Origin of the sequence: Pseudoduganella lutea, assembly GCF_004209755.1 — a bacterium.
Taxonomy (GTDB): Bacteria; Pseudomonadota; Gammaproteobacteria; order Burkholderiales; family Burkholderiaceae_D; genus Rugamonas; species Rugamonas lutea.
Window position 1 is genome coordinate 2696949 of record NZ_CP035913.1, and the last position, 114801, is coordinate 2811749.

Annotated in this window: 103 protein-coding genes, 5 tRNA genes and 1 riboswitch (2 of these 109 running past the window's edge); of the genes, 45 read left to right on the forward strand and 63 right to left on the reverse strand. The window is 64.3% G+C overall.

Annotation, left to right across the window (positions count from 1 at the left end):
- The 12 genes from rpoB to EWM63_RS11300 form a co-directional block, all read right to left on the reverse strand.
- Nucleotides 1-164: the 5' end (the start) of a DNA-directed RNA polymerase subunit beta gene (gene rpoB, locus EWM63_RS11245; RefSeq protein ID WP_130186595.1), read on the reverse strand. It extends 3946 nt beyond the left edge of the window; the window shows 164 of its 4110 coding nt (coding positions 1-164); its start codon is at nt 162-164; its stop codon lies off the left edge, out of view.
- A gap of 319 nt (nt 165-483) precedes the next feature.
- Nucleotides 484-858 (reverse strand): 50S ribosomal protein L7/L12, encoded by a 375-nt coding sequence (gene rplL, locus EWM63_RS11250; protein WP_130186596.1) that lies wholly within the window; start codon nt 856-858, stop codon nt 484-486.
- Nucleotides 859-918: 60 nt separating this feature from the next.
- A complete protein-coding gene (rplJ, locus tag EWM63_RS11255; RefSeq protein WP_130190326.1) occupies nt 919-1449 on the reverse strand; it encodes a 50S ribosomal protein L10 in 531 nt (176 codons plus the stop codon).
- A 270-nt stretch (nt 1450-1719) separates the two neighbouring features.
- The gene (gene rplA, locus EWM63_RS11260) at nt 1720-2415 is read right to left on the reverse strand and encodes a 50S ribosomal protein L1 (RefSeq protein WP_130186597.1); all 696 of its coding nucleotides are present in this window, start codon (nt 2413-2415) and stop codon (nt 1720-1722) included.
- A 2-nt stretch (nt 2416-2417) separates the two neighbouring features.
- On the reverse strand, nt 2418-2849 hold the full coding sequence (gene rplK, locus EWM63_RS11265; protein WP_130186598.1) for a 50S ribosomal protein L11: 432 nt from the start codon (nt 2847-2849) through the stop codon (nt 2418-2420).
- Nucleotides 2850-2949: 100 nt separating this feature from the next.
- Nucleotides 2950-3576 carry a transcription termination/antitermination protein NusG gene (gene nusG, locus EWM63_RS11270; RefSeq protein ID WP_130186599.1) on the reverse strand — a complete coding sequence of 209 codons (627 nt, stop codon included), beginning with the start codon at nt 3574-3576 and terminating at the stop codon, nt 2950-2952.
- On the reverse strand, nt 3577-3960 hold the full coding sequence (gene secE, locus EWM63_RS11275; protein ID WP_130186600.1) for a preprotein translocase subunit SecE: 384 nt from the start codon (nt 3958-3960) through the stop codon (nt 3577-3579).
- A 36-nt stretch (nt 3961-3996) separates the two neighbouring features.
- Nucleotides 3997-4072: transfer RNA gene (locus tag EWM63_RS11280), tRNA-Trp, on the reverse strand.
- Nucleotides 4073-4167: 95 nt separating this feature from the next.
- Entirely contained in the window at nt 4168-5358 is a 1191-nt protein-coding gene (tuf, locus tag EWM63_RS11285; protein WP_130186564.1) for an elongation factor Tu, read from the reverse strand.
- Nucleotides 5359-5482: 124 nt separating this feature from the next.
- A tRNA-Thr gene (locus EWM63_RS11290) sits at nt 5483-5557 on the reverse strand.
- 25 nt (nt 5558-5582) lie between these two features.
- Nucleotides 5583-5656: transfer RNA gene (locus EWM63_RS11295), tRNA-Gly, on the reverse strand.
- Nucleotides 5657-5702: 46 nt separating this feature from the next.
- Nucleotides 5703-5788, reverse strand: a tRNA-Tyr gene (locus EWM63_RS11300).
- 204 nt (nt 5789-5992) lie between these two features.
- Here EWM63_RS11300 and EWM63_RS11305 point away from each other — a divergent pair.
- On the forward strand, nt 5993-9223 hold the full coding sequence (locus EWM63_RS11305) for an EAL domain-containing protein (protein ID WP_229487855.1): 3231 nt from the start codon (nt 5993-5995) through the stop codon (nt 9221-9223).
- A gap of 10 nt (nt 9224-9233) precedes the next feature.
- Here EWM63_RS11305 and EWM63_RS11310 read toward each other — a convergent pair whose 3' ends face one another.
- The 3 genes from EWM63_RS11310 to EWM63_RS11320 all read right to left on the reverse strand — a co-directional run bounded on the left by EWM63_RS11310 (nt 9234) and on the right by EWM63_RS11320 (nt 13269).
- A complete protein-coding gene (locus EWM63_RS11310) occupies nt 9234-10883 on the reverse strand; it encodes a tetratricopeptide repeat-containing response regulator (protein ID WP_130186602.1) in 1650 nt (549 codons plus the stop codon).
- Between the two features lie 146 nt (nt 10884-11029).
- Nucleotides 11030-11980, reverse strand: a complete 951-nt coding sequence (locus EWM63_RS11315) for a J domain-containing protein (RefSeq protein WP_130186603.1) — start codon at nt 11978-11980, stop codon at nt 11030-11032.
- 140 nt (nt 11981-12120) lie between these two features.
- Nucleotides 12121-13269 (reverse strand): class I SAM-dependent methyltransferase, encoded by a 1149-nt coding sequence (locus EWM63_RS11320; RefSeq protein WP_130186604.1) that lies wholly within the window; start codon nt 13267-13269, stop codon nt 12121-12123.
- Nucleotides 13270-13305: 36 nt separating this feature from the next.
- Here EWM63_RS11320 and EWM63_RS11325 point away from each other — a divergent pair, with 36 nt between their 5' ends.
- The 3 genes from EWM63_RS11325 to ttcA are packed head-to-tail and all read left to right on the forward strand — an operon-like array spanning nt 13306 to nt 15444.
- Nucleotides 13306-14097, forward strand: coding sequence for an SDR family oxidoreductase (locus EWM63_RS11325; protein ID WP_130186605.1), 792 nt, complete (start codon nt 13306-13308; stop codon nt 14095-14097).
- Nucleotides 14098-14122: 25 nt separating this feature from the next.
- The gene (locus EWM63_RS11330; protein WP_130186606.1) at nt 14123-14521 is read left to right on the forward strand and encodes a dihydroneopterin aldolase; all 399 of its coding nucleotides are present in this window, start codon (nt 14123-14125) and stop codon (nt 14519-14521) included.
- Nucleotides 14518-15444, forward strand: a complete 927-nt coding sequence (gene ttcA / locus EWM63_RS11335) for a tRNA 2-thiocytidine(32) synthetase TtcA (RefSeq protein WP_130186607.1) — start codon at nt 14518-14520, stop codon at nt 15442-15444. Before EWM63_RS11330 ends, ttcA begins: the two co-directional genes overlap by 4 nt.
- A 102-nt stretch (nt 15445-15546) precedes the next feature.
- Here the strand turns inward: ttcA and EWM63_RS11340 are convergent, their stop codons facing one another.
- From EWM63_RS11340 to hppD, 4 genes are all read right to left on the reverse strand, one after another.
- Nucleotides 15547-17304, reverse strand: coding sequence for a M14 family metallopeptidase (locus EWM63_RS11340; protein WP_130186608.1), 1758 nt, complete (start codon nt 17302-17304; stop codon nt 15547-15549).
- Between the two features lie 136 nt (nt 17305-17440).
- On the reverse strand, nt 17441-20143 hold the full coding sequence (locus tag EWM63_RS11345; RefSeq protein WP_130186609.1) for a TonB-dependent receptor plug domain-containing protein: 2703 nt from the start codon (nt 20141-20143) through the stop codon (nt 17441-17443).
- Between the two features lie 197 nt (nt 20144-20340).
- Nucleotides 20341-23904, reverse strand: coding sequence for an indolepyruvate ferredoxin oxidoreductase family protein (locus EWM63_RS11350; protein WP_130186610.1), 3564 nt, complete (start codon nt 23902-23904; stop codon nt 20341-20343).
- A 212-nt stretch (nt 23905-24116) separates the two neighbouring features.
- Complete coding sequence (hppD, locus tag EWM63_RS11355) at nt 24117-25259, reverse strand: 4-hydroxyphenylpyruvate dioxygenase (RefSeq protein WP_130186611.1); 1143 nt, start codon at nt 25257-25259, stop codon at nt 24117-24119.
- Between the two features lie 126 nt (nt 25260-25385).
- Between hppD and EWM63_RS11360 the strand changes: the two genes are divergently transcribed.
- Nucleotides 25386-25913: an Lrp/AsnC family transcriptional regulator gene (locus tag EWM63_RS11360; protein ID WP_130186612.1), complete on the forward strand. Its 528-nt coding sequence runs from the start codon at nt 25386-25388 to the stop codon at nt 25911-25913.
- A 31-nt stretch (nt 25914-25944) separates the two neighbouring features.
- Here the strand turns inward: EWM63_RS11360 and EWM63_RS11365 are convergent, their stop codons facing one another.
- The 4 genes from EWM63_RS11365 to EWM63_RS11380 are packed head-to-tail and all read right to left on the reverse strand — an operon-like array spanning nt 25945 to nt 30615.
- Nucleotides 25945-26619 carry a GNAT family N-acetyltransferase gene (locus tag EWM63_RS11365; protein ID WP_130186613.1) on the reverse strand — a complete coding sequence of 225 codons (675 nt, stop codon included), beginning with the start codon at nt 26617-26619 and terminating at the stop codon, nt 25945-25947.
- Nucleotides 26619-27887 (reverse strand): multifunctional CCA addition/repair protein, encoded by a 1269-nt coding sequence (locus EWM63_RS11370; protein ID WP_130186614.1) that lies wholly within the window; start codon nt 27885-27887, stop codon nt 26619-26621. The genes EWM63_RS11365 and EWM63_RS11370 overlap by 1 nt, the downstream gene beginning before the upstream one ends.
- Entirely contained in the window at nt 27884-28585 is a 702-nt protein-coding gene (locus EWM63_RS11375; protein WP_130186615.1) for a glutathione S-transferase family protein, read from the reverse strand. Before EWM63_RS11375 ends, EWM63_RS11370 begins: the two co-directional genes overlap by 4 nt.
- A 29-nt stretch (nt 28586-28614) precedes the next feature.
- Nucleotides 28615-30615, reverse strand: a complete 2001-nt coding sequence (locus EWM63_RS11380) for a lytic transglycosylase domain-containing protein (RefSeq protein ID WP_130186616.1) — start codon at nt 30613-30615, stop codon at nt 28615-28617.
- A gap of 22 nt (nt 30616-30637) precedes the next feature.
- Between EWM63_RS11380 and EWM63_RS11385 the strand changes: the two genes are divergently transcribed.
- Nucleotides 30638-31276: a 5-formyltetrahydrofolate cyclo-ligase gene (locus tag EWM63_RS11385; RefSeq protein WP_130186617.1), complete on the forward strand. Its 639-nt coding sequence runs from the start codon at nt 30638-30640 to the stop codon at nt 31274-31276.
- A gap of 114 nt (nt 31277-31390) precedes the next feature.
- Here the strand turns inward: EWM63_RS11385 and metF are convergent, their stop codons facing one another.
- The 4 genes from metF to metK form a co-directional block, all read right to left on the reverse strand.
- A complete protein-coding gene (gene metF / locus EWM63_RS11390; protein WP_130186618.1) occupies nt 31391-32221 on the reverse strand; it encodes a methylenetetrahydrofolate reductase [NAD(P)H] in 831 nt (276 codons plus the stop codon).
- On the reverse strand, nt 32214-32564 hold the full coding sequence (locus EWM63_RS11395; protein WP_130186619.1) for a phage holin family protein: 351 nt from the start codon (nt 32562-32564) through the stop codon (nt 32214-32216). The genes metF and EWM63_RS11395 overlap by 8 nt, the downstream gene beginning before the upstream one ends.
- A gap of 81 nt (nt 32565-32645) precedes the next feature.
- Nucleotides 32646-34061, reverse strand: a complete 1416-nt coding sequence (ahcY, locus tag EWM63_RS11400; RefSeq protein ID WP_130186620.1) for an adenosylhomocysteinase — start codon at nt 34059-34061, stop codon at nt 32646-32648.
- Between the two features lie 27 nt (nt 34062-34088).
- A riboswitch (S-adenosyl-L-homocysteine riboswitch) is annotated at nt 34089-34162 on the reverse strand.
- A 130-nt stretch (nt 34163-34292) separates the two neighbouring features.
- On the reverse strand, nt 34293-35462 hold the full coding sequence (metK, locus tag EWM63_RS11405) for a methionine adenosyltransferase (RefSeq protein ID WP_130186621.1): 1170 nt from the start codon (nt 35460-35462) through the stop codon (nt 34293-34295).
- Nucleotides 35463-35651: 189 nt separating this feature from the next.
- Between metK and EWM63_RS11410 the strand changes: the two genes are divergently transcribed.
- Genes EWM63_RS11410 through dapF form a run of 3 tightly spaced genes read left to right on the forward strand, consistent with a single transcriptional unit; the run spans nt 35652 to nt 38259 of the window.
- Nucleotides 35652-36506, forward strand: a complete 855-nt coding sequence (locus EWM63_RS11410) for a lysophospholipid acyltransferase family protein (RefSeq protein WP_130186622.1) — start codon at nt 35652-35654, stop codon at nt 36504-36506.
- A complete protein-coding gene (locus EWM63_RS11415; protein ID WP_130186623.1) occupies nt 36503-37399 on the forward strand; it encodes an LpxL/LpxP family acyltransferase in 897 nt (298 codons plus the stop codon). Before EWM63_RS11410 ends, EWM63_RS11415 begins: the two co-directional genes overlap by 4 nt.
- On the forward strand, nt 37396-38259 hold the full coding sequence (gene dapF, locus EWM63_RS11420; protein ID WP_130186624.1) for a diaminopimelate epimerase: 864 nt from the start codon (nt 37396-37398) through the stop codon (nt 38257-38259). The genes EWM63_RS11415 and dapF overlap by 4 nt, the downstream gene beginning before the upstream one ends.
- Before the next feature lie 10 nt (nt 38260-38269).
- On the opposite strand, the gene EWM63_RS11425 is transcribed toward dapF, so the two are convergent.
- The gene (locus EWM63_RS11425; RefSeq protein ID WP_130186625.1) at nt 38270-39733 is read right to left on the reverse strand and encodes an SEL1-like repeat protein; all 1464 of its coding nucleotides are present in this window, start codon (nt 39731-39733) and stop codon (nt 38270-38272) included.
- Between the two features lie 430 nt (nt 39734-40163).
- Here EWM63_RS11425 and EWM63_RS11430 point away from each other — a divergent pair, with 430 nt between their 5' ends.
- From EWM63_RS11430 to EWM63_RS11470, 9 genes are all read left to right on the forward strand, one after another.
- Nucleotides 40164-41219, forward strand: a complete 1056-nt coding sequence (locus EWM63_RS11430; protein WP_130186626.1) for a porin — start codon at nt 40164-40166, stop codon at nt 41217-41219.
- 109 nt (nt 41220-41328) lie between these two features.
- A complete protein-coding gene (locus EWM63_RS11435) occupies nt 41329-42000 on the forward strand; it encodes a DUF484 family protein (protein ID WP_130186627.1) in 672 nt (223 codons plus the stop codon).
- Nucleotides 42001-42002: 2 nt separating this feature from the next.
- Nucleotides 42003-42962 (forward strand): tyrosine recombinase XerC, encoded by a 960-nt coding sequence (locus EWM63_RS11440; RefSeq protein WP_130186628.1) that lies wholly within the window; start codon nt 42003-42005, stop codon nt 42960-42962.
- A 174-nt stretch (nt 42963-43136) separates the two neighbouring features.
- Entirely contained in the window at nt 43137-44195 is a 1059-nt protein-coding gene (locus EWM63_RS11445) for a CobW family GTP-binding protein (protein ID WP_130186629.1), read from the forward strand.
- A gap of 158 nt (nt 44196-44353) precedes the next feature.
- Complete coding sequence (gene dksA, locus EWM63_RS11450; RefSeq protein ID WP_229487856.1) at nt 44354-44731, forward strand: RNA polymerase-binding protein DksA; 378 nt, start codon at nt 44354-44356, stop codon at nt 44729-44731.
- Nucleotides 44732-44871: 140 nt separating this feature from the next.
- Complete coding sequence (locus EWM63_RS11455) at nt 44872-46173, forward strand: STAS domain-containing protein (RefSeq protein ID WP_130186631.1); 1302 nt, start codon at nt 44872-44874, stop codon at nt 46171-46173.
- A 93-nt stretch (nt 46174-46266) separates the two neighbouring features.
- Complete coding sequence (hslV, locus tag EWM63_RS11460) at nt 46267-46803, forward strand: ATP-dependent protease subunit HslV (protein ID WP_130186632.1); 537 nt, start codon at nt 46267-46269, stop codon at nt 46801-46803.
- Nucleotides 46804-46812: 9 nt separating this feature from the next.
- A complete protein-coding gene (hslU, locus tag EWM63_RS11465; RefSeq protein WP_130186633.1) occupies nt 46813-48147 on the forward strand; it encodes an ATP-dependent protease ATPase subunit HslU in 1335 nt (444 codons plus the stop codon).
- A gap of 17 nt (nt 48148-48164) precedes the next feature.
- Nucleotides 48165-48368, forward strand: a complete 204-nt coding sequence (locus tag EWM63_RS11470) for a hypothetical protein (RefSeq protein ID WP_130186634.1) — start codon at nt 48165-48167, stop codon at nt 48366-48368.
- A gap of 94 nt (nt 48369-48462) precedes the next feature.
- On the opposite strand, the gene EWM63_RS11475 is transcribed toward EWM63_RS11470, so the two are convergent.
- The 16 genes from EWM63_RS11475 to gpmA all read right to left on the reverse strand — a co-directional run bounded on the left by EWM63_RS11475 (nt 48463) and on the right by gpmA (nt 64177).
- Nucleotides 48463-49050 carry a type II secretion system protein N gene (locus tag EWM63_RS11475; protein ID WP_130186635.1) on the reverse strand — a complete coding sequence of 196 codons (588 nt, stop codon included), beginning with the start codon at nt 49048-49050 and terminating at the stop codon, nt 48463-48465.
- Nucleotides 49051-49074: 24 nt separating this feature from the next.
- Nucleotides 49075-50295 (reverse strand): type II secretion system inner membrane protein GspF, encoded by a 1221-nt coding sequence (gspF, locus tag EWM63_RS11480; protein WP_130186636.1) that lies wholly within the window; start codon nt 50293-50295, stop codon nt 49075-49077.
- A gap of 37 nt (nt 50296-50332) precedes the next feature.
- Nucleotides 50333-51751, reverse strand: a complete 1419-nt coding sequence (gene gspE / locus EWM63_RS11485) for a type II secretion system ATPase GspE (protein WP_130186637.1) — start codon at nt 51749-51751, stop codon at nt 50333-50335.
- A gap of 27 nt (nt 51752-51778) precedes the next feature.
- A complete protein-coding gene (gspD, locus tag EWM63_RS11490) occupies nt 51779-53968 on the reverse strand; it encodes a type II secretion system secretin GspD (RefSeq protein ID WP_130186638.1) in 2190 nt (729 codons plus the stop codon).
- Complete coding sequence (gene gspN / locus EWM63_RS11495; RefSeq protein ID WP_130186639.1) at nt 53968-54741, reverse strand: type II secretion system protein N; 774 nt, start codon at nt 54739-54741, stop codon at nt 53968-53970. Before gspN ends, gspD begins: the two co-directional genes overlap by 1 nt.
- Entirely contained in the window at nt 54738-55268 is a 531-nt protein-coding gene (locus EWM63_RS11500; protein WP_229487858.1) for a type II secretion system protein M, read from the reverse strand. Before EWM63_RS11500 ends, gspN begins: the two co-directional genes overlap by 4 nt.
- On the reverse strand, nt 55265-56494 hold the full coding sequence (gspL, locus tag EWM63_RS11505) for a type II secretion system protein GspL (protein ID WP_130186641.1): 1230 nt from the start codon (nt 56492-56494) through the stop codon (nt 55265-55267). The genes EWM63_RS11500 and gspL overlap by 4 nt, the downstream gene beginning before the upstream one ends.
- Before the next feature lie 15 nt (nt 56495-56509).
- On the reverse strand, nt 56510-57436 hold the full coding sequence (gene gspK, locus EWM63_RS11510) for a type II secretion system minor pseudopilin GspK (RefSeq protein WP_307720851.1): 927 nt from the start codon (nt 57434-57436) through the stop codon (nt 56510-56512).
- Nucleotides 57433-58029 carry a prepilin-type N-terminal cleavage/methylation domain-containing protein gene (locus EWM63_RS11515; RefSeq protein WP_130186642.1) on the reverse strand — a complete coding sequence of 199 codons (597 nt, stop codon included), beginning with the start codon at nt 58027-58029 and terminating at the stop codon, nt 57433-57435. Before EWM63_RS11515 ends, gspK begins: the two co-directional genes overlap by 4 nt.
- Nucleotides 58026-58409 (reverse strand): type II secretion system minor pseudopilin GspI, encoded by a 384-nt coding sequence (gene gspI / locus EWM63_RS11520; RefSeq protein WP_130186643.1) that lies wholly within the window; start codon nt 58407-58409, stop codon nt 58026-58028. The genes EWM63_RS11515 and gspI overlap by 4 nt, the downstream gene beginning before the upstream one ends.
- A gap of 1 nt (nt 58410) precedes the next feature.
- Entirely contained in the window at nt 58411-58869 is a 459-nt protein-coding gene (gene gspH / locus EWM63_RS11525) for a type II secretion system minor pseudopilin GspH (RefSeq protein WP_130186644.1), read from the reverse strand.
- Between the two features lie 15 nt (nt 58870-58884).
- A complete protein-coding gene (gene gspG, locus EWM63_RS11530) occupies nt 58885-59328 on the reverse strand; it encodes a type II secretion system major pseudopilin GspG (protein WP_130186645.1) in 444 nt (147 codons plus the stop codon).
- 184 nt (nt 59329-59512) lie between these two features.
- A complete protein-coding gene (locus EWM63_RS11535) occupies nt 59513-60259 on the reverse strand; it encodes a HesA/MoeB/ThiF family protein (protein ID WP_130190328.1) in 747 nt (248 codons plus the stop codon).
- A 28-nt stretch (nt 60260-60287) separates the two neighbouring features.
- Nucleotides 60288-61775 carry a S41 family peptidase gene (locus tag EWM63_RS11540; protein WP_130186646.1) on the reverse strand — a complete coding sequence of 496 codons (1488 nt, stop codon included), beginning with the start codon at nt 61773-61775 and terminating at the stop codon, nt 60288-60290.
- A 161-nt stretch (nt 61776-61936) separates the two neighbouring features.
- A complete protein-coding gene (locus tag EWM63_RS11545; RefSeq protein ID WP_130186647.1) occupies nt 61937-63424 on the reverse strand; it encodes a murein hydrolase activator EnvC family protein in 1488 nt (495 codons plus the stop codon).
- A 6-nt stretch (nt 63425-63430) separates the two neighbouring features.
- Nucleotides 63431-64177 (reverse strand): 2,3-diphosphoglycerate-dependent phosphoglycerate mutase, encoded by a 747-nt coding sequence (gpmA, locus tag EWM63_RS11550; RefSeq protein WP_130186648.1) that lies wholly within the window; start codon nt 64175-64177, stop codon nt 63431-63433.
- Between the two features lie 101 nt (nt 64178-64278).
- Between gpmA and EWM63_RS11555 the strand changes: the two genes are divergently transcribed.
- From EWM63_RS11555 to EWM63_RS11590, 9 genes are all read left to right on the forward strand, one after another.
- Nucleotides 64279-64680, forward strand: a complete 402-nt coding sequence (locus EWM63_RS11555) for a rhodanese-like domain-containing protein (RefSeq protein ID WP_130186649.1) — start codon at nt 64279-64281, stop codon at nt 64678-64680.
- 15 nt (nt 64681-64695) lie between these two features.
- Complete coding sequence (gene grxC, locus EWM63_RS11560) at nt 64696-64956, forward strand: glutaredoxin 3 (RefSeq protein WP_130186650.1); 261 nt, start codon at nt 64696-64698, stop codon at nt 64954-64956.
- Between the two features lie 133 nt (nt 64957-65089).
- Nucleotides 65090-65566, forward strand: coding sequence for a protein-export chaperone SecB (gene secB, locus EWM63_RS11565; protein ID WP_130186651.1), 477 nt, complete (start codon nt 65090-65092; stop codon nt 65564-65566).
- Nucleotides 65567-65668: 102 nt separating this feature from the next.
- Nucleotides 65669-66112, forward strand: coding sequence for an SH3 domain-containing protein (locus EWM63_RS11570; RefSeq protein WP_130186652.1), 444 nt, complete (start codon nt 65669-65671; stop codon nt 66110-66112).
- Between the two features lies 1 nt (nt 66113).
- The gene (locus EWM63_RS11575; RefSeq protein WP_130186653.1) at nt 66114-67163 is read left to right on the forward strand and encodes an NAD(P)H-dependent glycerol-3-phosphate dehydrogenase; all 1050 of its coding nucleotides are present in this window, start codon (nt 66114-66116) and stop codon (nt 67161-67163) included.
- A gap of 74 nt (nt 67164-67237) precedes the next feature.
- Nucleotides 67238-67648 carry a GtrA family protein gene (locus EWM63_RS11580; RefSeq protein ID WP_130186654.1) on the forward strand — a complete coding sequence of 137 codons (411 nt, stop codon included), beginning with the start codon at nt 67238-67240 and terminating at the stop codon, nt 67646-67648.
- Nucleotides 67597-68631, forward strand: coding sequence for a glycosyltransferase family 2 protein (locus EWM63_RS11585; RefSeq protein WP_130186655.1), 1035 nt, complete (start codon nt 67597-67599; stop codon nt 68629-68631). The genes EWM63_RS11580 and EWM63_RS11585 overlap by 52 nt, the downstream gene beginning before the upstream one ends.
- Nucleotides 68628-68780 (forward strand): hypothetical protein, encoded by a 153-nt coding sequence (locus EWM63_RS31790; RefSeq protein WP_165390803.1) that lies wholly within the window; start codon nt 68628-68630, stop codon nt 68778-68780. Before EWM63_RS11585 ends, EWM63_RS31790 begins: the two co-directional genes overlap by 4 nt.
- 38 nt (nt 68781-68818) lie before the next feature.
- Nucleotides 68819-70642: a hypothetical protein gene (locus tag EWM63_RS11590; protein ID WP_130186656.1), complete on the forward strand. Its 1824-nt coding sequence runs from the start codon at nt 68819-68821 to the stop codon at nt 70640-70642.
- Between the two features lie 29 nt (nt 70643-70671).
- Here EWM63_RS11590 and EWM63_RS11595 read toward each other — a convergent pair whose 3' ends face one another.
- From EWM63_RS11595 to EWM63_RS11605, 3 genes are all read right to left on the reverse strand, one after another.
- On the reverse strand, nt 70672-71001 hold the full coding sequence (locus EWM63_RS11595) for a cupin domain-containing protein (protein ID WP_130186657.1): 330 nt from the start codon (nt 70999-71001) through the stop codon (nt 70672-70674).
- 74 nt (nt 71002-71075) lie between these two features.
- Entirely contained in the window at nt 71076-72425 is a 1350-nt protein-coding gene (locus EWM63_RS11600; protein WP_130186658.1) for a hypothetical protein, read from the reverse strand.
- 257 nt (nt 72426-72682) lie between these two features.
- The gene (locus tag EWM63_RS11605) at nt 72683-75169 is read right to left on the reverse strand and encodes a TonB-dependent receptor (protein WP_130186659.1); all 2487 of its coding nucleotides are present in this window, start codon (nt 75167-75169) and stop codon (nt 72683-72685) included.
- A 190-nt stretch (nt 75170-75359) separates the two neighbouring features.
- Between EWM63_RS11605 and EWM63_RS11610 the strand changes: the two genes are divergently transcribed.
- From EWM63_RS11610 to EWM63_RS11645, 8 genes are all read left to right on the forward strand, one after another.
- Nucleotides 75360-76352 (forward strand): LacI family DNA-binding transcriptional regulator, encoded by a 993-nt coding sequence (locus EWM63_RS11610; protein WP_130186660.1) that lies wholly within the window; start codon nt 75360-75362, stop codon nt 76350-76352.
- A gap of 65 nt (nt 76353-76417) precedes the next feature.
- Nucleotides 76418-78766, forward strand: coding sequence for a glycoside hydrolase family 65 protein (locus tag EWM63_RS11615; protein WP_130186661.1), 2349 nt, complete (start codon nt 76418-76420; stop codon nt 78764-78766).
- The gene (pgmB, locus tag EWM63_RS11620; RefSeq protein WP_229487859.1) at nt 78763-79422 is read left to right on the forward strand and encodes a beta-phosphoglucomutase; all 660 of its coding nucleotides are present in this window, start codon (nt 78763-78765) and stop codon (nt 79420-79422) included. The genes EWM63_RS11615 and pgmB overlap by 4 nt, the downstream gene beginning before the upstream one ends.
- 36 nt (nt 79423-79458) lie before the next feature.
- Entirely contained in the window at nt 79459-80736 is a 1278-nt protein-coding gene (locus EWM63_RS11625) for an MFS transporter (protein WP_130186662.1), read from the forward strand.
- 39 nt (nt 80737-80775) lie between these two features.
- Nucleotides 80776-81786: a substrate-binding domain-containing protein gene (locus EWM63_RS11630; RefSeq protein WP_130186663.1), complete on the forward strand. Its 1011-nt coding sequence runs from the start codon at nt 80776-80778 to the stop codon at nt 81784-81786.
- Nucleotides 81787-82284: 498 nt separating this feature from the next.
- The gene (locus tag EWM63_RS11635; RefSeq protein ID WP_130186664.1) at nt 82285-85188 is read left to right on the forward strand and encodes a polysaccharide lyase family 8 super-sandwich domain-containing protein; all 2904 of its coding nucleotides are present in this window, start codon (nt 82285-82287) and stop codon (nt 85186-85188) included.
- Nucleotides 85189-85403: 215 nt separating this feature from the next.
- The gene (locus EWM63_RS11640; RefSeq protein ID WP_130186665.1) at nt 85404-87227 is read left to right on the forward strand and encodes a hypothetical protein; all 1824 of its coding nucleotides are present in this window, start codon (nt 85404-85406) and stop codon (nt 87225-87227) included.
- A gap of 28 nt (nt 87228-87255) precedes the next feature.
- Nucleotides 87256-88419 (forward strand): glycoside hydrolase family 88/105 protein, encoded by a 1164-nt coding sequence (locus EWM63_RS11645; protein WP_130186666.1) that lies wholly within the window; start codon nt 87256-87258, stop codon nt 88417-88419.
- A gap of 10 nt (nt 88420-88429) precedes the next feature.
- Here the strand turns inward: EWM63_RS11645 and EWM63_RS11650 are convergent, their stop codons facing one another.
- Complete coding sequence (locus EWM63_RS11650; RefSeq protein WP_130186667.1) at nt 88430-89512, reverse strand: LacI family DNA-binding transcriptional regulator; 1083 nt, start codon at nt 89510-89512, stop codon at nt 88430-88432.
- Nucleotides 89513-89950: 438 nt separating this feature from the next.
- Between EWM63_RS11650 and EWM63_RS11655 the strand changes: the two genes are divergently transcribed.
- From EWM63_RS11655 to EWM63_RS11675, 5 genes are all read left to right on the forward strand, one after another.
- Nucleotides 89951-92383 carry a TonB-dependent receptor gene (locus EWM63_RS11655; protein ID WP_130186668.1) on the forward strand — a complete coding sequence of 811 codons (2433 nt, stop codon included), beginning with the start codon at nt 89951-89953 and terminating at the stop codon, nt 92381-92383.
- A gap of 58 nt (nt 92384-92441) precedes the next feature.
- Nucleotides 92442-93692: a DUF2264 domain-containing protein gene (locus tag EWM63_RS11660; RefSeq protein WP_130186669.1), complete on the forward strand. Its 1251-nt coding sequence runs from the start codon at nt 92442-92444 to the stop codon at nt 93690-93692.
- Nucleotides 93655-95550, forward strand: coding sequence for an MFS transporter (locus EWM63_RS11665; protein ID WP_130186670.1), 1896 nt, complete (start codon nt 93655-93657; stop codon nt 95548-95550). Before EWM63_RS11660 ends, EWM63_RS11665 begins: the two co-directional genes overlap by 38 nt.
- A gap of 80 nt (nt 95551-95630) precedes the next feature.
- Nucleotides 95631-96659, forward strand: coding sequence for a LacI family DNA-binding transcriptional regulator (locus tag EWM63_RS11670; RefSeq protein ID WP_165390804.1), 1029 nt, complete (start codon nt 95631-95633; stop codon nt 96657-96659).
- A gap of 123 nt (nt 96660-96782) precedes the next feature.
- On the forward strand, nt 96783-97175 hold the full coding sequence (locus EWM63_RS11675) for a hypothetical protein (RefSeq protein WP_130186672.1): 393 nt from the start codon (nt 96783-96785) through the stop codon (nt 97173-97175).
- A gap of 115 nt (nt 97176-97290) precedes the next feature.
- On the opposite strand, the gene EWM63_RS11680 is transcribed toward EWM63_RS11675, so the two are convergent.
- The 6 genes from EWM63_RS11680 to petA all read right to left on the reverse strand — a co-directional run bounded on the left by EWM63_RS11680 (nt 97291) and on the right by petA (nt 101533).
- Nucleotides 97291-97366: transfer RNA gene (locus tag EWM63_RS11680), tRNA-Thr, on the reverse strand.
- 28 nt (nt 97367-97394) lie between these two features.
- Nucleotides 97395-97904 (reverse strand): ClpXP protease specificity-enhancing factor, encoded by a 510-nt coding sequence (locus EWM63_RS11685; protein ID WP_130186673.1) that lies wholly within the window; start codon nt 97902-97904, stop codon nt 97395-97397.
- 76 nt (nt 97905-97980) lie between these two features.
- Complete coding sequence (locus EWM63_RS11690; RefSeq protein ID WP_090436157.1) at nt 97981-98592, reverse strand: glutathione S-transferase N-terminal domain-containing protein; 612 nt, start codon at nt 98590-98592, stop codon at nt 97981-97983.
- Between the two features lie 128 nt (nt 98593-98720).
- Nucleotides 98721-99485: a cytochrome c1 gene (locus tag EWM63_RS11695; RefSeq protein WP_130190330.1), complete on the reverse strand. Its 765-nt coding sequence runs from the start codon at nt 99483-99485 to the stop codon at nt 98721-98723.
- A 25-nt stretch (nt 99486-99510) separates the two neighbouring features.
- Entirely contained in the window at nt 99511-100923 is a 1413-nt protein-coding gene (locus EWM63_RS11700; protein WP_130186674.1) for a cytochrome b, read from the reverse strand.
- Between the two features lies 1 nt (nt 100924).
- Nucleotides 100925-101533: a ubiquinol-cytochrome c reductase iron-sulfur subunit gene (gene petA / locus EWM63_RS11705; RefSeq protein WP_130186675.1), complete on the reverse strand. Its 609-nt coding sequence runs from the start codon at nt 101531-101533 to the stop codon at nt 100925-100927.
- A 226-nt stretch (nt 101534-101759) separates the two neighbouring features.
- Between petA and mscL the strand changes: the two genes are divergently transcribed.
- The 3 genes from mscL to EWM63_RS11720 all read left to right on the forward strand — a co-directional run bounded on the left by mscL (nt 101760) and on the right by EWM63_RS11720 (nt 104147).
- Nucleotides 101760-102185: a large conductance mechanosensitive channel protein MscL gene (mscL, locus tag EWM63_RS11710; protein ID WP_130186676.1), complete on the forward strand. Its 426-nt coding sequence runs from the start codon at nt 101760-101762 to the stop codon at nt 102183-102185.
- Nucleotides 102186-102285: 100 nt separating this feature from the next.
- Nucleotides 102286-103443: a S1C family serine protease gene (locus EWM63_RS11715; RefSeq protein ID WP_130186677.1), complete on the forward strand. Its 1158-nt coding sequence runs from the start codon at nt 102286-102288 to the stop codon at nt 103441-103443.
- Between the two features lie 8 nt (nt 103444-103451).
- Nucleotides 103452-104147, forward strand: a complete 696-nt coding sequence (locus EWM63_RS11720; protein WP_130186678.1) for a DUF2461 domain-containing protein — start codon at nt 103452-103454, stop codon at nt 104145-104147.
- A 142-nt stretch (nt 104148-104289) separates the two neighbouring features.
- Here EWM63_RS11720 and EWM63_RS11725 read toward each other — a convergent pair whose 3' ends face one another.
- Nucleotides 104290-105186 carry a LysR family transcriptional regulator gene (locus tag EWM63_RS11725; RefSeq protein ID WP_130186679.1) on the reverse strand — a complete coding sequence of 299 codons (897 nt, stop codon included), beginning with the start codon at nt 105184-105186 and terminating at the stop codon, nt 104290-104292.
- Between the two features lie 87 nt (nt 105187-105273).
- Here EWM63_RS11725 and EWM63_RS11730 point away from each other — a divergent pair, with 87 nt between their 5' ends.
- Together EWM63_RS11730 and EWM63_RS11735 are read left to right on the forward strand one after the other, a co-directional pair.
- A complete protein-coding gene (locus EWM63_RS11730) occupies nt 105274-106350 on the forward strand; it encodes a tartrate dehydrogenase (protein WP_130186680.1) in 1077 nt (358 codons plus the stop codon).
- 169 nt (nt 106351-106519) lie between these two features.
- A complete protein-coding gene (locus EWM63_RS11735) occupies nt 106520-106729 on the forward strand; it encodes a hypothetical protein (protein WP_307720852.1) in 210 nt (69 codons plus the stop codon).
- A gap of 52 nt (nt 106730-106781) precedes the next feature.
- Here EWM63_RS11735 and EWM63_RS11740 read toward each other — a convergent pair whose 3' ends face one another.
- The 8 genes in view from EWM63_RS11740 to EWM63_RS11775 are tightly spaced (at most 11 nt apart) and all read right to left on the reverse strand, a layout consistent with a single transcriptional unit that may run on beyond the window.
- Nucleotides 106782-107906, reverse strand: a complete 1125-nt coding sequence (locus EWM63_RS11740; RefSeq protein WP_165390805.1) for a LytR C-terminal domain-containing protein — start codon at nt 107904-107906, stop codon at nt 106782-106784.
- 11 nt (nt 107907-107917) lie between these two features.
- Nucleotides 107918-108862, reverse strand: coding sequence for a type II secretion system F family protein (locus tag EWM63_RS11745; RefSeq protein WP_130186682.1), 945 nt, complete (start codon nt 108860-108862; stop codon nt 107918-107920).
- Entirely contained in the window at nt 108859-109833 is a 975-nt protein-coding gene (locus tag EWM63_RS11750; RefSeq protein WP_130186683.1) for a type II secretion system F family protein, read from the reverse strand. The genes EWM63_RS11745 and EWM63_RS11750 overlap by 4 nt, the downstream gene beginning before the upstream one ends.
- 9 nt (nt 109834-109842) lie before the next feature.
- Entirely contained in the window at nt 109843-111189 is a 1347-nt protein-coding gene (locus EWM63_RS11755) for a TadA family conjugal transfer-associated ATPase (RefSeq protein ID WP_130186684.1), read from the reverse strand.
- Between the two features lie 11 nt (nt 111190-111200).
- Nucleotides 111201-112382: a CpaE/TadZ family protein gene (locus tag EWM63_RS11760; protein WP_130186685.1), complete on the reverse strand. Its 1182-nt coding sequence runs from the start codon at nt 112380-112382 to the stop codon at nt 111201-111203.
- A 4-nt stretch (nt 112383-112386) separates the two neighbouring features.
- Nucleotides 112387-112977 carry a TadE family protein gene (locus EWM63_RS11765; RefSeq protein ID WP_130186686.1) on the reverse strand — a complete coding sequence of 197 codons (591 nt, stop codon included), beginning with the start codon at nt 112975-112977 and terminating at the stop codon, nt 112387-112389.
- Nucleotides 112946-113428 carry a TadE/TadG family type IV pilus assembly protein gene (locus EWM63_RS11770; RefSeq protein WP_130186687.1) on the reverse strand — a complete coding sequence of 161 codons (483 nt, stop codon included), beginning with the start codon at nt 113426-113428 and terminating at the stop codon, nt 112946-112948. Before EWM63_RS11770 ends, EWM63_RS11765 begins: the two co-directional genes overlap by 32 nt.
- A protein-coding gene (locus EWM63_RS11775; protein ID WP_130186688.1) for a pilus assembly protein TadG-related protein crosses the window boundary here: on the reverse strand, nt 113425-114801 show its 3' portion. 90 nt of this gene lie beyond the right edge of the window; the window shows 1377 of its 1467 coding nt (coding positions 91-1467); the start codon falls outside the window, past its right edge; it ends in the stop codon at nt 113425-113427. The genes EWM63_RS11770 and EWM63_RS11775 overlap by 4 nt, the downstream gene beginning before the upstream one ends.

Below are 114801 nucleotides of genomic sequence, written 5' to 3' on the forward strand. Positions count from 1 at the left end.
GACTGCAGGCCTTCGTTCTTGCGTTGGGCAACGGGAGTATGCTCTTGCAAGAAGTTTTCGTACGACTCGAGCTGGGTCGCCAGCAGGAACGGAACGTTGTGGACGTTGGCGCGCTTCGCGAATGATTTGCGGATGCGCTTCTTCTCAGTAAATGAGTAGTGCATGGACACTCCGTGAGTGACAGGAAAGGGTAGAAAATTCAGGTTTCGGCTTGTATGCTTGCAAACTACGGAGCATTCAGGCGAAACCTCAAGGCACTACCATCTCGCGTCGGGACTTAGATACCGGGATGGGGATACTGCTTCAAAACTTGTTGCTAAACTGGTGTTGCCAGCTGGTGTTGCCAAACAGGGTACAGCTAAACGGGGTACAGCTAAATACAGCAGGGACGACAAAGGAGCCAAAGCCGGCCCTCCCCCTTCAAGAGGGAGGGCCTGGGCTTTGGCTCGGGCGCTAAATGGAACCGGCGCCTATGATACTAGATTACTTCAGGTCGGCCTTGGCGCCTGCATCTTCCAGCTTCTTCTTGCCGGCTTCAGCGTCAGCTTTCGACAGGGCTTCTTTCACGGTCTTCGGTGCGCCGTCAACCACGTCCTTGGCTTCTTTCAGGCCCAGACCGGTGATTTCACGAACTGCCTTGATGACGCCGACTTTGTTCGCGCCGACTTCGGTCAGCACCAGGTTGAACTCGGTCTGCTCTTCAACAGCAGCAGCAGCAGCGCCGCCGCCAGCTGCCGGTGCTGCCATTGCAGCTGCCGACACGCCGAACTTCTCTTCGAATGCCTTGACCAGGTCGTTCAGGTCCATCACGGACATTTCGGACACTGCGTTCAGGATATCGTCTTTGCTAATTGCCATTTGAAACTCCTAATTGATTTGTATGCTACAGATTGATTACTTGACGAGAACGTGCGGCAATTAAGCTGCAGCGGTTTCTTCAGCGGCCGGAGCAGCTTCGGAACCTTCGCTCTTCTTGGCTGCCAGTGCAGCCAGACCACGTGCAAAGCCGGAAACCGGTGCCAGCATGACGCCCAACAGCTGCGAGATGAGGACTTCACGGCTCGGGATGCTCGCCAGTGCAGTCACGCCAGCTACGTCGAGCTGCTTGCCTGCAAAGTTACCTGCCTTGACGACCAGTTTGTCGTTGGTTTTGGCGAAGTCGTTGATGACTTTCGCTGCTGCCACGGCGTCATCCGAGATCGAGTAGATCAGCGGACCGGTCATTGCATCGGCCAGGTTGGCGAACTGCGTGCCTTCGACAGAGCGACGAGCCAGCGTGTTCTTCAGAACACGCAGGTACACGCCCTGGGCACGCGCGGTTGCACGGAGTTTCGTCAAGTGAGCAACCTGGATGCCACGGTACTCAGCCACGACGATCGTTTGCGCAGATGCTACTTTTGCGGAAACTTCGGCGACAACGGCCTTTTTGTCATTCAGATTGAGACCCACGGTCAATCTCCTTGTGAGATGCAGAAAAATTTCCGCATCGGTTTCGAACAACGGCGTCCGAGGTTAGGAGTCCAATGGACTGCAAAACTTGTTCGGGTACACCATCTGCGTTGGGAACGGGTGTTACCCCGACTATTAACCCGGTGCCTGCCTGCTGCACTGAGCCCAACGGTCTTTGATTGCCTGGCGAACCCTTGCGGATCCGCCAGCCCAAAGATCTGCCTCACGCCTGCTCAGTTACCTGGCAGGCACGAGGACTTAATTCTTGACTTAAGCAGCCAGCGTGCCGTGATCAACACGGACGCCTGCGCCCATCGTCGACGACAGCGAGACCTTGCGCAGGTACACGCCTTTCGACGAGGCCGGCTTGGCCTTGTTCAGGGCTTCGATCAGAGCGACCAGGTTGGTCTTCAGATCGGCGTCGCTGAACGACTTGCGGCCGATGGTCGCGTGGATGATACCGGCCTTGTCGGTACGGTATTGCACTTGACCAGCTTTGGCATTCTTGACGGCGGTAGCGACGTCAGGCGTCACGGTGCCGACTTTCGGGTTCGGCATCAGGCCGCGTGGGCCCAGGATCTGACCCAGGGTACCGACGATACGCATGGTGTCCGGCGAAGCGATCACGATATCGAACGGCATGTCGCCGGCCTTCACGCGTTCTGCCAGGTCTTCCATGCCGACCACGTCTGCACCAGCTGCCTTGGCAGCTTCAGCCTTGTCGCCGGAAGCGAACACGGCCACGCGAACGGTCTTGCCGGTGCCTGCTGGCAGCACGACGGAGCCGCGAACGACCTGGTCCGACTTCTTCGGATCCACGCCCAGCTGGACCGACACGTCGATCGATTCATTGAACTTGGCCGTTGCCAGTTCCTTGATCAGCGATACGGCGTTGTCGAACGGGTACACTTTGGTGCGGTCTACTTTAGCCTTGATGGCTTGTGCGCGCTTGGACAGTTTTGCCATGATTAGAAGCCCTCAACGGTGATGCCCATCGAACGTGCCGAGCCAGCGATGGTGCGCACAGCGGCTTCCATGTCGGCGGCGGTCAGGTCCGGGGTCTTCAGTTTTGCAATTTCTTCCGCTTGAGCGCGGGTCAGCGTGCCGACCTTGTCGGTGTGCGGCTTCGGAGAGCCTTTTTGCACGCCCGAGTGCTTCTTGATCAGGAAGGTTGCCGGCGGGGTCTTCATCACGAAGGTGAAGGACTTGTCCGCGAAGGCGGTGATCACCACCGGAATCGGCATGCCTGGCTCGAGGCCTTGGGTCTGGGCGTTGAACGCCTTGCAGAATTCCATGATGTTCAGGCCGCGCTGACCCAGTGCCGGGCCGATTGGAGGAGACGGGTTTGCCTTACCAGCTGGTACTTGCAGCTTGATAAAGCCAATGATTTTCTTTGCCATGATGGCTATCCTATCGTTGGATTTGAGTGGTAGCGCCCCGCCGATACTGACTGGCAGGGCTCCTCGTACGGATTGAACGCTCCGTTAGGCGGGAGGCAGATCAGACCTTCTCGACCTGCCCGAATTCGAGTTCGACGGGAGTGGCTCGGCCGAAGATGGTGACCGAGACGCGCACTTTGGACTTCTCGTAGTTGACTTCCTCGACGTTGCCGTTGAAGTCGGTGAACGGGCCATCCTTGATGCGGACTTGCTCGCCCACTTCGTACAGCACTTTCGGCCGAGGCTTCTCAACGCCTTCCTGCATCTGCGTCATGATCTTTTCGATCTCGCGGGCAGGAATCGGCGTCGGCTTGTTCGACTTGCCGCCGATGAAACCGGTGACCTTGGCGGTGTTCTTCACCAGGTGCCACGTTTCATCCGTCATTTCCATTTCCACCAGCACGTAGCCCGGGAAGAAACGGCGTTCGGTCACGGATTTCTGACCATTTTTTACTTCGACAACTTCTTCGGTCGGCACCAGGATCTGGCCGAACTGGTCTTGCATGCCGGCGCGTTCGACGCGCTCGGTCAGTGCACGCTGCACGCTTTTTTCCATGCCGGAGTAAGCATGCACAACATACCAGCGCTTATTGCTGACTGGCACGCTGACAGGAGCGACCGCTTCCTGCGCCGGCGTGTCGCCTGGCACAGGAGTATCGGTTGCGTCGTCTTGCACGTTATCGCTCATTTAGTTTTTCCAGCCCAGAATCAAGTCGTACAACACGAGTTCAAGCAGTTTATCCGTTCCCCAAAGGAACATCGCCATCACCACCACGAAAGCAAACACGATCAGGGTGATCTGCGTTGCCTCTTTGCGCGTAGGCCAGACGACTTTCTTGGTTTCGCGAACAGCTTCTTTCGAGAAATTGATGAAGTCACGACCAGAAGTGGAGGTGTAGGCAATGCCGACGGAAATAAGCAAACCAACCACAAGCGCGGCTGCCCGCACCAGGGTTGGTTGACCTGCCAGGTAGAAGAACCCGACTACGCCTGCAATCGCTGCAACCACCGCGAGCACGACTTTCAGCTTGTCGCCGCTCGTGCCAACGGTTTGCACGGATTGATTAGACATTCGTTTTTACTTTCGGTGCCCTGCACCAGAATTCGGTGGCAGGGGCGGAGGGCATCGAACCCCCAACCTTCGGTTTTGGAGACCGACGCTCTGCCAATTGAGCTACGCCCCTACGTAAAACTTACAATGGAATCCGTAATTCTAGCACCCAACTTTGTTGGGTGCCAGCATTACTTGGCGGACTCTTTACTGCTAACTTCTAAGCGATCAGCCCAGGATCTTGGCTACAACACCCGCGCCGACGGTACGGCCGCCTTCACGGATTGCAAAGCGCAGGCCTTCTTCCATGGCGATCGGGGAGATCAGCTTGACGGTGATCGACACGTTGTCGCCCGGCATGACCATCTCTTTGTCCGCTGGCAGCTCGATCGAGCCGGTCACGTCCGTCGTACGGAAGTAGAACTGAGGGCGGTAGTTGTTGAAGAACGGGGTGTGACGACCGCCTTCATCCTTCGACAGCACGTAGATCTCGCCGGTGAAGTGGTTGTGCGGCTTGATCGAGCCCGGCTTGGCCAGAACCTGGCCACGCTGCACGTCTTCACGCTTGGTGCCGCGCAGCAGCAGGCCGACGTTGTCGCCAGCTTGACCCTGGTCCAGCAGCTTGCGGAACATTTCCACGCCGGTGCAGGTCGTCTTCACGGTGTCGATGATGCCGACGATTTCGATTTCTTCGCCAACCTTGATCACGCCACGCTCGACACGACCGGTCACCACGGTACCGCGGCCGGAGATCGAGAACACGTCTTCCACAGGCATCAGGAAGGCGCCGTCCACAGCGCGCTCAGGCGTCGGGATATAGGTGTCCAGTGCGTCCGCCAGGCGGATGATGCACTCTTCGCCCATTTCGCCCGGCTGGCCTTCCAGGGCCATACGTGCCGAACCTTTGATGATCGGCAGGTCGTCGCCAGGGAACTCGTACTTCGAAAGCAGCTCGCGCACTTCCATTTCGACCAGTTCCAGCAGTTCTGCGTCGTCGACCAGGTCGCACTTGTTCAGGAACACGATGATGTAAGGCACGCCAACCTGACGGGCCAGCAGGATGTGTTCGCGGGTCTGCGGCATCGGGCCGTCAGCTGCGGAGCACACCAGGATCGCGCCGTCCATCTGGGCAGCACCGGTGATCATGTTCTTGATGTAGTCGGCGTGGCCTGGGCAGTCAACGTGCGCGTAGTGACGGGCAGCGGTTTCGTACTCGACGTGCGCGGTGTTGATCGTGATGCCGCGTGCTTTTTCTTCCGGAGCAGCGTCGATCTGGTCGTAGGCTTTGGCTTCGCCGCCGAATTTCTTCGACAGTACGGTTGCGATTGCAGCGGTCAGGGTGGTCTTGCCATGGTCGACGTGACCGATGGTGCCAACGTTCACGTGCGGTTTAGTCCGCTCAAACTTACCTTTTGCCATTTTAGACTCCTAACAATTTTTAAGATATTGCTGGGCACGCGCCCGACTGTCAGATTGGGTACTGATACTGCTGTCTGATACTACCGCGCAGCCGCATGGTGACCATCGGCTGCACGGCGAATTCTGGTGCCCTTTACGTGGATTGAACACGTGGCCTCTCCCTTACCAAGGGAGTGCTCTACCACTGAGCTAAAAGGGCTTGTTTACTACATTGCAACGAAGACTGGAGCGGGTGAAGGGAATCGAACCCTCGTCTTAAGCTTGGAAGGCTTCAGCTCTACCATTGAGCTACACCCGCGAGGTTCCGTTTCACTACATTGTCACTCAGCTTCCTTGCGAAAACTTGGTGGAGGGGACTGGATTCGAACCAGTGTACTCATAAGAGGGCAGATTTACAGTCTGCTGCCTTTAACCACTCGGCCACCCCTCCGCGAGGAACCGCAGAGTATGAAGCATAAAATCAAAACTGTCAACGCCTCGACACAAACATTTCGTATCGAGCAGCTAACTGCCTGCTTCGGGGCGAGATTGTAGCGGGTACCCCGCAGGAAATGCAAGTGTTGTTTTTACGTTGAATGATTTCCTATAGAATCTGCAAGTCAGCCGCATGCCGGCACACCGTGGAGCACCCGATTTGACTGCCCTTCAGCACTGCCTGCCGGCCAACCTGCTGCTGGCGGCTGCCTATGCCGCCATCGGCGTCATAGGCCTGGAGCTGGCACCCATGCCGGGCTTCTCGACGCCGCTGTTTCTTCCCGCCGGCCTGGCGCTGGCCGCACTCGTCAGTCGCGGCTCGCGCATGCTGCCCGGCATCGCGCTGGGCGTATTGCTGCTCAACCTGTATTCGTTGCCACAGGCGTCCGCCCTGCCCTCCGGCACGCTGGTGGCCGCCGCCCTGGCCACCACCGCCGCTGCCACGCTGCAGGCCTATGCCGGCATGCATGCCTTTGCCCGCTGGGTCAGCCCCGCCATTGGTGCGGGCCGCGACGTGCTGCGATTCCTGGCGCTGCCGCCGGCACTGGCGCTGATCAGCAGCACTCTGTCGCTGTGCGCGCTTGCCTTGCTGGGCGTCGTCGCGGGCGATGACCTGCCCGCCACCTGGCTCACCTGGTGGCTGGGCGACGCCCTCGGGATGCTGCTCGGCGCCCCGCTGGCATGGACCGTGTTCGGCCAGCCCCGCTCGCTGTGGGTGCAGCGCCGCTGGACATTCGGCGGGCCGGTCCTCGTGCTCGTGGCGCTGTTCCTCGTGATCTTCCTGCAAGTGCGCCGCTGGGAATCGCACCAGCAGATGCAGCAGGTGCAGTTGAAGGCCCAGCAGGCATCGGACCTGCTGCAGGCAAAGTTCTCCGAGCATGAGCGCTATGTATTCGCGATCGTCGGCGGCATGACGGGCTACAGCAGCCGTATCCGCCCCGACATCTTTCGCAACATTGCGCACGGCTACCAGTCGCGCCATCCGGAAATCCTGACGATGAGCTGGCTGAAACCGCTGGCCGACGGCGATCGCGCCGCCTTCGAGGCCTGGGGGAGGGAGAATGTCGATCCGATGTTCGCGGTCCGCGCACCGGATGCCGACGGCGTACCGCAGCCGTCCCCGGCCAAGGAACGCTATGTTGTGGCGAGCTACGTCGAACCGCGCGGCAACCGCCGCAACCTGGGGCTTGACATGCTGTCCGACCCCAGGCGGGCCGCCGCTGTCGAACGGGCGCTGGCATCGGGCGAACCGACGGCGAGTGCACCGTTGACGCTGTTGCAGGCCGCGCCACAGCGCATCGTCACCTTGCTGCAGGCGGTCCCGTCGGGAAGCGCGGCACCGCCCGATGCGCTGCTGCAGGTGACGCTCGATCCCGGCACGTATCTCGACAGCGTGATGCGCCAAGTGGGTTTCCCCCAGTTGCTGGCCAGCCTGCGCGACGCGGCAACGGGCGAAGCGCTGTCGCCGGCCCCGGCAGGTGCCGCCGACGCGCCCGCTTCCGAACGCACCTTGCGTTTCGGCGGTCGCCAATATCGCCTGACCCTGACGCCGACGGCCGAATACATGGCCAGCCAGCGCAACTGGCAGAGCCTGGCCGTGCTGGCTGCCGGCCTGGTGCTGGCAAGCCTGCTGGGCGGCCTGCTGCTGCAGACGAGCGGCGAACAGGCCTCCGTGCGCGGCCAGGTCGAGGCCAGTACCGCCCGCCTGCAGGAACGCGAAGCGCGGCTGAAGGCGATCCTGGAAAAGGCGGCGGATGCGATCCTGACGATTTCCACCGATGGCGTGCTGACCGGTGCCAACGCGGCCGCCGGGCGCCTGTTCGGTTACGCGCCCGACCTGATGGCCGGGCTGCCGCTGGCCAGCCTGCTGCCGGTGGGTGTCGGCGACACCCCAGCCTCCCTGCTGCGGCGCATCGCCGGCGGCAACAAGCGCGAGCACGAGGCCACGGGCTGGCGCAGCGACGGCACCGCTTTTCCGCTGGCCGTGTCGGTCAGCGAAGTGGAGCTCCCCGGCGAGCATCTGTTCGTGGCGATCCTGCATGACCTGACGGAACAGCGCCGCGCCCAGGAACGCATCCACCGCCTGGCCCACCACGATCCGCTGACGGGCCTGGATAACCGGCTGTCGCTGAACCTGCGGCTGGAACAGGCACTGGCGCGGGCGCGGCGGCTTCGGCAGACGGTGGCCGTGATGTTCCTCGACCTGGACCATTTCAAGAAGATCAACGATACACACGGCCACCAGACCGGCGACCAGTTGCTGCTGGCAGTGGCCGGTCGCTTGCGCGAACTGCTGGGCGACGTGGACACGATCGCCCGGCTGGGCGGCGACGAATTCATCGTGGTCACCGGCCACGTGACGCCGGACGACGCCAGCCACATGGCGGCCGGCATCGTCGACGTCCTGGCGCGACCCTATCCCTTGCAGGAGCAGGCCGTGCACAGCGGCACCAGTGTCGGCATCGCGATGTACCCGGCCGATGGCGAGGACGCCGGCACGCTGCTGCGCCATGCCGACACGGCGATGTATGCGGCGAAAAGCGAAGGCCGCGGCAACTTCCAGTTCTTTTCGCATGCCATGAATGCCGCCACGCACGAGCGCCTGCTGCTGGAAAGCCGCCTGTGGCAGGCACTGGAACAGGGCGAATTCGACCTGTACCTGCAGCCACAGGTCGACCTGCCGAGCGGCACCCTGGTCGGTGCCGAGGCGCTGCTGCGCTGGCGCCATCCGGAATTGGGCATGGTGGGGCCGGACCGCTTCGTCCCGATCGCCGAGGAATCCGGACTGATCCTGCCGCTGGGCGAATGGGTGCTGCAGCATGCGATCGGGCTGCTCGGCCGCTGGCAAACGCTCGGGCTGGGCCACTTGCGCCTGGCCGTCAACCTGTCCGCCCGGCAGTGCCAGGGCAAGGCCCTGCTGGCCCAGCTCGACGTGCTGCTGGCGGCGGCCGGCGTCGATCCCGCGCTGCTCGAGCTGGAAATCACTGAGTCGGCGGCAATGCAGGATCCGGAGCGCAGCCGCGCCCTGTTGCAAGGCTTGCGGGCACGCGGCATCCGCGTGGCGATCGACGATTTCGGCACCGGCTATTCGTCGCTGTCCTACCTGAAGCTGTTTGAACTGGACCGTATCAAGATCGACCGCGGCTTCGTCAAGGATATCGAGACCGATCCGAACGATGCGGCAATCGTCAGCGCCACGATCGGCCTGGCCCATGCGCTGGGGCTGGACGTGATCGCCGAAGGCGTGGAGACGGTGGCGCAGGCCGATTTCCTCAAGGCCCACGGTTGCGATGAAGCACAGGGCTACCTGTTTGCGCCGCCGATGCCCGCGGCCGACTTCGAGCGCGCCGCCAGCGCAGCCCTGGATGGGCCCGTGCAGGCGGTGGCCTAGTGAGGCACGCCTAGGCCTGCTGCCGCACGGTCACGGTGCGGCGCCCCGGGCGCACGTTGTAACGCTTCAGCAGCTCTTCCTGCAAGCCGCCCAGCGCGGCCAGCCGGGCGTTGGCCGGATCGACCCGGCGCAGGTGCGCCACCAGCTCGATGCCGCGGGTGCCCAGCTTCTCGTCCCAGCCGGTGCGTTCCAGGTATTTCAGCACGGCCACGGCCGCATTGAAGACCACCTGCGGGTTGTCCGGCAGCTTCTGCACCGCGTCGAGCATGGTGTCGACGGCGCCGCGCAGGTCGCCCGCCTTGGCCTGTGCCGCACCCTGCGCCACCATTTCCGCCACGGCGTGGCGGCTTTCCCGGGCCAGCCGGTTGGCCAGGTCGCCCTTGCCCGACTGTTCCAGCAGGCGCATCGCCTTGGCCATTGGCGTGCCGCCCCCGCCGCTGGCCATGACGTTGCGCATCACTTCGGCGGCCTGCTGCTCACGCCCGGCGGCAAGGCAGGTGCGCGCCAGTTCCAGCTTCATGCCGGCCGACAGGTGGGGCGCCTGCCGCGCACCGGCCAGCGCGCTGTCGAGCGCCGCGCCGAGGCGTGTCGTGTCGCCGGTGGCTTCGCACAGCATGGCCGTCGCGATCGCCGCGCAGACCGGCGTGTTCTCGCGATGGGCCAGCGTGCGCTCCATGTCGCGGATCACCAGTTCGGCCTGCGCCGCATCGCCCTTCTTCAGCAGCGACTGCGCCAGCCGGGCATGGTCTTCGGGATCGCGGAATTCGGAAAACCGGGCACGCTGCAGCACCTGCTTCAACGCCCTCTCGGCCGAATCGGCGTCGCCCGCTTCCAGCGCCACCTCGCCAAGGCGACGCAGGCGCCCTACCGCGTGCGGCGACAGCGTGGCCGCATCGGCCAGCACGGCCTGCGCCTCGGCCAGCTGGCCAGCCTCCTCGTGCACGCGGGCCAGCCAGTCGTAAGCGGCGAGATAGCGCTCGTTATGGCCGAGCAGTTCTGCAAGCACGTCGCGCGCCTCGTCCATACGGCCACGCAGCGCCAGCGTCTTGGCCTGCCCCAGCCGCGCCCAGGGCGCGTTGCGCTCCTGCCAGACGGCCGCGTACACATGTTCGGCCTGCTCCGGCTCGCCCAGCAGCAGGTGGGTTTCCGCGCGCAGCCGCATGAAGTCGGTCTTGTAGCGCGGCTGCGCTGTTTCCTGTTCGGCGCAGGCGACGATCGCCGCACGGTGTTCGCCCTCGTCCAGCAGGCGCTGGGCGGGCAGCAGCGCGGCGCGCCGGTCCAGCGCGCGCTCGATGCGGGCCAGCAGCGTATCGGCCTTGAACGGTTTCAGGATGTAATCGTCGGGCATCAACTCGGCCACGCTGGTGACCTTGCTGCTTTGCCCCTCGGCCGTGACCATGAAGAACAGCGTGGTGGGGGAGATCAGTTCCTGCTGGCGCAGGTCTTCCAGCAGCTGCTGGCCATCCTGGCCGCCTTCGAGGTCGTATTCGCACAGGATCAGGTCGAACTGCCGCGCCGCCAGAACGCGCAGGGCGCCCTGCGCATTGGTGGCCACGTCCACGCGGGCCAGCCCGAGCGTGGTCAGCATGTTCTGCAGGTTCGCCCGCATGCCGGAATGCGGCTCGACAAGCAGTGCGGCAAGGCCGTTCAGTGGCGCCATGATGTGGTGGATGCTCCGGTGATCAAACGATGCTGGCCAGGGATGGGGCAAGTGCACGGATGCCCGAACAGCCATTCTCCCAGTTTCCATGGTAAGCGTCACCGCCGCGGCGCGTCGCGCGCGACGGTACCGGGGCGGAGCGGAGGCTAGCCGCGCTGCCGCCGCGTGCAGCTGTTCTTGCCGGCCAGGTCGATGTTCTGGTAACGGATCTCGTACCTGCCGCTGGCCAGCCCGTCGACGACGAATTTATCCTGCGACTGGACGAAGACATAGCGCACGTTCGAGCGACGCTCCAGGTCATAGACCTTGATGAAGACGGGGAAGGCATTGTCGCCGTTATCCAACGTCAGCTGCATGTCCTGGCCCCTGTTCATCAGGGGAAAACCCTCCACGTAACCCGACTGCGTGGGCCATGGCTCGCCATTCGGTGCCGCCAGCGCCGGCGTTTCGTTCTCGCACTCGCCCGAATAGCCGGGCAGGATCACCTGCGACACGGCCACCACCTTGATCGGCGGCGGCTGCGCATCGCTGTCCGGCGAATACGGCCGTGGCGTGCTTTCCCAGCCATCGTTCGCGGCCGCACCGGGCACGGTGCGCGGATAGGCATTGGCGGTGGCGGTCACCTCGCCTGCCGGCTTGCCACCCCAGGCCGTGGCCAGCACGGTCGATACCTGGCGAGGTTCGGTCACGGTGAACACGCCGCCGATCCAGCCGGCCCCCAGGCACGTCACGGCCGTGATCCACAAGCGCAAGGCGGCCGTCCGCGGCCGCCGGCGCACCGGCAGCGCCCCGTCGGACCAGCCCCCCACCGGCACCTCGACCGTGCGATGCGGATCGTCCTGGCGGGTGCTGTCCACCAGTTCGATTTCGTATTCCTCCTGGGCGATCCAGTCGTCGTGTTCCTTGCGCCGCTGCGGGTCGGACAAGGTGCCATAGGCCGTGTTCACGATGGCCATGATGCGGGCCGCGCGATCGTCGCCAGGATTCTTGTCGGGATGGTATTTCTGGCTCAGCGCCTTGTAGGCGGCGCGTACGACTTCCTGCGGCGCGCCGCGGGCCACTTTCAGGTTGTCATAGTGAGTATGTATCTTGCCCATCGTTTCAGTATTGTCAGCCGCGCGTCACGACGGGTTTCGCGCCAGGTCAACCATAATAGCCGAACTTATAACAATTTTTACACAGAAACAGGGGGTTGACGGCAGCGCCACGCGGTTACCAGGGTATGCCATCAGGTACGCTACAGGCGATAGGCGCGGTCGCTGGCCATCAGCGCCGGCGCCAGCTCGACCCCCTTGCCAACCACCAGGACCTTGAACAGCTCGCCCATCTCGGCCGGCGAGAGCAGCTTGTGCACGGCGTTCGACTGCGGCAGGTAGGCCTTTGTATCGGCCGGATCGGTGCGCAGCAGCAGGTCGCCGATGCCGGCACCGAGCAGGAACGACGCCTGGCTCATGTAGGCCAGAACGTCGCTCCCCGCGTCCTGCGCCGCCAGCGCCATCGCGGTGAAGTCCACGTGCGCGGTGATGTCCTGCAGGCCGGGCAGGAAGAATGGATCCGGGTGGGCGTGATGGCGGTAATGGCACATCAGTGTGCCCGCGGACCGGTCGGGGTGGTAGAACTCGTGCGCGGGAAAGCCGTAATCGAGCAGGATCGCGGCGCCCCGCCCCTTGCCCAGCAACGCGCCCAGCGACCCCATGAAACCGCAGGCCGTGCCGTGCAGTTCCGTCAGGTACCCCTCCGGCAAGCTGTCGTGTTCCGGTATCTGGCGAGCGACCTGCTCGAGGAGCGCCGGCGTCAGGTCGGCGGCGACATAATCGAAGCGCCCCTCGGCCACCGTCACGCACTGCTCGCGCCAGCCATCGGCCGTTTTCACGACCAGGTGCACCGGCATCGCATCGAGCACCTCGTTGCCGAGCACCACGCCGTCGAACGACTCGGGGAACCCGTCCAGCCAGACGACCTGGGGGAAATCGCGCAACGCCTCCTGCTGCCGCGCGCGCAGCTCGCCGGACAGTTCGACGATCGCATAGCGCTCCACTGTCACGCCCATGGCGGCCAGTTCGGTCAGCACATCGCGCGCCAGCTTCCCGGTACCGGCGCCGAATTCGAGGAGGTTGGGTGCGCTTTGGGCGATAATGTCGGCTGCGACGCGCGCCAGCGCGGCGCCGAACAGCGGCGACATCTCCGGTGCGGTTGTAAAATCGCCATCCTTGCCCAGCTTGGCGGCGCCACCGGTGTAATAGCCGAGGCGGGGCGCATACAGCGCCGTTTCCATGAAGCGGGCAAACGACAGCTCGCCATCGTGCCGCGCCACGTCGGCGGCGATCTGCTGCTGCAGGGCTTGTGACGCGGCCAGCGCGTCCGGAGAAGGTGCGGGAAGGGACATCCCCGCATTGTAGCGAATCGGGCAACCAACGACGACATGACGACGACAGACCAATCGATAACCGACCGCCAAGGCACCCCCGTGGCACTCGTGACGGGCGCCGGCCGCCGGATCGGCCGCGCCATTGCGCTGGCGCTGGCACGCGCCGGCTGGAACGTGGCCCTGCATTACCGCGCTTCGCGCGCCGAAGCGGAGCAGGTGGCGCAAGACATTGCCGCGCTGGGCCGCCGCGCGGTGCTGGTGCATGGCGACCTTGCCGACGAAGCGGCCGTGCAAAGGCTGCTGCCCGCCGCGATCGACGCGCTGGGCCCTGTCACCTGCGTGGTCAACAATGCCTCGCTGTTCGATTACGACAGCGCGGCCGATTTCACCAGCGCGAAACTGGATGCCCACATGCGCGCCAACGTGGCCGCGCCGGTGCTGCTGGCGCAGGCGCTGCATGCCCAGGTGCCCGAGGGCGGCCAGGGCGTGGTCGTCAACCTGCTGGACCAGAAGCTGTACAATCTCAACCCCGATTACCTGTCATACACGCTGTCGAAAGCGGCGCTGCACACGGCAACCACGGTACTGGCCCAGGCGCTGGCACCGAAAGTGCGCGTGGTCGGCGTTGCGCCGGGCATCACGATGGTGTCCGGCGACCAGACCGAGGAAGGCTTTGCCAAAGCCCATGCGCAAACGCCGCTGGGCCGTTCCAGCACGCCCGACGACATCGCCGCGGCCGTGCTGTATGCGGCGACCGCACGCGCCGTGACGGGCACCACGCTGCTGGTCGACGGCGGCCAGCACTTGCTGCCGCTGCCGCGCGACGTGATGTTCCTCGCCAAATAGAAACCCTTTAACTTCACATTCCATCATGCTGTCCGCCCTCACCCATCCCCGCCTCCAGGACTGCCGCCGGCTGTTCCTGCGCAACTACGAAGTGCTGATCAACATCGGCGTGCACGAATTCGAGAAGAAGGGCGAACAGCGCGTCCTGTTCAACGTCGACCTGTATATCCCGCTGGCCGTATCCACGCCGACGGCGGACGAGCTGCACGAAGTGGTCGACTACGACTTCATGCGCGACACGATCGCGGCGCGCATGGCCGAGGGCCACGTGCACCTGCAGGAAACGCTGTGCGACGACCTGGTGAAGGCGCTGCTGGCCCACCCGCGCGTGCGCGCCGTGCGCCTGTCGACGATGAAGCCGGATGTGTATCCGGACTGCGAAGGCGTCGGTGTCGAAGTCTTCCGCATCAAGGAGGAAGCATGAACGCCGTGATCGACAATACTGCGGATAAACCCGTGGAAAAATCGGCCGAGAAGGTCGCCTACGAGAACAACAAATTGCACAAGCGCCTGTGCCGCCTCGTGGGCCAGGCCATCGGCGACTTCAACATGATCGAGGACGGCGACAAGGTGATGGTGTGCTTGTCCGGCGGCAAGGACAGCTACGCCCTGCTCGATATCCTGCTGACCTTGCGCGAGCGCGCGCCGATCCACTTCGACATCGTGGCCGTCAACCTCGACCAGAAGCAGCCGAACTTCCCGGCCGACGTGCTGCCGCGCTACCTGACGGCGCTCGGCGTGCCGTTCCACATCGAGAACCAGGACACCTACTCGATCGTCACGCGCCTGATCCCGGAAGGCAAGACCACCTGCTCGCTGTGCTCGCGCCTGCGCCGCGGCATCCTGTACCGCGTGGCCGACGAGCTGGGCTGCAACAAGATCGCGCTGGGCCACCACCGCGACGATATCCTCGAGACCTTCTTCCTCAACATGTTCTTTGGCGGGAAGCTCAAGGGCATGCCGGCCAAGCTGGTGTCCGACGACGGCAAGCACATGGTGATCCGCCCGCTGGCCTACGTGAAGGAAGAGGACACGGAGCGCTATGCCGAGGTGAAAGGCTTCCCGATCATCCCGTGCGACCTGTGCGGCTCGCAGGAAAACCTGCAGCGCAAGCAGATCAAGGCCATGCTGCGCGACTGGGAAAAGAAAACCCCGGGCCGGGTGGAAAGCGTGTTCTCGGCGCTGTCCACCGTGGTGCCGTCGCACCTGATGGACCGCAACCTGTTCGGCTTCACCGACCTGAAGACGGATGGCGTGGCCAACCCGCTCGGCGACATCGCATTCGACGAGGAACCGTGTTCGACGCCGGCCACGGTGCCGGGGATCATTCCGCTGCAGCCGAAATAGTTGCTGGATCGCAGCAGCCGTCAACACTGACGGCCCAAAAGAACCGGTGTTCGGCTGCCAGTTGCCGTACCCTGAAGCAGTCGGTACGCGAGCCGGCTGATCCTAGAACTTCCGGTCGGTGCGATATACGGGATACAGGTTGAACCGCTCGTCCCACGAAGCATGCCGCTTTGCGAAGAATTCCAGCCGTGCGCGGGAGCTCTTCGCGAAGGCGGGATCGTTGTCCAGCCTTTCCTTGAACGCGGCCGCGACGGCCGGGTCCTTCAGCTGTTCGCGCGCCACTTCCTCGGCCACGTACTCTTCCATGTATTCCTTGCGCTCGAACGCGGTGTTGAACATGCCCCAGGCAAGCAGCGAGTCGGCACCCTGCGGTTCCAGCATCGTCATTACCAGCCGCGCCTTCGGCTGTGCGATCGGCACGAACAGCGCGCCGGCGCCCACATCGCGCGCCTCGGCCTCCCACGCGCCTTCCACCGCCAGCATCTGGTGGCCTTCGAACGATTGCGGTGTCAATTTCGTCTTCGTGGCGCGGAACGCTTCGACCTCCACCTTGCCCGGCGCCGTGGCCAGCACCTTGAACGCCACGCCGTGCTGCTTCAGCTTGGCGCCCACGGCGGTGGCCTGCGCGGCCGGCACGAGGTAGCCACCGGTCGGCGCCTTGATCATGAAGTCCGGCACGATCTCGTCGCGCAGCGGCACCTTCCACAGTTGCGGCTTCGTCTCGTCATACTGCGTCCAGGTGGCGCCGGAAACGTCGGACGGCACGCGCTTGTACTCGTAGCCGCGGAAGTCGATCGTCTGCACCTTGTCGGTAGTCTTGTAGCTGAGCGGGAAGTCCGCGCCGCCCAGCGCGGCCGCGCGCGCATCGGCGGCCAGCGCCGCCTTGCGCCACTCGGTACCATTCCTTGCCACCTGGTCCATCAGCGACACGATCGTGTTGTAGGTGATCTTCACGCGCGTCGGATAGTCCTTCCACGAGTGCGTCTCCACCAGCATGCCGAAGCGGTTGCGCAGGTAAAAGTAGCCCGTCGAAAACCGCGCGCCGGACATCTCGTCGACGAAGCCCGACTGCGGCTCATCCGTCTTGGCAAACGAGATATAGAAATGCTTCGGGTCGGAACCCTGCCGGCGCAGGTCGGCGATCACGTTGTCGCGCAGCGCCGTGCCGGCTTCGCGCAATGCCGCGTCGCCGCCATGCACGGGTTCCACCTGGATCGACACGTCCGGTTCGAATTTCGCGCCATCGGTCACGTGCAGGTCGATGTAGGCCAGGGGGTCCCACTGGTTCACCAGCGCCAGCATGGCCTGCATCTCCGGCGCGTCGGCCTTCAGGTAATCGCGGTTCAGGTTGTAGTTCTGCGCGGTGGTACGCCAGCCCATCTCCACGGGGCCACGCTGGTTCGGGCGGTTGTTCGGGCCGAAGCGTTCATGGCCGTCCACGTTGAACACGGGCACGAACAGCAGCACCTGGCGGTCCAGCGCGCCGCCCGCCGTCTTGCCATCGAGCGCGTGGCGCAGTGCGAGGAAACCCGCATCCTTGCCATCGATCTCGCCGGCATGGATGCCGCCCTGCACCAGCAGCACGGGAATGTTTTTCTTCTTCGCCGCTTCGGCCGTCAGCGCCCCCGTCTTCGACACGGCCAGCGCCAGCATCGGCCGCCCTTCCGGCGTGCGGCCGAATTCAAGGCAGCGCACCGCCTTCGGATAAGCCTTCTGGAAGTCCCCGCACAGCCGGATCACCTCATCGTAGCGCCCGGTGGCCTGGAAGCCGGAGCGCTCCGAGACGGTGGTGAGATCGGGGGCGGCATGGGCCAGCGGAACGGCGGCGAGCAAGGCAAGCGACAGTGCGGTACGGATCATCTACAAAGGCTCCGGTAAGGGTCGGGTCGACCGATAAAAAAAGGCGGAACGCGGCATGGATCGCATGCCGGTTCCGCCACGGCCGAAACATTATAGACTTACAACATGCCTGTCATGCCGGCCAGCCCAAAGCACATCAGGAACCGAAGTGATAGTTCAGCTCGACCCAGCCGGCGCGGCCCGCCGGGCTGTAGCTGCCGACCGGGTAGTTCGGCCAGCCACCGGTGGTATCGTGCTTGATCTTGTTGGCCACGTTGTTGACGATCAGCGACACGGTGAGGCGATCCGTGACCTGGTACACGGCGCTGGCGTTGACGAGCGTGGTCGGCGTCAGGTAACCGGTCCACGCGGCGTTCGGGATCTTGCCGTAGCGGGTCGCGAACACCGTGCTCGACCAGCGGCCCACGTTCCAGTTCACGCTGGCCGTCAGCTTGTCCGGCCAGTCCGAGCTTTCGTACGAGTGCAGGTCGTCGGAGACCTCGTCGCCCGCGAACTGTTTCGAGCGGCGCGTGACCGTCTTCGAGTAATTGCCGCGCACCGTGAACACGCCGTAGTCCGACGTGCGCAAGGCGTATTTCGCACTCACGTCGAAGCCGCTGCTGCCCTGCTGCGCCGCGTTGATCGGGTTGACGCGGATCTCGCGGATCTCACCGGGCCGCACGAGCGAATCGGCCGCATAGCGGGTAATGCGGGCCAGCGCGTCGACGCAGGTGGGCGAACCGATGTCCTGCGCGCCCAGCCGGCATGCGGCTTCGTCGCGCAGCAGCTGGTCGGCGGAAAGGTTCGTCACAAGGTCATCGATGCGGATGTTCCAGTAATCGACGGAGGCATCGAACGCACTGCTCGGTGACCAGACGATACCGGCGCCATACGAACGGCCCCGCTCCGGCTTCAGGTCGCGGCTGCCGTTCTGCACGTAGTCCGCTCCCGGTGACACGTTGGCGTAATCGCAGCTGTCGAGCGGCTGGCCCGCCAGGCCGCAGCGGTAGTAATCGGTGGTGGACGAGTAATAGCCGGTGCCGCGCGCCTTGTAGATGTAGTTCATGTCCGGTGCGCGGAAGCTGGTGGCGCGGTTGGCGCGCAGCAGCAGTTCCTTCGCGGGTCGCCATTCGAGCCCGCCCGCATACGTGAACTTGCCGCTGGTGCGCTCGGCGAACTTGTAGCGGTCGTAGCGCCCCGCCAGCGTGGCGTTGACCGTCTTCAGCACGGGGATATTCACTTCGGCGCCGGCCGCGTAGCGCGTGCGCGTGCCGGACGTGACGTCGCTGCGCGTGGCCACGTTGAAGTAGCCTGCGTTGATGCGCGGATCCGGCACGTTGGAAAACCCCTGGCGCCCCGCCTCGAGCACAGCGGCCAGTTGCAGCGGGCCGGCCGGCAATTCGAGCAGCGTGCCGTTCACGGAGGCCGACAGCGTGTTGGTCCATGACTCGTCCTCGCTGTGCGACAGGCCCTTGATGACGCCGAATTCGGCCGGCGTCAGCGGCGTGGTCAGGCGGTTGGGATCGGGCGCATAGATGCCCACGCCATCCTCGTCGGTACCCAGGCGCGGGCCGAGGAAGAAGCTGTCGATGCCCGCCAGCGCGCGTGGCACGTGGTTCTCGCTCTTGTACCATGAGGCGCTGTAGCCCGCTTCATACTTCCAGCCTGTACCCGGAATGCGGCCGCGCGCGCCCAGCGACGCGGCCAGCGCGCGGTCGGTCCAGGCGCGGTTGAACTGCTCCACGCCACCCATTTCCTCGGGTGCGAAGTAACGCGTCCACGCCTCGTAGTTGCCGGTGTTCCGGTTCAGGAAATAGCTGCTGGACGTCGACTGCGACGTCCACGACAGGCCGCGCGTGTTGTTCTGCGTGCCGTTATGGCCGGCCAGCACGTCGGCGAAGAACTCGGTGTCCTCGTCCAGGTCATACGTGGCGCTGGCATAGGCGTTCTTGCTCAGGTTCTTCGTCTGCACCGTCCAGTAGGTGGGACCCACCTTGGGGCTGGCGCAGTAGGTGCCGGTGCGCGAGGTGTAGCTGGCGACACTGCCGCCGAACAGGCCGCCGATCGCCCCGCACGTGCCGCCCAGGTCCATGTAGCGCCCCGCGGTGACATTGCGCCGCGACAGCACATTGGTCGGCGTGCCGTCCCGCGTGTCCATGAAGTCGCGCTGGTATGCCGCCAAGGGTTGGCGCTCGCTCACTTCCAGCGCGAACACGGTATCGAGCTTGCCGAACTGCTGCCCGCCGGTGAATTGCACGCGCCGGTCCGCGCCGCCACCGCGCGTGGTACCGCCGGCCTTGACGTTGACGTCGAAGCCGCTGTGCTGTTTCTTCAGGATGATGTTGACGACGCCGGCGATCGCATCGGACCCATAGATCGCGGAAGCGCCGCCGGACAGGATTTCGATCCGCTCGACGACGGTCGAGGGAATGTTGGCCAGGTTGGTGAAGTTGACGGTGCCTTCGTACGCGATCGGAAAATCGGCGAGGCGCCGGCCGTTCAGCAGCACCAGCGTGTGGTTCGGTCCCAACCCGCGCAGGCTGTTCGTGTTGGCCGACGGCGTGAAGGTATTGCCGAAGTCGGCGCCCTGCACGAAGCCGCTGTTCTGCACCTGGTTGTTGAGGGCATCGAACACGTTCTTGTAACCCTGGCGGGAGATGTCCTCGGCCGTGATCACGGTGACGGCCGACGGGCCTTCGAGGGTGGCGCGCGGAATGCGCGAGCCCGTGACGACGACGGTGGGCGCCGCCCCTTCGGGCGGCGGTTCAGCCTGCGCCTGCGCCAGCAGGGGCATGCCGCAGAACGGAACGCAGAATATGGTCCTGACTGCTGCGGCGAGAATCGGATTTTTGGTCTTCATTGTCGGCATGATTGGTCCTTGTGGGAACCGAATCATACGAACAGGATTGTCTTTTTTGAACGAAGCCTTTCGTGATTGCTTATGCGTTGCTCAACGGTTGCACGCCGCTGGCAAATGCCCCTGGCATAGGGATAGCGAAACGCGCGCAATGCCCCGCGAGAATGCCGTGGCATCCCCGCGGGGCATTGCGTCAAGCCTCAGGCCGCGTGTGGCGCGACCGCCGGCGCGGAAGGCGCAACGAGAGGCGCGGCATGATACGTCGCCAGCAACGAAGCCTCTTTCTGCTTTGCCGCCTTCAGGTGCCGCTCCTTCACATGGCCGTAACCACGGATCTCTTCCGGGATACGGGCGATCGCCACGGCCGTGGCGAGATTCTCCTGCGTCAGCTTGGGCAGCAGCGCCGCCACGGTGTCGCGGTAGGTGCCGATCAGCGCACGTTCCATCTTCCGCTCCGCCGTGTAGCCGAACACGTCGAGCGGGGTGCCACGCAAGCCCTTCAGCTTCGCCAGCACGCCGAACGCCTGCCGCATCCACGGGCCGAACTGCTGCTTCACGAGGTGGCCATCCTTGTCCTTTTTCGCCAGCAGCGGCGGCGCCAGGTGGAACTTCACCGTGAAGTCGCCTTCGAACATGCCTTCGATCTTCTGGCGGAACGCCGGGTCGGCATGCAGCCGGGCGACCTCGTACTCGTCCTTGTAGGCCATCAGCTTGTACAGGTAGCGGGCAACGGCTTCGGTCAGCTTCTTCGAGCCCAGCCTGTCTTCCGCCGCGCGCACCTGGTCCACGAAGTCGCGGTACTGGCCGGCATACGCGGCGTTCTGGTAAGCCGTCAGCAATTCCACGCGGCGGGCGATCAACTCGTCGAGCGTCTGCGTGCGCTTGAATTCGATGACCTGCGCCGGTGCCGCCATCTTCGTCACGGCGGCGAGATCGTGCGCCGCATACCGGCCCCAGTTGAACGCGGCCTTGTTGAACGCCACCGACACGCCATTGAGTTCGACCGCCTTCAGCAGCGACGCTTCCGACAATGGCACGTGGCCCTTCTGGAAGCAGTAGCCCAGCATGAACATGTTCGTGGCGATCGCATCCCCCATCAGCGCGGTGGCGATGCGGCCCGCATCGAGGAAGTCCACGCGGTCTTCGCCGCAGGCGCGCAGGATTTCCGCCTGCGAGCTGGCGCCTGGGAATTGCCAGTCCGGATTTTTCACGAACGCGGCAGTCGTGGCGCCGGTGGAATTGATCGCGGCCCACGTGCGGCCCTCGCCCATCCGGCTCAGGGCGTCGCGGCTGGCGGTGACGATCTGGTCGCAGCCGATCACGAGATCCGCGCTGCCGGTACCCACGCGCGTGGAGTGCAGGTCCGCCTGGCGGTCGGCGAGCCGCACGTGCGACATCACCGGCCCGCCCTTCTGCGCCAGGCCGCTCATGTCCAGCACCACGGCGCCCTTGTTCTCGACGTGCGCCGCGACGGCCAGGATCTGGCCGACGGTGACGACACCGGTGCCGCCGATGCCCGTGACGAGGATGCCGTATGGCTGAGCGGTGGACGGCAGCACCGGTTCTGGCAATGCGGGGACTTCGCCGCCGGCGGCCGCCTTCTTCGGCTTCTTCAGCTGGCCGCCCTCGACCGTCACGAACGACGGGCAGAAGCCGGACACGCACGAGTAATCCTTGTTGCAGCTGGACTGGTTGATCTGGCGCTTGCGCCCCAGCTCCGTTTCCAGCGGTTCCACGGACAGGCAGTTCGACTGCACCGAGCAGTCGCCGCAGCCTTCGCACACGGCCTCGTTGATGACCACGCGCTTGGCGGGATCGGGGTATTCGTTGCGCTTCCGGCGGCGCCGTTTTTCGGACGCGCAGGTCTGGTCGTAGATCATCGCCGACACGCCGGGCTTGTTGCGCAACTCCTTCTGCACGTCCATCAGTTCGGAACGGTGGCGCACGGTGACGCCGGGTGCCCATGCGTAATCGTCCGGGTATTTGTCCGGGTCGTCGGTGACGACGATGATCGGCGTGACGCCTTCGGCGGCGATCTGCCGCGAGATCATGCCCGGATCGAGCGGGCCGTCGAAGGCCTGCCCGCCCGTCATGGCCACTGCGTCGTTGAACAGGATCTTGTAGGTGATGTTGACCTTTGCCGCCACTGCCGCGCGGATCGCCAGGATGCCGGAGTGGAAATAGGTGCCGTCGCCGAGATTGGTGAACACGTGCTGCTCGTTCGTGAACGGCGCCTGGCCCACCCACGTGACGCCTTCCGCGCCCATGTGCGTGAACGTGGACGTTTCGCGGTCCATCCACAGCACCATGTAGTGGCAGCCGATGCCGGCCAGGGCGCGCGAACCTTCGGGCACCTTGGTCGACGTGTTGTGCGGGCAGCCGGAGCAGAAGTACGGCGTGCGGTCCGTTTCCGGATTGGCCTTGGCGGGCACGTTCTTCAGCACCAGTTCCTTCGCTTCCAGGAAGGCGATGCGTTCCTGCACGCGCCTGGCGACCGGATGGCCCGCGCAGTAGTGCGAAATGCGGCTGGCGATGGCGCGGGCGATCTGCGCCGGGTTCAGTTCATACGTGGCGGGCAGCAGCCAGTCGCCGTGGCCGCTGCGGTGCTGGTTCGACCATTCGCCCGTGTCGTCGAACTTGCCGACCACGCGGGGGCGCTGGCCGTCGGGCAGGTTGTACAGCTCTTCCTTCAATGCGTACTCGAGGATCTGGCGTTTTTCCTCCACCACCAGGATCTCGTCGAGTCCGCGCGCGAACTCATGCACGCCATCGGCTTCCAGCGGCCACGTCATGCCCACCTTGTACAGGCGGATGCCGATGTCGGCGGCGGCCTGCTCGTCGATGCCGAGGTCGGCCAGCGCCTGGCGCGTGTCGAGATACGACTTGCCGGCGGTGATGATGCCGATCTTCGGCCGCGGGCTGTCCCAGATGATCTTGTTGAGCTTGTTGGCGCGGCAGTACGCGAGCGCCGCGTACCACTTGTAGCTGTTCATTCGCACTTCCTGGTCCAGCACCGCGTCCGGCCAGCGGATGTTCAGGCCGCCCGGCGGCAGTTCGAAATCGTCCGGCATGGCGATCTGCACGCGGTCCGGGTCGAAATCGATGACGGCGCCCGATTCGATGATGTCGGTCACGCATTTCATGGCCACCCACAGCCCCGTATAGCGGCTCATCGCCCAGCCGTGCAGGCCGTAGTCGAGGTATTCCTGCACGGATGACGGGTACAGCACGGGGATGCCGCATGCGGCCAGGATGTGATCCGACTGGTGCGCCGTGGACGAGGACTTGGCCGCATGGTCGTCGCCGGCCAGCACCAGCACGCCGCCGTGCTTCGAGCTGCCGGCGTTGTTGGCATGCTTGAACACGTCGCCGCAGCGGTCCACGCCGGGGCCCTTGCCGTACCACAGGGAAAACACGCCGTCGTATTTCGCGTCGGCAAACAGGTTGGTTTGCTGGGTGCCCCATACCGCCGTGGCGGCCAGGTCTTCGTTCATGCCCGGGTGGAACTTGACGTGGTGCGCGTCCAGGTATTTTTTCGCCTTGACGGCGGTCTGGTCGATCGACGTGACAGGCGAGCCGCGGTAGCCGGTGATGTAGCCGGCCGTGTTCAGGCCGGCCTTCAGGTCGCGCTCGCGCTGCAGCATCGGCAGGCGGATCAGCGCCTGGGTACCGGTCAGGAACGCGCTGCCGCGCTCCAGCGTCCATTTGTCTTCGAGGGTGATGTCCTCTTTGCCTAGCTCCGTACCCTTGTGAGGTGCGTTCATGGGTTGTCTCCAATATCTTTTGTAAAGCCCAACGCCGGCGCCCTATCTTGTGCAGAGCTGCCGGCTTGCTTTTCACCCCAAGGCAAAACCTGGGTCAGGGAGGAGTGCTGGCCTGCATGCCAGCACCGTTCCGCAGGCGCGAAGCATGCTTCGCGAAATTCCTGCTCCACCCCGCCGGGTCTGACCCCGGCTTCTGCCTGTGGTTATGTTTTTCAAGCGGGCGTCTTCGCAGTATCCTCCAGCACGCCGCGGCGAATCTGGTCGAGCTCGATCGACTCGAACAGCGCGCGGAAGTTTCCTTCGCCAAAGCCCTGGTCACCCTTGCGCTGGATGATCTCGAAGAAGATCGGGCCGATCACGTTTTGCGTGAAGATCTGCAGCAGCAGTTCGCGCTGCGGATTGCCCTGCTCATCGCTGTTGGCCTGCCCGTCGATCAGGATGCGCAGGCGGCGCAGCTCATCCAGGTTTTCGCCATGGTTCGGCAGGCGCCGGTTGACCAGTTCGTAATACGTTTCGATCGTATCCTGGAAAGCGATTCCGTTGTCGCGCATTCCCTGGATGGAGTTGTAGATGTCATCGGTGCCCAGCGCGATATGCTGGATGCCTTCGCCGTGGTATTCGTTCAGGTACTCGGCGATCTGCGACTTGTCGTCCGACGATTCGTTGATCGGGATGCGGATCTTGCCGCACGGCGAAGTCATCGCCTTCGACTTCAGGCCCGTGTGCTTGCCGGCGATGTCAAAGTAGCGGATCTCGCGGAAATTGAACAGGCGCTCATAGAAGCCGGCCCACTCGGCCATACGGCCACGGTAGACGTTGTGCGTGAGGTGGTCGATATAGGTAAGGCCCTTGCCGACGGGGTGCGGATCGACACCGGGAATGGCCACGAAGTCGGCGTCGTAGATGCTGATGTCGCCGATGCTGCCGGGTGCCTGGCCCTTGGCGGCGTTCTTGCCGCGCCAGCGGTCGACGAGGTACAGCAGCGAATCGCCCACGCCCTTGATCGCCGGGATGTTCAGTTCCATCGGGCCGGTCTTGTTGTCGAAGCCCCACGCCCCCATTTCCAGTGCCTTGTTGTAGACATGGGCTGCATCGTCGACACGGATCGCGATCGCGCACACCGAAGGGCCATGCTGGCGCGCGAAGCGCTGCGCGAACGAATGTTCCTCGGCGTTGATGATGAAGTTGATCTCGCCCTGGCGGTACAGCGTGACATCCTTGGTGCGGTGGCGCGCGATGGCGGTAAAGCCCATGTTCTCGAACAGCTGCCCGAGCGCTTTCGGATCGGGTGCGGCGAACTCGACGAATTCGAATCCGTCGGTTCCCATCGGGTTTTCCCAGGGCGTGAATTGCATGTGCGTCTCCTTTATCGAATAGCGAAAAGTATAGGCTTCGAGAGGGAGAATTAAATTGCAAAGATTTCCCTTGGCAAGTGGTTTTGAGCAATAATATTGCGTTATCAGGGACACCAAGAGAAGATTATGACCAAGATCACGCTGGACAAGACAGACCGTAAAATCCTTTCGATCCTGCAGGAGGATGGCCGCCTGTCCAACCAGGACGTGGCCGAGCAAGTCAGCCTGTCGCCATCTCCCTGCCTGCGCCGCATCAAGCGGCTCGAAGAGGAAGGCGTGATCCGCCAGTACGTGGCGCTGCTCGACCCGGACAAGATCGGCCTGGGCCTGCTGGCCTACGTGAACGTGCGGCTGGAGAAGCACAGCGATGCCGCGGCCGTGGCGCACAGCACTGCCCGGGCGCTGGGTGCGCTGCCGGGCACCGTGTCGCCGCGCGAGGATTTCGCCGTGGCCGTCGAGGGGTGGCCGGAGGTGGTGGCCTGCTATGCGATGACGGGGGAGATGGATTACCTGCTGCGCGTGCACGTGGAAGACATGGATCACTTCTCACGCTTCATGATGGCCACGCTGTTGCGGCACCCGGCGGTGCTGGATGTGAAGTCGAGCTTTGCGCTGCAGCGCATCAAGGATACGACGGCGCTGCCGCTGGTATGAGGCTTACTGTATGAGGCTTACTGTATGAGGCTTACTTCTTCCGCCCTGGCAGCATGTCCCACAGCTTGGTAGCGCGCCGCACATTGGCTTTCAGCGCATAGTCGATCGTGGCCAGCTGTTCCTGCATGGCTTCCTGCAGCACGCTGGCCGGGTCCGCGGGGCCCAGTTTGAGGTAGGCATCCGCTTCGCCATACTCGCGGTGGATTTCCATGCCGGCCTTCTTTGCGATGTGGATCATGACCTGGTTCGACGACAGACAGTGCATGTACAAGGTGTCGACATCATGGTTGCGGCAGACGATGGCGGCGCGCTCGAACAGCTTCGAGCCGATACCGAGGCCGCGCGCCGTTTTCAGCACCGAGACGCCGAATTCGGCCACGCGGTCCTTTTCGGTGGCGCTGTCCTTGTCCGGCTGCTTTTCCGCGAACCCAAGGTGCCCGACCGCGACGAGGCGAAACACCTGGTTGTAGACGCCGAACACGATGTCGCGCTCGAAGTCGAGGCTGTCGACATACTTCGTCACCTGCTCGTCCGTGATGGGCGAACCGAAGCGCAGCAGCCGGTCGCGTCCTTCGATCTGCAGGAAGTGGCGCAGGATGCGGCGGCGGTCCCGCTCGCGCAATTCCTTGACGGGAATCGTGGGCCGCGGCTCGGGGCGGCCCAGCCATTTGTTCAGCGGGTTGCGGAACAGGTTCAGGCGGGCCATCAGCCTGCTCCGTCGCCGCTCTGTTCGTCCGCCTCGTCGGGCAGCGCCAGCGCCTCGCTCACCGCGCGCACGCGGGCTGCGCGCACCATGTCGGGAATACGGTCGGGCCGCTCGGTGCAGGCCAGGGCGATTTCGCCGGCGTTGACGCCACGGGCGGCGGCCAGTGCCCGCTCCAGGTAGTCGCGCTGCGGAAACGGCGCGTCGCGGAACGAGGCTGTGGGGCCTTCGCGGCCACGCGCGTCGCATTCGGATACCTGCAACAGCTGGAGGAACCGGGCCGGCTTGCGGAACGCATCGCTGCGTTCGAACAGCTTGACGATGGTGTTGCAGCGCAGTTCAAGCGCCCGGCTCACGTTGCCGTGTTCGCGCGCCGCCAGCACGGCCAGGTCGCGACACTCGGTGGGCACCTTCAGCCGCGCGCAGACATCCTTCACGAGCGCGACGCCGATGCCTTCATGACCGTGATGGGCCGGCCATTTTTCCGGCGGCGTGGCGCCCTTGCCCAGGTCGTGCAGCAGCGCCGCGAAACGCACCGGCAGGTCACAGCCCTGCCCCGCCGCGTAATCGATGACCTGTTCCATGTGGAGGCCCGTATCGACTTCCGGATGCCACCGTTCCGGCTGGGGCACGCCCCACAGGCGGTCCAGTTCCGGAACGATGCGCGCCAGCGCGCCGCAGCCGCGCAATACCTGCAGCATCCGCGAAGGGCGCTGCTCCATCAAGCCGCGCGACAGTTCCTGCCAGACGCGCTCGGGCACCAGCGCGTCGACTTCGCCATCGTCGACCATGCGGCGCATGAGGGCATTGGTTTCGGGCGCCACGGTGAAACCGTCGTAGCGGGCGGCAAAGCGGGCCACGCGCAGGATGCGCACTGGATCTTCGGCAAACGCGGCGGACACGTGGCGGAACACGCGGCGGGCGATGTCGCCCCGGCCGTCGAACGGGTCGGTCAGCGTGCCGTCTTCGGCGCGTGCGATGGCGTTGATCGTCAGGTCCCGGCGCACCAGGTCCTGCTCCAGCGTCACGTCCGGCGCCGTGTGGAACACGAACCCCTTGTAGCCGGGAGCGGTCTTGCGTTCGGTGCGGGCCAGCGCGTATTCCTCGTGCGTGTCCGGGTGCAGGAATACGGGGAAATCCTTGCCGACGGCCCGGAAGCCCCGTTGCACCATCTGTTCGGGCGTGGCGCCGACCACCACATGGTCGTGGTCCTTGACGGGCAGTCCCAGCAGCTCATCGCGGACGGCACCGCCAACGACATAGGTCTTCATTCGCCTTGCGCGCCCGGGTCTGTTTCGGCGTGCGCCAGTTCGATCCAGCGCGCCACGGCCGGGTGCCGCGTGACCCGTTCGCAGTAGGCCGACAGTGCCGGTGGCAGTGCCACGCCATAGGTATTGAAGCGGGTGACCACCGGGGCGAAGAACGCGTCGGCCAGCGAGAAGGCGCCGAACAGGAACTCGTTGTGGCCGAAACGGCACAGGCATTCTTCCCAGATCTCGCTGACGCGGCCGATGTCGGCCTGCGTTTCCGGCGTGCGCCCCTGGCCGCGCAGGCTGGCGCTGATATTCATCGGCATCGAGCCGCGCAGGCCCGCAAAGCTCGAGTGCATCTCGGCGCAGACCGAACGCGCCATCGCACGGGCCGCCACGTCCTGCGGCCACAGGTGCTTGTCGGGAAACTGCTCGGCCAGGTATTCGCAGATCGCCAGGCTGTCCCAGATCGTGATGTCGCCGGCCAGCAGCACCGGCACGCGGCCGCTGTGCGTATAGCGGGCGATGTTGCCGGAAGTGTCCGGCCGGTCCAGCTGCACGCGCACTTCGGTGAAAGGAATGCCGAAGGCGGTCATCGCCACCCATGGCCGCATCGACCAAGAAGACAGGTTCTTGTTGCCGATGACGAGCGTGAGGCCGGGCTGGCGCGCGGCGGCCAGGGTCTGGTTCAGGGTGGGGTCGAGTTCGATCGTTTGCATGGGGAAGGTTGGTATACGAGCACGCCGGATCAGCGGCTCGAGAGAGTGGTCTGCTGCTCCTGGCCGCGCGGCTCCTGCTCGGGCAAGTCTTTTTCGCTGTAACCTTTCGGCGTGACGACGCCCAGCCTGGCCTTGATCGATTGCGGCCGCCCTTCGAACAGGGCCGCGTAATAGGTGGCGTTGGTCATCACGTTCTTCACGTAGCCGCGCGTTTCCGAATACGGGATCGATTCGATGAACACCGTGGCATCCATCGGTTTCGTCAGCGCCGAGCGCCACGAGCGCAGCCGGCCAGGCCCCGCATTGTAGGCGGCGGTGGCCAGCACCTGTGAGCCATCCATGCTGCCCAGCACCATGTTCATGTAGGTGGTGCCCAGCAGTATGTTGGTGCGCACGTCGTTCAGCATGTCCTGCACGAAGTCTGTCAGCCCGATCTTGTTGGCGACCCAGCGGCCGGTGGATGGCATCACCTGCATCAGGCCGGACGCTCCCGCGCTCGACTTGGCGTTCATGACGAAACGCGATTCCTGGCGGATCAGGCCATACACCCACGCGCGGTCGAGGCCAAGGGTGCTCGTGGCGGGCCGCATGATGTCATCGTGCGGCGCCGGGTAGCGGTGGGTGTAGTCGGCCAGCGCGCGGGTGCGCTCGGACGTGTACACCATGCGGTCCAGGATGTGGTGCTGGCGCGCATACTCGGCGGCGGCGATCAGTTCACGGTCGGACAGGCGCCGCACTTGCCAGTTCCACTCCCGCAAGCCTTCGAAGCGCAGCCGCAGGTCGAAGAATTTCAGGGCCCGCTGTATGCCGGGATTGGCGGCGATCGCGGCGATTTCGGCCGGCGTAACCGGGGCGCCGGGGGCGGGAATGCTGACGGTGCGGCCCAGCTCCTCCGCGGCCAGCAAGCCATAATAATCCTCGCGGTCGGCAATGCTCTGGTACAGGAATTGCGCCTCGGGCGTCAGCTTGCCGCCCGCCAGCGCTACGGACGTGCGGGCCTGCCAGTACACCCAGGTAGGATCCTGGCGCAATTGCGGCGGCATGGCGGCGATATGGTCGTGCACCGCTTGCCAGTTGCCGTCGCGCAGTGCGTAGCGGGTGCGCCATTGGTGCTGGTCGATCGACAGCGGGGCACCATTGGCCCGGCGCCAGTAATCGGACGTTTCCGGATCGACGACGAACGACGCCGGCAGCGCGATATTGGCCCAGCCGATCGCCTGCTCCTGGGGCGTCAACCTGGGCAGTGCCTTGCGCAACGCCAGCACGGACAGTTTCACACTCGTGCGCGCGGCCCGGCCCAGTGCGACGAGGAACACTTCGCGGTCGACCTTGGAATCGCCGACACCTTTCGCCAGCACCACGGCGGGCACGTCGATGGCCTGCGCGATCTTCTTGTCCGAGCCATTGAGCAGCATGATCGCGCGGCGCGCCGGGCCCGAGGCATTCGTTTCGCCGGCCAGGCGCACCTGCGCCCACAGGTCGTCCTGCGTGAACTGGCCGGTCTGCGCCAGCGACGCGATCAGCGCGCTGCACCCATCGCCGTAATAAGGCGGATAGATCAGCAATGCGCGGGCCTCGGCGGCCACGTTCTCGCCTTTCGACAGGCGCGACAGCAGGCCATAGCACTTGACCTGGGTATCGTCCTTCAGCACGAACAGGGGGAACTGCTGGTCGAACATGGCCCACTCGCGCTTGCGGCCCAGTTCCAGCAGCCAGTCGTTGCGCATGCGGTCGGCGATCGCGGTGCCTTCATGACGCTGCAGGAAGGCCAGGATCTCGGCCGACGTGGCGTCACGGAAATGCGATTTGAGCCGATAATAGTCGACGTAGGAAGGAATGGCGTAGTCGGCCAGCCGCGCGGCATAGAACTCGGCCTTCGGCGCATCGTTGCGGCGCACGGAATCACGCAGCAGCAGGAACGCGTCATCATCCTTGCGGCTCTCGCCGAGATCCTGCGGGATCGCCAGCGGCGACATGGCGCAGGAAATTGCAATCAGCGCGCCGGCTATCCATTTCGACGGGGAAATCAAGATACGACTCTCAAGTAGTGACATGACCAGCGACCAGAGAATAACACGCCTGACTCAAGGGCCACCACCCGCAAGCGAACAGACAAGCCCGGCTGTAAAAGCAGGCACGGCCGGGCCTGTTGCGGCCGACAAGGCGGCATTACGCAAGCAGTTGCTGGCTGTGCGGCGCAACCTGCCGGCGGACACCCGCGCGCAATGGGATGCCGACATCTGCCGGCACATCGTCGCGTGGTGGCACGAAACACAGCTCGATGCGCTGGGCGTGTACTGGCCGCTGCGCGACGAGCCCGACCTGCACCCGGCCTACGCCGAACTGGCGCGGTTGGGCGTGCGGCTGTCGTTGCCCGTGGTGCTCCAGCGCGACGCACCGCTTGATTTTGCTGCGTGGCAGATCGGCGAGCCGCTGGTGAAGGATGCCATGGGCATCGCGGTACCGGCCGAGCTGCGCATCGGGCCATACCCGCCTGCCCTGCTGGTGCCCTGCCTTGGTTTCAATGCGGCAGGCTACCGGCTGGGATACGGCGGCGGCTTCTACGACCGCACGCTGGAGAAGGAGCCGCGGCCGGCAACGGTCGGCATCGCCTACTCGTGTCTCGCCGCCGAATTCGGCAGCGACGGGCATGACATCGCGCTGGACCGCATCATCACCGAGGCCGGATGATTTGCTGCTTCAAAAATGGCGGTCCGCCGAAGCGGGACGTACCGCGTCGACGGACCGCCCATTTTTCGAGAAACATTTCTTGGAAAATGGGGTACGTCCCCATTTTCCAGGCAATTATTTCACCAGGCGCTGCCACAGGGCCGTCGTCGGGGCGACCTGGTTCATGCTGTAGAAGTGCAGGCCCGGGGCACCGCCGGCCAGCAACCGTTCGCACAGCGCCGTCACCACGTCGAGGCCGAAGGCCTTGATGGAGGCGGTGTCGTCGCCGAAGCTGGCCAGCTTGAGCCGCACCCAGCGGGGGATCTCGGCGCCGCACATGTCGGAAAAGCGCATCAGCTGGGTGTAGTTCGTGATCGGCATGATGCCGGCCACGATGGGCACGTTCACGCCCGCTTTCTGTGCCGCGTCGACGAACTGGAAGTACGCGTCGGCATTGTAGAAATATTGCGTGATCGCCGCGTCGGCGCCGGCATTCACCTTGCGCACGAACGCGTCCATATCGGATTGCGGCGATTTTGCCTGCGGGTGCACTTCGGGGTAAGCGGCCACTTCGATGTGGAACCAGTCGCCCGTTTCGGCGCGGATGAACTCCACCAGCTCGTTGGCGTAGCGGAATTCACCGGCCGCGCCGTAGCCGCTGGGCAGGTCGCCGCGCAGTGCGACGACGCGCTTGATGCCGTGCGACTTGTATTCGTCCAGGATCGCGCGGATCGATTCGCGCGTGCCGCCCACGCAGGACAGGTGGGGCGCGGCTTCCTCGCCGGCGCCCATGATGTCGAGCACGGTTTCCAGCGTGCCCCGCTGGGTGGTGCCGCCGGCACCGAACGTGACGGAAAAATACTTGGGATGCAGCTCGGCCAGCTTGGCGCGCGTGGCGCGCAGCTTTTCCGTGCCTTCCGCCGTCTTGGGCGGGAAGAATTCAATACTGAAATTATGGTCAGCCATCGGCGTCTTTCAACAACAGGGAGGAGAGGGCCCAGGAGATCACGCTGTACAGCAGTGCGCCACCGACCGCCGCCCAGAAGCTCGTCACGTTGAAGCCGTCCACGAATTGCGCCACCAGCCAGAACGTGAAACCGTTGACGATGAAGATGAACAGGCCCAGCGACAGCACGGTCACGGGTAGGGTCAGGAGCAGCAGCAGTGGACGGATCAGCGTGTTCACCAGCCCGAGGATGAGCGCCGCGATCAGGGCTGCGCCGACGCTCGTGACGTCGACGGAATGCATCAGGTAGGGCACTGCGAACAGTGCCAGGGCATTGATGAACCAGGTCAGGACCAGACGCATGTAGCAAGCCTTTGTTGAAGCTTTTCTATAAACAGGACGCGTGCCAAAAAAAGGCCGGCTTCGCGCCGGCCTTCGCACTGATTAGTAGCGGTAGTGTTCCGGCTTGTACGGGCCTTCGACCTTCACATTGATGTAGGCGGCCTGTTCCGGCGTCAGCTCGCTCAGCTGCGCATTCAGCTTCTTCAGTTGCAGGCGGGCGACCTTCTCATCCAGGTGCTTCGGCAGCGTGTAGACGCCGACCGGGTACTTGTCCTTGTGCTGGAACAGTTCGATCTGGGCGATCGTCTGGTTCGCGAACGACGAGCTCATCACGTACGACGGGTGGCCCGTGCCGCAACCCAGGTTCACCAGGCGGCCTTCGGCCAGCAGGATGATGCGTTTGCCGTCCGGGAAGATCACGTGATCGACTTGCGGCTTGATGTTTTCCCACTGGTATTTCTTCAGCGCGGCGACATCGATCTCGTTGTCGAAGTGGCCGATATTGCAGACGATGGCCTGGTCCTTCATCTTGAGCATGTGCTGTTCGGTGAGGATGTGGTAGTTGCCGGTGCAGGTGACGAAGATGTCGCCGTGTTCGGCGGCGTAATCCATCGTCACGACGCGGTAGCCTTCCATGGCGGCCTGCAGTGCGCAGATCGGGTCGATCTCGGTGACCCACACCTGGGCCGACAGCGCGCGCATGGCTTGCGCCGAGCCCTTGCCCACGTCGCCATAGCCGGCGATGACGGCGATCTTGCCGGCGATCATCACGTCGGTCGCCCGCTTGATGCCGTCGACCAGCGATTCACGGCAGCCATACAGGTTGTCGAACTTCGACTTGGTGACGGAATCGTTGACGTTGATTGCCGGGAAGGCCAGCTTGCCGTCCTTGTGCATCTGGTACAGGCGGTGCACGCCGGTCGTGGTTTCCTCGGTCACGCCCAGGATGTGCGGCAGGCGCTTCGAGTACCACGTGGCATCCTTTGCCAGGCGGGCCTTGATCGCGTTGAACAGGCAGATTTCCTCTTCCGAACCCGGGTTGTCCAGCACCGATGCATCCTTCTCGGCGCGTGCGCCCAGGTGCAGCAGCAGCGTGGCGTCGCCACCATCGTCCAGGATCATGTTCGAATACACGCCTTCGCCCGGCCACTCGAAGATGCGGTGGGTGTAGTCCCAGTATTCATCCAGCGTTTCGCCCTTGATGGCGAACACCGGCGTGCCGGCGGCGGCGATCGCGGCGGCGGCGTGGTCTTGCGTCGAGTAGATGTTGCACGATGCCCAGCGCACCTGCGCGCCCAGCGCTTCGAGCGTGCGGATCAGCACGGCGGTCTGGATCGTCATGTGCAGCGAACCGGTGATGCGGGCGCCCTTCAGGGGCTGTGCGGCGGCGAATTCTTCCTGGATCGCCATCAGGCCAGGCATTTCCGTTTCAGCGATCTTGATTTCTTTTTCGCCCCATGCGGCCAGGCCGATGTCGGCAATGATGTAATCCTGAGAATCTTTGAGTACGGCGTTCATCACGCCTCCTTTCAATGTTGAAAAAAGTTGACGTGAGCGCGGTTGCAGAAGTGTCCGAGCCTGGCGGATTCGATTGATCCGTCGCAACGCTCCTCGGAGAACAGGCATTCTATAACAAAAAACCGGATACACGATCCGGTTTTGTTGCTCTAAAAATGGGGACGTACTCCATTTTTCAGGAAACATTGCTCAGAAAATAGGGTAAGTAGCCATTTTCCTCGCAACTTTTCCTTACGACAAGCCGGCGGCGGCGCGCAGGATGGCGGCCTTGTCGGTGCGCTCCCACGTGAATTCCGGCTCTTCGCGGCCGAAGTGGCCGTAGGCGGCCGTCTTGCGGTAGATCGGGCGCAGCAGGTCCAGCATCAGCACGATGCCTTTCGGACGCAGGTCGAAATGTTCCTGCACCAGTTCGGCGATCTTCTCGTCCGGGATCACGCCGGTGCCTTCGGTGTACACGGTGATGTTGATCGGGCGGGCCACGCCGATCGCATACGACACCTGCACCTGGCACTGGCGCGCCAGGCCGGCGGCCACCACGTTCTTGGCCACGTAGCGGGCAGCGTAGGCGGCCGAGCGGTCGACTTTCGACGGATCCTTGCCGGAGAACGCGCCGCCGCCGTGCGGGGCGGCGCCGCCGTACGTGTCGACGATGATCTTGCGGCCGGTCAGGCCGCAGTCGCCCTGCGGGCCGCCGATGACGAAGCGGCCGGTCGGGTTGACCAGGTATTTCGTGTTCTGCAGCCATTCCTTCGGCAGCACCGGGCGGATGATCTCTTCGATCACGGCTTCCTCGATCTGGCTGTGGCTGATTTCCGGCGCGTGCTGGGTGGACAGCACGACGGTGTCGACAGCCACCGGGCGGCCATTCACGTAGCGCAGCGTGACTTGCGACTTCGCATCCGGGCGCAGCCACGGCAGGCGGCCATCCTTGCGCAGCTGCGACTGGCGCTCGACGAGGCGGTGCGAATAGTAGATGGCGGCAGGCATCAGTTCCGGCGTTTCATCGCAGGCATAGCCGAACATCAGGCCCTGGTCGCCGGCGCCCTGGTCCAGGTCGATGCCGGCGCCTTCGTCCACGCCCTGGGCGATGTCCGGCGACTGCTTGTCGTAGGCCACCAGCACGGCGCAACCGCGGTAATCGATGCCGTAGTCGGTGTTGTCGTAGCCGATGCGCTTGATGGTCTCGCGGGCGACCTGAATATAATCCACGTTGGCGTGGGTGGTGATTTCACCGGCCAGCACAACGAGGCCGGTGTTGCACAGCGTTTCGGCGGCCACGCGCGCTTTCGGGTCCTGTTCCAGGATCGCGTCGAGGATGGCGTCGGAAATCTGGTCGGCAACCTTGTCGGGATGGCCTTCGGAAACGGACTCGGAAGTGAAGAGGTAATCGATGGAAGACATCGCAAGCTCCTGTAAATTGTTGAGACGATGGTAATGAGACTGTCGCAACAACCCATACGGCTTGCGACGCTTTAGCGATATTTGTATCCCGCCTCGCAAGTTGTCTGTTAACTCGGCGGTTACTGCTGACGTGGTATTTTACGCTTCTTCAAAAATTTTTGCGCAGGCACACTTCTTTTTTTCGAGTTCATGCTGTTACGAATTTTCCGTTTCTTTTCAATATTCTCCTTGCCCGCCCTGCATGCGCTGGGCAGCGTACTGGGCTGGCTGGTCTACCTGTTGACGCCGTCCTATCGCCGCCGCATGCGCGACAACATGGCCCGCGCCGGCTATGCGGGACACCTGCGCCAGGCCATTGCGGAAGCTGGCAAGGCGGTGGCCGAGCTGCCCTTCGTGTGGCTGGCTTCCGAGGAACGCATCGCCCGCCGCGTGTTCCTGAAGAACTACGAACTGGTCGAGGAACACCTGCGCGCCGGGCGGGGCATCGTGTTTCTCACGCCACACCTGGGCTGCTTTGAAATCACGGCGCAGCGCGTCTCGCACGATACCGAGCTGATGGTCATGTACCGGCCGCCGAAGCAGGCGGCCATGAAGCCGCTGGTGGAAGTGGCGCGGGCGCGCGGCCAGATGGTGCTGGCGCCGGCCAACCTGTCCGGCGTGCGGATGCTGGCCAAGTTCCTGAAGTCCGGCAAGCCGATCGGCATCCTGCCGGACCAGGTGCCACAGGAAGGCGAAGGCGTGTGGGCCGATTTCTTCGGCCGGCCCGCCTACACGATGACCTTGCCGGCCAAGATGGCGAAACTGGGCGGCGATGCGCCGGTGCTGCTGACGTATGCCGAACGCCTGCCGCGCGGGCGGGGCTTCCTGATCCACTTCGTGCCGTTCCCCGGCTCGCTGGAAGGCGACAATGCGCAGCAGGCACGCGCCATCAATGCGGCGATGGAACAGTTGATCGCCGGCTGCCCGTCCCAGTATTACTGGAGCTACAACCGCTACAAGGTACCGCCCGGCACCGTGGCCCCCACCGTGGTGGAGGCGGCATGAAGCTGCTGCTTGGTTTCATGTGGCTGCTGCACTGGCTGCCACTGCCGGTGCTGGGCCGTTTCGGCACGGCGGTGGGCAGCCTGCTGTTCGTGATCATGGGCCCGCGCCGCGAAATCGCACTGGTCAACCTGCGCCTGGCGATGCCGGAATTGACGGAAGACCAGCGCCGCGACCTGGCGCGCCGGCACTTCCAGGCCTATTCGCGCAGCGTGTTCGAACGGGCCATCCTGTGGTGGGCATCGGAAGCGCGCCTGAAACGGCTGATCCGGATCGAGACGAGCGCGGGCATGCCACCCGGCCAGATCCCGGTGGCCGCGATGACGGAAAAACCGACAATCCTGCTGTGCCCGCACTTCGTGTGCCTGGACGTCGGCGGCGCCGCGATCGCGATGGAAGCCTCCGCCTCGTCGATGTACGTCACGCAGAAGAACGCCACGTTCGATGCGGTGCTGCGCGCCGGGCGAGCAAGGTTCAAGCCCGTCAAGCTGTTCACGCGGCAAGACGGGATCAAGCCGATCCTGCGCGCACTGCGCGACCGCCTGCCCTACTTCATGCTGCCGGACATGGATTTCGGCGAGAAGGATGCGGAGTTCGTGCCCTTCTTCGGCGTGCCGGCCGCCACGCTGACGGCCACGGCGCGCATCGCCGCCACCACGGGCGCGCAGGTCATGCCGGTGATTGCGACTTTTTTGCCAAATTATCAAGGTTGGCGCGTCAAGTTCTACCCGGTGTGGGACAATTATCCTGGTACCGACATGGTTGCCGCCACGCGCCGCATGAACGAGTTCATCGAGGAACGCGTGCGCGAGGCGCCAGCGGAATATTTCTGGACCCACAAGCGCTATAAAACCCGCCCCAACGGCGAACCGTCCTTCTATTCAAACAAGCGATGAAACTCAAATTCACCAAGATGCATGGCGCCGGCAACGACTTCGTCGTGATCGATGCCATCAACCAGCAGATCGACTTCACTCCCGCGCAGTGGAAGGCGCTGGCAGACCGCCGCTTCGGCGTTGGCGCGGACCAGTTGCTGGTGGTCGAGAAATCGACCAACCCCAGCTGCGACTTCCGCTACCGCATCTTCAACAACGACGGTGGCGAAGTGGAACAGTGCGGCAATGGCGCACGTGCCTTCGCGAAATTCGTGGCCGAAAAAGGCTTGACCGAGCGCCGCAGCATCGCCGTGGAAACGATGTCCGGCATTATCGCGCCGCGCCTGGAAGAGGATGGCAGCGTGACGGTGGACATGGGTGCCCCCGTGTTCGATCCAGCCCTCGTGCCATTCGACACGGAAGGTTTGCAGGGCCAGCCGGAAGGCAGCGACACGCTGTGGCCGCTGGTGCTGGAACTGGCGGGTGAAAAGGAAACCGTGCCCGTCTCCGTGCTGTCGATGGGCAACCCGCATGCGGTGCAGGTCGTGCCGGACGTGGACACGGCGCCCGTTGAACTGACCGGCCCGCTGATCGAGCATCATGCCCACTTCCCCAACCGCGTCAACGCCGGCTTCATGCAGCCCGTGAGCCGCAACCATATCCGCTTGCGCGTGTTCGAACGGGGCGCCGGTGAAACGCTGGCCTGCGGTACCGGTGCCTGCGCGGCCGTCGTGGCCGGCATCCGCCGCGGCTTGCTCGACTCGCCCGTGCGCGTGGATGCGCGGGGCGGCGAACTGTCGATTGCCTGGGCTGGCGAAGGCGAACCCGTTTACCTGACCGGCCCCGCCGTGACCGTGTTCGAAGGCGAAATCACGGTCTGAACACACCAGGTCAGGCGGCCAGCCGTGCGCGGCCGCCCGCGACACCAGCCTCGACCGACTGCAACCACGTCTTGAAGCGGTACAGCCGCTGCCGGTAATTGCCTTCCAGGTGACCGTCGACGTGCTCGAATTGCCGCGCGATACGGTCCAGCGCCTGGCGCTGACGGGCATTTTCCACCAGCACCAGCCGGCGCCGGCCGCGGCCATAACTGGCACGGATGTCCACGACGAGGCAATGCCCCTCATCGGCCGCCTTCACGTCCAGCAACAGCGCCTCCGCGCGCGTCAGCCCGAACAGCGCGGCCAGTTCGATCCGGGCCGCCAGCAATGGCTGGTTGCTCGCCAGTTCCCGGGTCAGCAATGGCAACAGCGACACTGCCCAGCCGGTGCCATCCGGTGCCGGCGCAATGCGCGCCAGCACCTCGGCAGCCTGGTCGCAGTGCTGCGCCGCCGCTTTCTGCAGCCAGTAAGCGGCCTTGACATCATTGCTGTCGCAGCTGCGGCGCATGCGCCATGCCTGCAAGCCGCATTCGAGTTGCGCGCCGCCATGGCCCAGCGCCGCCGCCCGCTCCAGGCAGGCTTGCGCCTCGCCCACGCAGCGTTGCGAGAATTCCGGTTTCACATAGATGCGCGACAGCGCGAACCAGGCATCGGCCAGGCCCTGTTCGCCCGCCAGCGTGAGCCAGCGCACGGCCCGCTTGAAGCTGGCCGGACAGCCGTGCGGCAGCCGCACCCCTTCCGCATCGATACGCGCCAGAGACAGGCCCAGCGCCAGTTGTGCACGGCGGTCGCCCGCCGTGGCGGCCAGTTCGCGCATCCGCTGTACTTCGTCGCCATCGGCGCCGGGCGTGCCGGCCAGCGCCTCGGCGCAGCGTGCCAGCAGGGCTGCGTCCGCGGCAGAGCCCGCCCATGCGGCGCAATCGGCCGGTGCCCGTGCAAGCAGCGCGCGCGCCAGGGGCAGTGCTTCGGCAAGGGGGACGGCTGCCTCGTGCAGCGTGGGTTCGACACTGCCGCGCCCTGGCTGCGCGACGGCTGCTTGCGCCGGCTCCGGCGCGGCAAGGCGCAGGCGAGCCAGCAGCACGCCTGCCTCGCCGGAACCGGCCCGTGCCGCCGCCTCGAGCGCACGCCGGGCGCGCTGGCACAAGCCCGGCTGGGTAATAACCGGTTCCTGCAGCAACAGCTGGGCAAGCGTGAGCGTGGCCTGCACGATGCCCGCATCGCTGGCGCGCGCATACCAGTCCAGTAATGAGGCCCGATGGTGGCTTGCATATTGCCATGCGATGTGGCGGCCGATCAGCAACCAAGCCTCGTCGATGCCGGCCGCGGCGGCCCGCGCCAGCCAGTGCAGTGCGGTCGGCGGGCTGCATGGCAGGCCGGCGCCGCCGGCGAGATACAGTTTGCCCAGTTTCAGCTGGCAAGCGGCGTCACCCGCTCGCGCACCCCTGATCACTGCCAGCTCTTCACGATTGGCCATGCGGTCTCCAGAAAGCTGCGCTATCCGCGAAAACAGGCCAGGCCGGTTTTCGTCTTCGTGCGCATTTTTTCGTTATGAAGTAACGGCGCAACTGAACAGTTTAGACACTGGACTGTTGCGCTTGCCCGACAAGGATGACTCCGCTTGATCTTGCGCAAACGTGGTCAACCAGCGCTGCGGCTACGCTAATGTGGATACCTTACCAATGAAAGGATTCCATGACGTGGATAAACAAATGGCACCGTAAAACTACCGTTTTATAAATACAACAAGAATCCCGTGTTTTTCCGCTTTCAACCAAGTCTCGTGCCGCCAATCGACCAATCTGGCGATCTCGACGGCAACACGATCTAAGGTGCACCTGTCCAGTTTCACAAGCATTCACCGCTGGCTTCTTGAACCCATCAATTCAGAACAGAGGGAACGACAAATGAAGAAACCCTTGGTTGCCCTGGCCCTGACCGCCGCTTTCGGCAGCGCGGCCGCCCAGTCTTCCGTGACCATCTACGGCACCATCGACGCAGGCATTCAGCGCACCACCCACGCGCCCAACGATGCAACGCAGGTGACCCGGCGCGATAACAACAAGCTGGGCTTTCGTGGTGTCGAAGATCTCGGCAATGGCCTGAAAGCGCTGTTTCAGCTGGAAATTCGCTACGACCCCGATACCGGCGCCCTTGAAAACAATGTGCGCCCCCTGTTCCAGGGCCAGAGCCGCGTCGGCCTGCAGGGCGCGTTCGGTACCGTCCGCATCGGTCGCGGGCTGACCGCCTACCAGGAATCCTCGGTCGCGTTCGAACCGTGGTCCGGCTTGCCCAACGTGGCCGGCTACCAGACCGACCTGCACGTGGCCGGCTACACGAGCGATCCGCTGAGCGTGGCCGGCAATTCGGCGAACCGCTTCTCGAACGCCGTGTTCTACAACACCCCGGTCATGAACGGCTTCCAGGTCAACGTGTCGGTGGCCACCAAGGAAGGCAACAATAGTCCGGCCGTCATCGGCAAGGGTACCGCCGCCGCGCCGCAATATGCCGCCAATGCCCAGGCATCGGCCAACCCCTATTCCGTCAGCGCCACGTACACCAACGGCCCGTTTGCCGCGATGCTGGGCGCCGAGCGCAACGCCATCGAAACGAAGATGTGGTCGGTCGCGGCGTCGTACAAGCCGGTACCCGACCTGAAACTGATGGCCTCCTACCAGCGCCAGGACCAGGGTCACACGCAGTGGATCAACGAGAATATCCGCGCCTGGGTACTGGGCGCCAATTACACGGTCGGCCCGAACAAGTTCATTGCCGGCTATGGCCAGAAAGACCCGGATGGCGTGATCAAGACCAAGCAGGCTTCCGTCGGCTATGAGTACAGCCTGTCGCCACGGACTTACCTGTATGTCGACCTGTCCGTCAAGAAGACGCCGTTCGTCGTGACCGCCACCAACGATGTCACGCGCAAGCATTACGCGCTGGGCGTGCACCACAATTTCTAAGTTCGTCAGCAGAGTGCGAGGGAGAAGCGCTCCGGGGCAGTTTTCCGGAGCGCTCTTTTTTACTGGCCCGTCGGGTAGAATGTTGCTTGCTTTTTTTAAAGTGACAACAATGACCGCTATCCTGGATTCCTCGGCTGTCGCGCAATACCTGACAGACCATCCCCATTTCTTTGAAGAACATGCAGGCCTGCTGGGCGACGTCCGGTTGTCCAGCCCGCTGACCGGCCGCGCCGTGTCGCTGCAGGAACGCCAGATGGAAGTCATGCGCGAGCGATACAAGGCGCTGGAATTGCGCCTGGCCGAACTGAACCGGCATGCGCAGGAAAACCAGGCCATCGCCAACCGCTTCCATGGCTGGAACCAGGCGCTGCTGCGCGAGCGGGACGTGGCGGCCTTGCCGCGGGCCGTGACCGAAGGGCTGAAGAAGGAATTCAACGTACCGGCGGCCACGCTGCGCCTGTTCGGCGTGGCGCCGGCCCATGCCGACGAATGGTTTGCCGCTGGGGTATCGGACGATGCGCGCCTGTTCGCCAACGGCCTGCTCACGCCCTACTGCGGCAGCAACAACGATTTCGAAGCCGTGCGCTGGCTCGACGATGCGGGCTCGATCAAGTCCGCCGTCATCGTGGCACTGCGCCAGCCGGGCTCCAAGGGGCCGGCATTCGGCCTGCTGATCATGGGTTCGCCCGACGCGGAACGCTTCACGTCGCTGATGGCCACCGATTTCCTGGTGCACATCGGTGAAACCGCCAGCGTGGCGCTGGCACCGCTGCTGGCCTGACCATGACAGCCCCGGGCGGCAAGGCTGGCTGGCCTGCTTCCTGGCTGCGGCACCTGGCCACGCAGCGCAAGCTGTCGGCACGCACGGTCGATGCTTATGGCCGCGACGTGGCCGAGCTGGCCGCACTCTCCGGCGACCAGGAATGGACCGCCATTTCGCATGCGGACATCCGCCGCTTCACGGCCAGGCTGCATGCCGGCGGCCAGGAACCGCGATCGATCGCCCGCAAGCTCTCCGCCTGGCGTGGCTTTTTCGACTGGCTGGCCGAACAGACCGCACTGGCCGCCAATCCCGTCGAGGGCGTGCGCGCACCGAAACGCGCCAAACTGCTGCCGAAAGCCCTGTCGGTCGACGATGCGGTACAACTGGTGTCCACCCCTGCGCGTCCCGCATCGGCACCTGTTCCCGCTGAACTGTGCAACAGCGCCATGTTCGAACTGCTGTATTCCAGCGGCTTGCGGGTCTCGGAATTATGCGGGCTCGACCTGCAGTTCAGGAAAGCGGAAGGCCACGCCGCCGCTTCGGCAGGATGGCTCGAGCGCGACAATGCCGAAGTCGTCGTGACCGGCAAGGGCAACAAGATGCGCCGCGTGCCGGTCGGCAAGGCCGCGCTGGCGGCGATCGATGCCTGGCTGCACGTGCGCCCGGTGCCGGCCGACGGCAGTGCCGCGCTGTTCGTGAGCGAGCGCGGCAGCAGAATGTCGCCACGCGTGGTGCAAATGCGCCTGAAGCGGCATGCGCTTGCCACCGGCGCACCGATGCATGTGCACCCGCACATGCTGCGCCATTCGTTTGCCTCGCACGTGCTGCAATCGTCCGGCGACCTGCGCGCCGTGCAGGAAATGCTGGGACACGCCAGCATTACATCCACCCAGGTCTATACCGCGCTGGATTTCCAGCACCTGGCCGAGGTGTACGACAAGACCCATCCCCGTGCAAAAACCGACAAGGGAACAAGCTGATACACATCAATTGTGCGATTGGACAGGGCAATTGGAATTCCGGCATAATCGATCGATTCTCATTTTGGCAACCCGTTTTATCAACGGCCGCTGCACCGATTCGGCAAAGAATCAGTAAGACTCAGTAAGATCCCGCAAGATTCCGCAAGACTCCGCAACGATTTGGCAACTGACATGGCAATGATTCCGACTACCATCCTGACCGGCTTCCTTGGCGCCGGCAAAACCACGCTGTTGAACCGCATCCTGCGCGAACAGCACGGCATGCGCATCGCCGTGATCGAGAACGAATTTGGCCAGGAAAACATCGACAACGAAATCCTCGTGCAGGAAAGCCGCGAGCAGATCGTCGAAATGAACAACGGCTGCATCTGCTGTACCGTGCGTGGCGACCTGATCATCGGCCTGTCGGACCTGGCGAAGAAGCGCGCCGCCGGCGAGATCGCGTTCGACCGCGTCGTCATCGAAACGACCGGCCTGGCCAATCCCGGCCCTGTCGCGCAAACGTTCTTCATCGACGAGGAAGTGGGCAGCCATTACATGCTCGATGCGATCGTGACCGTGGTCGATGCCCGCCATGCGATGCAACAGCTCGATGCCAATGAGGAAGCGCAGCGCCAGGTGGGCTTCGCGGACAAGATCCTGCTGTCGAAAACCGACCTGGTCGATGCCGCCGCGATCGGGGAACTGACGGCGCGCCTGAAGCGGATCAACCCGCGCGCGCCGATCGGCCGCTCGGATTTCGGCAACGCGCCGATTACCGAGGTGCTGGACCTGAAAGGTTTCAACCTGAACGAGAAACTGGAGATCGATCCGGATTTCCTGGCTGCCGAAGAGCACGATCATGATCATGACCACCATGATCACGACCACGAGCATGGCGAGCACTGCGACCACCCGAGCCATGCGCATGGCCACGGACACGGGCATCATACGGACGAGATTTCCGCCTTTGCCTTCAAGAGCGAGCGCCCGTTCGATTCGGCGAAGCTCGACGAATTCCTGGGTGGGCTCGTGAATGTGTATGGTCCTCGCATGTTGCGCTACAAAGGCGTATTGTGGATGCAGGGTGCCGAGCGCAAGGTTGTTTTCCAGGGCGTGCACCAGTTGATGGGCAGCGATCTGGGCGCCAAGTGGGGCGAAAATGATGTGCGCGGCAGCAAGATGGTGTTTATCGGCAAAAATCTACCGAAAGACATCTTTATTCGCGGTTTGGAACAATGTCTGGTATAAACTAACCCGGTTTTTGTGGGGCCGCGTCCGGTCCAGGCCAAGCGGCCACCCGGCTGGAATTTGAAAAACTCTGTCGTATCGAAGGTAAGCGAAGTCATGACCAAAACAAATAAGACCCCGCGGAAGCGCCTATCCTCACCGATGAAGAAATCCTCGCGATGAGCGACAAGGACTACATGAATCCGGCGCAGCAGGCGTTCTTCAAGGCCAAGTTGCAGGCCCTTGAAAAGGAATTGCTGAAAAATGCCGGCGAAACCACGGAACACCTGCGTGAAACCGTGCTGGTGCCCGATCCGGCGGACCGCGCCACGATCGAAGAAGAGCATGCACTGGAACTGCGCACCCGCGATCGCGAACGCAAGCTGCTGAAGAAAGTACAGCAATCGATCGTTGCGATCGACAGTGGCGAATATGGCTGGTGCGAAGAAACCGGCGAGCCGATCGGCATTCCCCGCCTGATCGCCCGCCCGACGGCCACGCTGTCGCTGGAAGCGCAGCAGCGGCGCGAGCTGAAACAGAAACTGTACGGCGACTGACCCGCCCTCTTCCCATAAAAAAGCATGCCGTGGCATGCTTTTTTGTTGCCTGTCTTATTTGCTGTCTTATTCTCTGCGTGATTTCCAGCCCTGCTTCTGCCGTATTGGGCTCGTGCTTACCGCTCGGCTACACTAGCAAGATGGGACTCTTTTCCCTCTTCCGTAAAGATAAACCGATCGTCGACGATGACGAGGTCTATGCCCGCCTGGCCGCCGACAGCGCACTACAGCGCCAGGACGCCGCATCGACGCCGCCCGTCGACCTGGACCTGCAGCGCGATATTGCCCGCGCCACCATCCTGAAGATCGATGCGATCGAGGCCGCCATGGCGGCCGACATGTTCGACGAACCGGCATTTCGCCGCCCGCCGCGCCGCGCTGCCGCGCCGGCCGCCACGGATGTGTCCAATGGCCCCGTGACCGAGCTGCTGGACGACGACGAACTCCCGGCCGAAGCGGCCGCCGCTGAACGCGCGCCGGTGGTCGAGGAAGCGGCAATCCTGTATGCCAATGGCCAGCCGGACGAAGCCTGCCAACTGCTGGCCGGCGCCGTGGGCGCGCGCCCTGCAACCGACCGCACCGCCTGGTGGATGCTGTTCGACCTGTATGGCGCGTTGCACCGCCAGGAGGCGTTCGACAGCCTGTCGATCGACTACGCCAGCACGTTTGAAACGTCGCCGCCGCCGTGGAACCCGGTGTTGCCGGACACCATCCATTCCTACAGCGGCTTCGCGCCAACCGTGGCACTCGCCGGCGTGCTGGACGAAAACGCTGCCGCGCAGATCGACCGGATTCGGGTTGCCGCCGACGGCGCCGCCGTGCTGCGGCTGGATTTTTCCCGGGTGACCAGTGTCGAACCCGGTGGCTGCGCGCTGCTGCACGACGCCCTGCGCACGGTGCGGCAACGCGAACTCATGCTGGCAGGCGCGGAAGAGTTGCTGGCGCAAGTGCGTTCCATCATCGACGTGGGCCGGCGCGACGAAGGCGAAGCGCCATGGCTGCTGATGCTGGAACTGCTGCGCCTGCTGAACCGTGAAAAGGCGTTCGAAGAAGCCAGCATGGATTACTGCGTGACGTTCGAGGTATCGCCGCCGTCCTTCACGCCGCCCGGCAAGGTCGCCAGCACGCCGCGGCAAGTGGCGGGCCCGGCAACGGACCGCTACCTGCTGCCCCATGTAATCGAGGGCGATGCCGGCGAAGTGTGGTCCAGCATCCGTGCCCATGCCGAACATGCGTTCGCGCAAGGCACCTCGCTCGTGTTCGACTGCTCGCGACTGGTACGGATCGACTACGCGGCGGCCGGGCACCTGTTCGCGCTGCTCCAGCAGTTGGCCGGCCCCGGCAACCGGATCGATTTCCGCGAGCTGAACCATTTGGTCGCGGCATTGTTCCGGCTGCTGGGTTATGCCGACGTGGCGCGGTTGTTCCCGCACCGTTACTGAATATCCTGCCACAGCACCGCCGAGAATTTATCCTACTTGCAATTTTCTGGTGGAGTCCCCATTTTTGCGGCTGGCGTATTATTTGAGGCAATTATGGAACAATTTCACGGCACTACCATCCTCTCCGTCCGGCGCGGCAACCAGGTTGCCCTGGGTGGCGACGGTCAGGTAACGCTGGGCAATATCGTCATGAAGGGCTCGGCCCGCAAGGTGCGCAAACTGTACCAGGGCAAGGTCCTGTGCGGCTTTGCCGGCGGTACCGCCGATGCCTTCACGCTGCTGGACCGCTTCGAAGCCAAGCTGGAGAAACACCAGGGCAACCTGCTGCGCGCCTCGGTCGAGATGGCCAAGGATTGGCGCACCGACCGCGTGCTGCGCCGGCTCGAAGCGATGCTGCTCGTGGCCGATGCGCAATCCACGCTGATCATCACCGGCAATGGCGACGTGCTGGAGCCGGAAGACGGCATCGGCGCGATCGGTTCCGGCGGCGTCTATGCGCAGTCAGCCGCCAAGGCACTGTTCGAGAATACCGAAATGGCGCCCGCCGAGATCGTGAAAAAATCGCTGACGATCGCGGGCGAACTGTGTATTTACACGAACCTGTCGCACATCATCGAAACGCTGGATTAAGGCAAAAACATGAATATGACCCCGCAGGAAATCGTCGGCGAACTGGACAAGCACGTCGTTGGCCAGGGCAAGGCCAAGAAAGCCGTGGCGATCGCGCTGCGCAACCGCTGGCGCCGGCAGCAGGTCGAGGAACCTCTGCGCCATGAAATCACGCCAAAGAACATCCTGATGATCGGCCCGACCGGTGTCGGCAAGACCGAGATCGCGCGCCGGCTGGCCAAGCTGGCCGATGCCCCGTTCATCAAGGTGGAAGCCACCAAGTTCACGGAGGTGGGTTACGTGGGCCGCGACGTGGACACGATCATCCGCGACCTGATCGACATCGGCATCAAGCAGACGCGCCAGGCCGAGATGATCAAGGTACGCGCCCGTGCCGAGGATGCGGCGGAAGACCGCGTGCTCGACATCCTGCTGCCGCCGCCGCGCGACTTCGGGTTCTCGGCGAGCAACGACGCGCCGGCCGAGAAGGACACCACGCGTCAGACGTTCCGCAAGCGCCTGCGCCAGGGCGAACTCGACGACAAGGAAATCGAGATCGAACTGGCCGAGCAGGGGCCGCAGATGGAAATCATGGCGCCGCCCGGCATGGAAGAGATGACGGAGCAGATCAAGTCGATGTTTGCCGGCGTGGGCGGTAATCGCAAGAAAGCCCGCAAGATCAAGATCCGCGAAGCGATGAAGCTGCTGCTCGATGAGGAAGCCGCCAAGCTCGTCAACGAGGACGAGATGAAGCAGAAGGCAATCCAGAACGTGGAGCAGAACGGCATCGTGTTCCTGGACGAGATCGACAAGATCGCGTCGCGCTCCGAATCGGGTAGTGCCGACGTGTCGCGCGCCGGCGTGCAGCGCGACCTGCTGCCGCTCGTCGAAGGCACCACGGTGAACACGAAGTACGGCATGATCAAGACGGACCACATCCTGTTCATCGCATCGGGCGCCTTCCACCTGGCCAAGCCATCGGACCTGATCCCGGAACTGCAGGGCCGCTTCCCGATCCGCGTGGAACTGGAATCGCTGTCGATCGCCGATTTCGAGCGTATTCTCACCAGTACCGACGCTTGCCTGACACTGCAGTATGCGGCGCTGCTGGCCACGGAAGGCGTGACACTGGAGTTCGCGCCGGACGGCATCACGCGGCTGGCCGAGATTGCGTTCCAGGTCAACGAGCGCACCGAGAACATCGGTGCCCGCCGCCTGTACACGGTGATGGAAAAGCTGCTGGAAGAGATCTCGTTCTCGGCCTCCGATGCGGGCGACAAGCACATTGTCATCGATGCAGACTACGTGAACCAGCGGCTGGAAGCGCTGTCCGTCAACGAAGACCTGTCGCGCTACGTACTGTAACGAGCGTCAATCGAGCAATGGCAAACAAGGCACTGGCAACCCGGCAAAAGATGCGGCTCCGCGTGGAGCCGTCACAGGCTTACACGAAGCCCCGCAACCCGTTCGCCGCGCTGGCAAAGGCGCGCGCGGCGGGACCGCACGAGCGTAGCAAGTCCGCCGAACGCCAGGCCGCCAAGGTGGCCATTGCCAAGGCAAAGCTGAAGCCTGACCCGGACGAATAGCACCGGTACATGAAGCAAAAACTGGGGACGTACCGGATCGCCGGACCGCCCGGTTTCCAGGAAATTTCTTGGAAACCAGGGTACGTCCCCAGTTTTATTGGGAGGTAACGGGTCGCTGCACAGGGCCCGTCTGCACTGGCGCGGGTTGGCCGGGTTGGCCGACGGGCGTACCGGCTGGTGGCGTCACCAGTGGCGTCGGGGATGGCGTGGGTGGCGGCGGCGCGGCGCGGTTCACGGGGGGCAGCGGTGCGGCGGTGGTGGACGACATGCCGCTGTCCGGCAGCAGGTCGAGCCGCTTCTGCACGCCGCCGTCCAGCAGTGTCACGTGGCGCGGCTGCACGTCCTGCACGGTGACGCCGGGCTCCACTTCCTTGCCGACCGGGTAGGCTTTCGGCGTATCGCCGCTCGTGGCGATGATCGCCACGCTGCCCCGGCCGTCGCGGGAGGCCACCACGCCGCGCAATTCATAGGTGCTGGCAGTGGGGGCGGCAGTGGCCTGGCCACCGAACAGCCCCAGTGCAGCGTCGACCGGTGGCGGCGGTGTTTCCTGCACCGGTACCACGGCGATCGGCCGCTGCTGCGGCTTGAACAATTGCAGCCCCCAGTAGGCGGTGGACGCGGTCAGCGCCACCACGGCGGCCAGGGTGGCAAGGGTTGGAAGGTGATGCGGCAAACGGTTCATTGAAACTCCGGATAATTCAGTCGATCAGCGCACCAGCTGGTTGATCTCGATGATTGGCATCAGCACGGCCAGCACGATCAGCAGCACGACCACACCCATGGCCAGGATCAGTGCCGGCTCCAGCAGCCCGGCGATCGTCAGCGTGCGGCGCTCCAGGTCCGCTTCCTGCGCCGCGGCGGCACGCTCCAGCATCGCCGGCAGCTCGCCGGTGATTTCGCCGGCGCGGATCATGTGGATCAGCATCGGCGGAAAGTGCTTTTGCGCCGACAGTGCGCGTGCCAGGCTCACGCCTTCGCGCACCGCGTCGCTGGCCTCTTCCACCAGTTGGCGCATGGCCACGTTCGACAGCGTATCGCGGCTCGTTTCCAGCGCGCGCAGGATCGGCACGCCGGAGCCGGTGGTGATCGCCAGCGTGCTGGCAAAGCGCGACGTGTTCAGGCTGCGCTCGAACTTGCCGTACAGCGGCGCGGTCAGCAGCCATGTGTGCCAGCGCGTCTTCAGCGCGATGTTCTGCAGCGCGCGGCGCCACGCGAACCAGCCGCCGATCAGCAATACCAGCACGACCAGCCCGTAGTTGCGCACGAAGTCCGACACGGCCAGCATGATCACCGTGAGCAGCGGCAGCTTCTGCTTGGTATTGGAGAAGACCGACACGATCTGCGGCACCACGTAGGTGAGCAGGAAGATCACGATCGCGAACGCCACCACCGTGACGATCGCCGGATAGGTGAACGCCAGCCGCACCTTCTGCACGAGCGCGTTGCGGCGCTCGATGTAGTCGGCCAGCCGCGACAGCACCCGCGAGAGCTGGCCGATCTGCTCGCCGGAGGCCACGAGCGCGCGGTAGATTTCGGCGAAGTCGCGCGGATGGCGCTTGAGCACGTCGGACAGTGCGGCGCCGCCGATCACTTCGGAACGGATCGATGCGATCAGGTCGCGCACATACGGGCGCTCGGCCTGTTCCAGCAGCGCGGTGAACGCCTGTTCCAGCGGCAGGCCGGCTTCCAGCAGGCTGGCCATCTGGCGCGTGAACAGCGCCAGCTCCGTCGTCGACAGCTTTTCGCCCAGCCCGCGGCGCGTCGACGCGCCGCTGGCATCGACCTGCGCCACGATGGTATCGACCTTGATCGGTACGAGTCCCTTGGCGCGCAGGTCGGCGCGCGCGGCGCGCGGGCTGTCCGCGTTGACGACGCCTTTCTTCGTGGCGCCGCCCGCGTCGACGGCTTCATAACGGAATGCCGGCATTCAGTTCATCCTCAAGGTGTTCAGCCTGTTCAACCTGTTAATCCTTGGCGACGCGCAGCAGCTCGGCCAGCGTCGTGGTGCCGTTCGCGAGCCAGCGCTCGCCATCGTCGCGCATCGTCGTCATGCCGTCCGCCAGCGCCGTGTCCTTGATCACCGCCTCGGAAGAGCGATCGTGGATCTGCGCGCGGATCCGGTCCGTCGTCTGCAGCAGTTCATAGATGCCCACGCGGCCCTGGTAGCCCGTCTGGCCGCAGGCGTCGCAGCCGACCGCATGCCATTGCTGCCCGTCGAACGATTTGCATTCGCCGCACAGCTTGCGCACGAGCCGCTGCGCCAGCACGCCCAGCAGCGACGACGACAGCAGGAAGGGTTCGATCCCCATGTCCAGCAGGCGCGTGACGGCGGACGCCGAATCGTTGGTGTGCAGGGTTGCCAGTACCAGGTGACCCGTCAGCGATGCCTGCACGGCGATCTGCGCCGTTTCCAGGTCGCGGATCTCGCCGATCATGATCACGTCCGGGTCCTGCCGCAGGATTGCCCGCAGCGCCTTGGCGAACGTCATGTCGATGCGCGCGTTCACCTGCGTCTGTCCCACGCCGGCCAGGTCGTATTCGATCGGGTCTTCAACGGTGAGAATGTTCGTGGTGGTCGAGTTCAACAACGACAGCGCCGCATACAGCGTCGTCGTCTTGCCGGAACCGGTCGGGCCCGTGACCAGCACGATGCCGTGCGGCTGCGCCAGCAAGCCGTTGAACCGGGCCAGCATCGGCTCGCTCATCCCCAAGTGCTGCAAGTCCAGGCGCCCCGCTTCCTTGTCCAGCAGGCGCAGCACGGCGCGTTCGCCGTGACCGGTCGGCAGCGTGGACACGCGCACGTCCACCGGCTTGCCGCCCACGCGCAGGGTGATGCGGCCATCCTGCGGCAGGCGCTTCTCGGCGATGTCCAGCTGCGCCATGATCTTGATCCGCGAGATCAGCGAGCCGTGGATCGCCTTGCGCGGCTTGACGATGTCGCGCAACGCGCCGTCGACACGGAAGCGCACCACGGAAATCTGCTCGAACGGTTCCACGTGGATGTCCGACGCGCCATCGCGCAGCGCCTGCGTCAGCAGCGCGTTGATCATGCGGATCACGGGCGCATCGTCGGAGGATTCCAGCAGGTCTTCGATGGCCGGCACGTCCTGCAGCAGCCGGGTCAGGTCGAGGTCGGCGTCGAATTCGTCCGCCACCTGCGACACGTCGCCGCCGCCGCCCGCGTAAGCCGCGGCGATCGCTTCCTCGAGCTGGGCGCGCGGCACGGGTTTCAGCTGGATGCGGCCGAAGCGGCGCGACACCTCGGCGATCGCGGAAGGCGCGGTGGCGTTCGAGACCAGCACCTCGACCGTGCCATCGCGCTCGCCGCCTTTCGCCAGCACGAGGAAGTCGCGGGCGAAGGCGTAGGGAAGAAGATTATCCATGATGCTGCCTGTTCAGATGGGTGAGCATCACTGCTGCGGCGTTGTTTGCTGCGGCGTTGGCGGCACCGGCTGGGCCGCTCCCGGCGCCCCCGCCGGCACGGGCGCGGCCGGTACGGGTGCCGCCACTGTCGGCGAGCCGACCGGCACGCCATTGTTCAGTACCGGCAGTTGCGGCCCGCCCAGCTGGCGCATCAGGATCGTGTCGCTCGGCTTGAACTCGGCGCCGGACGCGCGCATGTAGTCGTAGCGGTCCGCGGCCAGGCTCATGCTCTGCTCCTTGTTGCGGATGACGACCGGGCGCAGGAATACCATCAGGTTGGTTTTCTTGCGCGCCCGCGTGTTGTACTTGAACAGGTTCCCCAGCACCGGGATATCGCCCAGGCCGCGAATTTTCTCCACGCCGTCGGATGCCGTGTCCTCGATCAGGCCACCGAGCACGATGATCTGGCCATCGTCGGCGATCACGTTGTTCTCGATGACGCGCGTATTGAGCGTGATGCCGGCCGTGGCGGACAGCGACGACTGGTCCACCGACGACGATTCGTTGTAGATCGCCAGCTTGATCGTGCCGCCCTCGGAAATCTGCGGCTTCACCTTCAGCGTCAGGCCCACGTCCTTGCGGTCGATGGTCTGGAACGGGTTGGTATTGGTGCCGGAAGTCGTGGTGAACTGGCCGGTCAGGATCGGCACGTTCTGCCCCACGCGGATGGTGGCCACTTCATTGTCCAGCGTGATCATGTTCGGCGTCGACAGGATGTTGCCGTTGCCGGTCGTTTCCAGCGTGTGCGCCACGGCGCCCAGGCCGAACTTGCCGTCCGCCAGCTGCTTGAAGATGCCGATCGTCAGGCCGTTGCTGGGGGCACTGGCGCCGTTGTACACGTTGACCAGGTTGTTGCCGCCGCTGGAGAACGACTGCAGGCCGCCGATCCGGTAGGTACTGTCGCTGTTGCCGGAAGCGCCCACCCACTGCACGCCGAACTCGGACGCCTTGTCGAGCGACACCTCGACGATCAGCGCCTCGATGTACACCTGGGCGCGGCGCACGTCGAGCTGGTCGATCACGGCGCGCAGGTTGCGGTAGATCGCTTCGGGCGCGGTGATGATCAGCGTGTTGGTCGACGCGTCGGCCTGGATGAAGCCAGCCGAGCCGCCCGCGGTGCCTTGTTGCGTGCCGCTGCGGTTCGATGACAGCAGCGGATTCGTCGGCCCGGCATTCGTCGTCGACGTGCCGGTCTGGCCGATCGTGTTGTTGGCCCCGGTCTGCATCGTGGCCTGGTTGTTCAGCGCATTCCCGGACGTGCCGCCGGTGGCCGGCGCTTCGCCCGACATCACGGCGCGCAGCGTTTCGGCCAGCTGCGTGGCATCGGCGTTCTTCAGGTACACCACGTGCACGTTGCCCGACTGCGAGGTCGGCATGTCCAGCTTGGCGATCAGGGAACGGGCCAGGTTGGCGCGCGCCACCGATGGCGCGCGCAGCACCAGCGAATTGGTGCGCGGATCGGCCAGCACGGACATCTGCCCGCCGCCATCGCCGCCCTTGCCCGGTTCCATCAGCTTGTTGATCATCGAGGCGATGTCGCTGGCGATCGCGTTGCGCACGGGGATCACGTCCATGTCCGCCGAAGCCGGTGTATCCATCGCCGCGATGATCTTCGACAGCCGCTTCAGGTTGTCCGCATAGTCGGTGATCACCAGCGTGTTGTTGCCAGGGTTCGCGTTGATCGTGTTGTTCGTGGAAATCAGCGGTCGCAGCACGCCGACGAGGTTCGCCGCCGATTCATGATTGAGCTGGAAGACCTGGGTGGCTACCTGGTCGCCCTTCGGTGCGACCTGTCCTTTCACGATCGTGGGCGTGGCCTGCAGCTTTGCTTCCGCTTCGGGCACCACCTTCGCAAAGCCGTCGCCACTGACGATCGCGTAGCCCTGCAGACGCAGTGCGGACGTCAGCAGTGCAAAGGCCTGGGACTTGCTGATCGATTTCTCCGATACGAGCGTGATCGTGCCTTTTACGCGAGGATCGATCAGGAACGTGATATTGGTGTAATGCCCTACCGCCTTGATGACGGATTCGATATCGGCACCGACGAAGTTCAGCGCGGCTTCATCCTGCGGCGCCGCCCAGGCCGGCCCCATGGAAGAGGACAGCACGCAGCACAGCAGCGCGCCGGCGGACAGGCGCCGCAGCGCGGGAAGTTGGTATTTGCTTGCAGTTTTCATTATCTGAACTCGAGTGCGATGATGTTTTTGCCGCCGATATTGCGGCGCTGGCCCAGCAGGTTGAGCAGGTTGCCCAGGGTGTCTTCATAGCCGGCGGCCGCTTCGGCCTGGCCGGAAAATTGCAACCGGCCGTTGCGCAGCTGGCCGCTGCCGGTCAGCAGCAGCGGCCCTTTCACGGATGTCAGCGCGACGGCGGCCTGCTGGCCCTTCCAGTCCAGCGCCAGCTGGTAGCTGCCCAATGGCCGGATCGGCGCCAGGCGCGACGACATGTCGCCCATCTGCAGCGTGGTGACGCCGTTGACCAGGAAGGCCTTGTTTTCCAGCGCGAGCGCCAGCGACGTCCACGCCAGTTGCAGCCGGCCGGACAGCGCGAGCGTGTTCAGCGGCGCCCCCAGGCCGGCCAAGCCATCGGCCGGCAACTTCAGCGCGGCAGGGCTCAGTTGCCAGGCGCGCCAGCTGCCCGTGAAGTTGACGGGTTGCGTCAGCGCTTCCGGATTGTCCAGTTCCATGCGCACGCTGCCCAGCAGCGACAGCGGCGACAGCTTCCAGGCGAAGCGCCCCGGCAGCAGCGGCGTCACGGCGCTGTTGCCGCTGGCGGCACCGCCGACGAAGGCCGAGCCGCGCCACAGCGTGCCTTGCGCATCGCCCAGCGTGAGCCGCCCGCCGGTCTGCTTTTCCACCAGCGCGGCCACCCAGCTCGCCGGGAAGAAGACGAGCAGCGTGAAGACCGCGGTGATGGCGATCGCCAGCAGCCACAGGAAGGTGCGCTTCATCGGCTGCCCGCTTCCTGGCGCAGCGTCAGCGTGGCGTCGACGAGGCCCGCGCTGTCTTCCTTGCCGCCCGGCGTGCCGATCTTAGCTTCCTGCACCGCCAGCCGTTCTTCGCGCCGCGCGGCATCGAGCCACGTGACGAGGCCGGCGAACTGCACGCCCTTGAAGTCCACTTTCACGTAGTCGCCGGTCACGGCAAGGTTTTGCGGATCCAGGCCGCGCGCCGCCAGCGTCGCGTTCAGCCGGTCGCGCGACAGCGGCTGCACCTGTGCCGGCGCCTGCGCCCCCAACTGCGCTGCCTGCGCGGCCAGTGCCTGCATCTCCGCCGTTTGCTGGCGCAGTGCCGGCAGTTCCTTGCGCAGCCGTTCACGGCCCGTCAGCGCCGGGTCGACCAGGATCGCATACACCAGCGCCAGGCCGACGACGATGCTGCCGGCCGTGAGAAAGCGGCGTTCCTGTTCCGTGCGTGCGCTCCAGAATCCCGCGGCCGATGCGCGAAGGCCGGCAAGTCCATTTCTTACATCGCTCACGATTTGCCTCCCGCACGCAGTTCCCATGTTCCCGCGCCCGTTTCCGTCAACGTCAATCCCCGTGGCGCCAGTTGCGCCTGCACCTGCACCAGGGCGCCCCCATCCACGCTGCCCGGCTTCAACCGCACGATGAGGGCGCGTTCGCGGTACTCGAGGCCGGCCACGACATCGCGCCGTGGCAGCCCTCCGAGCGCCTCGCCGAATGCGGCGGCAAGCGCCGTGAAGTCATCGCTGCCCATTTCGCCGCTGCCCGCCTTGGCGCGGGCGAGATTCCCGCGCAGCTGCGCGGCCGGATCGAGCACCACCTTTTCATTCGGGTAGGCGGCGCGGAAGATCTGCACCATCGACTGGCGCAATCCTTCGGCCTCGCGTTTCATGCGCAGCCATTCCACGTTCAGCGCCACGATATTGACCAGCACCGCCACCAGCGCCAGCCGCAGCGGCCAGCGCCACTGCTTCCAGGCCTGCGCCCGGGCGCCGCTCGCCGCGCCAAGGCCAGCGGCCAGGTCGAGCTGCACGGCCTTGCTGGCCGCGATGCGGTGCGCCCAGTGATCCTCTTCCAGCGTGATACCCGTGACAGTGGGCAGCAGCGATTCATAGTGCGCGCGCTGGGCAGCCGGCACGTACAGCGTGACGGGTGCCTCGCCGGCCAGGGCGCGCAGCACCTCCAGCGCCGCATCGGGCTGCGCCGGCAAAGCCAGGCCAATCCCTTCGTAAGGGCCGGTACGCAATGTCAGCTCCATGCCGCCTTCGTCGTTGGCGAGCAATGCGGACACGCCGCCGGCTGCCAGCGGCAGGCACAGTTGGGCCGGCAGCGCGGACACGGTGCGAGCGCCCTGCTGCACGAGCGCCTTGACCAGCACATCCAGCCAGGCGCGCTGCACCACCGCCACCGTGCGTTCGCTGCCGCCGGGCTGCGCCGGGCCGAGCGCGAACACGCAGTCGGCCGGATCGCCCAGCAATTGTTCCTCGACGAGGTTGGGGATCGCCGCCTTCAGGCGGCTGCCGGTCAACGGCGGCACGGCAGCGCGCAGCAGCGTCACGTCGGCCGCCGCCAACAGCAGCACCACCTTGCGGCTTGCCGCCACCAGGTCGCCCAGCTTGCCCAGCGCGCCGGCGCCCTGCTGCAGCACGTTGCCGCCGTCGCCCACCTGCGCATAGGCGCAGGCGGCGCCGATGTCGGCCGCGGCGGCGCGGGCCGGGTAGTTTATGTAGAGAGTCGTCAAAACGGTTTGCTTTCCTTAGATTTCCCGGATCCACTTCACAGTGGTCCGCGCTCCCTGGGCCGGCGGCAGCCGATAAATCAGTGCCCACGATTCCATGGCGGCCCGGTCCAGCCTTACTTGGCTCAGCACGAGGAAATAGTTGCTGTGCACGCTGACAATCCCCGGCGGTACCGGGTTCTGCAACATGCCGGTAAATTCACTGATGTCATTGAACGGCTTGCGCTTGCGCGATGCGACCACCGACTGGGCCTGGGACAGCGACATGCCTTCGTCGATGGCGGCAAGCACTTCGGCGGGTGCCGTGTTCACGTTGATCCCGGTCGCTTCAGGCAGCACGACCACGAAGTCACGCAGCCGCTCGACGGCCGCTTGCGGAAAGCCCACGGCGAGCAAATCCTCCACGCGCTGGAATGCCAGCGGTGCATTGCCGTTTCCGGCTTGCCCCGCCACCTTGGACCTCATCGCATACTCTGCCGCGGCCCGCGCGAGGCCGGCATCGAGCTGCAGCACAGTCAGCAGCTGCGCAAAGACCTTCACTTCAGGGTCTATGACCGCCTTGACGCCAGCCAGGTTGGTCAGATTGTAACGCGACTGCGCATCGTAGATCTGCCCCTGCAAGGTGGCATCGTAATCCTCGCCCTCGACCCGCTCGCGCTCCACGTACTGGTCCAGCCGCGTTTCCGCCAGCGGTGTGGCCCACACGCCGTCGGCCCGGGTGAAGTTCGGGTAATCCAGGCCGTCCTGCCGCAGGATCAGCCGCGCCCAGTCGAGCGCGCCACGCAGGATCCAGCGTGTCTGCAGGTGCAGCCGCTGGTTTTCCACGGAACGCACCTGCACCTGCTGCTGCCAGAACAGGCTGGCCACGATCGTGACCGCCAGCGTCGTCAACAGCAGTGCGGTGACGACGGCGACGCCGCGCTGGCGCTGCAGGCCGCGCATCATGTATCCCCCAGCAGCAGCACCTTCACCATCGGATTCGGCTCGCGCATCAATTGCAGCGACATTTCCAGGCCATCCGGCTCGTTCACGGCGCCGCCGGTACTGTTCTGCGGCGCGGTCCAGGCACCGTTCACCCATAGGCGCACGCCCATGCCGGACACGCCGGCATGCAGGGCCACGCCCTGCACCGGGTCGGCGTCGGAGACCGCGGCCTGCCACAGCGCATCAAGCTGCACGAGATCGCGCGTGGCGGCCGATTCGCGCCGTGCCAGCACGCCGTCGCGCAGGCGATAGCTGACCACCACCAGTTGCGTGGGGCCCTGGTCGGGTGCATGGGTGCGCACGAAGATCAGCCGCAGGTTGTCGGCCACCAGGTTTTGCCGCTGCCCGATCACGTCCTTGCGGGCCAGCTGTTCCAGGTCGTTCTGCAATTGCGCGAAGGCGAGCTGGACGCCGCGCGTGTGTTCCATCTGCTGCGTCAGCGAGACGCGCGAACGCAGGATGCTGTCCAGCCCTCGCCAGCCCAGCACGGCCACAATGGCCAGGATGGTGATCGCCACCAGCAGTTCGATGAGAGTGAAACCGCGCTGTTTCATCGTTCCTTCAGCACCAGTTGTACCAGCTTGATGATGCGGCGCTGCGGCCTGGCCGCGTCGTACACGGACACTTCCACGCGCCGCAGCAGCGGGTTCGGCGAGATGATCACTTCTTCCTCGCACTGCAGTTGCAGGTCGCCCTGCGGACACGCGAACGATGTCTTGCCGACCGATGGGAACACCTTGCCCAGGCGGATCTGCACCAGGCGGTTCTCGGCCGACCAGGTGGCCATCATCGTCGTGCGCAGGCCTTCGCTGTTGCGGGTCAGGCTGCCGATCGCCTGCAATGCGGCGACCAGCGCGGTGCCGACGATGAACAGGGCCACGAGCACTTCCAGCAGCGTGAAACCCGCCTGCTTCCCGTTTGCGGAACGCTTCATGTCACTCAACCGTGAAATGGCCGATGCCATCGGCCCGCACCGCGGTGCGCACATCGCCATGGGCCAGCGTGAGCACGAACGGCTTGTCGACCGGCTCGCGGCCGAACACGATGCGCATTGGCGCACCGGGAAGATTGGTGGAGGGATCGAGCAGCAGGGTCATCGGGGTACGCTTGAATTCGCGTTCGCGCAGCATGTCGTCTTGCGGCAGCGTCTTCCATTCGCGCCCTTCGCGCACCAGAAAGCGGTAGCCCTGCGCGCCCGCTTCGAATGCGATCGGCCGGTTGCGCACGATCGCCTCGTCGCGCGCCAGTTGCAGCAGTAAGGCCACGCGCTGTGCCTCCTGTTGCATTGCCTGGCGCCCGCTCGGTGCCACGTTCATCGTGACCAGGCCCAGCGTGAGGCCAATGATGACCAGCACCACCAGCAGCTCGATCAGGGTAAAGCCGCGCTGGCGCATCCTGCGGCCCGGGACTTAGTTTTCCCAGGAGCCGATGTCGGCATCCTCGCCGGTACCGCCCGGCTGGCCGTCGGCGCCGGTCGAGAACACGTCCACCTCGCCCTTGATGCCGGGCGACAGGTACTGGTACTGGAAGCCCCATGGATCCTTCGGCATCTTTTCCAGGTAGCCGCCTTCCTTCCAGCCGTTGGCGGCCGGACCGGACGTGGGCTTCACCAGCAGCGCCTGCAGGCCCTGCTCGGTGGTCGGGTACCGGGTGTTATCAAGTTTATACAGTTTCAACGATTGCATGATCGTGGCGATGTCGACCTTCGCCGCGGCGACCTTCGATTCGCCGGTGCGCGACAGCAGCTTCGGCACCACGAGCGCGGCCAGCACGCCCATGATGACGACGACCACCATGATTTCGATGAGGGTGAAACCACGCGCGCGGCGCGTGAGATGGAGACCTTTTTTCATGAAGCTTCAGGGTGACGATGAAAATGCAGAGTGCGGAAGTATAAGCCTGAATTGCTACACGACGGTGAAAAAGGACGTAAAGAGAAGTTACTGGAGAACCGGTGACAGGCACCATTTTCCAGGAAATGTTCCAGGAAAACCGGTGTCTGTCACCGGTTTTGTCAGCGGTTCCGGCTTTACCGGCTTATTGGCCGCAGACCGGGCAGCCGCCGGCGCGGCCCACGCCGATGCTGCTCCACTCCATGCGCAGGCCGTCGAGCAGCAGCAGCCGGCCGGCCAGCGAGGTGCCGATGCCCATCACGATCTTCAATGCCTCGGCCGCCTGCATCGCACCGACGACACCCACCAGCGGCGCGAACACGCCCATCGTCGAACACGCCACGTCCTCGAAGGCCTGGTCCTGCGGGAACAGGCACGAGTAGCATGGCGCACCGTCGTGGCGCGGATCGAAGACGCTGACCTGGCCGTCGAAGCGGATCACGGCGCCGGAAACGAGCGGCACGCGCGCTGCCACGCAGGCGCGGTTGACCGCGTGGCGGGTCGCGAAGTTGTCGGTGCAGTCGAGGACCACGTCGCTTGCCGCCGCCAGTTCGGCAAGGCGGGCATCGTCGACGCGTTCGACCAGCGCGGTCACCTGCACGTCCGGGTTGATCGCGGCAACCGACTCCCGCGCCGACAGCGCCTTGGGTTGGCCGACGCGGGCTGTGGTATGGGCGATCTGGCGCTGCAGGTTCGTGAGATCGACATCGTCGTCGTCGACGATGGTCAGGTGGCCGACACCGGCCGAGGCAAGATACAGCACCGCCGGCGAACCGAGGCCGCCGGCACCGATGACGAGCACGCGTGCGGACAAAAGTTTCTGCTGCCCCTCGATGCCGATCTCGTCGAGGAGGATATGCCGCGAATAGCGCAGCAGCTGCTGGTCGTTCATGCCTTCGCTCATGTGCTCGTTCATGTGCTTACTTCACCTGCGAGGGCGGCGCCTTTTTATCTTCCGGCTTGACCACGTCCGTCTTCGTCTCCGGCTTGACGAGGATTTCCCCGGCGCGTTTTTCCGCCGGCGTATCGGCCTTGGCCAGCTTTACCGGCAAGCCCTTGAAGTGGTTCAGCGCCTGGGCCAGCTGGAAATCGTCCTTGCTGCCGAATTCGACGGGCTTCTGGCTTTTCGCCAGTGCCAGGATGCGCTGCTCTTCTTCCAGCTCGTCATGGCGCACCGGGCGGCTTTCCTTGTCGTCGCCGGACAGGTGTTTTTCCAGGTCGGCTTCGCGCAGGCGCAGGCTGTTCAAGCCGTCGCCTTCGGGTGTTTCATCCACGTGCACGTCCGGTTCGATGCCCTTGGCCTGGATCGCCCGGCCTTTCGGCGTGTAGTAGCGCGCGGTCGTCAGCTTGACGGCCGTATCGGCGGTCAACTGGCGCAGGGTCTGCACCGAGCCCTTGCCGAACGTGGTGCTGCCCATCACGATGGCGCGCTTGTAATCCTGCAGCGCACCGGCCACGATCTCGGAAGCGGAAGCCGAGCCGGCATTGACGAGCACCACCAGCGGCACCGTCTTCACGGCCGCGGGCAGCTTCGCCAGCGGATCGCCCGGGTGGCGACCGGCATAGTATTCCGGCCGCGCGTAGAACGTCTGCTTGGAATCGGCCAGCTGGCCATTGGTGGAAACGACCACGGAATCCTTCGGCAGGAACGCGGCCGATACGCCGATCGCGCCCGGCACCACGCCGCCCGGGTCGTTGCGCAGGTCGAGCACGATGCCCTTGATGTCCGGGTTTTTCTCGTACAGGCTTGACAGCTTCTTGACCATCTCGTCAAGCGTGGGTTCCTGGAACTGCGAGATGCGCAGCCACACGTAGCCCGGTTCCACCACCTTCGCCTTCACGCTCTGCACGCGGATCTCCTCGCGCACGATCGGCACGATGAGCGGCTTGTCGTCGCCCTTGCGCGAAATCGTCAGCACGACCTTGGTGCGCGGCTCGCCGCGCATCTTCTTGATCGACTCATCCAGCGACAGGCCTTTCAATGGCACGTTGTCGATGCGGGTGATCAGGTCGCCGGAGCGGATACCGGCCTTGAACGCGGGCGTATCCTCGATCGGCGATACCACCTTCACGTAGCCATCCTCGGTGGAGACTTCGATGCCGATGCCGACGAACTTGCCCTGCACCGACTCGCGCATTTCGCGGAATGCCTTTTCATCCAGGTACACCGAGTGCGGATCGAGCGACGACACCATGCCGGCGATCGCTTCCTGCAACAGCTTCTTGTCGTCGACGTTTTCCACGTAATCGGTCTTGATCAGGCCGAACACGTCCGACAACTGGCGCAGCTCTTCCAGCGGCAACGGGGCGTCGATCCGCTGGGCGAGCGCGGAAAAGTTCATGGAGGCGGCAACGCCGGCCACCATGCCCAGGCCGATCAGGCCAATACTCTTGAGTTTCTTACCCATTGATTTCCACTGAGGATGTTCCACTGAGGTGCGACGGCGAGGCGGCGGTATCAGGTGCCAGGTGCCAGGTGCCAGGGGCGCTTCCCTGGCACCCCGCCCGGAAAGGGCGCCTGTCACCGGGTTTGTCCGAAGTTTTGTCAGAACTTTTGCCAGAACCTTGGTTAAAACTTCACCCACCCGGCAGGGTCGAACGCCCGGCCCTGGTGGCGCAGCTCGAAGTATAAACCCGATTCCTCGTTGCCACCGCTGTTGCCGGCGGCGGCGATGACGTCGCCGCCCTTGACCACGTCGCCCACACGCTTGAGCAGCGACTGGTTATTGCCGTAGATGCTCATGTACTGGCCGCCATGGTCGACGATGATCAGGTTGCCGAAACCGCGCAACCAATCGGCAAACACGACGCGGCCCTGGGCGACGCTGCGGATTTCCGCGCCTTCGCCGGCCAGGATGAAGACCCCCTTCCAGCTCGGACCGTCGCCCCGCTTGCTGCCGAAGCGCGCGGCCACGCGGCCCCCTACCGGGGCGCGCATCTGCCCTTTCAGGCTGGCGAACGCCCCCGCCGGTGCCGCTGGCGCCAGTGCGACCTCGGACGGTCGTGCGGCGGCTTCCTCGCGCGGTTCCGGCTTCACGGGCTCGCGCTGCGCGATCTTCGGTTCCGGTTTCGGTTCGGGCTTTTGCACGACCTTCGGTTCCCTGTCCTGTGCGTCCTTTTGCGCCTGGCGCTGTTCCCGGCTTTCCCGCGCCAGCCGCTCGCGCTCGGCCTTGGCCTTTGCCGCGGCGAGCGCCCGTGCTTCCGCTTCGGCCTTGGCTTTCGCCGCACGCTGCGCCGCCAGCCGTTCCTGGCGGGCCTTTTCGGCCGCGGCAGCGCGCGCCTGTTCCTCGATCAGCTTGTTCAGCCGGGTCACCAGTGCGCCCATGCGCTGTTCGTCGCGCTCGATGCGGCCCACTTCCTTGCGCTGCGTATCGAGTTTCTGCGACAGGCTGGCCACCAGCGCGGCGTGCTTCGTCTTCTGTTGTTCCAGCAGCGCTTTCTGCTGGCGTTCCTCGTCGGCGATCTCCACCAGCTCGTCGCGGGCGTTCTGCGCCTCGGCCTGGTTGGTTTCCACCGCCGCGAGGTTGGTGCGCAGCGATTCGATCAGCGCGGCCTGGGCCTGCGACACGTAGGACATCAGTTGCAGGTCGCGGTTGATGCGGTTCGGGTTGTCGCCCGAAAGCAGTAGCTTGATCCGGTCTTCGTTGCCGGCCACGTACTGCTCGCGCAACAGCTTCGCCAGCTGTCCTTTCTGGCTGGCGATGGTGCCGGCCAGCCGCTCGCGTTCGGTGGACAGCTCGGTAATCTTCGCCGTGGTGGCTTCGGTTTCGGCCGCCAGTTCGCGCAACTGGCGGTTGGCATTCGAGATCGCCTGTTCGGATTCGGCCAGCGTGTCGGCGGCATCCTCGCGCGCGCTTTCGGTCTGGCCGATATCGCGCTTCAGGGCATTGAGTTTTTGCTGCAGTGCGGCGCGCTCCACCTCGGCGGCGGCCTTCTGCTTGCTGCGGTTGGTCTGTTTGGCTGCGGCGAGGGCATCGCCCCCGCCGAAGGCCAGCGCCGCGGCTACGCCCAGCGCGGCAAACAAAGCGCGGGCGCGCTGCGAACGGTTGAGTGACATCGAACGTTACTTGGCCTTGCCCTGGTTGGCCACGGCTGCCTGCGCGGCGGCGATCGCGGCGGGGTCGCCCAGGTAGTAGTGGCGGATCGGCTTCAGGTCGGCATCCAGTTCATACACAAGCGGCTGGCCGTTCGGGATGTTCAGGCCAACGATTTCCTCGTCGCTGATATTGTCCAGCATCTTGATCAGCGCGCGCAGGCTGTTGCCATGGGCCGAGATCAGGATCTTGCGGCCAGCCTTGATGGCGGGAGCGATTTCCTCGTTCCAGGCCGGCAACACGCGCGCCACCGTGTCCTTCAGGCATTCGGTCAGCGGGATCTGTTCCTTTGCCAGGCCGGCATAGCGCGGATCGTTGAAGGATGCGCGGTCGTCGCCCTCTTCCAGCGCGGGTGGCGGAATGTCATAGCTGCGGCGCCAGACCAATACCTGCTTGTCGCCGAACTTGGCGGCCGTTTCACCCTTGTCCAGTCCCTGCAGGGCGCCGTAGTGGCGCTCGTTCAGGCGCCAGTCGTTCTTGACCGGCAGGTACATCAGGTCCATTTCATCGAGCGTCAGCCACAGCGTGCGGATGGCGCGCTTCAGCACGGAGGTGTAGCACAGGTCGAACGTATAGCCTTCGTTCTTCAGTACTTCGCCGGCGGCCTTCGCTTCCTTCACGCCTTTTTCGGTCAGGTCCACGTCGGTCCAGCCGGTGAAACGGTTCTCGAGATTCCACGTGGACTCGCCATGACGCATGAAAACAATTTTATACATAGGGCAATCTTCTTCTGGGGGGATGGGGAAATCGTCGGCCGGAGCCGTTGTTCGTCTTCTATTTTATAATGCGCGGATTGACTTCAACCATTGGAAGCTAAGTGAAATTCATCCTCGACCATATCTTTCTCGTTGGCATTGCCGTGTTGTCGGGTGGCGCCTTGCTGTGGCCAGCGCTGACGCAACGGGGCAAAAAAGCGAGCCCGCAACAGGTTACGCTGTTGATAAACCGGTCCAAGGCCACCATTGTGGACGTACGCGATGCCGCGGCCTTCGGCGCGGGCCACCTGCCGGATGCACGGAATATTCCGCTGGGCGAACTGGCCAAGCGCAGTGGCGAGCTGGAAAAATTCAAGAACAGGACGGCCGTGGTCGTCTGCCAAAAAGGGACGCGGGCCAGTGGTGCCGCAAAGATTCTGGAAAAGGCGGGGTTCGCCGATGTGGTCGTCCTGGACGGCGGCATCGAAGCGTGGAAAACCCAGGGTTTGCCAATCACCAAATAAAGGAAGGATACCGCCATGACCGCTCAAGTAACCATGTACACCACCGCCATCTGCCCTTATTGCATTCGCGCCGAGCGGCTGCTGGAAAGCAAGGGCATCAAGAATATCGACAAGATCCGTGTCGACCTCGATCCGGCCCAGCGCCAGGTGATGATGCAGAAAACCGGGCGGCGCACGGTGCCGCAGATTTATGTCGGCGACACCCACGTTGGCGGCTTCGACGATCTGTATGCGCTGGACCAGGCCGGCCGCCTGGATCCGCTACTGAATGGCTAGTTTAAGAAAATGACGGCGCTGGGCAAAAAAAGGCTGGCAGGCATATTTGTTTTGCTACAATTGCCCACGCGTTTGATCCAGGCCATCCTGGGCGGGCGACATAATCATCTGTCCAATTCAATGAAAGCGTTCCATGTCTGACGAAAACCTGCAACCCGTATTCCAAATCCAACGCGTCTACCTGAAAGACATGTCGCTGGAACAGCCGAATTCCCCAGGCATCTTCCTGGAACAGCAAGCCCCGTCGATCGAAGTGGCCCTGGATGTCGGCGCCGTACCCCTGCAGGAAGGCATCTTCGAATCCACGGTGACGATCACCGTGACCGCCAAGGTGGCCGACAAGGTGGCGTTCCTGGTAGAAGGCAAGCAGGCAGGCATTTTCGAAGCACGCAATATCCCGGCCGAACAGCTCGATCCGCTGCTGGGCATCGGCTGCCCGAACATCGTGTACCCGTATCTGCGCGCCAACATCGCCGACCTGATCACCCGCGCCGGCTTCCCGCCAGTGCACCTGGCCGAGATCAACTTCGAAGTGTTCTACCAGCAGCGCCTGCAGGCAATCGCCGAACAGCAAGCCAAGGCTGGCGAAGGCACGAACACCGTTCAGTAATCCGGCTGAACAGGAGCGGCCGGGATGATTTCCCGCCGCCGCTTCCCCGTAAATCAAAGGCCCATCGTGGCCTTTGATCATTTTGGACGAAAGTTTTTTGCAATGAGTATTACGCGCTTGATAATTGGTTCCGCCTGGTTGCTGGCGAGCGCCGCCAGCTGGGCTGCCGATTTCAAGTCGGTTGGCGCGGCGCCCGCCGTGCTGTACGACGCGCCTTCCACGAAGGGCGTCAAGCTGTTCATCGTGCCGCGCGGCGCGCCGCTGGAAATCGTGCTTACCTACGGCGACTGGGTCAAGGTGCGCGACGTTTCCGGCGAGCTGGCCTGGACGCCGGCGCGCGGCCTTTCTTCCCGCCGCAATGTCATCGTGCGCGCGCCGAACGTGAAAGTGCGCACAGCCGAGGACGATGCGTCGGCCGTGGTCTTCACGGCCGACAAGGGCGTGCTGCTGGAGCTGGGAGAACCCGGCGCGAACGGCTGGGTCAAGGTCCGCCATCGCGACGGCCCAGCGGGCTACGTGCGCAGTAGCGATATCTGGGGTAACTGACATGCAAGAGAATCAACCGAGCCGGCGCCGTATCACTGTACTGGGCGCCGGGGCCTGGGGCACGGCCGTCGCCATCGCGGTGGCCGCGCGCCATGACGTGGTGCTGTGGGGCCGCAATGCCGACGCCATGGCGCAGATCGCCACGGCCCGCGACAACACCCACTACCTGCCCGGCTTTCCTTTCCCACCCGCGCTGCGCGTAACGGCCGATTTCGACGAGGCAGTGGCCCACACCATGCGCGATGCCGGTGGCCATGATGGCCTGCTGATCGCGGCCACGCCCGTGGCCGGCCTGCGGCCGCTGCTGCACAGCCTGAAGGGCCGGCCCATCCCGAACCTGGTCTGGCTGTGCAAGGGCTTCGAATATGAAACGGGGCTGCTCCCGCATCAGATTTTCCGCGATGTCCTGGGCGACGCCGTTCCCGGCGGCGCCTTGTCCGGCCCCTCGTTCGCGCAGGAAGTGGCGCGCGGCCTGCCGTGCGCGTTGACCATTGCCTCCACGTCCGCCGCGCTGCGCGACTGCGTGGTGGCCGCGGTGCATGGCGGCACGATGCGGGTGTATTCCAGTGACGACCTGATCGGCGTGGAAGTCGGCGGCGCCGTGAAGAACGTGATGGCGATCGCCACCGGCTGCGCCGATGGCATGGGCCTGGGCCTGAACGCCCGCGCCGCCCTGATCACGCGTGGCCTGGCCGAAGTGACCCGCCTGGGCACGACACTGGGCGGCAATATCGAAACGTTCATGGGCCTGACCGGCATGGGCGACCTGATCCTCACGTGCACGGGCGACCTGTCGCGTAACCGCCGCGTGGGCCTGGGCCTGGCGCAAGGCAAGGCACTGGACACGATCGTGGCCGAGCTGGGCCACGTGGCCGAAGGCGTGCCATGCGCCAAGGCCGTGCGCGAACTCGCGGCCCGGCTGGGCGTCGACATGCCGCTCACGAACGGCGTGGCATCGATGCTGTTCGATGGCGTGAAGCCGGACGTGCTGGTGGCCCGGATGCTGGCACGCGATCCCCGCGATGAGACACTCACGCCCGCTTCCAAGTAAGGTTTGATCCAATCGCAGTCGTTCGTTGAACGACGTGGATAGACTTGACGGGTCCGCTTGCCCGTTTGTCATCCATGCCCACGCGATTCTCCACCACACGTGCCAATTTCTCGGCACGCAGCCTGTTTGCCTTCCTGTGCGTCGGCGGCGCGTCCACGGCCGCGCACTACCTGGTGATGCTGCTGCTGATGCGCGCCGGCCTGCCGGCCGTTAGCGCTTCGGGCATCGGCTTCGTGCTCAGCGCGTTGCTGAACTACCTGCTGAACGAGCAAGTCACCTTTCACAGCCATGAACAGCGCCGTGTGACCGCGCCGCGTTTCGCGGTCGCCGCCGCCAGCGGCCTGCTGCTGAACCACCTGCTGCTGACCGCGCTGTTGCGCGCGGGGCTGCCCACGCTACCTGCCCAACTGCTCACCACCATGGGAGTCATCGTATGGAACTATTGCATCCATGGCGCCTGGACTTTTCGACGCAACCGGAACTGAAGCCGGTGCCCGTCGTCAGCCTCGTGCTGCCGTGCTTTAACGAGCAGGAAGTGCTGCCGGAAACCACGCGCCGGCTGGTGGCGCTGCTGGCCCGGCTCGAAGCCGAAGGCAAGGCCGCACCGGGCAGCGCGATCTACTACGTGGACGATGGCAGCAGCGACGGCACATGGCGCCTGGTGTCGGAATACGCGGCGGCGTTCCCGACCGTCTGCGGCATCAAGCTGAGCCGCAATCGCGGCCACCAGAACGCGTTGCTGTGCGGCTTGCTCACGGCACCGGGCGAAGTGCTCGTGAGCCTCGATGCCGACCTGCAGGACGACCTTGAGGCGATCCCGCGCATGCTCGACGCCCACCGCGCCGGCAGCGAGATCGTGTATGCCGTGCGCCATTGCCGCAACGCCGACAGTGTATTCAAGCGCACGAGCGCCGAAGGCTACTACCGGCTCCTGTCCTTCCTCGGCGTGCAGGTGCTGTTCAACCATGCCGACTTCCGGCTGATGAGCCGGCGCGCGATCGAAAGCCTGCGCGGCTACGAGGAAACCCACCTGTTCCTGCGCGGCCTGATTCCGCAGCTCGGGTATCGCACATCCGTCGTGGAGTTCGAACGGGCCCCGCGCTTTGCCGGCGAATCGAAATACCCGCTGCGCAAGATGCTGTCGCTGGCATGGCAGGGCGTGACGTCGTCTACGGCCTATCCGCTGCGCCTGATTACAGGCGCGGGCGCGCTGGTGTCGCTGGGCAGCCTGCTGTTGTCGGCCTGGGCACTGGGCATCCGCATGTTTACCGACCAGGCGGTGCCGGGCTGGGCTTCGGTCGTCATCCCGATGTACCTGCTGGGCGGAGTGCAGCTGCTGAGCCTTGGCATCATCGGCGAGTACCTCGCGAAGGTGTACGAATCGACGAAGAAACGGCCGCGCTTCCATGTCGAGGCCGTTTGTGGCAGCAAGCTTGGCACCGGCTTCTGCGGCAAGGACCAGCCATGAGGCGATTGCCGGCGGCGCTGGTATCGAAGGTGCCGGCCGGCGTGTCGGCGTGTTCCGCCATGGTGTACTTTGCCTGCAGCGAAGGCATCCGCAATCACCTGGCGATGCTGTGGCAGGCGCTGCACGCAATCGTGGAGCACTTGTTCTGAGCCCCATTTTGTAAGCCCCTATCCGTGAGTCCTTCTCCGTGAGCGCCCTTTTTTACCTGCTGCTGTGCGCATGGGTCGCAAAGCTCGTCGCGCAGCGATTTGCCGCGGAGCGCCATCTCGTGGCCATCGCCGTGTTCTTCGGCGCGTTGTTCCTGCCTTTCCACTTGCTGGGCATTCTGGAGCTGGTGAACGGCATGCCTTGCGCCACCGTCGGCAACGCGGCGCTGCTGTTGCTGGCGCCGGCGCTGGTCCTGCGGCTGGTGCCCGCCACCCCGGTCGCGTTCGTGCGGCCGCGCGGCCATTGGGGCTTGCTGCCCTGGCTGACGCTGGCCGTTTTCCTGCTGGCCGGCCTAATGCTGGCCGCCGGCCGGCCCCAGGGCTACGAGGTGATGGCCTACCACCTGCCCTTGTCCGCGCACCTGCGGCAAACGCACTCGCTGATGGCATGGGACGGCAACTTCCCCCATACCTTTCCGGCCAACGCAAGCGTGCTGTGGGCCGTGCTGCTCGATGCATTGCCGGAATGGCTCGTCTCAAGCGCGAACCTGGCGTTGCTGGTGCCGCTTGCGCTGGCGGTCGGCATGCTGTGCCGGCTGGCCGATGCCGACCGCAAAGCTACGCTGTATGCCTGCTGCGGCATGGTGGGCGTGCCGATGATCGCCTTCTCGTCGGTGGAGCTGGGCGCCGATATCGGCGGCATCGCCTTCTCGACGCTGGCGATGTGTTTCGTGCTGTCGCCGCTGCGCCCGGCCATGGCCATGACGCTGGCGGGACTTTGCGCCGGCCTGGCTTTCGGCTTTAAGAGCCTGCACCTGCTCAGCGCCGTGGCCATCGGCCTCGTTGCCTGCGCGCGCGGCGGCGGTTTGGCCGGCGTATTACGCAATGCTGCCCTATTTGGCGGGGTAGCATTGCTGTGCGGCGGCTTCTGGATGCTGCGCAATGCCGTCCTGTTCGGCAATCCGCTGCACCCGGTCGGCGTGCCACTGGTCGGCGCCTGGTTCGGCTGGCTGCCGTCCGCCGATTTCGATCCGTCATTGCGCCGGTCCACCGAGCACGAATGGGTGAACAGCGCCTGGCAATGGCTCGTGTATCCCTGGACGGAACCACAGCGTCACGGCCAGAACTTCAAGCACAGCTCGGGCTTGGGCGCCTTCGTTGCCGCGGCCATTCCCGGCACGGCGGTCGCCCTCGCTGCCGCCGTGGCGCGCGATGGCCTGCGGCGCCATGCCGTGCGGTTGTCGCTGCTGTTCGCCGTACTGTTTATCGTGACAGCCTGGTGGCTGCTGGGCGACCGGCAGCCGCGCTACATGCTTGCCGCTCTGCCGCTGGCGATGCCGCTGCTGGCGTGGGCCGTCACGCAGGCCGCAGGCCCATGGCGGCGCATGTTCGACATCGGCCTGGCGCTGTGCATCGTGGCGATGCTGGGCGTGTTCCTGTCGCGGCAGGTGCTGCAGTTCGGCGACCGCATCGTGCTGTCGCAACAGACCACCCGCCCGTCGTTCTACGAATATCCGGCAGCGGTGGATGCGCTGCCGGCCAACGCCACCATCCTGAACACGGCCGATCGCAGCTGGCACTATCCGCTGTTCGGCGCCCGTTTATCGAACCGCGTGATCAGCATGCCGGAAGCCCGGCGCATACTGGCATTGCCGCCCAGCCTGACTGCCCCGGGCAACGTGCCATTACGTTCCGCCACCTTGCGCGCAGCCGGCGTGACGCACGTGTTCATGGCCGGCGCCACGGTGATGCCGGACGCCTGCATGCAGCTGGAAGAAGTGGCGCGGCTGGACCGCAATCCCGTCAACGGGATGCGGCTCGGCAGCCCGCGCTTGCTGTATGCGGTGCGTTTCGTATGCCGCTAAGCCGTGTACCCGTCGCGTTCGAACGCCCGTTAGCTCTTCAGTACGATCGTCAGCAGCGCCACCGAATCGGCGACTGCCTTCAAGGCATGCGGCGTTGCGCCAGCCAGGTACAGCATCTCGCCGCCATGCAGCGTGGACGTGCGGCCATGCGCATCGATGGCGATTTCGCCGGACAGGCATTGCAGCGTGACTTCGCCTTTTACCCAGTGTTCGGGCATGGTCTTCCCGGCGGGCAGCACGAGACGGATCAGTTCGATCTCGTCGGTCTTGGCCAGCGCGATCGATGAAAATTGCGAGCCATCCTCACCGCTGCGCTGCAATGCGATGACTTGGCCGGATGATGCGTGTTGCAGAGCCATAAGCACTCCCGTATGTGAACGTTGTGCTCATCTTAGCAAACCGGCACGGGATGCCGCGCTGCATTGAACCGGAGTCAGGTGCCCGCTGGCGGCGCCAGCGCCGCGGCCTGCTCCTTATTCAAGGCGCCGCATGACACCAGCGCCTCGATATCCCTGGTCCGTCCCCACAGCGACTGCGTCGACGATTGCGCCAGCACGTCGCGCCAGCGCGCTTCTTCGGCGGCCGCGTCGGTGTCAGGCACGGCGTCCCGCGTCACCGTATGCTTGACCGAGGACAGCGTGAATGGCGAGCGCGTTTCCTTGACGGCATAGGCCACCCGCTCTTTCAGCAGTTGCTCCATGCGCCCCGCCGCGGCCGTCATCCGTTCCGGTGCCGGCGCGCCACTCCCGTGGAGTTGCAGGATTTCCTTGGCCGTTGCCAGTTCGGGAATGATGAAGTCCTTGAGCAGGAAGTAATAGCGCACCTGGGCCACGACGGCCGCCGCGCCGGCGCGCGTCATCGCAGTGTTGTCTGCAGCTGGTTTGCCCGCCGCGCAACCGTCCTTCATCGACTGCACCACCGCGCTGTCGAATGCATGCGCGGCCGAGGTCACCGCCGCCGTCTCGCGCACGTCTTCGCGGAAGATGGCCAGCAGCCGTTCCAGTTCGATCTTGGCCTGCGCATCGAATCCGGAACGGTGTTTTTCCACCTTTTTCGACAGCGCGGCAAGCTGCGCCGTGGCAGGATCCCGGCAGGTTTCGGCCAGTTCGTGGCTGAACGTGAAGACATTTTTTGCCAGCAGCGCCTGGCATTGCTGATACGTTTCGTTCAGTTCATCCAGGTTCGCGGCAATATTGCCGACATTGACCGTCGGGTCCTTCGGCTTGGCGTTGGATGCATCGATGGCGTTCTTGCCGAGGAAGAGCGAGCCGACACCGCCGGCCACGACGATGAGCGCGGCGGCAAGCAGGACCAGCTTGAACTTTGAAGAGGATTTCACCTCATGGCCATAAAAGGCCCGCTGCACTTTCGGCTGCTGCCCGATGTGCGTGGCGATGCTTTGCCAGCCCCACACCATAATCGATGACTGGCCGGCCGCTGTCCGGCTGGCGGTCAGTTCGGCCGCATAAGCCTGGACGGCGGCATCGTCCGCCCCGGCCGCCAGCAGCACGAATTCATCGACCTTATTTGGAAAGCCTGCCGCTTCCGCTAGCGCGGCGTCGATATCCGTTTTCGCCAGTGGCTGGCCGTAACGCTCGGTCCGCCCCTCGAAGCGCAACGCGATCGCCCGGCCGTCCGGCGTGGTCGCCCATGCATCCACACCATTTTTCCGCTGGCCCGCGCTGCCCCAGCGGCGGAAGCGGGTTTTGTAGACTTCGGAGGCCAGCGCAGTGGACAGGCGCTCGAAATCCTGCCAGTTCGATGGGCGGGTGGGTAATGTCATGGAAAACTCCGGTGGGCCGGCCCGGCCTTCACATGCCCCCTTTACTGCTGGGGACATGGATGCCGGCAGCGCGATTCGCGAAAGGCTGCGATCTTAGCAGGCTGGCGAATTGGCTGTCGTGGAATGCATCGGAGTGCCGCGGTCCCCAGCGCCGGTCGATCAACAAATTCAATCAAAAAAAAGCGGCCCGCAGGCCGCCAAAGCGAGAACGGGCAAGGCGTCCTTGGTACGCCAGGCCCGGGGACTTCTCGATGGTTTCAGAAGCGGTACATGACCGAAGCTTCCCACGTGCGGCCGAACAGTGGCCGGGCATTGATCGGGCCGCTGCCGCCGGTGGTCAGGCGCGAATTGCCTTCGGTGAGGCCCAGTTCGTTGTTCAGGTTGCTGCCATTGACGCGGAACTCGATCTTCTCGCCCAGCCGGTACACGGCGCCCAGGTCGAACGTCTTGTAGGATGGCAGGTACTGCAGGTTGGCCTGGTCGGCCCAGCGTTCGCCGATGTACGTGTAGGTGCCATACAGGCGCAGCTCGTTGTCGCCCATCGGGATCCTGTAGGACGGGGTGAAACGGCCCTGCAGTTTCGGTTGCCGCTGAACGCGCTTGCCGGCCGTTGCCGGATTGTCCTTGTATTCCGAATCCTGCCAGTTGCCCGTCAGGGTCAGTGTCAGGTCGCGCACCGGCCGCACGGCCAGTTCGAACTCCACGCCTTGCCCTTTCGATCCGCTGACGGTATTGAGGATCGTGCCGTCGGCCAGGATCTGCTGGAAGGCGATCCCGTCGAAGTCGGTGCGGAAATAATTGACATAGGCGCTGTACAGCGGCGAAGCGGTCTTGAAGCCCACCTCGAACTGTTCGATCGTTGGCGTGGGAAGCAGGCCGCGGTCGTCGACCTTGGCTTGCGTGCCGGCGTTGCGCAAATCATCGAAAGCGATGAAGGTATGGCCGCGGTTGGCGCGGGCAAACACGCTCGCATCGCGCGACAGCTTGAAGTTGCCGCCGATCGTGAACGAGGTGGCGGAGTCGGTGCGGCTCAATGCCGTGTTCGAACTGGTCGGCATCGAGGTGCCGTTGTTGTACACGGTCAGCGGGTTGTTGTCCGTATCGCCGGTCACAAGGTTCGACACCGTCGCATCGAGCTTTTGCCGTTCGCGACGGATGCCGCCATCGACCTTGATGCGGTCGTTGATCTTCCATTCGTTGGCGATGAACAGCGCGGTGTTGCTGCCGTCGTAGGAAGCCACCGGCGCGTAGTTGACCGGCCCTTCCTTGCCGCCGTTGGATACGACGATACCGTTGTTGAGGCGCACGTCGATCAACCGGGCATTGGGCACGGCCGTCATCAGGTGACTGTTGCCCAGGTACCAGACGTCATCCGACGAGTAGTTGGCAAAGTAGCCGCCGATCGTCACCGTGTTGTCTTTCATCCACTCGCGGCTGACGCGGATTTCGTCGGTGGCCGATTGCAGCTGTTTTTCCACGGCCCACAGGCCGGCCTGCACCACCTGCTGCGTGTCGGCGACAGGCGTGCCGTCCAGGTAAGTGGCGGTTGCCGCGGTGGCGGTGCTGCCCGTGACGGCATTGCGATAGGAGGACAGCGCAGTGGCGTTGTACGCCCCCATCGACAGCGGGTTGTTCCCGGTGAACATGGCGATCGTATTCAGGTCACCGTCGAAGTAATTGAACTTGTTCGACACGTTCCAGCCGCCGACCGTTTGCGCGAAGTCGATGCCGAACACGGTGGATTTCAGGCCGCGGCCATCGCCCAGGTCGTAGTTCAAGGTGCGCCCAGGGCCCGCCTCGACGGTAAAGCGGCGCATTTCGCCGCTCATCAGGGTTCCCGTCAGCGGGTCGAAGCCCGGGAACTCCGAAATGGTGCGCCCTTCGTTCGACGAAATCAGCGGCACGCCCGTATAGAACGCGTTCTTGTCATCGGTGCGGCGGGCGTAGAACGTGACTTCGCCATTGTCGAGCTTGCGGGTCAGCGTGGCCGTCAGCTGTGTGCCCTTGTCGGCCGGGAAGCCGGCATCGCGCACACCATTCGTATTGCGGTAGAAGCCGCCGATGGTGCCGTACCAGTTGTCGGCGATCTTGCCGCCGTAGAACACGTCGACGCGGCGCAGTTCGCCCGTGCCGGTCGAGAAGCGGATCGAGCCTTCCGGCGTATCGCTGCCTTTCTTCAGGATGAAGTTCATCGTCGCGCCAGGCTGGCCATTCGAGAAGATCGTGCTGGGACCGCCACGCAGCACTTCCACCCGCTCCACCGTGTCGTCGAGCCGGAACGCGGACGAACCTTCAAAGAACGACAGCGTCGGTACCGGATAGATGGGGTTGCCCATCAGCTGCACGGAAACGAATGGCGAATCCGAGCCCGACGGGAAACCACGCACTTCGATGTTGGCGCCCGACTGGCCGCCCGTGGCTTCCGCATACACGCCCGGCACCAGCTTCAGGATGTCGGCCGTGCTGCTGGGTGCGGCCTGCCTGAGCTGTTCCTCGGTCGCGGTGGTGATCGAAAACGCCGAATCCAGCTTGCGCACGCCGCCAGTGGCGACACCAGTCACCACGACCTGCTGCAGTTCGGCCTGCACTGCGGCGCCGCCTTCTTGGGCAGCATTACCGGAGGCGCCGGAAACGTCTTGCGTGGCGGCCGGTGCGACCGCTTCCTGCGGCGCGGCGGCGCGCACCTGGCCCGTCAGCGCAAGGATGGCAAGGGAAATCGAGGACAGCAGGAACCTGTTGTTCATGGCAGTTTTGCTTTCATTTGTGAATTGTCGTCTCCGGACAATGCGCCCCGATGGCGCCGCCGCTGGTCTGTGTGACAACATTGAAACGCACAAATGACATCGATGTCAATGAAAATGCTATCGATGTCATTTTGCGTGACAATAGTGTTGGATCTGTCATAATGGCCTCCAACTTTTTTCAGGACACCCGATGCCCGCCGCAAAACCCGACTCTGGACTGACGATGGAAGACCTGGCCCAACTGGCGGGCGTTTCCAAGATCACCGTGTCGCGGGCGTTGCGCAACAGCCCGCTGGTAACGGAAGCCACCCGCGAAAAGGTGCGCCGTATTGCCGAGGAACAGGGTTACCGTTTCAATGTGAGTGCTCGCAACTTGCGCATGGGCCGCTCATATTCGGTGGCGGTCGTGGTGGAAATGACGCCCGCCAAAGGCCGCCCAATGTCCGATCCCTATCCTTTGGAACTGCTGGGCGGCATCACCCAGGAACTGACCACGGCGGGCTACAGCGTGGTACTGACCTCGAAGCAATTGCTCGACACGGCGCCGGTGCGGGGCGCGGACGGCCTGATCCTGCTGGGGCAAGGCTCGCATGGCGAAGCAGTGACAGCGTTGAAGAAGGCCGGCCTTCCCCTGGTGGTGTGGGGCGCGCCGGAACCCGGGTCGGATACGGTCGTGGTCGGCAGCGACAACCGCAAGGGCGGTATCAGCGCGGCGCACCGCTTCCTCGAACTGGGCCGCAAGAAATTGGTCTTCCTGGGCGACGTCGATCATGCCGAAGTACAGGAACGGTGCGCCGGCTTCATCGAAGCGATCGGTAGCCAGGGCAGCGTGCACATCATGCGTCCCAAGGCCTTTACCTTCGAGGCCGGGTTCGATTGCATTTCAGCGTTGCTGAAGAAAAAAAGCCATGGGTTCGATGGCGTGTTCGCCGCCAGCGACCTGCTGGCGATGGGCGCCATCCGCGCACTGGCCGAGAAAAACCTGCACGTGCCGGAAATCGTTTCCGTCATCGGCTACGACGACACGCCCGGCGCGGCCAGCTTCGTGCCGCCGCTGACATCGGTACACCAGTACCTGCGCGACGGCGGCGTGCTGCTGGCGAAGAAAATGCTGGACCTGATCAACGGCCAGCCTGCCACATCCGAAATGCTGTCCACCATGCTCATGGTGCGGCAAACCTGACCTCCCTGTGCAACAGCCTGCGGGCTGCTGTTACCCATTATCCAAACCGGTTTGAAGGAGACAAGATGCAAGTCCGGAACCATCGCTTCCCCCCTGATCCGTGGTGCCTGCGCGAGGACGCGCCGGATGCCGCCAGCCATTTCCTGAATGAGACCTTGTTCGCGCTCGGCAATGGCTACATCGGCGTGCGCGGCACGGCGGAAGAAGGCTGGAGCGGGCCGGCCGGCACGTCGCGCGACGGCACCTACCTGAACGGCTTCCACGAATCCGAACCGATCCACTATCCGGAGACGGCCTTCGCGCTGGCGAAAACCAACCAGTTCATGCTGAATGTGCCGAATGCCAAGGGCATCGCCATCTGGATCGATGACGGGAATGCGTCTTCCGGGGAACGTTTCGACCCGCTGCAAGGCACGCTCGGGACCTACCGGCGCTCGCTGGACCTGCGCCACGGCGTGCTGGAACGCACGCTGACCTGGACGGCCCCATCTGGCCGTTCGATCGCGCTACGCAGCCGCCGGCTCGTGTGCCTCGACAACCGGCACCTGCTGGCGCTGGAAGTGGAAGTCACGCCGCTGAATTTTTCCGGCACGGTGCGCTTCGTCTCGTCGCTCGATGGCGCGGTGCGGAACCTGGAAGCGGGCGACGACCCCAGGATCGGGTCGGCCGTCTCAGGCGCATCGCTGCAATTGCTGTCCGCGGAACAGGAAGGCGATTTCAGCGCACTGGTGCAGCGCACCCGCAATAGTGGCTTCACACTGGTGAGCGCCACGCTGACCGAGGTCGCCGACCGGCCAGCGGTGCAGGCGCAATGCCGCCGCGACGACCTGCGGCTCGAGCAGACGTACGCGATACCGGTGGCGCAGGGCGAGAAGGCCGCCGTGCGCAAGTACGCGTGCTACCACACGTCGCGCGACTATCCCGAGACCGAACTGATGCCGCGCAGCCGCGACCTGCTCGATGCGGCCAGGGCCGAAGGCTTCGATGCGCTGGTGGTCCGCCAGGCCGCGTACCTTGCCGGCTTCTGGCAGCAGGCCGACGTGGAAATCGATGGCGACGACCTGCTGCAGCAAGGCATCCGCTTCAACCAGTACCACCTGCTGCAATCGGTGGGCCGCGACGGCAAGACCAATATCTCCGCCAAGGGCGTGACGGGCGAAGGCTACGAAGGCCACTATTTCTGGGACACGGAAATCTACATCTTCCCCTTCTTCCTGTACAACAAGCCGGAGATCGCCCGTGCCTTGCTGGAGTACCGGTGGGCCGGGCTGGAATCGGCACGCCGCCGCGCCCGCCAGATGTCGCATGCGAAAGGCGCACTGTACCCATGGCGCACCATCGCCGGCGAGGAATGTTCGGCCTACTTCCCGGCCGGTACGGCGCAGTACCACATCAATGCCGACATCGCGTATTCGATCCGCCAGTACCTCGATGCGACGGGCGACGACGCCTGGCTGCGGGCGCACGGTGCCGAGATCGTGATGGAAACGGCGCGCATCTGGACCGGCATCGGCAGTTACGACCGCCAAGGCAGGTTCGTCATCAACGAGGTGACGGGGCCGGACGAATACACGGCCCTCGTCAACAACAACTACTACACCAACGCGATGGCCCAGGCCCACCTGGAATTCGCCGCCGCCATCGCGGCACGGCTCGCCAGCGAATTCCCGGAAGACCATGCCCGCATCGCGCAGTCGATGTCGCTCGATCCAGCCGAACCGGAAGAATGGGCCAATGCCGCGCGGCTGATGCGCCTGCCCTACGACGCCGAACTGCGGATCCACGAGCAGGACGACAGCTTCCTGTCGAAGAAGCCGTGGGACTTCGCCAATACGCCTGCGGAAAACTACCCATTGCTGCTGAACTACCACCCGATGGTGATCTACCGCCACCAGGTCTGCAAGCAGGCCGACGTGGTGCTGGCGCTGCTGCTGCTGTCCTCCCGTTTCGAACTGGACGACAAGCGGCGCGACTTCGATTACTACGAAGCGGTGACCACGCACGACTCGTCGCTGTCGTCGTGCATCTTCTCGATCGTTGCCGCCGAGGTCGGGTACGCCGGCAAGGCCTACGACTACTTCATGGAAACGGCCCGCCTCGACCTGGATGACACGCACGGCAACACCTGCCACGGGGTGCACACGGCTGCCATGGCCGGCACCTGGCTCGGCGTGGCATACGGCTTCGGTGGCATGCGCACCGACGGCGGCAGCCTGCGCTTCGCCCCCACCCTGCCGGCGCAGTGGCAGGGCTATCGCTTCCGCATCCAGCTGCGCGGCTGCCTGCTGGAGGTGGGCGTGAACGTCGCCGGCACGACATACCGTCTGGCGCGGGGCGACGCGCTGCGGTTCACCCACCATGGCAGGCCGGTCGAGCTGACCGCTGCCCAACCCGAACACCAGGAGGCCGCATGAACGACAGCACCAGGCGCAGCATGAAGGATTTCAAGGCTGTGATCTTCGACCTCGATGGCGTGATCACCGATACCGCCCGCTACCACTACCTGGCCTGGAAGCGCCTGGCCGAAGCGGAGGGCGTGCATTTCGACGAGGCGTTCAACGAGCACTTGAAGGGCATCGACCGGATGGGGTCGCTCGAACTGATCCTGGCCTCGTCCCCGCGCAGCTATACCGATGCGCAAAAGCTGGCGCTGGCCACGGCGAAGAACGAACATTACAAGGAACTGATCGCCACGATGACGCCGGCCGACCTGCTGCCTGGTGCCGTCGACGCGCTCGATGCCTGCCGCGCGGCCGGCCTGAAGATCGGCCTGGCTTCCGTGAGCCGCAACGCCTTCACGGTGCTGGACAGCCTCGGCATCACCGGCAAGTTCGACTATGTGGTGGATGCCGGCACGATTGCTCGCGGCAAGCCGGATCCGGAGATTTTCCTGAAGGCGGCGCACGAGCTGGGCGTGCCGCCCGCAGACTGCTTTGGCGTCGAGGATGCGGTGGCCGGCGTGGCGTCGATCAAGGCGGCAGGCATGTACGCGATCGGTGTCGGCGATCCCCGCGTGTTGGCGCAGGCCGACGTGGTGATCCCGGACCTGGCGGCGTTTGCGCTGGACTGACCCCATAAAAACAATCAAACGTTGGGAGGAGACACCATGCAACGCCGCCGTATCCTGTTCATCCTGTTCCTGATTTACTTCGTGTTCGCCATCCTGCTCAACAGCGTGGGCACCGTCATTCTTCAGGTTATCAACAACTATGGCGTCGGCAAGTCCGCTGCCAGCGTGCTGGAAGGTTTCAAGGACCTGCCGATCGCGATCGTGTCGTTCCTGGTGGCCTCGTTCCTGCCGCGCCTGGGCTACAAGCGTGCGATGCTCGCCGGTCTGGCGATCGTCACCGGCGCGTGCCTGGCCATGCCGCTGGTGCCGGGCTTTGCCACCGCCAAGGTGCTGTTCCTGTGCGTGGGTGTGGCGTTCGCGCTGGTCAAGGTGTCCGTCTATTCGACGCTGGGGTTGATCGCCCGCAGCCGCAAGGAGCATGCCGGCATCATGAACACGCTGGAAGGCTTCTTCATGGTGGGGGTGCTGTGCGCCTACTGGGTATTCAGTTTCTTCATCGATTCGGCGGATCCGCGCTCGCAGGGCTGGCTGAACGTCTACTGGCCGCTGGCCGCACTGTGCGCCCTGACCTTCGTGCTGCTGGCCGGCACGCACTTCGACGAACGGCTGGCGGTGGTGCCGGCGGAGCGCACGCTGGCACAGGATTTCACCGCCATGCTGAAGCTGTTCTTCAAGCCGCTGGTGTGCATCTTCGTGGTCACCGCTTTCCTGTACGTGCTGATCGAGCAGAGCGTGGGCACCTGGCTGCCCACGTTCAATAACGAAATCCTGCACCTGCCGGCGGCGATGAGCGTGCAGGTCACCAGCATCTTCGCCGCCTGCCTGGCGATCGGCCGCCTCTCGGCCGGCGTGGTACTGCGCAAGCTGCACTGGTACCCCGTGATGAACGGCTGCCTGCTCGGCATGGGTGCCGTGGTGCTGGTGGCGCTGCCGCTGACCCACGGCACGGTTCCCGAAGCCGGCATCACCTGGTTCACGGCACCGGCGGCCACGTTCCTGTTCCCGCTGATCGGCCTATTCATGGCGCCCATCTACCCGGGCATCAATTCGGTGATGTTGAGCTCCCTGCCGCAGCACCAGCATGCGCCGATGACGGGGCTGCTGGTGATCTTTTCTGCACTGGGCGGCACCACGGGATCGTTGATCACGGGCTACGTGTTCGGCGCGTTCAGCGGCCATTTCGCGTTTTACCTGACACTGGTGCCGATCGCTGTGGTGCTGGTGATGCTGTTCTTCTTCCGGCGCGCGGTGGAGGGCGCCGCCGGCGGCGACGGTGCCGGGGCCTCCGCTATAATCGGCGGCCAGCCGCACTGAATCCATCGCGCTCCGTCTCCTTCCCTGCCGCCCGCCTGCATGAACCTGAAAGCCCTGGCCGACACGCTCGGCATGTCGAAGACCACCGTCAGCCGCGCCTTGAACGGTTACCCGGAAGTGTCGGAAGCCACGCGCGAGCGCGTGCGGGCCGCGGCGGCCGCCAGCGGTTATAAGGCCAACCCGGTGGCGCGCCACCTGGCCGTGGGCCGCAGCAATGTGCTGGGCATCCTTTACCCGCTGCTGCCGGCCGACCTGGGCGACCCGATGTTCCTCGACGTGGTGGGCGGCATTTCCGCCGCGCTGGAAGCAGCTGGCATGAACTTCATCATCGCTCCAGTATCGCCGTCGAATGAACTGCCCTCGTACCAGCAGATGGTGCGCGGGCAGCGCGTGGACGGGCTGATCGTCAGCCGCACGCTGGTGGACGATCCGCGCATCGACTACCTGATGGAAGCGGGATTCCCCTTCGTTGCGCATGGCCGCACCGGCGTCAGCGACCGCCATGCGTGGTTCGACTACGACAACGCGGCCGGCATCCGCCTGGCGCTCGATGCATTGCTGGCCAATGGCCATCGCCGTATTGCCTTGCTTGGCTCACCGCTGACATTGAATTTTGCGCGGCAGCGGCGGGACAGCTTTATCCATTGCCTGACCTATGCCGGACTGGCGGCCGATCCGCGGTTGTTGATTGAATCGGCGATCGACCGGCGCAGCGGCTACCAGGCCATGCAGCAATTGCTGGCCGAAGCGGAGCGCCCGACGGCGGTGATCGTCGATAACCACTTGTCCGGCGTGGGCGCGGTGCGCGCGCTGCTCGATGCGGGCGTCGGAATCGGCAGCGACATGTCGCTCGTGGTATGGGGACGGATGGCCGATGCGCTGGCCGGGCTGGACGTGGCAACGATCGACCAGCCCGATGCGCGCGCCGCCGGCGCCCGGATGGGGGCGATGCTGCTGGCGTTGCTTGAAGGAGCGCCGGCCGCATCGCTGCAGGAGTTGTGGCAGCCAGTGCTGTTGCCCGGAGCGTCGGTGGGCCGCTGCGCCGGTTGATGGGCAGGCACCAGGCGTGGCGAACCCATGCCGTCGCGGGATTCCCGGGATTGGCGAGGACCTGCTCCGACAAGTGGCGCCTGGAGGGACGGCAAGCGCAGAAGACTGGAAGCGGAAGAACCGGCGCGCAAAAAGCAAAAAGCCCGGCCATGCAGCCTGGGCTTTTTGCTTTTAATACCGGCGGCATCGCCCTGTGGCAGCCGAACCCGCACAGCGCCTCGTAGCGTGCCGGAATACCACGCTTTCGCCGCCGGCGAAGGAAGCCCTTGCATACCCAGAAAAGGAAAGGTATCGTTCCCATTCACTTTATGTTCTCTGATCTTTTTGATGATGAAACGGTCTGCCAGGCATGGGTGCGTCGATAACGAAACCTGTCAGGACCGGCTTGAAGCGTCAGCGTCGCTGGCGCACGGTCCGGTGGCGGGAGGCAGTTCAACATCCACTTGAGGAGCACACATGTTCTTGAAGAAACGAGGTTTGGGCACGCTGGCACTTTGCATGACCCTGTTTGCCGCCATGCATGCACCCGCCGTGCATGCCGATGAGTTCGACACGTTGCGCGCCAAGTGGCAGACGCGTGCCAATGGCGGCAGCGTCAACGTGGCCGATGCCGATGTCGCCAGGCAGATCACCGCGGATACAGGGAATGCGCAGGCCAGCTGGAATACACTGATCACCAGCGCCAGCCGCACGTCGCTGTGGCCGGACTTGAGCGACTGGACCAAGTCCTCCACCATCACCGGCAGCTATTCGCGACTCGCCGTCATGGCGGCCGCCTGGGCTTCGCCGCATTCTTCGCTCTATCACAATGCCGCGCTGGGAACGGACATCGTGGCCGGACTCGACTGGCTCACCCAGAACTACTACCGGGCCGCGCTGGCAACTGCGTACGACAACTGGTGGGACTGGCAGATCGGCACGCCGCTGGCGCTCAACAATGCCGCCGTCGCCGTCTATCCATTGCTGACGCCCACGCAGGTCAGCGCGTACATGGCCGCCATCGACCGTTTCGTGCCGGACCCCACACTGCGTACCAGTGCCAACGGCAAACTGTCCAGCACCGCCGAAACGGGCGCCAATCGCCTCGACAAGGCGCTCGTGGTCGTATTGCGGGGCATTCTCGCCAAGTCCGCCACCAAGATCGCCCAGGGCCGCGATGCCATCAGTCAAACCCTGCCTTACGTGACCAGCGGCGATGGTTTCTACGTGGATGGCTCGTTCATACAGCATGAGGACATTGCCTACATCGGCAGCTATGGCCCGGTGCTGCTGTCCGATATCGCCCGGCTGTTCTACATCCTCAACGGCTCGACGTGGAGCGTGACCGATCCCAATGCCGGCAATGCATACGCATGGGCCATGGAGGCATTCCGCCCGTTTATCTACGATGGCGCCATGATGGATTCGGTGCGCGGTCGCGCGATCGCGCGCCAGTTCGGCGACGATCACCGCAATGGCCGCGCCGTCATCGGTTCCATGGCGGAGCTGGCGCAGAGCCTGCCGGCCAGCCAGGCGGCCGAACTGAAAACCGTACTCAAAGGGTGGATGCAACGCGACACCAGCTTCGGCACGTCCTATTTCACGCCGACGCCGACCGCCACGCCGGGCGTGCTGGCCGGCGTCCCCGTCTACCAGATCGGCTTACTGAAAAGTATCCTCGCCGACGGTGCCATCGCGCCAGCCGAGGAGCCGGTGGGCACCCATGTCTTTGCGTCGAGCGATCGCGTCGTCCAACGCGAAGACGGCCACGCCTACGTGCTGAGCCTTTTCTCCAACCGCATCTCCGCCTTCGAGTACGGCAATGGCGAAAACACCAGGGCGTGGTGGACCGGCGTGGGCATGAGCTACCTGTACAACGGCGACTTGACCCAGTACACCGGCAACTTCTGGCCGACCATCGATGCGCGGCGCCTGCCGGGAACCACCACCGACCACAGCGGCAGCAGCACGCTGACCGCCTGGGCCAGCAATCGCAATACCCGCAACATGGTCGGCGGCGCCGAACTGGCAGGACGCTACGCTGCCGTGGCATTCGACTTCGCCACCGCCAACGTGACCGGTTCGACGCTGACCGGAAAAAAAGCCTGGTTCCTGTTCGGCGACCGGATCGTCGCTGCCGGAGCCGGCATCGCCAGCACGGGCGGCGCCAACGTGGAAACCATCGTGGAGAATCGCAAGCTGAACGCCGCTGGCGACAATGGCTTGACGGTCAATGGCGCGGTGAAATCCGCCAGCGCCGGCTGGAGCGAAACCATGGGGAGCGTGAAGTGGGCCCATCTTGCCAGCAGCGTCGCCGGCAGCGACATCGGCTATTACTTTCCCACCATGCCTTCGGTGACCGGCCTGCGCGAAACGCGCACCGGTGCGTGGAGCGACATCAACACCACTGCCAGCGCCGACCCGGTCTCGAACACCTTCCTCAGCCTGGCGCTGCAGCACGGCACCGATCCAACGGCAGGCTCCTACAGCTACGTGGTCCTGCCCAACCGCAGCGCAGCGGCAACCGCTGCCTACGCGGCGGCACCCACGGTCGCGGTGCTCGAACGGTCGACCAGCGCCATCGCGGTCGCCGACAGCGCCCTCGGGCTGACTGGCGCCGTGTTCTGGAACGATGCCACGAAGTCCGTCAGCCAGGGAGGCAAGATCCTGCTGACCAGCGATCGCAAGGCCGCGGTGGTGATGCAGCAGACCGGCACCGACCTGGAGGTCAGTGTTGCCGATCCCACCCAGGCCAATACCGGTGTCATCAACATCGAAATCAACCGGAGCGCATCGGCACTGACCAGTGCGGACGCGGCGGTGACGGTAGTGCAGTTGAGCCCCACCATCAAGCTGGCGGTCAGCACCGGCGCCGCGGCCGGCAAATCGTTCACGGCGCGCTTCGCCCTGCACACGGTCCATAGCCTGCCGCCCGCCGCGGATGCCTATGTTCGTGACGGTACCTATGCGACGACCAACTACGGCAGCACGAACAGCCTGGTACTGAAGAAAGATACATCCAACTACCATCGCAAGGCCTTCGTCCGGTTCGACCTGTCGGCCATCACGGGCACACTGGACAGCGCCAGTCTCATGCTGACCACTTCCTCGATCGGCCAGAGCACGTCCATGACGACCAATCTGCTGCTGGCCAGCAGCGCGAGCTGGTCCGAAGCCACGCTGAACTGGACCAACGCGCCGGCCGCCGGTGCGCTGCTTGGCAGCTGGACAGCACCGGCTGCCCAGGAACCGGTCACGGTCGACGTCACGAATGCGGTCAGCGCCGCGCTGCAGGGCAACCGTCAGCTGTCCCTCGTACTGGAACTGGCCAGCAGCTATGGCGCCAACGGCTGGATCGAGTACGCCAGCAAGGAAAACGGCACCGCCATTTTCCGTCCGCAACTGGTCATCAGGACGCGCTAGCGCGGCGCACCAGCAGGACACACCGGGCGACCTGCACGGTAGTTTTCGCTAGGCTCGAATGCTGCGCGTAGCACCACGATAAAAACCGATACCGCATTCAAACACGTTATGATATCGTTCCCTTAGTTTAAATGTTACAAGCCCAAGCGCCGGACCATGCAAGCTGTCCGGCGCGACCGCCGGCATGGCCCGGCCCAAACTTTTCCGGAGAATCAATGCGTCATTTGGTTGTACTGTTTGCCGCGGCCCTCCTGCAGGCCGCGCCCGCCCACGCGACCGCGCCGTTGGACAGCACCGTCGAGCAAGCCTATCCACAACTGGAATGGCTTTTCCAGAAACTGGTGGCGGAAGGGGAAAACTTCACGCTGGGTGGCAAGGAAGCCTTCAGGACCAAGGACAAATACCTGCCGGGAAAGGTCGCTGCCGGCTTGGCCGACCTGCTGGTGCACTTGCCGCCAGACGACCCGCGCCTGCCCGCCATGCTGCGCGATTACGCCAGGCTGGCCGATCTCACCGTCGGCATGGACAATGAAACCTGGGGCATCTACTACTACATGGGCGCCCTGCACCGGCTGAACAAGGCAGGCTTGCTGCAGCGGGCCGTGCGGCCCGACACCCTGGCGGCACTGCGCCAGCGGCTCGACTGGCGCAGCTTCGTTCGCGAGAGCGATTTCACCTTGTCCAGCCTGCCCACCAACTATTACGGCGTCGCCTTCAGCATCGCCCGGCTGCGCGCGCTGATGGGCTGGGAAGACACGCGCGCCAGCGAAGTACTGCTCGACAAAATGATGAAGCATTACGCGGCCTACTCGGGCGACTTCGGTTTCAGCGACGAAACCGATGGCCACGGGCGTTTCGACCGCTACAGCATCCTGCTCAGCGCCGAGATTTGCGAGCGTTTCCTGGAAACAGGCATGGAGGTCCCGGCAGAACTGAAAGCGCTGCTGCGCAAGTCCGCCGACGTGGCGCTGAACAGCGCCAGCGCTGACGGCACCGGCTTCACCATGGGCCGCAGCCTGGGGCCCTACGGCGAGACGGCGATGCTGGAAATCCTGTCGACCGCTGCTTACCTCGGCGTGCTCAGCGCCGAAGAAAAGGAATACGCCTATGCCTATTCCGCCCGCATCGCCGAGCGGTACATGCGCTTCTGGTACCAGCCGGAACTGCGCTCGGTCGACCTGTGGGGCGGTGGACGCCGCACCGATGCCTACCGCGGCAACTACCGTATCCTGGGCGAGAATTTTTCGCTGCTGCATCAGCTGATCGTCACCAGCGACCTGTGGTCGCGCGCCGGCATGGCGGGCCGTGCTCCGCGCGAGGACCTGGCCCAGTGGCTGCAACGGGCCCGCCCGAAGTTCAGCCTGACGCGTTTCGCCCAGGGCCGGTACGACCGCGCGCTGGCCACGTGGCGTGACGGGGACCACGTGTTCAGCCTGTCGATGGTCAATGGCGGGCCCGGCATGCATGCCCACAGCCCGTATTACCCGCTATCCTTCTCCCACAGCATCGTGTCAGGAATCGCCGATAGCGGCGCGGCGCGGCCGCAACTGCTGCCGAAGTTCACGTTGGCCGATGGCAGCGAACTGATCGCCACGGCCTTCATCCAGGACATCCAGGCGCGCGCCAGCGGCGCCGGGCAGATCGTCAGCTACCGCCAGGACGCCCTGACACGCCTCGGTCAGGACCTGCCGCAGAAGGATCCCCGCATCCGCGTCGACACGGAATACGCCTTGATGCCGGGAGCCATTACCCGCACCGACCGCTACACGGCCGTCGTACCCGTGGAGGTGGCCGACGTGACGCTGGAGTTCGCGTCATTTTCAAGGGGCGCCACCGCTGCCGGCACAGCGATCGGTTTTGCCGAAGGCACCGTGCGCAGCTTCGACGTGAAAGGCCTCGCATCCTGCCAGGCGCTTCCCGCGGGGGACAGCCCGGACTATCGGGCCCCATATGGGCAGATGCATACCGTGGTCCGGTGCGCCAGCGGCGCCATCAGCCTGCGCGAGCCGCTCGTGGTGAGCTGGACCATCCGTTACTGATTTCAAACCAACCCAAGGACTCCACACGATGACGACGAATCCCTTGCGGCTGTGTGCCGCGCTGCTGTTGGCTTTCCCCATGGTGGCCGTGCCGGCCGGCACGGCGCTTGCCGCCGCGCCGGCCCCTGCATCGCACACGGCCCAGCCCGCGCCCGAGGCAACGCAGGCGGCTGTGATCGAGATCATGCAGCGGGCAGCCGACTGGCAGCTCGGCCACCCCAGCGCGCACCCGCCGACCGACTGGACGCAAGGCGCCGGTTATGCCGGCATGATGGCGCTGGCCGGCATTTCCGACGACCCGCGCTACCGTGAAGCGATGCGCCGGATGGGCGAACAGAACGGCTGGAAGCTGGGGCCCTACCGCTATTTCGCGGATGACCATATCGTCGGGCAGACGTACGCCGAGTTGTACCTGCAGTTCCGCGATCCGGCGATGATCGCGCCCATGCGCGCGCAGTTCGACGGCATCCTGGCCGAACCCCGCGAAGGTTCGCTGCGCTTCGATGCGCCGGGCGCGTTGCAGCGCTGGGTGTGGTGCGACGCGCTCTTCATGGCGCCGCCCACATGGGCGCGCCTGACGGCCGCCACCGGTGACCCGCGCTACCTGGAACTGGCGATCGCGCACTGGTGGCGCACTGCCGACTTCCTGTATGACCCCGAGGAGCGGCTGTTCTTCCGCGACAGCACGTACTTTGCCAAGCGCGAACCGAATGGCCGCAAGGTGTTCTGGAGCCGCGGCAACGGCTGGGTCATGGGCGGCCTGGTGCGCATGATGCAGTACATCCCGCCGGCCCATCCCGCACGCCCCCGCTTCGAACGCCAATTCAAGGACATGGCCCAGCGGCTGCTGGCCCTTCAGCACGCCGATGGCACATGGCGCACCAGCCTGCTGGACCCCGATAGCTATCCGCTCAAGGAAACCAGCGGCACGGCGCTGACCACCTATGCGCTGGCGTGGGGCGTCAACGAAGGCTTGCTCGAGCGCTCGGTGTTCGCTCCCGCCGTGAAGCGGGCCTGGGCCGGGCTGACGGCCAGCGTGCAGGCCGACGGCAAACTGACCGATGTGCAACCGGCTGGCCAGGATCCGCGCGCGTTCGATCCCCAGGGCACGGAAGTGTTCGGTGTTGGCGCATTCCTGCTGGCCGGCAGCGAGGTGTACCGGATGGCCCCGGGCAAGGCCAAACCGCTTTGATTCAACCGCCCTAGGCGGCCGACTTGCGCGGCCGGCGCGCCCGTTCCTTGCCGGGCGTCGCGACGTCGGGCGGCGCCGTGGACGCGCGGATAACGAGTTCGCCGGGAAACGTCATGCGCTGTCGCTTGCCCGGTTCATTGTGGATACGGCGGATCAGCTCGCCGACGGCCGCGCGCGCCATCTCGGGGGCTGGATGGCGCAGGGTCGTCAAACCCGGTTGCAGCATGCCGGCGCCCGCCATGTCGTCGAAGCCGACAAGGGACAGCTGGTCGGGCAGCTTCAGGCCGGCCTCGCGCGCCGCGCGCATGCAACCGATCGCCATGGCATCGTTGGCGGCGAAGATCGCCGTCGGGCGGTCGGGCTGCGCCAGCAGCAAGCGCGCGGCCTCGAAACCGGTATGTTCATTGAATTCACCCTGCCCGACCAGGCGCTCGTCGGCCACGATACCCGCCTGTTCCAATGCCAGGCGGTAGCCACGCTCGCGCTCCGCACTCTGCCCGGAATAAGGCGTGCCACGAATAAAGCCGATACGGCGATGGCCGAGATCGATCAGGTGCGTGACCGCGTCACGCGAACAATTGACGTTATCGCCGATCACGACCGGGAGCGAGGTCTCCCTGGCGCAGTAGTTCACCAGCACGACCGGTGTGTCGCTCTTTTCCAGCGTCTGCAAATAGGGTTCGGTCATGCGCGGCGTGACGAACACGAGGCCATCCCAAAGGCTGTCCAGCAGCTCGCTGATGCGCTTGCCGCCATCGACATCGAGTTCGCCGAAGGTGTTGTAGATCAGCAGGTCCATGTGATGTTCGTGCACCACGGCACCCATCTCGGCGACGAACTCGTTGATCACGGTCGAGGTCATGTCGGTAACGACGAAGCCGACGACATTGGTGCGTCCGCTCTTCCGCATGCGCGCCGCGGCATCCGGGGAATAGCCGAGCGAAGCAGCCGCCTCGAGCACCTTCGCCTTTACCTCTTCCGCCACATAGCCGGCACCACTGAACGCGCGCGAAGCCGTCATGGTGGAGACCCCGGCGGCCTCGGCGACGTCGACCAGCGTGGTGCCCATTTTACCCATCCATTCTTTTGTCATCAGTGTCGTTCTCGATATGCGCGATCAGCGGTCGACAGGATTATCCCATGCCCGCCATGCGGCAGCGCTTCCTGCCGCCACGGCGCGAACCGCTGCCGCGGTGTGTCGTTCTCCTCCGATGCGCCAGCCGAACATCCTCGCGGCACAAACATGTTGCATGCTCTATTACAAACTGATATCGTTCCCACATCGTGATCAGAAGCATTGCCAACGCCGCAAGCCCGTGATTTCCGCATCGCAGAACTGCAAACGGCGGCGTGGCACGTCCATGGCAATAAGCTGGACAAGGCAGTATCCGCTGGTAGCACGCGGCATGAAATGGGAACGATCCCTTTTTCTGCCTGTGCATTGAACTGACATTCTTTGCCTGCCTGGAAGCACGCCTGGCCTGGGCAAGCGGGATAGTCGAATACTTTCGAAAAATGACTGGAGAAGTCGATGCGCATTCCCTGTAACGAGCAGCATGCAGTCTCCCTCCGCCCGGCCGCCATGGCGGTGGCGCTGGCCATGACCGCCCTGGCCACTGGCAACACGTGGGCCGACCAGGCACCGCCCGCGACCACCGCGCCGGACGATGGCACCCGACTGGAAACCGTGATCGTGACCGCCAACAAGCGGGCCCAGAACCTGCAGGACGTGCCCGCCGCCGTCAGCGTGCTGAACGACGCCTCCTTGCAACGCAACAATGTGCGTGACCTGTCCGACCTGCCTTCGCTGTCGCCCGCCTTGACGATCAACTACGGCAGCCAGCCGGCCAACAACTCCATCAACATGCGTGGCATCGGTACTTACTCCCTGGGTATCGGCGTGGAGGCGGACGTGTCCGTCATCATCGATGACATCCCCGTCGGCATGCAGGCCAACGCCTTCAAGGACCTGGCGGACGTGCACCGCATCGAAGTGCTGAAAGGGCCGCAGAGCACGCTGCTTGGCAAGAGCTCGATCGCCGGCGCCATCAACATCACGACGAAGCCGATCGAAAGCAACTGGCGCACCCGCACCAGCACCCTCGCGACCAGCGACCACGAGTGGCGCGTCAGCGCTGCCACGTCCGGCGCCATCAGCGATACCGTGCGGGTACGGCTGGCGGCCAGCCGCACCGGCTTCCCCGGCGTCGTCAAGAACCTGACGGATGGCAAGGATCTCAACGGTTCCTACAACACGACGGTTTCGGCAAAACTGGCATGGACCCCGCTCGATAACCTGGAAATCGTTCTGTCCCCCCACGCCAACCGCAGCAATGCCAACTGCTGCCTGTCGCCTTACACCTCGATGACGCCCGGCGGCCTGTACCAGAACATCGCCCAGTTGCCGGCATCCCAGGTGCTGGCCGGCATTCCGATCGGTCCGGGCAATGTTGCAGTGCGCACGGACTACCCCGCCGGCGGCAGGGGGCGCGATGCGGGCAGCGGCCTGAAGGTCGCCTACACGTTCGCCGACGATTCGCCGCTGGCGGGCCACATGCTCAGCTCCATCACTTCGTACCAGTCCTACCGGATGGACGACTTCCAGGATGTCGACGGGCTGGACGCGGACACGCTGCGCTACACCCTCCTCAACGGCCGGCCAAGCGGCTTCACCGGGGGCCAGTACCAGGCCGGCTTCTTCGAGGTGAAGTCGCGCACGCAGGAATTGCGCCTGACCTCGCCGGACACGGGCAAGCTCCGCTACGTCGCGGGCCTTTGGTACGGCGACAACCGGCTGGAGCGGGAACTGAAGAAGTCGCCCGTCGGGCCCATTGCTTCGTGGTACAACGCCCACGCCCGCAACACCAGCTATGCCCTGTTCGGCCAATCCTCGTGGGAATTCGCCAGCAGGACCAGCCTCATCACTGGTCTGCGGCTGAACCGGGAAGATACCGGCTACGACTTCACGCGGTTCGCGCCGCCACCAGCCGGTACCCGCACGCCGATCGATTACCTGGCCAAGAAGGACAGCAATCGCGACGTGACGGGAAAGATCGGCGTGGAACACCACGTCGATCCGGACACGATGGTGTACGGCTTGTTTTCCACTGGCCACAAAGGCGTCGCCTATGACTTGACCAGCAGCCTGACCGCGGCGATCGCCGCCCACCAGCCGGTACCGGCGGAAACGGCGAAGAACATGGAACTCGGTGCCAAGCTCTCGCTGCTGGACAACCGTGCCATGCTGAACCTGGCCATCTTTCGCACCAACTTCAAGGGCTTCCAGCAATCGGCCGGGTTCATCGATCCCGATGGCCAGTACCGCACGACACTGCACAGCATCGGCGGGCTGCGCACCAGCGGCGTGGAAGTCGATGCGACCTGGCGCGCCAGCCGGGAACTGACGGTGAATGGGGCGTTCGCGTTCACCCGCGCCATCATCACGGCATTCGAGAACGGCCCCTGCTACAGCGTGCCAAGCGCGGATGGATTATCCGCGGTCCCTGGCGGCAATTGCGCCCCCAATCCCCGCTACAACAACACCAACGTGGCGGACCTGCGGGGAAAGACCCTGCCCAACGCGCCGAAAATAAAACTCAACCTGGGCGCGCAATACGACCTGCCGCTGCCTGCGCGCCGCTTCGATGCCTTCTTCACGGCGGCCTACCGGTGGCAGAGCGCAACGCAGTTCAGCCTGAACCAGGACCCCGCCAACATCCAGGGCGCCTATGGCATCGTCAACCTCGGCATGGGCCTGAAAGACAGGAAGGATGCCTACAAACTCAGTTTCATGGTGAACAACCTGCTCGACAAGAGCTATGCCAGCGGCCTGGCGAATGCGGTCGGCAGCACCTGGAGCGTCAAGGCGCCGAACGCATCGCCACACCTGGTGAACTACACCACGTGGACCCCGGCACGCGACTACCAGCGCTACTTCACCGTGCGCCTGGACGCCACCTTCTGATCCGCGGTCCGGTGCGGCCGGCGGCCGCACTGCATCCAGCCCATGGAAAGGTCATTGCATGAAACGTCGAAGGTTCATCGGCAGACTTGCCGCGATGGGCGGCCTGGTTGCCGGCCGCGACCAGCTGGCGGCCGCGGCCCCGCCAACGGGCGATGCGCGCGCCTATATGGTCGACCTGCTGGTGCGCATGGCAATGCCGGTGCTGCGGGCGATGGCGAAGGGACAATTGCAAAAGACCTTCCCCGTCGAGCTCAGTCCGGTCTGGCGTGGCGCCGACAGCAGGCTGTGCTACCTGGAGTGTTTCGGTCGCCTGCTGGCTGGCATCGCCCCATGGCTGGCATTGCCGGACAGCGACAGCGAAGAAGGCCGGTTGCGCCGGCAGATGCGTGAACTCGCCCTGCAAGGCATTGCACAGGGCGTCGATCCCGCGAGCCCGGACTACCTGGCATGGCGCGCCGGCAACCAGGTGCTCGTGGACTCCTCCTACCTGACGAATGCCTTGCTGCGGGCCCCTGCCGCGCTATGGGAACCGCTGAGCGCCCGGACCAAGCGGCTGCTCGTGGCCGAGATACGCGGAGCCCGCCGTTTCCAGCCGCCGTACAACAACTGGCTGCTGTTTGCCGCGATGAACGAAGTGTGGCTGGCCTCGGTTGGCGAGGACGGCGACATCGTACGGCTCGGCACGGGCGTGAAGAAAACCAGCGAGTGGTATGCGGGCGATGGCTGGATCAAGGATGGCGAAGCGTTCCACTTCGATTACTACAACTCCTATGTGATGTGGCCAATGCAGCTGGAGATCCTGGAACAGATGACCACGCTCGGCCTCGCTGTCTACCGCGACAATCCGGCGAGCATGCTCGCCCTGACATTGCAGCGCACGCAGCGCTATTGCGAGCACCTGGAACGCCTCGTCTCACCCGAAGGCACTTTTCCGGTGATCGGCCGCTCGCTGACCTACCGGACCGCGGCCTTCCAGCCGCTGGCCCTACTGGCCTGGCGCAAGCAGCTGCCCGCATCGCTGCCGGAAGGCCAGGTGCGCGCGGCCCTGCATGCGGTGCACCGAACCATCTGGACGAACCCGAGCAACTTCACCGCCGACGGCTTCCTGACCCTGGGCTTTGCCGGCCACAACCCGGGTCTCGCGGACTGGTATTCGAACAATGGCAGCACCTACATCGCCTCGACCGCGCTGCTGGCGCTGGGCTTGCCACCGACCGATACCTACTGGACCACCGCTGCGCTGGCGTGGACGCAGAAAAAGGCCTTTGCAAATGCGCCTTTCCCCCGCGATTACGCGGTGGACTATTAAGGCCAACGCGACCTTCGCACGCACATCATCCCTCTTCGATCCGGCCACCTGCCATGTCCTCTTCCATCTCCAGTCCTGTCTCAAGCCCCGTCTCGAGCCCGATCTCCCGCTACACGGTCTACCAGCTGGCCGTCGCCGGCATGGGGGCCTCCTGTACGGCATCGATGTCGGCATCATCGCCGGCGCCCTTCCCTACCTCGAAGCGACCGCCTCCACCCAATGGCACCTGAATGCCCAGCAGCTTTCCTTCATCGTCGCCGCGGTCCTGCTGGGCAGCGTGCTGTCGTCGCTGCTGGCCGGAGCGATTGCCGATCTCTGGGGGCGCCGCGCCGCACTGCTGCTCGCTGGCGCACTGTTTTGCGCCAGCATTCCCGTCATTGCCATGGCCAGCGGCTACATTCCTCTGCTGTTGGGCCGCCTGCTGCAGGGCATCAGCGGCGGCTTGATCGGCGTGGTCGCGCCGCTGTACCTGGCCGAATGCCTGTCACCGCAATGGCGCGGGCGCGGCACGGCGCTGTTCCAGTTGCTGCTGACCCTCGGCCTGGTAGCGGCAGCGCTGGTCGGCCTGTTCTATGCCCAGCAAGTGGAGGATGCCGCGCGGCACAGTGGCGCGGCAGCCCTGCTGGCCCTCAAGGACGACGCCTGGCGCAGCATTTTCTGGTGTTGCCTGCCGCCCGGCCTCGCCTTCACGTTCGGTGTGCTGAAGCTGGGCGAATCGCCCCGCTGGCTGGCCAGGCGGGGCCGGCGCGACGAAGCCCGCACGGTGCTGCTGCGCAGCCGCTCGCCGGCCCAGGCCGACAGTGAGCTGGCCGACATCGACCGCGCACAGGCCATGGCGGCTGCACCCTCGGCGCCGGGTGCGCGCCGGCAGGACAGCCTGTTGAGCCGCCGTTACAGCTACCCCTTCCTGCTGGCCTGCCTGATCCTGGCCTGCAACCAGGCCACCGGCATCAACTCGATCCTGGCGTATGCCGTCACCATCCTGAACCAGGCGGGCCTGCCCGGCGCGATGGCCAATCTCGGCGACGTGGCCATCAAGACGCTGAATGCCGTGATGACCGTGGTGGCCCTGGTGCTGGTGGACCGGAAGGGCCGCCGATTCCTGCTGATGCTGGGCAGCAGCGGCATCGCCATCTCGCTGATGCTGGCAGGGCTGTTGTTCCAGACCGCCGAACGCGGCGGCAGCGACGTGCGCGCCGCCCTGCAAATGCGCGCGGACCATGACGGGCTGACGCTGGCCCTGACCCCGGCCAGCCTGCATGCGCTGGGAGCGCCCGCACTGGACGACCGTGCAGTCACCTTGAATGTGGCCTACTCCTACGGCGGCTTCAGCAATGTCCAGGCGCTGCGCATCGAGCGTGATGGCGGCATACCGGTATTGCGCATCATGAGGACCGGCACGGTCGCGCCCGATAATGTGATTGGCCAGCTGTTCCGCCGCCTGGGGATGAATCCGTTTCCAGACCCGGCGCTGGCAGCCGGCGCGCCCCTGCGCATCGACAAGGCCACGGCGGCGCCCGTTCCGGCCCCGGCGCAAGGCTGGCTGGTCGCTGCCTGCATCGTCGGCTTCATCGCCAGTTTCGCTGTCGGCCCAGGGGTCTGCGTATGGCTGGCGCTTGCCGAGCTGATGCCAACCCGCATCCGTTCCAGCGGCATGAGCATCGCCCTGCTGGTCAACCAGTTCGTGTCCACCGTGATTGCCGGCATGTTCCTGCCGACGGTGGGCCAGTACGGCTATGCGTCCATGTTTTACTTCTGGGCGGGATGCGCGGTGCTGTATTTCATGGCTGCCGCATTCCTGCTGCCTGAAACGAAAGGCAAGACGCTCGAAGAAATCGAAAGGCACTTCGCACGATGAATCACTGTCCCGATTTGCACGGTCTCATGGCGCGCATGGGTGTGATATCGTTCTCATTTTTACAAGCTTGCGGCTGCTCAATGAAGAAAAGTACGGGTGTAACGCTGATCGAAGTGGCAAAAAAGGCGGGCGTGGCGCGCATGACGGCCTCGCGCGCCCTCAGCGGCGATGGGTACATCACCGAGGAAACAAAGGCAAAGGTACTGGCTGCCGCCGCCGAACTGGGGTACACGCCGAACGCGCTGGCGCGCGCCATGAAAGGTGGCCGTACGAATGTCATCGGGGCAGTCGTCAACGACCTTGCTTCCACGGTCATCAACGCCTATGTCACCGAACTGAGCGCTGAAGTCCGGCGTCACCACATGGACCTGTTCATCTATAACGCCGTCGATGACTTCAGCCTGGCCAATGGCCAGCGGCTGGACCAATTGCTGAACGGGCTATGGGACGGACTGATCTACGTGATGCCACGGATGAGCGACGAATACCTGGCGATGCTGGAGCAAAGCAGCCGCCCGGTCGTGCTGATCAATTATTGCAAGCAGGTGACCGGGCTTCCCGTGATCAATGGCGATAATTTCAATGGCGCCCGCGATGCGACCCATCACCTGATCGATCTCGGCCACCGCCGCATCGCCTTCATCCGTGGTTTCGGCTATACGGGCCAGAGCGAGGAACGCGAGCGTGGTTATCGCGCCGCGCTGGACGATGCCGGCATCGTCTTCGATCCCGAACTCGTGCAACAGGGCGACTTTTCCCTGCTTTCCGGCGCCGAGGCGACCGAACGCCTCCTCGGCATGGCCAACCGCCCGACGGCGATCTTCGCCGCCAACGACGAGATGGCCGCGGGATCGATGCAGGTCCTCCAGGCCGCCGGCTTGACCCTGCCGCAACAGGTGTCGCTGATCGGTTTTGACGACGCACCGATTGCCAGCTTTGTGCAGCCGAAGATCACCACATTGCGCCATCCGATCGGTGCAATGGCCAAGGCCGCCGTCCAGGAACTGCTGCTCAGGATAAATAACGAGCCGGGCAGGCGACAACGCGTGGAATTCCCCAGCGAGTTCCTGGTAAGGGAATCGACGGCGGCCGCGCCGCCGCATCCGTAAGTCCGCGTCATGACATCAGGCCATCACAGGCATGCGGTAACCCGCATGCTTGCTGGCAGCCTCGCGTCTTTAACAATGCAATTCCGCGGGTATCGCCGGGCGCCCGGTGTCAAAGGAGAAGTGATGAGCAGGGAAGTGATTGCCGATGTCATCGCCAGGAAGCGCGAGTTGTATCACCAGGAATACACGCTGCAGCTTCGCGAATTCGACATGGAAGAAAAATTCCTGTTCGCCGGAGAGGCTGGATTGCCCGAGCAGCGAAAACAGATGAACGAGCTTGCCGACGCATTCAAGTTTCTTCACCAGAAATTGAAACGAGCGCATCTGTTTGGATTGCAGCACACGAAAGCGCTTCCTCCGGGCTGCACCAAATGCTACATCGATAGCGGCGAATTGCGGATCATGGCGCAACCTGCATCGTCCCCTTCCGGACCATCGCTGTTCACATGTACCAGATGCGGTCACCGATTGAGGATGACGCCCGCCACGCGGCATTGCGCGGTCGGTCAATCATAGGCAACCAGGGAATACCAGAACGTCGCCTCGTCACGTAGTACGTCCATCCGCCCTGAACCAGCGGCCAGAACGACAAAGGGTTACAGGAATAATCCTGTAACCCTTTGCTTTACTCTGGTGCCGGCTGCCGGTTTCGAACTGGCCACCTGATGATTACAAATCAACTGCTCTACCAAATGAGCTAAGCCGGCGTGATCTGAACAACAGCGAAATTATACGCTATTTGATCCTGGTGAGGGTAGGCCGGCCGCCCTTCTTGGGACCGTCGCCGCCATCGTCCGGACCGTTGTCATCCGACTTGGTGGGCGCCGGGACCGGCGACACGGCAGGCGCCGGCGCGGATGACAAAGGCACCGACGACAGTGCCGGCGCGGGCGGTTCCGCCGTTGGCGCGGGCGCGGGGGCGGAAGCCTGCCCCAGTACCGGCTCGAATGCCATGCCCTGGCCATTCTCGTTGGCGTAGATCGCCATCACGTTGTTGACGGGGATGAAGATCTCGCGCGACACGCCGCCGAAGCGGGCATGGAAGCGGATGCTGTCGTTGTCCATCTTCAGCCCGGACGTGGCGCCGTAGCTGATGTTGAGCACGATCTCGCCCTTTTTCACGTACTCCATCGGCACCGTGGTCGCGGAATCCACCTTGACCGCCAGGTACGGCGTATAGCCGCTGTCCGTGCACCATTCGTAGATGGCGCGCAGCATGTAGGGCTTGGTTGAAATTTCTGCCATGACTGTTCTTCTTGAGCCGGCGCCCCCCGGTGGGCTGGCAGGCGCCGGTATTGCGTGAACTTGCGCGAACCGCCGATCAGCGGCGCATCACCTTCTCGGAAGGCGTCAGCGCTTCGATGTAGGCCGGGCGCGAGAAGATGCGCTCGGCGTACTTCATCAGCGGCGCGGCCGTCTTCGACAGTTCGATGCCGTAATGGTCCAGGCGCCACAGCAGCGGGGCGACGGCCACGTCGAGCATCGAGAATTCGTCGCCCAGCATGTACTTGTTCTTCAGGAACAGCGGTGCCAGCGTGGTCAGGCGGTCGCGGATTTCGGCGCGGGCCTTGTCGTGGCTCTTGTCGTTCGTCTTGTTGCGCTCGCTTTCCAGCGTGTGCACGTGCACGAACAGTTCCTTCTCGAAGTTGAACAGCATCAGGCGGGCACGGGCGCGCATCAGCGGGTCGGCCGGCATCAGTTGCGGATGCGGGAAGCGCTCGTCGATGTACTCGTTGATGATGTTCGATTCGTACAGGATCAATTCGCGTTCGACCAGGATCGGCACCTGGCCATACGGGTTCATCGTCGAAATGTCTTCCGGCTTGTTGAACAGGTCGACGTCGCGCACTTCGAAATCCATGCCCTTTTCGAACAGGACCAGGCGGCAGCGCTGCGAGAATGGGCAAGTGGTGCCCGAGTAGAGAACCATCATGTTGGTAGTTCCTTAAGAAAACAAAGGGGGCGAGACCGCGAGCGGTTCACCCCAGTTGGCCCGGACCGGCAGGGCCGGTTCGGCGCAAAAACCCCGACCTTACCAAAATCGGCTGGTAAAAATCAAATTTATTTGATTTCTTTCCAATAAGTCGCGTTCAGGCGCCATGCCAGGAAGGCAAAGACGGACAGGAACAGCAGCACCGCCACGCCGAGGCGCTTGCGCGTCTGCTGCGCCGGTTCCGCCATCCATTCCATGTAGCCGACCAGGTCCGCCACCGCCGTATCGAACTCCAGCTTGCTCATCGTGCCGGGCGTGAGCTGCTCGAAGCCGGCGAACTTGTGGATGGTCTTGCTGGCATCGTGCGGGTCTTTTTCGTCCACCCATTTGGCACCCTGCACGCCCTGCAACTGCCACAGCACGTGTGGCATCGCCACGTTCGGGATCACCAGGTTGTTGAAGCCGGTCGGCCGGGTATCGTCCTTGTAGAACGTGCGCAGGTAGGTGTACAGGTAGTCGCCGCCGGAGCCCGCCGGGCCCGACTTGGCCCGGGAAATCACGGACAGGTCGGGTGGCACCACGCCGAACCAGGCCTTGGCATCCTTGGCCGGCATGGCGGTGGTCATCAATTCGCCCACTTTCCCGCCGGTGAACAGCAGGTTGTTGCGGATCTGGTCTTCGGAAAGACCGATGTCGCGCAGGCGGTTGTAGCGCATCGACGAGGCGTTGTGGCAGTTCAGGCAGTAATTCACGAACAGCTTGGCGCCATTCTGCAGCGCCGCCATGTCGTGCGAGCGGTCCGGCGCCCGGTCCAGCGGATGGCCGCCTTCGGCTCCCAGGGCCAGGGCCGGCAGCAGTGCAACCAGGGCGAAAAACTTCTGAGTGAAATTCATCATTCGTGTCCTTTGGTCGGCCCGGTTAATGTGGATGGAAGACGACGCGATCGGGCACCTTCTTGAAGGTACCCATCGTGCTCCACCACGGCATCAGCAGGAAGAACGCGAAGTAGTACAGCGTACCGGCCTGCGACACGATCGTCTTGGCGACCGAAGGCGGTTGCGTGCCCAGGTAACCGAGCGTCACGAACGTGATCGCCAGCAGCGCATACAGGTACTTGTGCCAGGTCGGGCGATAACGGATGGATTTCACCGGCGAATGATCAAGCCATGGCAGGAACGCCAGGATCACCACCGAGGCGCCAAAGAACACCACACCCCAGAATTTCGCATCGAGCACCTGCGGCAGCATGCCGATGATGAGGACGATAGCGATGACGGCGATGATGACCTTGGTAAGGTACGCCAGCCGGGATTTCATCCAAAGGAAGCTCACGTAGGCTGCCACGGCAACCATCAGCACCCAGATGAAGTCGGCGGTGACGGCGCGCAGCACCGAGTAGAACGGCGTGAAATACCACGTCGGCGCAATGTGCAGCGGCGTTTTCAGCGGGTCGCCCGGCAGGAAGTTGTTGTACTCGAGGAAGTAGCCCCCCATTTCCGGCGCAAAAAACACCACGGTTGAGAAGATCAGCAGGAATACCGACACGCCGAACAGGTCGTGCACCGTGTAGTACGGGTGCGACGGGATCGAGTCGACCGGATGGCCGTCCGGGCCCAGGTTGTCCTTGACCTCGATGCCATCGGGGTTGGACGAGCCCACTTCATGCAGCGCGATCAGGTGGGCCGCCACCAGGCCCAGCAGCACCAGCGGAATCGCGATCACGTGGAATGCAAAGAAGCGGTTCAGCGTGGCATCGGACACCACGTAGTCGCCACGGATCCACAGCGACAGGTCCGGCCCGATCAGCGGGATCGCGCCGAACAGGTTGACGATCACCTGCGCGCCCCAATAGGACATCTGGCCCCATGGCAGCAGGTAGCCGAAGAACGCCTCGGCCATCAGGCACAGGAAGATGGCAAAGCCGAACAGCCAGATCAGCTCGCGCGGCTTGCGGTAGGAACCGTACAGCAGCGCCCGCGTCATGTGCAGGTAGATGACGATGAAGAACGCCGAGGCGCCGGTCGAGTGCATGTAGCGCACCAGCCAGCCCCAAGGCACTTCGCGCATGATGTATTCGACGGAGTTGAACGCCAGGTTCGCATCCGGCTTGTAGTGCATCGTCAGGAAGATGCCGGTCACGATCTGCAGCACCAGCACGAACATGGCCAGCGAACCGAAGATGTACCAGAAGTTGAAGTTCTTGGGGGCGTAGTAGCGGCCCCACTGGTCGTTCCACAATTTCGACAGCGGGAAGCGGTCGTCGACCCAGCCCAGTGCCTTCTGTGCCACCGGCGCATCGGCCGGCAGTTTCGTCTCCTTGAACCCGCCCATGTTATGCCTCGCCTTTCTCGTCTTTGCCGATCACGATGCGGGTATCGCTCAGGTACATGTGGCGCGGCACCACCAGGTTGTCCGGCGCGGGCTTGTTCTTGAACACGCGGCCGGCCAGGTCGAACGTGGAACCATGGCAGGGGCAGAAGAAGCCGCCATTCCAGTCGTCGGGCAGCGAGGGCTGCGGGCCGGGGGTAAATTTGGTGGAGGGGGAACAGCCGAGGTGGGTGCAGATGCCGATGGCCACGAGGAATTCGGGCTTGATGGCGCGGGCCTCGTTGATGCAATAGGAAGGCGTGAATTCGTCGGGATTGCGCTCAGAACCGGGATCGGCCACCTGGCCATCCGTCTTCTTCAGCGAAGCGAGCATCTCGGGGGTGCGCCGCAGGATCCATACCGGCTTGCCACGCCATTCGACGGTGACCATTTCGCCGGGTGCCAGGGAGGAGATGTCTACTTCGACCGGCGCGCCCGCGGCCTTGGCGCGCTCGGAGGGTTGAAACGTGCTGACCAGAACGCCTGCGGTACTGATTCCGATAACGCCCCCCGCAGCACACGTGGCCACTAACAGACCTCGCCGGCTGGGATCGACCTGCTTCTCAATGCTCATACAAACCCCAATCTTATAAAAATTCGAATATTTGTAAAGCGACAACAGACCTATAGCAACACAAAATTATAAGTGAACATAAACACTCATCAAAGCGAAAAGGTTGCAATAGTAAAAATGGCTGCCATGTTGCGGCGCACCGTAAACACGGGTTCAGAAGGCTTGGGCTCGCTATTGAAAAAACAGTATGATCCACCGTTCTGACTACCACTACAGGAGGATTGCGATGGGGATAATGCAGGAGTTCAAGCAGTTTGCGATGCGGGGTAACGTCATCGATCTGGCTGTGGGCGTGATCATCGGCGCCGCCTTCAGCAAGATCGTCGATTCGCTGGTGCAGGACATCATCATGCCGCCGATCGGCAAGCTGCTGGGCGGGCTCGATTTCGCCAACTATTATTTCCCGCTCAATAACCAGGACCCGGCCCTGCCCCTGCTCGAGGCCAAGAAGCTGGGCGCGGTGCTCGCCTACGGGAACTTCCTCACCATCCTGTTAAACTTCGTCATCCTGGCGTTCGTGATCTTCCAGATGGTGCGGCTGGTACACAAGGCCCGCCAGCGGCTCGAAGAACCCAGCAAGCCGACCGAGCCGGCGCCACCGGCGGAAGATGTCCTGCTGCTGCGCGAAATCCGCGACGCCCTGAAAAAATAACCGAGCGGCGCAAGGAGGCTGCGCGGCAGAAGGAAGTTCGACCCAAACCTTGGTCCCTTCTGCCGCACGACCTCCCAGCCGCCATCTCTGTAGGAACGCCATGCAACGACTGTGGTTATTGTTTGCGCAAGCGGTGACCATCGTGCTGGCACTGTATTTCGTTTATTCCGCCGTGCAGCCAGACTGGCCGCGCGCGCGGTCCGGCACGGTGCAACAGCTCGGCACGCCAACGCAGCCGGCTTCGGCCATCGTGGCCGCGCCCGCGCCCACGCCGAATTCGTTCCGCACGGCCGCCGGCCGGGCCATGCCGGCCGTGGTCAACATCCTCACGTCGAAGGCGATGCCGGACAAGCACCCGTTGCTGCGCGATCCCTATTTCAAGCGCTTCTTCGGCGACCGCGACGGCGAAGAGGAAGAAGACGATTCAAACAGCCTGGGTTCCGGCGTGATCGTCAGCCCCGACGGCTACATCCTCACCAACTACCATGTGGTGGAAGCGGCGGACGAGATCGAGGCCGTGCTGGCCGATGGCCGCAAGGCTTCCGCCAAGCTCGTGGGAACGGACCCGGAAACCGACCTGGCCGTCATCAAGATCGAGCTGAAACAGCTGCCGGCGATCATGCTCGGCAATGTGGACAGCGCAAAGGTGGGCGACGTGGTGCTGGCGATCGGCAATCCGTTCGGCGTGGGCCAGACGGTCACGATGGGCATCATCTCCGCATTGGGCCGCAACAACCTGCACATCAACCATTTCGAGAACTTCATCCAGACGGATGCGGCGATCAACTTCGGCAACTCGGGCGGTGCGCTGATCGATACCAATGGCAACCTGCTCGGGATCAATTCGGCGATTTATTCGCAGACAGGCGGCTCGGTGGGCATCGGTTTCGCCATCCCCGTCAGCACCGCCAAGACGGTGATGGAGTCGATCATCAAGAGCGGCCATGTGGTGCGTGGCTGGATCGGCGTGGAATCGCAGGAGATCACGCCGGAGCTGGCGGAAAGCTTTGGCCTGCAGCGCGACACCGGCGCCATCATCGCCGGCGTGGTGCGCAACGGCCCTGCCGACAAGGCCGGCATGAAGCCGGGCGATATCCTGCTTTCCGTCGACGGCAAACCGGTGCGCGACACGAACGAGATGCTGAACCTGATCGCCCAGCTCGAGCCGGGCGGCAAAGCCACCATGCGCGTGCTGCGCAAGAACCGCGAAGCCGAACTGGCCATCACCGTGGGCAAGCGCCCAGTCCCTAAAAAGTAGAGCATCCAATGCATTTGCGTGACCTGAACGGCTACCTGCAAGAACTGGCCGAAAACAACAACCGCCCGTGGTTCGTGATGAACAAGCCGCGCTACGACATCCTGCGCGAGGAGTTTACGGAACTCGTGACGCAGGTGATCGCGGCAACGGGCAAGTTCGATCCCGAAGTGAAGTACTGCAATCCAAAGAAGGCGATCTTCCGCATCAACCGCGACGTGCGCTTCGCCCATGACAAGCGGCCGTACAAGGACAACTTCTCGGCCGCGCTCGCGCCCAGCGACCTGCGCCGGCCGAGCCAGTCCGGCGGCCCCACCTACTACTTCCAGCTGAACGGCCATGGCCAGGTGCAGTTTGGCGCCGGGGAATACATGCCGCCGCCGCACCGGCTGCGCGCGCTGCGCCGGCACATGGTGGAAGACCCGGTGGGCTTTCGCAAGGCGCTGAACAGCCGCGGCCTGAAGGCGACCTACGGCACCATCCAGAACGAAGGCAAGCTGCAGCGCCCGCCCAAGGGGTTCGACCCGGAGCACGAGCACATCGAATTCATCAAGCTGAAGAGCTTTTTCGTGTGGACCGACGTGGACCTGGACCTGAACGATCCGGATGCGCTGGTGCCGATGATTGCCGGCGGGTTCAAGGATGCGCTGCCGCTCGTGCAGTGGATGCGGGCGGCCAGGGTCGACGAGCAGGACGAAGCGGCCTGATCACGGCAACGGTGGCGCCCTTGCGCGCTCGCCCATGCGGAAACATTCCGGATAAACCGGTGTCTGTCACCGGTTTTGTGGGAATGTTTCAGGTTAAACGGTGCCTGTCACCGGTTTTGGCAGCGTTGTTGCCACGGGATTCCTACTGGCTGCGCAGCCATTCCTCGAGAAACTCGACGCAGACACGCACTCGCGCGGACGTCGACAGCCGCGATGGATAGATCGCCCACACATCTGCGGGCTGTTCGTAGGCCGGCAGGACGCGCACCAGTTCTCCTCGCCCGATCGCGGGCCCCACGTCCCAGATGGAGCGCAGGATGATGCCATGGCCATCGAGTGCCCAGCCGTGCACCACTTCACCGTTCGAGGCCGACAATGGCCCCCTCACCTTCACCGTTTCTTCGCCGTGCGGCCCTTGCAGCGTCCAGCGGCCAAAATCCTCGTTGCGTTCGCGGATCGCGATGCAGCGGTGGGCCACCAGGTCCGCCAGCGTGGCCGGCATGCCGTACCCGGCCAGATAGGTGGGTGCCGCGCACAGCACCCGCGCATTGCGTGCGATGCGGCGCGAGATCAGGTGCGGTTCGTGCGCCTGGCCGACACGGATATCGAGGTGAAAATCCTCGCCGATCAGGTCGACGGAACGGTCCAGTAATTCGAGCTGGATCTCCAGTGCCGGGTGGCGTTTCGCCAATGCCGACAGGGCTGGCGACACCCTGTTGCGACCGAAGCCGGAACTGGTGCAGATGCGCAGCAGGCCGGAAGGCGCCATCTTTTCCGTGGAAACCGCGTCGCCCATCTGTTCCACGTCTTCCAGGATGCGCAGTGCCCAGCCGTGCACCACCTGACCCTGCTCGGTCAGCGCCACGGTGCGGGTGGTGCGATGCAGCAGGCGCAGGCCAAATAAATCTTCCAGCACACCGATCCGCTTGCTGACCAGGGCGTTCGACACGCCAAGCGTGCGGGCGGTGGCGGCAAAACTCTTCAGCCGCGCAACGGTGCAGAACAACCGCAGGTCATCGAGTGCTGGCAGATTCTTCACGATTCGTGAACAGTTGGGTAACGGAAAGGCAGATTATATCCACCGCGTAAATTCGCTATGCTGGGGCCCTTCAACCAGGAGGATCACATGAAAACGCAACGCATCGCCGTGATTGCCGGCGACGGCATCGGCAAGGAAGTCATGCCGGAAGGCCTGCGCACGCTGCGCGCCGCGGCGCAACGCTTCGACCTGCCGCTGGAATTCACCACGTTCGAGTGGGCCAACTGCGACTATTACCGGCAGCACGGCAAGATGATGCCGGACGACTGGTTCGCGCAGCTGCGCGACTTCGACGCGATCTACTTCGGCGCCGTGGGGTGGCCCGACGCGGTGCCGGACCATGTATCGCTGTGGGGCTCGCTGATCCAGTTCCGCCGCCAGTTCGACCAGTACGTGAACCTGCGCCCGGTGCGGCTGATGCCGGGCGTGCCATGCCCGCTGGCCAACAAGCAGCCGGGCGACATCGATTTCTACGTGGTGCGCGAAAATACCGAGGGCGAGTACTCGTCCGTTGGCGGCCGGCTGTTCGAAGGCACCGAGCGCGAGACGGTATTGCAGGAATCGGTGTTCACCCGCAAGGGCGTGGACCGGATCTTGAAATACGCGTTCGAGCTGGCGCAGTCGCGCCCGAAAAAGCACCTGACGTCGGCCACGAAATCGAACGGCATCTCGATCAGCATGCCTTACTGGGACGAGCGCGTAAAAGCGATGGCGTCCGCCTATGCCGACGTGAAATGGGACCAGTACCACATCGACATCCTGTGCGCCCGCTTCGTGCTGAGCCCCGAGCGCTTCGACGTGGTGGTGGCCTCGAACCTGTTCGGCGACATCCTTTCCGACCTGGGCCCGGCGTGCACGGGCACGATCGGCATTGCGCCATCGGCCAACCTGAATCCGGAGCGTACGCTGCCCTCGCTGTTCGAACCCGTACACGGCTCGGCGCCGGACATCTACGGCCGCAACATCGCCAATCCGGTGGCGATGATCTGGAGCGGCGCGATGATGCTGGACTTCCTGGGCAACGGCGACGCCAGGTTCAAGGCCGCGCACGACGCCATCATGGCAGCCATTGAGCAGGTGCTGCGCGACGGACCACATACGCCGGACATGCGCGGGCAGGCATCCACCACGCAGATGGGCGAAGCCATCGCCGCCCTCCTCTGATTCCGGGCTCTGATTTTCGGCAGGACACGACCCGCCGGAAACGCAGTTCATGTCGTCAAAACGGCCGTCTGTCGCATCCGCGTGGTGGACGGACCGTGGGCTCCCTATAGTTCAATCACCGCAGCGCAAGACGACAACGCGCCACCGATTGAACAGCCCACAGGAGAGCATGATGAACATTACCAAACACATGGAATCGATCTTCCTCGCCACCCTCGTCATCGTCGGCGCGACGGGCATGGCCAGCGCCGCGGCTTCGCGGATCGGCCACGAAGCGCCGGAACCGAAGGTGTATGGCGTCGCGGTCGAGGGGGCGCCGATGGCGGTCGTGAAGGTGACCGCAAAACGCCTGAGCGCTGCTGAAAAAGCCGCACTGTAAGCGCGGCGAGGGCGTCTTCGACCGGCACTGGGCCGGTCACCCTACCTGCGCATCATGGAGCCTGCAGGGAAGCCTGTGCAGGCTTTCTTTCAACCGACGCCACGGCCGTGCGCTGATCCCACCCCAGCACAATGCGCAGGTCGGTACGCGCGGCAACCGGGGAGCCATCCGCCAGCATCGTCGGTGCCGGCAGGCCAAGCCGGTGGGCCAGTGCTCGCGCCACGACGCCCGCCTCGGCACTGCCCCGGTATTCGATGCGCGTTACCGGCACTGCAAAGGGCTTCTCGTTGGTCAGCCGCACCGATTGCCATTCCGGGCCCGCCAGCTGACGCTTCCACGCGGCCGCCAGGCCGCGCGTGCCGTTGCCGTTGCTGATCTCGAGCCGGACACCGCTGCCGGCGCCGCCGCTTTCGTTTCCAACCGTGGCGATCGGCCGGGCCGCCGGGCGCACCGCGGCCGCTTCGACCCTGTGCACCTCGATCACGGCACCCGCCTGGCGCAGTTCAGTGCGGGCGAGATCGCCAGGCCATGGACTTGGGCCGGAAGCGGTGGCAACCGTGACAGCCGTGGGCATCCCGGTAGCCGCGGCGGCCGGTGCCTGGACACCGGCCGCCGCATAGTCATGGCGGATGTCATGCGTTCGCAGCGTGCGCGCCTGTTTCATCATCTGCAGCGCGCGGTCCTTCTGGCCGAGCGCTTCGAGCACGGTGGCAAGGTGTTCCCAGGCAAGCGGCTGGAAGGGATCGAGCACACATGCCTTTTCCAGCATGACCAGCGCTTCGTCTCGCTCGCCGCGCAGGTACAGCGCATATCCCAGATTGCCGAGCACGAAAGCCTGCTCGGCCGGGGGTAACGCCGTGCCTTCGTCCACCAGTTTGCGCCACAGCGCGATCGCTGCGCTGTAATTGCCACGTTCGGCCTGCAGCACGGCCAGGCCGTTGCGCGTGTCGGCGTGGCGTGGGTCGAGCCGCAATGCCGCGTCCCAGGCACGCTGCGCGGCGGCGTACCGGCGCGCCATGTGCTCGGCGCGGCCAATGGCGTAGTAGCCATCCGCACCCACGGCCGGGATCGGAACCGTGTGCTGCGTTACGGCAGCCTGGCGGCCGCTGCAAGCCAGGAGCAGCGTGCCGGCGCATGCGACGGCGGCCAGCCGGCCGGTTCTATTGATGGTTTTCATATCGGCTCCGTTCATGACTGGCCGGACATCGCCGGCAGGACGACCCTGATCAGACGGATGGCCGCTGGTCCCACCAGTACCAACATCAAAGCAGGGAACATGCAGAAGATCAGCGGGAACAGCAGCTTCAACCCGATCTTGGCCGCGGCCTCCTCTGCCAGCAGCGAACGCTTGTGGCGCAGGTTATCCGAGTGCACGCGCAGCGAGTCGCCCATGCTGGTACCGAAACGCTCGGCCTGGATCAGCATGGCAACCAGGGTGTCGACGTCGTCCACGCCACTGCGCAGCGCGAAGTTGCGCAATGCCTTTTCCTTGGAAAAGCCGGCCCGCATTTCCATCAGCACGAGCTGCAGCTCCTGCGCCAGCACGATGCTCTTGACGTCGATCTCGGCCGCCACCTTCGTCAGCGCCCGCTCCATCGACAGGCCCGCCTCGACACACACGGTCATCAGGTCGAGTGCATCGGGGATGTTTTCAAAGATCTCGCGCTGCCGGGCGGCAGCGGTACGGGACAGCACGAAGTTCGGCAGGTAATAGCCGAGCGCCGCGCCGGAGAACAGCACCAGCATGAAGCCCTGGCGCAGCAGGCCGCCCGTGCTGCCGGCCAACAGCAGCGCCAGCAACGCGGGAAGGCCGAGCGACAGCACGGTCTTGGTCGCGAAATACAGCGTCGGCGCCTGGGAACTCCGCCAGCCCGCATTGATGAACTTCGTGCGCAGCGGCGAACGCTCCCAGCCATCTTCGGGCAGCGACAACCTCGTCAAGGGCTTGGCCACGCGCGCGACACGCTCGACCCATACGCCTTCGCTGGCCAGTGGCGTATCCTCGGGGGGACTGCGGAATGCATGCAGCCGCCTGCGCAGCGAAGCAGGCGCGAAGATCGCCATGCCCGCCAGCGCCACGCCGGCGACGACGACGAACACGATCAACAGGAATAACAGCTGGTGCCCGTTCATGCTCGAATCCTCACGATCTTGCGCATCCACAATGCGCCGAACACCATCGCGGCGCCGGCAAACCACATCATCCTGACGCCGGTCGGATCGGTCCACAGCAAGCTGATGTAGCCGTAATTCGTCATGCTCATGAAGGCCAGCATGACAAGCGGCAGCAGGCCAAGGATCCAGGCCGACATCCGCCCCTCGGCCGACAGCACCCGCACCTGGCCCTGCAGTTTCAGCCGGGCCCGCGTCAACCGGCTGATGTTGGCGAGCAGCTCGGCCAGGTTGCCGCCCGACTCGCGCTGGATCAATACGGCCAGCACGAAGTACCGCAGGTCGGTCAGCGGAATCCGTGAGGCCAGGTTGTGCAGTGCCTCGTTCATCGGCGCACCGTAGTTGATCTCCTCGTAAGTGGCCTTGAATTCGGTGCCGATGGGTTCGGGAATCTCGTCGCCCACCATCTTCAGCACGTTGGCGAACGAGTGGCCGGCGCGCAGCGCGCGCGCCAGGAAGTCGGCCGCTTCGGGCAGCTGGCTCTCGATTTTCTTGAGCCGCGCGGCGCGCCAGCGCAGCAGCAGGCCAAATGGGCCACCGATGGTGCCAGCCAGCATCAGGCATGCCGGCAACGGCGGCATTTCCAGGGCAGGCACCAGCAGCAGCGCCAGGCACAGCACGCCGGCCGACCTGGCCAGGAACTCTCCCACCTGGCAGCGCAGGCCGGCCTGCAACAGCAGGCGATCGAGCAGCGCCATTTGTGGAATGCCGTGCAGCCATTGGTCCAGCCCGGGCGATGCGACATAGCGGCGTTGCTTCAGGATGCTGATCCGTTCGCCCCCCTCGGCACGGCCAGACATCAGGTCGAGCCGGCGTGCGATGCGGCGCGCGCTGCGGCCGTGGCTGGTGCTCCACCACATCCACGCACCTTCCACCATGAAGATTACCGCGGCGAACACCAGTACCGCGAATGCAGTGAAGACCATGTCCATTGCCGTCTCCTATTCGAACACGCGGTCCGGATCGAATGCATTGTCGGGCACCGGCATGCCGAACATCGCCAGCCGCTCGGCAAAGCGCGGCCGCACGCCGGTGGCGAAGAAATGCCCTTTCACCTTGCCGTTCGTATCCACGCCGGTCTGCTCGAAGCGGAAGATTTCGTGCATGGCGATCACATCGCCTTCCATACCGGTGACTTCCTGCAGGCTGACCAGCTTGCGCGCGCCATCGGTCAGGCGCGATACCTGCAGCACCACGGTGATTGCCGACGCGATCTGCTGGCGCGTGGCGCGCGGCGTCAGGTTGACGCCGGACATGCCCACCATGTTTTCCAGCCGCGCAAGCGCGTCGCGCGGGGTATTCGAGTGGATTGTCGCCAGCGATCCTTCATGCCCCGTATTCATCGCCTGCAGCATGTCTATCGCCTCGGCGCCGCGCACCTCGCCCAGGATGATGCGGTCGGGCCGCATCCGCAGCGCGTTGCGCACCAGTGCCCGCTGGTTGACCTCGCCCTTGCCTTCGATATTCGGTGGCCGGGTTTCCAGGCGCACCACGTGTGGCTGGCGCATGGCCAGCTCGGCGGCATCCTCGATCGTCACGATCCGTTCCGCTGCGGGGATATAGCCGGACAGCACGTTCAGCAGCGTGGTCTTGCCGCTGCCGGTACCGCCCGAGATCAGGATGTTGACCTTGGCATGGCCCAGTGCCTGCAGCACCTGCATCATCGGTGGCGTCAGGCTCTTGTTCTCGATCAGGTTCTGCATCGACAGAGGATTGACGGAAAAACGCCGGATCGACAGGATCGGACCATCCACGGCCAGCGGCGGAATGATCGCGTTGACGCGCGAACCGTCCGGCAGCCGCGCATCGACCATCGGGCTCGATTCGTCGACCCGGCGGCCCACCCGGGACACGATCTTCTCGATGATCTTCATCAGGTGCGCATTGTCGTTGAAGGTCACGTCCGTCAGCTCGAGCCGGCCAGCGCGTTCCACATACACCTTTGCATGCGTATTGACGAGGATATCGGAGATGCTGTTATCGGACAGCAGGCGTTCCAGCGGGCCAAAGCCCAGCATTTCATGCTGGATGTCGAGCACCAGGTGATGGCGCTCGGTCTGGTTCAGCACGATCCGCTCATCTTCGATGATGCGCTGGACCAGCAGCGCCAGCTCGTGCTTGAACTGCTCGGACGTCAGTCGTTTCAGGCGCTCCAGGTCGATGCGGTCCAGGATCAGCTGGTGCATCATGGCCTTCAGCTCGCGGTAGGCGGCCAGCGACTGGGCAGGCAGCGCGGCGACGTTCTGGCGGGTTTCCTCGGTCACTGCAAGGCGTTCTCGCAAACTCATGGCGGTCTCCGTTATGGACAGATTTCAACTTCGCTGCGGCCGAACAAGCGGTCGAACAGGCCTTTCGATTCGGGCACCCGGCGTTCCGTCACCACTTCGACCAGGTCGGCCAGGCTGCGCGCGACCAGGCTCCCGCGCGACAGCTGCAGCACGGGAATTCCCTGGTTGACCGAGTCGGTCGCCGACAGGTAATCGTTCGGCACGGTATGCATCACGTCCGCGCCCAGCGCATGCTCCAGGTCCGCCAGCCGCAGCTTGCCGCCCTTCTCGTAGCGGTTGACGATCAGCCGCGTGCGCTCCGCCGGATAGCCCAGCGAGCGGAAGATGTCGAGCAGGCGGCGCCCGTCGCGAATATCGGGCAGCGCCAGTTGCAGTACCGGGTAGATCGCATCGGCACCATCGAGCGCGCGCAGCGACAATGCGTCGATCTGGCGGCCCACGTCCAGCACGATGAAGTCGTAATGCTGGCGTGCCACGCGCAGGATCGTGTCCATGTGTTCAGGCTTCATGTCGGCCGCCTTGGCCGGATCGTCGGCGCCGGCCAGCACACCGAAGTTCGGTGTCACGTGGACCAGGCACGACTCGAGGAATGCGCCATCCATCCGGTTGATCTGCGCGCAGACGTCGGCCAGCGTCATCGCCGGCTTCTGGTCCGATACATACAGCGTGGCGTCGCCGAACTGGCCATGCATGTCGATGACCAGCGCCTTCTTGTCGGCCAGCGCCCCCAGCGCATAGGCGAAATTCGTGGCCAGGAACGTGGCGCCGCTGCCGCCCTTGCAGGCGATGAAGGCGAGCACCTTGCCGTCCCGCATGCGCGTGACGCCGGTTTCGATCTCCACCCGATCCATCGCCTCGTGGAAGGCGCGGTGCACCAGTGGCAGTTGCAGCACCTCGCGCATGCCGGCACGCATCGCGCGGATCAGCAAGTCCTGGTGTGCCTCGCGTGCCAGCAGCATGAAGCGCGCATTCGGGTATTGGCGCACGAGCCTTTCGACGATCTCCCACTCGCCCGGCTCGACATCGCCGGCGTCGAAGATCACCATGTCGGGCGGATCGGCCAGCGGCCGTTCGGCAGCGTCGCGCACGCCCTGGCGCGAAGCTACCAGCTGCAGTGCCGGCATCCGCGCCGACCCCTGGGCGGCGATCTCCGCATGCAGCAGGCTATCCTTGCTGATCATCAGAGCTTTCATGTTTTCATCCTCCATTAATGCAATGTTGCGATGCGGGTACGAAGCCGAGCGACTCGGCCTTGACGACGGTGGCCGAGGGCGGCACCGGCAGAGTGTTCAAACCAGGCACCATGCCGGTCAGCGAGCGATAGGCCAGCGGGGTGCATGCGCCGTTTGCGTCGGGCTCGGCACAGATACTGACGCGGACGAGACGAATGCACGAGCCGCCATGGGGATCGCGATTGCAGTTCACGACGTTCTGCGCCGGGCACTGCGGCCTGGCGATGGAGCGGATCGCGCCATCCGCATCCTGGCCCAGGTATTCGATGTTGATCTGCCCGGGCCCGAGCTCGGGCAGCAGGGGCAATGGGCCATCGTCGGCGCGCAGCAGGGCATGCCGGCGCAGAGCCGCCATGCCCTCGATACTGGTGTAGTCCGTCACCGCGGCGGCACGGGCCGCAACGCGCGTCACATCCTGCACCGCGTTGAGCATGTACATGACACGCGCGACTTCGAGCGTGCCGATCACCAGCAGCAGGAAGATGAACATCACGAGCGCCAGCTCGATGATGACCACGCCGCGCTCAGTTCGCTGGTGGTGCGGGAGGGCGCGCATAGGTTTGCCTGTAGATAAAAGCCATGTTGTACTCCGGCTGGATGTTGTAATTCACACGGACGTCGAACAGGTTGGTGCCAAAGATCGTGTCGTAGAAGCGGATCGATGCGTTGACCGTGACGAATGTGAAAGCGAAATCAGTGCAGGAAGTGCCACCGCACCTGGCATCGATGCCATCCCCTGGCTGCAGGTCGAGGCCGGCGGATTCGGTAACGACACGCACATGCCGCTCGGTCAAAGCCTTCATGTGGGTGGTCCCACCGACCAGGGTCGTCCGTGGCAGCGTGGCAACGATGCGCGTGGTATCGGCCACGCTTTTCACGAGCGAGGTGGCGTGCCAGGTCAGGCGCCCGACCAGCACGATGATTCCCAGCAGGAGAATGCTGGTGAGGAGCACGAACACCATTTCGATGGCGGCCGTGCCGCGTTCGCGACAAGGGCGGCGGTTCATGGGAACAGCTCCACGGGGCCGGCCAGCGAGCCCTCTTCGGCAAGCGTGACGGCGCCGCCGAATTCGGCCGGGATTTCAGTATCGGTCGCGGGCGCGGACAGGTAGAACCTGCCATAGGCCAGCACGGTTGCCTGGTTGCCACTTACTGGACAGCGCAGCAGCGGAACATGCATCAGGCGGCGGCCTCGCTGCGACGGTCCGGCATCCGGCCTGATGTAATACGGCATGGATGGGGTCGTGGAGTGATAGGGCCCGCTCGCCACCCAGCCGGTGCCAAAGGTCGTGGACGGTCCAGTCACAGTGGGCGTCGACGGATACAGCAAGCTCCACGATGACTGGAACTTGATATTGTCCACAGTGCGCGGACTATGGAAAGCCCAGCGGGTACCATATTGCGCCGCCGTGGGCTTGAATGCTCCGTTGAGCTCGGCATACGGCCGGTCGGCGACCGTGGCAAGCCCACCGTCGACGATGGCCGGCTGGGCACTGACTTGCGTCGTCGCCGCCTGCCACGTGACGCTCCTGAAGCTCTTGATATTCTGGTCGGGCGGTGCGCCAAAGCGCGTGCAGGCCGGGGCGGCTCCCGCCGTGTCGTACTCGTTGAAACGGGAATTGAGCTGCCGCCACAAGCCGAATGGCCCTGTCACCGCGGGTTCCTGCTTGCGCACGTTGAGGGAACGGTTGCCGATCCGGGAATAGGCCACGGTGCCCGAGCACATGAATGGTGCCAGGACCTCGTTTCTCATGGTGAGTTCCGTGCCAGGCGTGTCGGCCGGCGTGAGCGGATCGACGTGGAAATACACGGGCTGGTTCCCGTTGGGGTTCAGGTTGAGCAGGTTGTACGTGATACCCATGCGAAAGCCATAGGCCACCTGCTCTGTCAGCGCGGTGGGGCCGACACCGTTGATACGGATCGTCATCGGGTCGGTCTTGCGTGCGCAGATGGCCAGCGGCATCACGTTCAAGGAACCGCGGCCGGCAACGGCCACCGGCCGCACGTCGAACGACACCATCTTCCCCAGCACCCCCATCAGCAGGGGCTGGACTTGCCGCATGGCGTCGGGCAGTGCGCCCATGTCGGCGCGGACATATAACAGCTCGGCAGGAGCCGCCTTCGCAGCCGCCGCGTCCAACCAGGCACTGGCGTCGGCATGGGGATCATTGCTGAAGCGCAGGGCTGCGGCCACCCCGGCGTCGCTGGTGGCAGCAACAACGGGCAGCGTTTTGGCAATACCCGCCGCTTCCGCGACAGCCGCGTTCACGCCGGCGATCGTGCCGTTCAACTTGTGTGCCGCGCCGATGGCGATATTGTCGGCGGCTGCCTGCAACTGGGCGCGACGCAGGTACACCAGCCCGAGGTCGACCACCAGGCC

Excerpts from the sequence above, each read along its gene's own strand:
- rplL (WP_130186596.1), bottom strand. The coding sequence starts at position 858 with ATGGCAATTAGCAAAGACGATATCCTGAACGCAGTGTCCGAAATGTCC.
- rplA (WP_130186597.1), bottom strand. The coding sequence starts at position 2,415 with ATGGCAAAACTGTCCAAGCGCGCACAAGCCATCAAGGCTAAAGTAGAC.
- rplK (WP_130186598.1), bottom strand. The coding sequence starts at position 2,849 with ATGGCAAAGAAAATCATTGGCTTTATCAAGCTGCAAGTACCAGCTGGT.
- nusG (WP_130186599.1), bottom strand. The coding sequence starts at position 3,576 with ATGAGCGATAACGTGCAAGACGACGCAACCGATACTCCTGTGCCAGGC.
- secE (WP_130186600.1), bottom strand. The coding sequence starts at position 3,960 with ATGTCTAATCAATCCGTGCAAACCGTTGGCACGAGCGGCGACAAGCTG.
- tuf (WP_130186564.1), bottom strand. The coding sequence starts at position 5,358 with ATGGCAAAAGGTAAGTTTGAGCGGACTAAACCGCACGTGAACGTTGGC.
- EWM63_RS11310 (WP_130186602.1), bottom strand. The coding sequence starts at position 10,883 with ATGGCGCCACTGAACGGCCTTGCCGCACTGCTTGTCGAGCCGCATTCC.
- EWM63_RS11315 (WP_130186603.1), bottom strand. The coding sequence starts at position 11,980 with ATGGGCAAGATACATACTCACTATGACAACCTGAAAGTGGCCCGCGGC.
- EWM63_RS11320 (WP_130186604.1), bottom strand. The coding sequence starts at position 13,269 with ATGTCCCTTCCCGCACCTTCTCCGGACGCGCTGGCCGCGTCACAAGCC.
- EWM63_RS11325 (WP_130186605.1), top strand. The coding sequence starts at position 13,306 with ATGACGACGACAGACCAATCGATAACCGACCGCCAAGGCACCCCCGTG.
- EWM63_RS11330 (WP_130186606.1), top strand. The coding sequence starts at position 14,123 with ATGCTGTCCGCCCTCACCCATCCCCGCCTCCAGGACTGCCGCCGGCTG.
- ttcA (WP_130186607.1), top strand. The coding sequence starts at position 14,518 with ATGAACGCCGTGATCGACAATACTGCGGATAAACCCGTGGAAAAATCG.
- EWM63_RS11340 (WP_130186608.1), bottom strand. The coding sequence starts at position 17,304 with ATGATCCGTACCGCACTGTCGCTTGCCTTGCTCGCCGCCGTTCCGCTG.
- EWM63_RS11345 (WP_130186609.1), bottom strand. The coding sequence starts at position 20,143 with ATGAAGACCAAAAATCCGATTCTCGCCGCAGCAGTCAGGACCATATTC.
- EWM63_RS11350 (WP_130186610.1), bottom strand. The coding sequence starts at position 23,904 with ATGAACGCACCTCACAAGGGTACGGAGCTAGGCAAAGAGGACATCACC.
- hppD (WP_130186611.1), bottom strand. The coding sequence starts at position 25,259 with ATGCAATTCACGCCCTGGGAAAACCCGATGGGAACCGACGGATTCGAA.
- EWM63_RS11360 (WP_130186612.1), top strand. The coding sequence starts at position 25,386 with ATGACCAAGATCACGCTGGACAAGACAGACCGTAAAATCCTTTCGATC.
- EWM63_RS11365 (WP_130186613.1), bottom strand. The coding sequence starts at position 26,619 with ATGGCCCGCCTGAACCTGTTCCGCAACCCGCTGAACAAATGGCTGGGC.
- EWM63_RS11370 (WP_130186614.1), bottom strand. The coding sequence starts at position 27,887 with ATGAAGACCTATGTCGTTGGCGGTGCCGTCCGCGATGAGCTGCTGGGA.
- EWM63_RS11375 (WP_130186615.1), bottom strand. The coding sequence starts at position 28,585 with ATGCAAACGATCGAACTCGACCCCACCCTGAACCAGACCCTGGCCGCC.
- EWM63_RS11385 (WP_130186617.1), top strand. The coding sequence starts at position 30,638 with ATGACCAGCGACCAGAGAATAACACGCCTGACTCAAGGGCCACCACCC.
- metF (WP_130186618.1), bottom strand. The coding sequence starts at position 32,221 with ATGGCTGACCATAATTTCAGTATTGAATTCTTCCCGCCCAAGACGGCG.
- EWM63_RS11395 (WP_130186619.1), bottom strand. The coding sequence starts at position 32,564 with ATGCGTCTGGTCCTGACCTGGTTCATCAATGCCCTGGCACTGTTCGCA.
- ahcY (WP_130186620.1), bottom strand. The coding sequence starts at position 34,061 with ATGAACGCCGTACTCAAAGATTCTCAGGATTACATCATTGCCGACATC.
- metK (WP_130186621.1), bottom strand. The coding sequence starts at position 35,462 with ATGTCTTCCATCGATTACCTCTTCACTTCCGAGTCCGTTTCCGAAGGC.
- EWM63_RS11410 (WP_130186622.1), top strand. The coding sequence starts at position 35,652 with ATGCTGTTACGAATTTTCCGTTTCTTTTCAATATTCTCCTTGCCCGCC.
- EWM63_RS11415 (WP_130186623.1), top strand. The coding sequence starts at position 36,503 with ATGAAGCTGCTGCTTGGTTTCATGTGGCTGCTGCACTGGCTGCCACTG.
- dapF (WP_130186624.1), top strand. The coding sequence starts at position 37,396 with ATGAAACTCAAATTCACCAAGATGCATGGCGCCGGCAACGACTTCGTC.
- EWM63_RS11425 (WP_130186625.1), bottom strand. The coding sequence starts at position 39,733 with ATGGCCAATCGTGAAGAGCTGGCAGTGATCAGGGGTGCGCGAGCGGGT.
- EWM63_RS11430 (WP_130186626.1), top strand. The coding sequence starts at position 40,164 with ATGAAGAAACCCTTGGTTGCCCTGGCCCTGACCGCCGCTTTCGGCAGC.
- EWM63_RS11435 (WP_130186627.1), top strand. The coding sequence starts at position 41,329 with ATGACCGCTATCCTGGATTCCTCGGCTGTCGCGCAATACCTGACAGAC.
- EWM63_RS11440 (WP_130186628.1), top strand. The coding sequence starts at position 42,003 with ATGACAGCCCCGGGCGGCAAGGCTGGCTGGCCTGCTTCCTGGCTGCGG.
- EWM63_RS11445 (WP_130186629.1), top strand. The coding sequence starts at position 43,137 with ATGGCAATGATTCCGACTACCATCCTGACCGGCTTCCTTGGCGCCGGC.
- dksA (WP_229487856.1), top strand. The coding sequence starts at position 44,354 with ATGAGCGACAAGGACTACATGAATCCGGCGCAGCAGGCGTTCTTCAAG.
- EWM63_RS11455 (WP_130186631.1), top strand. The coding sequence starts at position 44,872 with ATGGGACTCTTTTCCCTCTTCCGTAAAGATAAACCGATCGTCGACGAT.
- hslV (WP_130186632.1), top strand. The coding sequence starts at position 46,267 with ATGGAACAATTTCACGGCACTACCATCCTCTCCGTCCGGCGCGGCAAC.
- hslU (WP_130186633.1), top strand. The coding sequence starts at position 46,813 with ATGAATATGACCCCGCAGGAAATCGTCGGCGAACTGGACAAGCACGTC.
- EWM63_RS11470 (WP_130186634.1), top strand. The coding sequence starts at position 48,165 with ATGGCAAACAAGGCACTGGCAACCCGGCAAAAGATGCGGCTCCGCGTG.
- EWM63_RS11475 (WP_130186635.1), bottom strand. The coding sequence starts at position 49,050 with ATGAACCGTTTGCCGCATCACCTTCCAACCCTTGCCACCCTGGCCGCC.
- gspF (WP_130186636.1), bottom strand. The coding sequence starts at position 50,295 with ATGCCGGCATTCCGTTATGAAGCCGTCGACGCGGGCGGCGCCACGAAG.
- gspE (WP_130186637.1), bottom strand. The coding sequence starts at position 51,751 with ATGGATAATCTTCTTCCCTACGCCTTCGCCCGCGACTTCCTCGTGCTG.
- gspD (WP_130186638.1), bottom strand. The coding sequence starts at position 53,968 with ATGAAAACTGCAAGCAAATACCAACTTCCCGCGCTGCGGCGCCTGTCC.
- gspN (WP_130186639.1), bottom strand. The coding sequence starts at position 54,741 with ATGAAGCGCACCTTCCTGTGGCTGCTGGCGATCGCCATCACCGCGGTC.
- gspK (WP_307720851.1), bottom strand. The coding sequence starts at position 57,436 with ATGATGCGCGGCCTGCAGCGCCAGCGCGGCGTCGCCGTCGTCACCGCA.
- EWM63_RS11515 (WP_130186642.1), bottom strand. The coding sequence starts at position 58,029 with ATGAAACAGCGCGGTTTCACTCTCATCGAACTGCTGGTGGCGATCACC.
- gspI (WP_130186643.1), bottom strand. The coding sequence starts at position 58,409 with ATGAAGCGTTCCGCAAACGGGAAGCAGGCGGGTTTCACGCTGCTGGAA.
- gspH (WP_130186644.1), bottom strand. The coding sequence starts at position 58,869 with ATGCGCCAGCGCGGCTTTACCCTGATCGAGCTGCTGGTGGTGCTGGTC.
- gspG (WP_130186645.1), bottom strand. The coding sequence starts at position 59,328 with ATGAAAAAAGGTCTCCATCTCACGCGCCGCGCGCGTGGTTTCACCCTC.
- EWM63_RS11535 (WP_130190328.1), bottom strand. The coding sequence starts at position 60,259 with ATGAACGACCAGCAGCTGCTGCGCTATTCGCGGCATATCCTCCTCGAC.
- EWM63_RS11540 (WP_130186646.1), bottom strand. The coding sequence starts at position 61,775 with ATGGGTAAGAAACTCAAGAGTATTGGCCTGATCGGCCTGGGCATGGTG.
- EWM63_RS11545 (WP_130186647.1), bottom strand. The coding sequence starts at position 63,424 with ATGTCACTCAACCGTTCGCAGCGCGCCCGCGCTTTGTTTGCCGCGCTG.
- gpmA (WP_130186648.1), bottom strand. The coding sequence starts at position 64,177 with ATGTATAAAATTGTTTTCATGCGTCATGGCGAGTCCACGTGGAATCTC.
- grxC (WP_130186650.1), top strand. The coding sequence starts at position 64,696 with ATGACCGCTCAAGTAACCATGTACACCACCGCCATCTGCCCTTATTGC.
- secB (WP_130186651.1), top strand. The coding sequence starts at position 65,090 with ATGTCTGACGAAAACCTGCAACCCGTATTCCAAATCCAACGCGTCTAC.
- EWM63_RS11570 (WP_130186652.1), top strand. The coding sequence starts at position 65,669 with ATGAGTATTACGCGCTTGATAATTGGTTCCGCCTGGTTGCTGGCGAGC.
- EWM63_RS11575 (WP_130186653.1), top strand. The coding sequence starts at position 66,114 with ATGCAAGAGAATCAACCGAGCCGGCGCCGTATCACTGTACTGGGCGCC.
- EWM63_RS11580 (WP_130186654.1), top strand. The coding sequence starts at position 67,238 with ATGCCCACGCGATTCTCCACCACACGTGCCAATTTCTCGGCACGCAGC.
- EWM63_RS11585 (WP_130186655.1), top strand. The coding sequence starts at position 67,597 with ATGGAACTATTGCATCCATGGCGCCTGGACTTTTCGACGCAACCGGAA.
- EWM63_RS31790 (WP_165390803.1), top strand. The coding sequence starts at position 68,628 with ATGAGGCGATTGCCGGCGGCGCTGGTATCGAAGGTGCCGGCCGGCGTG.
- EWM63_RS11595 (WP_130186657.1), bottom strand. The coding sequence starts at position 71,001 with ATGGCTCTGCAACACGCATCATCCGGCCAAGTCATCGCATTGCAGCGC.
- EWM63_RS11600 (WP_130186658.1), bottom strand. The coding sequence starts at position 72,425 with ATGACATTACCCACCCGCCCATCGAACTGGCAGGATTTCGAGCGCCTG.
- EWM63_RS11605 (WP_130186659.1), bottom strand. The coding sequence starts at position 75,169 with ATGAACAACAGGTTCCTGCTGTCCTCGATTTCCCTTGCCATCCTTGCG.
- EWM63_RS11610 (WP_130186660.1), top strand. The coding sequence starts at position 75,360 with ATGCCCGCCGCAAAACCCGACTCTGGACTGACGATGGAAGACCTGGCC.
- EWM63_RS11615 (WP_130186661.1), top strand. The coding sequence starts at position 76,418 with ATGCAAGTCCGGAACCATCGCTTCCCCCCTGATCCGTGGTGCCTGCGC.
- pgmB (WP_229487859.1), top strand. The coding sequence starts at position 78,763 with ATGAACGACAGCACCAGGCGCAGCATGAAGGATTTCAAGGCTGTGATC.
- EWM63_RS11625 (WP_130186662.1), top strand. The coding sequence starts at position 79,459 with ATGCAACGCCGCCGTATCCTGTTCATCCTGTTCCTGATTTACTTCGTG.
- EWM63_RS11630 (WP_130186663.1), top strand. The coding sequence starts at position 80,776 with ATGAACCTGAAAGCCCTGGCCGACACGCTCGGCATGTCGAAGACCACC.
- EWM63_RS11635 (WP_130186664.1), top strand. The coding sequence starts at position 82,285 with ATGACCCTGTTTGCCGCCATGCATGCACCCGCCGTGCATGCCGATGAG.
- EWM63_RS11640 (WP_130186665.1), top strand. The coding sequence starts at position 85,404 with ATGCGTCATTTGGTTGTACTGTTTGCCGCGGCCCTCCTGCAGGCCGCG.
- EWM63_RS11645 (WP_130186666.1), top strand. The coding sequence starts at position 87,256 with ATGACGACGAATCCCTTGCGGCTGTGTGCCGCGCTGCTGTTGGCTTTC.
- EWM63_RS11650 (WP_130186667.1), bottom strand. The coding sequence starts at position 89,512 with ATGACAAAAGAATGGATGGGTAAAATGGGCACCACGCTGGTCGACGTC.
- EWM63_RS11655 (WP_130186668.1), top strand. The coding sequence starts at position 89,951 with ATGCGCATTCCCTGTAACGAGCAGCATGCAGTCTCCCTCCGCCCGGCC.
- EWM63_RS11660 (WP_130186669.1), top strand. The coding sequence starts at position 92,442 with ATGAAACGTCGAAGGTTCATCGGCAGACTTGCCGCGATGGGCGGCCTG.
- EWM63_RS11665 (WP_130186670.1), top strand. The coding sequence starts at position 93,655 with ATGCGCCTTTCCCCCGCGATTACGCGGTGGACTATTAAGGCCAACGCG.
- EWM63_RS11670 (WP_165390804.1), top strand. The coding sequence starts at position 95,631 with ATGAAGAAAAGTACGGGTGTAACGCTGATCGAAGTGGCAAAAAAGGCG.
- EWM63_RS11675 (WP_130186672.1), top strand. The coding sequence starts at position 96,783 with ATGAGCAGGGAAGTGATTGCCGATGTCATCGCCAGGAAGCGCGAGTTG.
- EWM63_RS11685 (WP_130186673.1), bottom strand. The coding sequence starts at position 97,904 with ATGGCAGAAATTTCAACCAAGCCCTACATGCTGCGCGCCATCTACGAA.
- EWM63_RS11690 (WP_090436157.1), bottom strand. The coding sequence starts at position 98,592 with ATGATGGTTCTCTACTCGGGCACCACTTGCCCATTCTCGCAGCGCTGC.
- EWM63_RS11695 (WP_130190330.1), bottom strand. The coding sequence starts at position 99,485 with ATGAATTTCACTCAGAAGTTTTTCGCCCTGGTTGCACTGCTGCCGGCC.
- EWM63_RS11700 (WP_130186674.1), bottom strand. The coding sequence starts at position 100,923 with ATGGGCGGGTTCAAGGAGACGAAACTGCCGGCCGATGCGCCGGTGGCA.
- petA (WP_130186675.1), bottom strand. The coding sequence starts at position 101,533 with ATGAGCATTGAGAAGCAGGTCGATCCCAGCCGGCGAGGTCTGTTAGTG.
- mscL (WP_130186676.1), top strand. The coding sequence starts at position 101,760 with ATGGGGATAATGCAGGAGTTCAAGCAGTTTGCGATGCGGGGTAACGTC.
- EWM63_RS11715 (WP_130186677.1), top strand. The coding sequence starts at position 102,286 with ATGCAACGACTGTGGTTATTGTTTGCGCAAGCGGTGACCATCGTGCTG.
- EWM63_RS11720 (WP_130186678.1), top strand. The coding sequence starts at position 103,452 with ATGCATTTGCGTGACCTGAACGGCTACCTGCAAGAACTGGCCGAAAAC.
- EWM63_RS11730 (WP_130186680.1), top strand. The coding sequence starts at position 105,274 with ATGAAAACGCAACGCATCGCCGTGATTGCCGGCGACGGCATCGGCAAG.
- EWM63_RS11735 (WP_307720852.1), top strand. The coding sequence starts at position 106,520 with ATGATGAACATTACCAAACACATGGAATCGATCTTCCTCGCCACCCTC.
- EWM63_RS11740 (WP_165390805.1), bottom strand. The coding sequence starts at position 107,906 with ATGAAAACCATCAATAGAACCGGCCGGCTGGCCGCCGTCGCATGCGCC.
- EWM63_RS11745 (WP_130186682.1), bottom strand. The coding sequence starts at position 108,862 with ATGAACGGGCACCAGCTGTTATTCCTGTTGATCGTGTTCGTCGTCGTC.
- EWM63_RS11750 (WP_130186683.1), bottom strand. The coding sequence starts at position 109,833 with ATGGACATGGTCTTCACTGCATTCGCGGTACTGGTGTTCGCCGCGGTA.
- EWM63_RS11755 (WP_130186684.1), bottom strand. The coding sequence starts at position 111,189 with ATGAGTTTGCGAGAACGCCTTGCAGTGACCGAGGAAACCCGCCAGAAC.
- EWM63_RS11760 (WP_130186685.1), bottom strand. The coding sequence starts at position 112,382 with ATGAAAGCTCTGATGATCAGCAAGGATAGCCTGCTGCATGCGGAGATC.
- EWM63_RS11765 (WP_130186686.1), bottom strand. The coding sequence starts at position 112,977 with ATGCGCGCCCTCCCGCACCACCAGCGAACTGAGCGCGGCGTGGTCATC.
- EWM63_RS11770 (WP_130186687.1), bottom strand. The coding sequence starts at position 113,428 with ATGAACCGCCGCCCTTGTCGCGAACGCGGCACGGCCGCCATCGAAATG.